This window comes from Isosphaeraceae bacterium EP7 (genome assembly GCA_038400315.1).
GTDB lineage: Bacteria > Planctomycetota > Planctomycetia > Isosphaerales > Isosphaeraceae > EP7.
Genome location: CP151667.1, coordinates 1,845,491 through 1,960,833 on the forward strand (window position 1 = coordinate 1,845,491; position 115,343 = coordinate 1,960,833).

86 protein-coding genes and 1 pseudogene (2 of these 87 running past the window's edge) are annotated in these 115,343 nt (G+C 66.3%); 49 read left to right on the forward strand and 38 right to left on the reverse strand.

The window, feature by feature from the left end; translation table 11 throughout:
• Positions 1-17, reverse strand: partial view of an HAD family hydrolase gene (locus tag EP7_RS07150; RefSeq protein ID WP_463528378.1) — the start only. It extends 664 nt beyond the left edge of the window; only the first 17 of its 681 coding nucleotides appear in the window; the start codon lies at positions 15-17; its stop codon lies beyond the left edge, outside the window.
• Between the two features lie 1,102 nt (positions 18-1,119).
• Here EP7_RS07150 and EP7_RS07155 point away from each other — a divergent pair.
• From EP7_RS07155 to EP7_RS07180, 6 genes are all read left to right on the forward strand, one after another.
• Positions 1,120-2,223 carry a DUF1559 family PulG-like putative transporter gene (locus EP7_RS07155; protein ID WP_463527139.1) on the forward strand — a complete coding sequence of 368 codons (1,104 nt, stop codon included), beginning with the start codon at positions 1,120-1,122 and terminating at the stop codon, positions 2,221-2,223.
• Positions 2,224-2,286: 63 nt separating this feature from the next.
• The gene (locus EP7_RS07160) at positions 2,287-3,756 is read left to right on the forward strand and encodes a sulfatase (RefSeq protein WP_463527140.1); all 1,470 of its coding nucleotides are present in this window, start codon (positions 2,287-2,289) and stop codon (positions 3,754-3,756) included.
• 684 nt (positions 3,757-4,440) lie between these two features.
• On the forward strand, positions 4,441-5,586 hold the full coding sequence (locus EP7_RS07165; protein ID WP_463527141.1) for an acyl-CoA dehydrogenase family protein: 1,146 nt from the start codon (positions 4,441-4,443) through the stop codon (positions 5,584-5,586).
• Positions 5,587-5,734: 148 nt separating this feature from the next.
• Positions 5,735-7,120 carry an MFS transporter gene (locus EP7_RS07170; protein ID WP_463527143.1) on the forward strand — a complete coding sequence of 462 codons (1,386 nt, stop codon included), beginning with the start codon at positions 5,735-5,737 and terminating at the stop codon, positions 7,118-7,120.
• Between the two features lie 77 nt (positions 7,121-7,197).
• Positions 7,198-8,727: a purine-cytosine permease family protein gene (locus EP7_RS07175; RefSeq protein ID WP_463527144.1), complete on the forward strand. Its 1,530-nt coding sequence runs from the start codon at positions 7,198-7,200 to the stop codon at positions 8,725-8,727.
• Positions 8,724-10,085, forward strand: a complete 1,362-nt coding sequence (locus EP7_RS07180) for an MFS transporter (protein ID WP_463527145.1) — start codon at positions 8,724-8,726, stop codon at positions 10,083-10,085. The genes EP7_RS07175 and EP7_RS07180 overlap by 4 nt, the downstream gene beginning before the upstream one ends.
• Here the strand turns inward: EP7_RS07180 and EP7_RS07185 are convergent.
• Both EP7_RS07185 and EP7_RS07190 read right to left on the reverse strand, forming a co-directional pair.
• A complete protein-coding gene (locus tag EP7_RS07185) occupies positions 9,989-11,359 on the reverse strand; it encodes a neutral/alkaline non-lysosomal ceramidase N-terminal domain-containing protein (protein ID WP_463527146.1) in 1,371 nt (456 codons plus the stop codon). The genes EP7_RS07180 and EP7_RS07185 overlap by 97 nt on opposite strands.
• 110 nt (positions 11,360-11,469) lie before the next feature.
• Positions 11,470-12,783, reverse strand: coding sequence for a type II secretion system F family protein (locus tag EP7_RS07190; protein ID WP_463527147.1), 1,314 nt, complete (start codon positions 12,781-12,783; stop codon positions 11,470-11,472).
• Between the two features lie 277 nt (positions 12,784-13,060).
• Here EP7_RS07190 and EP7_RS07195 point away from each other — a divergent pair, with 277 nt between their 5' ends.
• The 5 genes from EP7_RS07195 to EP7_RS07215 all read left to right on the forward strand — a co-directional run bounded on the left by EP7_RS07195 (position 13,061) and on the right by EP7_RS07215 (position 20,340).
• Positions 13,061-15,055, forward strand: a complete 1,995-nt coding sequence (locus EP7_RS07195; protein WP_463527148.1) for a hypothetical protein — start codon at positions 13,061-13,063, stop codon at positions 15,053-15,055.
• Positions 15,056-15,084: 29 nt separating this feature from the next.
• A complete protein-coding gene (locus EP7_RS07200) occupies positions 15,085-16,734 on the forward strand; it encodes a ComEC/Rec2 family competence protein (RefSeq protein WP_463527149.1) in 1,650 nt (549 codons plus the stop codon).
• 364 nt (positions 16,735-17,098) lie between these two features.
• Entirely contained in the window at positions 17,099-18,304 is a 1,206-nt protein-coding gene (locus tag EP7_RS07205; protein ID WP_463527150.1) for a patatin-like phospholipase family protein, read from the forward strand.
• Positions 18,305-18,746: 442 nt separating this feature from the next.
• Positions 18,747-20,048 (forward strand): dicarboxylate/amino acid:cation symporter, encoded by a 1,302-nt coding sequence (locus tag EP7_RS07210; RefSeq protein ID WP_463527151.1) that lies wholly within the window; start codon positions 18,747-18,749, stop codon positions 20,046-20,048.
• A 13-nt stretch (positions 20,049-20,061) separates the two neighbouring features.
• Positions 20,062-20,340 (forward strand): hypothetical protein, encoded by a 279-nt coding sequence (locus EP7_RS07215; RefSeq protein ID WP_463527152.1) that lies wholly within the window; start codon positions 20,062-20,064, stop codon positions 20,338-20,340.
• Here EP7_RS07215 and EP7_RS07220 read toward each other — a convergent pair.
• Both EP7_RS07220 and EP7_RS07225 read right to left on the reverse strand, forming a co-directional pair.
• The gene (locus EP7_RS07220) at positions 20,335-21,468 is read right to left on the reverse strand and encodes a glycosyltransferase family 4 protein (RefSeq protein ID WP_463527153.1); all 1,134 of its coding nucleotides are present in this window, start codon (positions 21,466-21,468) and stop codon (positions 20,335-20,337) included. The two genes, EP7_RS07215 and EP7_RS07220, sit on opposite strands and share 6 nt — an antisense overlap.
• 55 nt (positions 21,469-21,523) lie before the next feature.
• Complete coding sequence (locus EP7_RS07225) at positions 21,524-22,750, reverse strand: hypothetical protein (RefSeq protein WP_463527154.1); 1,227 nt, start codon at positions 22,748-22,750, stop codon at positions 21,524-21,526.
• Between the two features lie 373 nt (positions 22,751-23,123).
• Here EP7_RS07225 and EP7_RS07230 point away from each other — a divergent pair, with 373 nt between their 5' ends.
• Together EP7_RS07230 and EP7_RS07235 are read left to right on the forward strand one after the other, a co-directional pair.
• On the forward strand, positions 23,124-23,411 hold the full coding sequence (locus EP7_RS07230; RefSeq protein WP_463527155.1) for a hypothetical protein: 288 nt from the start codon (positions 23,124-23,126) through the stop codon (positions 23,409-23,411).
• A 79-nt stretch (positions 23,412-23,490) separates the two neighbouring features.
• Positions 23,491-24,324: a TatD family hydrolase gene (locus tag EP7_RS07235; RefSeq protein ID WP_463527156.1), complete on the forward strand. Its 834-nt coding sequence runs from the start codon at positions 23,491-23,493 to the stop codon at positions 24,322-24,324.
• A gap of 122 nt (positions 24,325-24,446) precedes the next feature.
• Here EP7_RS07235 and EP7_RS07240 read toward each other — a convergent pair whose 3' ends face one another.
• The 5 genes from EP7_RS07240 to EP7_RS07260 all read right to left on the reverse strand — a co-directional run bounded on the left by EP7_RS07240 (position 24,447) and on the right by EP7_RS07260 (position 29,659).
• A complete protein-coding gene (locus EP7_RS07240) occupies positions 24,447-24,620 on the reverse strand; it encodes a hypothetical protein (RefSeq protein WP_463527157.1) in 174 nt (57 codons plus the stop codon).
• 101 nt (positions 24,621-24,721) lie between these two features.
• The gene (locus tag EP7_RS07245; RefSeq protein ID WP_463527158.1) at positions 24,722-25,783 is read right to left on the reverse strand and encodes a DUF1559 family PulG-like putative transporter; all 1,062 of its coding nucleotides are present in this window, start codon (positions 25,781-25,783) and stop codon (positions 24,722-24,724) included.
• A gap of 849 nt (positions 25,784-26,632) precedes the next feature.
• On the reverse strand, positions 26,633-27,544 hold the full coding sequence (locus tag EP7_RS07250; RefSeq protein WP_463527159.1) for a UbiA family prenyltransferase: 912 nt from the start codon (positions 27,542-27,544) through the stop codon (positions 26,633-26,635).
• Between the two features lie 34 nt (positions 27,545-27,578).
• Positions 27,579-28,451, reverse strand: a complete 873-nt coding sequence (locus tag EP7_RS07255) for a sugar phosphate isomerase/epimerase family protein (protein ID WP_463527160.1) — start codon at positions 28,449-28,451, stop codon at positions 27,579-27,581.
• Between the two features lie 311 nt (positions 28,452-28,762).
• Positions 28,763-29,659 (reverse strand): hypothetical protein, encoded by an 897-nt coding sequence (locus EP7_RS07260; RefSeq protein ID WP_463527161.1) that lies wholly within the window; start codon positions 29,657-29,659, stop codon positions 28,763-28,765.
• Between the two features lie 223 nt (positions 29,660-29,882).
• On the opposite strand from EP7_RS07260, the gene mnmA reads away from it, so the two are divergent.
• The 10 genes and pseudogenes from mnmA (at position 29,883) to rpsI (ending at position 39,346) form a co-directional block, all read left to right on the forward strand.
• Positions 29,883-31,022: a tRNA 2-thiouridine(34) synthase MnmA gene (mnmA, locus tag EP7_RS07265; protein WP_463527162.1), complete on the forward strand. Its 1,140-nt coding sequence runs from the start codon at positions 29,883-29,885 to the stop codon at positions 31,020-31,022.
• Between the two features lie 114 nt (positions 31,023-31,136).
• Positions 31,137-32,255, forward strand: a complete 1,119-nt coding sequence (locus EP7_RS07270; protein ID WP_463527163.1) for a GtrA family protein — start codon at positions 31,137-31,139, stop codon at positions 32,253-32,255.
• A 448-nt stretch (positions 32,256-32,703) separates the two neighbouring features.
• The gene (locus EP7_RS07275) at positions 32,704-33,012 is read left to right on the forward strand and encodes a hypothetical protein (RefSeq protein WP_463528379.1); all 309 of its coding nucleotides are present in this window, start codon (positions 32,704-32,706) and stop codon (positions 33,010-33,012) included.
• Positions 33,013-33,170: 158 nt separating this feature from the next.
• On the forward strand, positions 33,171-34,634 hold the full coding sequence (gltX, locus tag EP7_RS07280) for a glutamate--tRNA ligase (protein WP_463527164.1): 1,464 nt from the start codon (positions 33,171-33,173) through the stop codon (positions 34,632-34,634).
• Positions 34,635-34,650: 16 nt separating this feature from the next.
• Positions 34,651-35,085: a hypothetical protein gene (locus EP7_RS07285; RefSeq protein ID WP_463527165.1), complete on the forward strand. Its 435-nt coding sequence runs from the start codon at positions 34,651-34,653 to the stop codon at positions 35,083-35,085.
• A gap of 151 nt (positions 35,086-35,236) precedes the next feature.
• Positions 35,237-36,139: a PfkB family carbohydrate kinase gene (locus tag EP7_RS07290; RefSeq protein ID WP_463527166.1), complete on the forward strand. Its 903-nt coding sequence runs from the start codon at positions 35,237-35,239 to the stop codon at positions 36,137-36,139.
• Positions 36,140-36,215: 76 nt separating this feature from the next.
• On the forward strand, positions 36,216-36,806 hold the full coding sequence (thpR, locus tag EP7_RS07295; RefSeq protein ID WP_463527167.1) for an RNA 2',3'-cyclic phosphodiesterase: 591 nt from the start codon (positions 36,216-36,218) through the stop codon (positions 36,804-36,806).
• A 126-nt stretch (positions 36,807-36,932) separates the two neighbouring features.
• Complete coding sequence (recA, locus tag EP7_RS07300; RefSeq protein WP_463527168.1) at positions 36,933-38,021, forward strand: recombinase RecA; 1,089 nt, start codon at positions 36,933-36,935, stop codon at positions 38,019-38,021.
• Between the two features lie 183 nt (positions 38,022-38,204).
• A pseudogene (rplM, locus tag EP7_RS07305) lies at positions 38,205-38,627 on the forward strand (50S ribosomal protein L13); the annotation flags it as partial.
• Between the two features lie 317 nt (positions 38,628-38,944).
• Positions 38,945-39,346 carry a 30S ribosomal protein S9 gene (gene rpsI, locus EP7_RS07310; RefSeq protein ID WP_463527170.1) on the forward strand — a complete coding sequence of 134 codons (402 nt, stop codon included), beginning with the start codon at positions 38,945-38,947 and terminating at the stop codon, positions 39,344-39,346.
• Positions 39,347-39,577: 231 nt separating this feature from the next.
• Here the strand turns inward: rpsI and EP7_RS07315 are convergent, their stop codons facing one another.
• A complete protein-coding gene (locus tag EP7_RS07315; protein ID WP_463527171.1) occupies positions 39,578-40,651 on the reverse strand; it encodes an ABC transporter permease in 1,074 nt (357 codons plus the stop codon).
• A complete protein-coding gene (locus EP7_RS07320) occupies positions 40,648-41,766 on the reverse strand; it encodes a substrate-binding domain-containing protein (protein ID WP_463527172.1) in 1,119 nt (372 codons plus the stop codon). The genes EP7_RS07315 and EP7_RS07320 overlap by 4 nt, the downstream gene beginning before the upstream one ends.
• A 423-nt stretch (positions 41,767-42,189) precedes the next feature.
• Here EP7_RS07320 and EP7_RS07325 point away from each other — a divergent pair, with 423 nt between their 5' ends.
• Together EP7_RS07325 and EP7_RS07330 are read left to right on the forward strand one after the other, a co-directional pair.
• Positions 42,190-42,936, forward strand: a complete 747-nt coding sequence (locus tag EP7_RS07325; protein WP_463527173.1) for a tetratricopeptide repeat protein — start codon at positions 42,190-42,192, stop codon at positions 42,934-42,936.
• A gap of 123 nt (positions 42,937-43,059) precedes the next feature.
• The gene (locus EP7_RS07330) at positions 43,060-43,956 is read left to right on the forward strand and encodes an HD domain-containing protein (protein ID WP_463527174.1); all 897 of its coding nucleotides are present in this window, start codon (positions 43,060-43,062) and stop codon (positions 43,954-43,956) included.
• Positions 43,957-43,982: 26 nt separating this feature from the next.
• Here the strand turns inward: EP7_RS07330 and EP7_RS07335 are convergent, their stop codons facing one another.
• The 3 genes from EP7_RS07335 to EP7_RS07345 form a co-directional block, all read right to left on the reverse strand.
• Positions 43,983-44,441 (reverse strand): response regulator, encoded by a 459-nt coding sequence (locus EP7_RS07335; RefSeq protein WP_463527175.1) that lies wholly within the window; start codon positions 44,439-44,441, stop codon positions 43,983-43,985.
• A gap of 305 nt (positions 44,442-44,746) precedes the next feature.
• A complete protein-coding gene (alaS, locus tag EP7_RS07340; protein WP_463527176.1) occupies positions 44,747-47,371 on the reverse strand; it encodes an alanine--tRNA ligase in 2,625 nt (874 codons plus the stop codon).
• Positions 47,372-47,491: 120 nt separating this feature from the next.
• Complete coding sequence (locus EP7_RS07345) at positions 47,492-48,991, reverse strand: S1C family serine protease (RefSeq protein WP_463527177.1); 1,500 nt, start codon at positions 48,989-48,991, stop codon at positions 47,492-47,494.
• A 588-nt stretch (positions 48,992-49,579) separates the two neighbouring features.
• Between EP7_RS07345 and EP7_RS07350 the strand changes: the two genes are divergently transcribed.
• The 3 genes from EP7_RS07350 (at position 49,580) to EP7_RS07360 (ending at position 54,328) form a co-directional block, all read left to right on the forward strand.
• Positions 49,580-51,211 (forward strand): sigma-70 family RNA polymerase sigma factor, encoded by a 1,632-nt coding sequence (locus EP7_RS07350; RefSeq protein WP_463527178.1) that lies wholly within the window; start codon positions 49,580-49,582, stop codon positions 51,209-51,211.
• A gap of 508 nt (positions 51,212-51,719) precedes the next feature.
• Positions 51,720-53,759, forward strand: a complete 2,040-nt coding sequence (locus EP7_RS07355; RefSeq protein ID WP_463527179.1) for a sigma-70 family RNA polymerase sigma factor — start codon at positions 51,720-51,722, stop codon at positions 53,757-53,759.
• Between the two features lie 110 nt (positions 53,760-53,869).
• Positions 53,870-54,328 carry a hypothetical protein gene (locus EP7_RS07360; RefSeq protein WP_463527180.1) on the forward strand — a complete coding sequence of 153 codons (459 nt, stop codon included), beginning with the start codon at positions 53,870-53,872 and terminating at the stop codon, positions 54,326-54,328.
• Positions 54,329-54,525: 197 nt separating this feature from the next.
• Here EP7_RS07360 and EP7_RS07365 read toward each other — a convergent pair whose 3' ends face one another.
• From EP7_RS07365 to EP7_RS07390, 6 genes are all read right to left on the reverse strand, one after another.
• Positions 54,526-57,951 (reverse strand): AsmA family protein, encoded by a 3,426-nt coding sequence (locus EP7_RS07365; protein WP_463527181.1) that lies wholly within the window; start codon positions 57,949-57,951, stop codon positions 54,526-54,528.
• Positions 57,952-58,016: 65 nt separating this feature from the next.
• Complete coding sequence (locus EP7_RS07370) at positions 58,017-59,264, reverse strand: hypothetical protein (protein ID WP_463527182.1); 1,248 nt, start codon at positions 59,262-59,264, stop codon at positions 58,017-58,019.
• 70 nt (positions 59,265-59,334) lie between these two features.
• Positions 59,335-61,122, reverse strand: a complete 1,788-nt coding sequence (locus EP7_RS07375; protein WP_463527183.1) for a CRTAC1 family protein — start codon at positions 61,120-61,122, stop codon at positions 59,335-59,337.
• A 29-nt stretch (positions 61,123-61,151) separates the two neighbouring features.
• Positions 61,152-62,228: a tetratricopeptide repeat protein gene (locus EP7_RS07380; RefSeq protein WP_463527184.1), complete on the reverse strand. Its 1,077-nt coding sequence runs from the start codon at positions 62,226-62,228 to the stop codon at positions 61,152-61,154.
• 92 nt (positions 62,229-62,320) lie between these two features.
• On the reverse strand, positions 62,321-63,514 hold the full coding sequence (locus EP7_RS07385; protein ID WP_463527185.1) for a DUF1559 family PulG-like putative transporter: 1,194 nt from the start codon (positions 63,512-63,514) through the stop codon (positions 62,321-62,323).
• A gap of 90 nt (positions 63,515-63,604) precedes the next feature.
• Complete coding sequence (locus EP7_RS07390; protein WP_463527186.1) at positions 63,605-63,823, reverse strand: hypothetical protein; 219 nt, start codon at positions 63,821-63,823, stop codon at positions 63,605-63,607.
• Between the two features lie 422 nt (positions 63,824-64,245).
• Between EP7_RS07390 and EP7_RS07395 the strand changes: the two genes are divergently transcribed.
• Positions 64,246-65,457, forward strand: coding sequence for an MFS transporter (locus tag EP7_RS07395; RefSeq protein WP_463527187.1), 1,212 nt, complete (start codon positions 64,246-64,248; stop codon positions 65,455-65,457).
• An 18-nt stretch (positions 65,458-65,475) separates the two neighbouring features.
• Here EP7_RS07395 and EP7_RS07400 read toward each other — a convergent pair whose 3' ends face one another.
• The 4 genes from EP7_RS07400 to EP7_RS07415 all read right to left on the reverse strand — a co-directional run bounded on the left by EP7_RS07400 (position 65,476) and on the right by EP7_RS07415 (position 69,623).
• Positions 65,476-65,805, reverse strand: coding sequence for a hypothetical protein (locus EP7_RS07400; RefSeq protein ID WP_463527188.1), 330 nt, complete (start codon positions 65,803-65,805; stop codon positions 65,476-65,478).
• 58 nt (positions 65,806-65,863) lie between these two features.
• On the reverse strand, positions 65,864-66,712 hold the full coding sequence (locus EP7_RS07405; RefSeq protein ID WP_463527189.1) for a YheT family hydrolase: 849 nt from the start codon (positions 66,710-66,712) through the stop codon (positions 65,864-65,866).
• 290 nt (positions 66,713-67,002) lie between these two features.
• Positions 67,003-68,010: an NHL repeat-containing protein gene (locus EP7_RS07410; protein WP_463527190.1), complete on the reverse strand. Its 1,008-nt coding sequence runs from the start codon at positions 68,008-68,010 to the stop codon at positions 67,003-67,005.
• A gap of 1,100 nt (positions 68,011-69,110) precedes the next feature.
• A complete protein-coding gene (locus tag EP7_RS07415) occupies positions 69,111-69,623 on the reverse strand; it encodes a MogA/MoaB family molybdenum cofactor biosynthesis protein (protein WP_463527191.1) in 513 nt (170 codons plus the stop codon).
• 164 nt (positions 69,624-69,787) lie between these two features.
• Here EP7_RS07415 and EP7_RS07420 point away from each other — a divergent pair, with 164 nt between their 5' ends.
• Together EP7_RS07420 and EP7_RS07425 are read left to right on the forward strand one after the other, a co-directional pair.
• Positions 69,788-71,191, forward strand: a complete 1,404-nt coding sequence (locus tag EP7_RS07420) for a HEAT repeat domain-containing protein (protein ID WP_463527192.1) — start codon at positions 69,788-69,790, stop codon at positions 71,189-71,191.
• Between the two features lie 91 nt (positions 71,192-71,282).
• Complete coding sequence (locus EP7_RS07425; RefSeq protein WP_463527193.1) at positions 71,283-72,215, forward strand: uracil-DNA glycosylase; 933 nt, start codon at positions 71,283-71,285, stop codon at positions 72,213-72,215.
• 70 nt (positions 72,216-72,285) lie between these two features.
• Here the strand turns inward: EP7_RS07425 and EP7_RS07430 are convergent, their stop codons facing one another.
• The 3 genes from EP7_RS07430 to EP7_RS07440 form a co-directional block, all read right to left on the reverse strand.
• Positions 72,286-73,854 carry a protein kinase domain-containing protein gene (locus tag EP7_RS07430; protein ID WP_463527194.1) on the reverse strand — a complete coding sequence of 523 codons (1,569 nt, stop codon included), beginning with the start codon at positions 73,852-73,854 and terminating at the stop codon, positions 72,286-72,288.
• A gap of 280 nt (positions 73,855-74,134) precedes the next feature.
• A complete protein-coding gene (locus EP7_RS07435) occupies positions 74,135-74,584 on the reverse strand; it encodes an RNA recognition motif domain-containing protein (RefSeq protein ID WP_463527195.1) in 450 nt (149 codons plus the stop codon).
• Between the two features lie 95 nt (positions 74,585-74,679).
• Entirely contained in the window at positions 74,680-75,936 is a 1,257-nt protein-coding gene (locus EP7_RS07440; RefSeq protein ID WP_463527197.1) for an ArnT family glycosyltransferase, read from the reverse strand.
• A gap of 149 nt (positions 75,937-76,085) precedes the next feature.
• Between EP7_RS07440 and EP7_RS07445 the strand changes: the two genes are divergently transcribed.
• Positions 76,086-77,108, forward strand: a complete 1,023-nt coding sequence (locus EP7_RS07445; RefSeq protein WP_463527199.1) for a hydroxyacid dehydrogenase — start codon at positions 76,086-76,088, stop codon at positions 77,106-77,108.
• Here the strand turns inward: EP7_RS07445 and rsmG are convergent.
• From rsmG to EP7_RS07465, 4 genes are read right to left on the reverse strand one after another with little or no spacing between them, the layout of a single operon-like run.
• The gene (gene rsmG, locus EP7_RS07450) at positions 77,102-78,541 is read right to left on the reverse strand and encodes a 16S rRNA (guanine(527)-N(7))-methyltransferase RsmG (protein ID WP_463527201.1); all 1,440 of its coding nucleotides are present in this window, start codon (positions 78,539-78,541) and stop codon (positions 77,102-77,104) included. The genes EP7_RS07445 and rsmG overlap by 7 nt on opposite strands.
• A gap of 47 nt (positions 78,542-78,588) precedes the next feature.
• Complete coding sequence (locus tag EP7_RS07455) at positions 78,589-79,404, reverse strand: ABC transporter permease (protein ID WP_463527203.1); 816 nt, start codon at positions 79,402-79,404, stop codon at positions 78,589-78,591.
• Between the two features lie 4 nt (positions 79,405-79,408).
• A complete protein-coding gene (locus EP7_RS07460) occupies positions 79,409-80,293 on the reverse strand; it encodes an ABC transporter permease (protein ID WP_463527205.1) in 885 nt (294 codons plus the stop codon).
• The gene (locus EP7_RS07465; protein WP_463527207.1) at positions 80,280-81,275 is read right to left on the reverse strand and encodes an ABC transporter ATP-binding protein; all 996 of its coding nucleotides are present in this window, start codon (positions 81,273-81,275) and stop codon (positions 80,280-80,282) included. Before EP7_RS07465 ends, EP7_RS07460 begins: the two co-directional genes overlap by 14 nt.
• A 214-nt stretch (positions 81,276-81,489) precedes the next feature.
• Between EP7_RS07465 and EP7_RS07470 the strand changes: the two genes are divergently transcribed.
• On the forward strand, positions 81,490-81,873 hold the full coding sequence (locus EP7_RS07470; RefSeq protein WP_463527209.1) for a BlaI/MecI/CopY family transcriptional regulator: 384 nt from the start codon (positions 81,490-81,492) through the stop codon (positions 81,871-81,873).
• Positions 81,870-83,732: a M56 family metallopeptidase gene (locus tag EP7_RS07475; protein WP_463527211.1), complete on the forward strand. Its 1,863-nt coding sequence runs from the start codon at positions 81,870-81,872 to the stop codon at positions 83,730-83,732. The genes EP7_RS07470 and EP7_RS07475 overlap by 4 nt, the downstream gene beginning before the upstream one ends.
• Positions 83,733-83,799: 67 nt before the next feature.
• On the opposite strand, the gene EP7_RS07480 is transcribed toward EP7_RS07475, so the two are convergent.
• The 3 genes from EP7_RS07480 to EP7_RS07490 form a co-directional block, all read right to left on the reverse strand.
• The gene (locus tag EP7_RS07480; protein WP_463527213.1) at positions 83,800-85,362 is read right to left on the reverse strand and encodes a B12-binding domain-containing radical SAM protein; all 1,563 of its coding nucleotides are present in this window, start codon (positions 85,360-85,362) and stop codon (positions 83,800-83,802) included.
• Between the two features lie 154 nt (positions 85,363-85,516).
• Positions 85,517-87,823, reverse strand: a complete 2,307-nt coding sequence (locus EP7_RS07485; protein ID WP_463527214.1) for a DUF4159 domain-containing protein — start codon at positions 87,821-87,823, stop codon at positions 85,517-85,519.
• Between the two features lie 217 nt (positions 87,824-88,040).
• Entirely contained in the window at positions 88,041-89,165 is a 1,125-nt protein-coding gene (locus EP7_RS07490) for a hypothetical protein (protein WP_463527216.1), read from the reverse strand.
• Between the two features lie 826 nt (positions 89,166-89,991).
• On the opposite strand from EP7_RS07490, the gene EP7_RS07495 reads away from it, so the two are divergent.
• The 4 genes from EP7_RS07495 to EP7_RS07510 all read left to right on the forward strand — a co-directional run bounded on the left by EP7_RS07495 (position 89,992) and on the right by EP7_RS07510 (position 96,528).
• The gene (locus EP7_RS07495) at positions 89,992-90,957 is read left to right on the forward strand and encodes an AAA family ATPase (protein ID WP_463528380.1); all 966 of its coding nucleotides are present in this window, start codon (positions 89,992-89,994) and stop codon (positions 90,955-90,957) included.
• 110 nt (positions 90,958-91,067) lie between these two features.
• A complete protein-coding gene (locus EP7_RS07500; protein WP_463527218.1) occupies positions 91,068-91,964 on the forward strand; it encodes a DUF58 domain-containing protein in 897 nt (298 codons plus the stop codon).
• A 63-nt stretch (positions 91,965-92,027) separates the two neighbouring features.
• Entirely contained in the window at positions 92,028-94,232 is a 2,205-nt protein-coding gene (locus EP7_RS07505; protein WP_463527220.1) for a BatA domain-containing protein, read from the forward strand.
• A 25-nt stretch (positions 94,233-94,257) separates the two neighbouring features.
• The gene (locus EP7_RS07510) at positions 94,258-96,528 is read left to right on the forward strand and encodes a VWA domain-containing protein (protein WP_463527222.1); all 2,271 of its coding nucleotides are present in this window, start codon (positions 94,258-94,260) and stop codon (positions 96,526-96,528) included.
• Here EP7_RS07510 and EP7_RS07515 read toward each other — a convergent pair.
• On the reverse strand, positions 96,485-99,019 hold the full coding sequence (locus tag EP7_RS07515; protein WP_463527223.1) for a hypothetical protein: 2,535 nt from the start codon (positions 99,017-99,019) through the stop codon (positions 96,485-96,487). The two genes, EP7_RS07510 and EP7_RS07515, sit on opposite strands and share 44 nt — an antisense overlap.
• Positions 99,020-99,022: 3 nt before the next feature.
• A complete protein-coding gene (locus EP7_RS07520) occupies positions 99,023-100,321 on the reverse strand; it encodes a glycosyltransferase family 4 protein (protein ID WP_463527225.1) in 1,299 nt (432 codons plus the stop codon).
• A gap of 253 nt (positions 100,322-100,574) precedes the next feature.
• Between EP7_RS07520 and EP7_RS07525 the strand changes: the two genes are divergently transcribed.
• The gene (locus EP7_RS07525) at positions 100,575-101,726 is read left to right on the forward strand and encodes an acyltransferase family protein (protein ID WP_463527226.1); all 1,152 of its coding nucleotides are present in this window, start codon (positions 100,575-100,577) and stop codon (positions 101,724-101,726) included.
• A gap of 47 nt (positions 101,727-101,773) precedes the next feature.
• Here the strand turns inward: EP7_RS07525 and EP7_RS07530 are convergent, their stop codons facing one another.
• Positions 101,774-102,877 carry a heparan-alpha-glucosaminide N-acetyltransferase domain-containing protein gene (locus tag EP7_RS07530; RefSeq protein ID WP_463527227.1) on the reverse strand — a complete coding sequence of 368 codons (1,104 nt, stop codon included), beginning with the start codon at positions 102,875-102,877 and terminating at the stop codon, positions 101,774-101,776.
• Positions 102,878-103,166: 289 nt separating this feature from the next.
• Between EP7_RS07530 and EP7_RS07535 the strand changes: the two genes are divergently transcribed.
• The 10 genes from EP7_RS07535 to EP7_RS07580 all read left to right on the forward strand — a co-directional run.
• Positions 103,167-104,726: a tetratricopeptide repeat protein gene (locus EP7_RS07535; RefSeq protein WP_463527228.1), complete on the forward strand. Its 1,560-nt coding sequence runs from the start codon at positions 103,167-103,169 to the stop codon at positions 104,724-104,726.
• A 187-nt stretch (positions 104,727-104,913) separates the two neighbouring features.
• Positions 104,914-106,239 (forward strand): 30S ribosomal protein S1, encoded by a 1,326-nt coding sequence (locus tag EP7_RS07540; RefSeq protein WP_463527229.1) that lies wholly within the window; start codon positions 104,914-104,916, stop codon positions 106,237-106,239.
• A gap of 784 nt (positions 106,240-107,023) precedes the next feature.
• Positions 107,024-108,034, forward strand: a complete 1,011-nt coding sequence (locus tag EP7_RS07545) for a DUF1559 family PulG-like putative transporter (RefSeq protein ID WP_463527230.1) — start codon at positions 107,024-107,026, stop codon at positions 108,032-108,034.
• A gap of 47 nt (positions 108,035-108,081) precedes the next feature.
• On the forward strand, positions 108,082-109,176 hold the full coding sequence (locus tag EP7_RS07550) for a phytase (protein WP_463527231.1): 1,095 nt from the start codon (positions 108,082-108,084) through the stop codon (positions 109,174-109,176).
• Positions 109,177-109,311: 135 nt separating this feature from the next.
• Positions 109,312-110,547, forward strand: coding sequence for an alpha/beta hydrolase (locus EP7_RS07555; protein WP_463527232.1), 1,236 nt, complete (start codon positions 109,312-109,314; stop codon positions 110,545-110,547).
• Positions 110,548-110,870: 323 nt separating this feature from the next.
• On the forward strand, positions 110,871-112,127 hold the full coding sequence (locus tag EP7_RS07560; protein ID WP_463527233.1) for a hypothetical protein: 1,257 nt from the start codon (positions 110,871-110,873) through the stop codon (positions 112,125-112,127).
• A 115-nt stretch (positions 112,128-112,242) separates the two neighbouring features.
• Entirely contained in the window at positions 112,243-113,013 is a 771-nt protein-coding gene (locus EP7_RS07565; RefSeq protein WP_463527234.1) for an SDR family NAD(P)-dependent oxidoreductase, read from the forward strand.
• Between the two features lie 60 nt (positions 113,014-113,073).
• Positions 113,074-114,492: a DUF6513 domain-containing protein gene (locus tag EP7_RS07570; RefSeq protein WP_463527235.1), complete on the forward strand. Its 1,419-nt coding sequence runs from the start codon at positions 113,074-113,076 to the stop codon at positions 114,490-114,492.
• On the forward strand, positions 114,489-115,088 hold the full coding sequence (locus EP7_RS07575; protein ID WP_463527236.1) for a DUF447 domain-containing protein: 600 nt from the start codon (positions 114,489-114,491) through the stop codon (positions 115,086-115,088). The genes EP7_RS07570 and EP7_RS07575 overlap by 4 nt, the downstream gene beginning before the upstream one ends.
• Positions 115,085-115,343, forward strand: partial view of a beta-ribofuranosylaminobenzene 5'-phosphate synthase family protein gene (locus EP7_RS07580; RefSeq protein ID WP_463527237.1) — the 5' portion only. The gene runs 704 nt beyond the window's last position; 259 of the gene's 963 nt are visible here — the first part of the coding sequence; it begins with the start codon at positions 115,085-115,087; its stop codon lies beyond the right edge, outside the window. Before EP7_RS07575 ends, EP7_RS07580 begins: the two co-directional genes overlap by 4 nt.

Genomic DNA, 115,343 nt, shown 5'->3' on the forward strand with positions numbered 1-115,343 from the left:
AAAATGACGGCCTTGATCACGGCGCAATCTCCCCCACCCAAGCCACCGCCACCGAGGCCACTCCCCAGCCCGCGCGACCCGGACGACCATTCTCCCAGCGAACCGGGCGCCGACACCACCCCGACTTGCTCGCTCCTCCTCCTTGCGTCGCGCTCGAACCAGTTGTCCAGGTAATAGTGCCGCCCCCGCGACCACTCCCAGGCACTCGCCGCCAGGTACGCCGGCAGGAACAGGACTCCCCATCGCTCCACCTGCCGTACATGCACCATCTCATGCGCCCGCAGCAGATCCAGGTCTTCCGAGCACCGGCCGATGACCACATGCCCCAGCGTCATCGCCCCGAACCCCGCCCGCCTCGCCAGCCAGGTCGAGAATCCGCCATGAAACTCGACGATCCCCTGATGCCGTCTGCCCCGCCCCCCCGTCGCCAGCGTCAGCGCTCCCGCCAGAACGCCCACTGCCGTCGTGGGAGCCGCCCAACCATAAGCCGCCACACGCCTCACACGAATCCTCGCCATGACTTCGCCCCCTATCGGCAAAATCATCGGGGCCCGCATGACCCGGGTCAACCATCGCCGGAACACCGGATCGACCGGGCGGATGGCCAGGCGATCCGCCGGTGAATCACAGGCCCTCATCGGCGGCATCTCGATCTCCTCCTCCCTTCATTTTCTCGCACGCGTCATCCGGGCAATTCCCCCGGGAAACGGAGACCTCGGATCGCCCGAGTTCGAAATCCTCGAACTCTGAGCACGCTCAGAACCAGATCCATTTGTAGGGCGGAGAGGTAACCTTCGACTTGTTCCTATTAATCCTATCGACTTTCAAATAAATCGCATCTCAGACGCTTCTGCGAGTCTTGATTAATTCGATCGACTTAAGTACAAATCGTCCATAGAGCCTCCTCGGTCCTCGCGGACCATCGGTGTGTCGCTCGAATTCACCGTCATCCGGACCTCCCTCGACGGCGAGCCTCCCTCCGTCGGTTTTCCCGTTGCTATGGGCTGAAACCGTCCCGCGCCCGCCCCCGCAAGGCGGCCATGGCGGCTCCACGCGCACGTGGATCTCGATCAGTGCCGGGACAGCGGCCACTTTCCCCCCAGGAGTTCGATGAAGACCATGCAACGACGATCACGCCCTGGTTTCACGCTCATCGAATTGCTCGTGGTGATCTCGATCATCGCCGTGTTGATCGCGCTCCTGTTGCCCGCCGTGCAGTCGGCCCGCGAGGCTGCCCGGCGCATCCAGTGCGTGAACAACTTGAAGCAGATGGGCCTGGCGCTGCACAACTATGAGAGCGCCCTCGGGTCCTTCCCGCCCGCGGGCCTGCCCGTCAGCTCTGGCGTCAATCCCGCGGCGACCCTGAACAACGCCAGCTACAGCGCACAGGCCCGCCTGCTCCAGTTCATCGAGCAGGGCAGCCTCTACAACGCGATGAACTTCAGCTACGGCTGCTTCAATTCCATCGACAGCTACGGCAACGCGGCCAACTCGACGGCCACGGACACGCGGCTCTCCTTCTTCCTCTGCCCGTCGGACACGCCGCCGTCGTTCAACGTGATCCGCATCCTGGGCCAGAGCTTCAAGGCCCCTGGGGTGAACTACTTCACGTCAACCGGCTCGACCCTGGAGCACGACGGCACGCAGACCGGCGGGCCTCCCAACGGGGTCTTCAGGTACGGGAGCGTGGTCCGGATCGCCGACATCACCGACGGCACGAGCAACACCATCGCCTTCGGCGAGTGGAAGGTCGGCTCGGGAAATCCGAACAAGCGCACGATCCCCTCGGACATCGTCTGGCTGACGAAGTATCCCGACGGCGTGACCCGCAACACGCAGTCCATGAATCTCCCCCAGGCGAACAACAACAACGCACTGCTCAACTGGCTCGAAGAATGCGCCTCGCGCTCTGAGGTCGGCTCGAACACCCGCAATAACGGTAGTGTCTATCTCGGCCAGGCCTGGGCGTTCAACCTGCCGGCCTACAGCATCGGCAACACGGTCGTGCCCCCCAACGGGAAGTATCCCACGTGCATGGTCATGAAGCCGGGCACTCAGAACTCGCCGGGTGCCTACGGCCTGGCCAGCAACCACCCGGGAGGCGCCAACGTCGTCCTCACCGACGGCTCGGTCCGGTTTCTCAAAGAGACCGTCGCCTTCCAGCCGTTCTGGGCCCTCGGCTCTCGCAACGGCGGCGAGATCATCTCCGCCGACTCCTTCTGATCGGATCGACCTCGTCATTCCGTCGAGGGCCTGATTCCCCCCGGGCCCTCGACGGATGCCTTGATGGAGAGCCCTTTGCGCACGACCATGCTCCTCGGCCTCTCGGCCCTCTCGCTGGCCTTCGGCCTCCCGGCAGCTCGCGCCGCCGAGGTCAAGAAGCCCCTGAATGTGCTCTTCATACTCTCCGACGACCTCAGGCCCGAGCTCGGCACCTATGGGCATCCCGTCGTCAAGACGCCGAACATCGACGCCCTGGCGGCCTCGGGCGTCCGATTCGACCGGGCCTATTGCCAGTACCCGCTCTGCAACCCGTCACGCACCAGCATGCTCAACGGCCGCTACCCGGTGACCACCGGCGTCGTCGGCAACCGATCCTGGGTCGGCAAGGACCACCCCGAATTCGTCAGCCTGCCCAAATATTTCAAGCAGCAAGGCTACACGACGCTGCGTAGCGGCAAGGTGTTCCACGGCGGAATCGACGACTACGAGGCCTGGACCGAAGGGGGCGACCCCAAGACCACGCCGGGCGTCGACCGCGGCGGCCCGCAGGCCGCGAATCCCCCCGCCGAGACCTCCAAGTCCCAGATTCGCGAGGCGGCGAAGGCCTCGGACCAGCGTCGCGATCGGCGGTCGGACTCGATCATCGTCATCCCCGGCGACGGCGACGATGTCGGCGACGGCCGGGTCGCGAACCGGGCGATCCAGATGCTCGGGGAGAACAAGGACGGGCCCTTCTTCCTGGCCTGCGGCTTCTCCAAGCCACACAGCCCGCCCGAGGCGCCCCAACGATTCTTCGACCTGTACAGCACGGATCAGGTCGTGTTGCCGCCCGACTTCGCGTCCAGGCCAACCCCGCCGCCCGGCATCCCCGCCGCCTCGGTTCGTGCCAATTCCGACCTGTTCATCGGTCGCGATGCGAGCGAGCAGGAGGCCCGCGAGGTGACCCGCGCCTACTGGGCCTCGCTGAGCTGGATGGACTACAACGTCGGCCGGGTCATCGCCGAACTCGACCGCCTGGGCCTGCGCGAGAACACGGTCATCGTCTTCTGGGGCGACCACGGCTACCACCTCGGCGAGAAAGGCCGATGGTCCAAGGCCGGCTCCCTGTTCGAGACCGGGGCCCGCATCCCCTTCATCGTCGTCGCCCCCGGGGCCGCCGGAAATGGCCGGCCCGCGCCGAGAGTCGTCCAGGCGCTCGACATCTACCCGACCCTCGTCGACCTGGCCGGCCTTCCCCCCGTCGAGGGCCTCCAGGGCCGGAGCCTGACCCCGCTCCTCGCCAATCCGAACACCGCCTGGGACCACCCCGCCTACACCGTCTGGGCCGAAACCGGGGTCATCAACGGCGCCACCGTCCGCAACGAGCGCTACCGCTACGCCGAGTGGACCGGCCCCAAGGGAGGCCCGATCCTCTTCGACCTCGCCAACGACCCCCACGAGCTGAAGAACCTGGCCGACGACCCCGCCCACGCCGAGGTGCGCAAGGAGCTGAGCCAACTCCTCCACGAGCATCTGAAACTCGGCAAGAAGTAACTCCTTCGCGGGCTGTCGTCGCCGAACAAATCATGAGCCCCGACACCCGCGAACGTCTCGCGAGTGCCGGGGCTTTCGCGTCCGACCTGGCTGTGAACATGTCGTCGCGAGATCGAAGCAGCCCGCCCATTTCGGATGAATTTGGAAAAATGACCAAAAAGTAGGGAGAGAGCTCCTCGAAATTAGGACTATCTCAATGGATCCTTTCGTCGACGCGCATCGATCGGCCAGATTTCCAAGCAAGGCCATCGACCGCGTTCGAGTTTCTCCCTCCGGGAACGACGAGAGTGCTGGCAGACTCGGCCCGGGTTTCGAGGAGAACCGCCGAATTCGGGGCGTCAGCCGAACACACCAAGATTCGACGAGATGTTCACGAAGCTGTACGGCCCGGATAACCCTAAACCACTACTTAAAAACGATTTACGAATGTCTAACGGGCGATTTCTCGAATCTGGTTCCGATCCGCATTGCCGGACAATTGCCGTCAAGCGACGCCCTGCGATGGGTGAAAGTGGCTTCGTTCGGCGCGACCTTTTGCATCACGAAACGAACCCGGGACGCCTTTTGGGGGCATCGCGGTCCGATTTACGAAACGCGGCATACGGGCTAGAGTGGGCCCGGCGTCGAGGGAGCGACGGAGCGACCCGGACTCGCCTTGGCACGGAGGGCGTGGAGGCCCGCACCTTGGATTTCAACCTGAGCGACAGCCAGACGACCTGGCAAAATGCGGCGATCGCGTTCGCCCGCGAGCACCTCAATGATGACCTGGCCGGCCGCGACGAACGCCGGGAATTCTGGCGCGAGGGGTGGCGGCTCTGCGGCGAGTTTGGCCTGCAAGGGCTGCCGATCCCCGAAGAATACGGCGGTAAGGGGCTGGGGCTGCCCGAGACGATCGCGGCGATGGAAGGGATGGGCTATGCCTGCCCCGATTCGGGCCTGATCTTCGGCATCAACGCGACGTTGTGGACGGTCTCGATCCCCATCCTCAAGTATGGGACCGAAGATCAGAAACGCCGATGGCTGCCCAGCTTGTGTCAAGGAAAGCTGGTCGGTGCCAACGGGGCCAGCGAGCCCGAGGCGGGGTCGGACATCTTCTCGATGCAGGCCTCGGCCGCCAAGGTCGACGGCGGCTGGGTGTTGAACGGCCGCAAGACCTGGATCACCGCCGGGCCGGTCGCCGACGTCTTCGTCTGCTATGCCACCACCGACCCGTCGAAGGGAATCCTGGGGGTCACCGCGTTCATCGTGCCGGCCGACACCCCCGGATTCCGGGTGGTCCGCGAGATCTTCAAGATGGGCGTCCGCACGGTGCCGATGGGCGAGGTGGCGATGGAAGACTGCCGCCTGCCCGATGACGCCCTGCTCGGGCGGGTCGGCCGCGGCGCCGAGGTCTTCAACGTGTCGATGGAGTGGGAGCGGGGGTCGATCCTGGCCGCCTCGCTGGGGACGATGAAGCGGCAGTTGGAACAGTGTGTGGCCCACGCCCGCAAGCGGAAGCAGTTCGGCAAGGCGATCGGCAAGTTCCAGGCGGTCTCGCACCGGATCGTCGATATGGCCGTGCGGCTGGAGACGTCCCGCCACCTGGTCTACAAGATCGGCTGGCTGAAGGAGCAGGGGAAGGACGCCACGACCGAGGCGGCGATGGCCAAGCTCTATGTCTCGGAGAGCTACGTCCAAAACAGCCTGGAGGCGGTCCAGACCTTCGGCGCGGCCGGATACGTGGCAGAGACGGGGTTGGAGCGGATCTTGAGGGACAGCGTGGGCAGCCTGATCTACTCGGGCACCAACGACATCCAGCGCAACATCGTGGCTCAGAGGCTCGGTCTATGAAGAACTGCGGGGGCGACGACGACCGGCCTCTGGCATGGCGGTCCCGGCTCGTGTATCTAGGATCGGCCAACCCGATCCTACCCAGCCCACACCGTCGTGCCGGCCAATCCGATCGGTCGAGACCCACCCTCCCGGGGAGAGCCTGCGCATGAATCCGCGGAAGTTGTTTGTCGCCAGTTGCACGGCCCTGATCGCCTCGGCCTTCTCGTTCATCATCCGTCAGGACTTGCTGGCGACCTGGGGCCAGACGCTGGACATCTCGACCACCCGACTCGGCCAGATCGGCGGCTCGGCCTTCTTCGGCATGGCCATCGCGATGCTGATCGGGGCGCCGATTTGCGACCGGCTGGGCATGAAGCTGATGCTCGGCCTGGCATTCCTCTGCCACCTGGTCGGGACCTTGGGCACGATCGCCATCCCGTTCCTTGGCTTGAAGGGCGACCAGGCGTATACCACGCTCCTGACCTTCACCTTCCTCGTCGGTGCGGCCAACGGCCTGATCGAGATCGGCATCAACCCGCTTGCCGCCACGCTCTACCCCACCCGCAAGACGCACATGCTGAACATCCTGCACGCCTGGTGGCCGGGCGGGATGATCCTGGGCGGCTTGCTGTCGCTGGGCATCGCCTATGTGGTCAAATCAGACGCCACCTACAATCTGGCCGGGATCACGTTCCTGGGCTGGCAGTTCAAGATGGCCCTGATCCTGCTGCCGCTGCTGGTGTACGGCATCTTGTTCGTCACCCAGGAGTTCCCGGTCACCGAGCGGGTGGCGTCTGGCGTCTCGTCCGCCGAGATGTTCAAGGAAGCTGCCCGGCCGCTGTTCCTGCTCTGGGCTTTCTGCATGCTGCTGACCTCGGCTACCGAGCTGGCCCCACAGAGCATGCAGGGCCTCGTCCTGGGCAAGACGGCCGGGATGAGCGGCACCATGATCCTGATCTATACCAGCTCCATCATGTTCGTGATGAGGCACTTCGCCGGCAATCTTGCCCACGCGCTCTCCCCCATCGGCATGCTGACCATCTCGGCCGCGCTGGCGGGCATCGGCCTGTTCTCGCTGTCTTGGGCCTATGACGCGACCACGGCCGTCGCCGCCGCCACGGTCTTCGGCGTGGGGATCGCCTACTTCTGGCCGACCATGCTTGGTGTCACCGCCGAGCGGTTCCCCAAGGGGGGCGCGTTCCTGCTGGGCCTGATGGGCTGCATCGGCAACCTGGCCGTCGGCGGGGCCCAGTCCACCATGGGCACGATCAACGACGGCGTCACCTTCAGCTCGATGGACCCCAGCCTCAAGGCCAAGGTGGTCGACGAGTTCCAGGTGATCCAGGACTCCAAGGTCCTGGCCCTGCCGGCCGAGGAACAAGTGGCCGTGCAGGCCGCCCAGGCGGAGGGGGCCAAGTGGTCCTTCCGTTACGTTTCCTTCCTGCCGGCCATCCTGGTCGTGATCTTCGGCGGCATCGCCCTGTATGATCGTTCTCGCGGTGGCTATAAAGCCGAGGAGCTCCCCGCCGCGACCCTGGCCACAGACTACTGACGGCGGGGCCCGACACTCCAATGACCCACGCCCGGCCGGACCGGATGAGAACCGGCCGGGCGCCGAGACACCCAACCGTGCACCCGAAGACGCCCCCCACTCAGGCCCCGACCGCCGACGCCCCCGCCGCCCCGGCCCTCGACCCGTTCGACAAGAACGCACCGCCGCCCAGGCGCGACTGGCGATATGGGCTGGCGCCCTCTTATATCGGCACCTTCTTCTGGGTCGTCTTCTACGAGCAGATGGCCGTGCACACGCTGATGGTAGGCGGCCTGGCCTGGACGGTCGCCGGCGTGGCGGCGGGCGCAGCGCTCGCCCGCTGGCTGCTCTATCTGGCCCCCGCGCTCTGGGGCGTCCGCTCCGGCCGGCCGCTCGCCGAGCTGTCGAAGGCCACCTTCGGCGTGGCCGGCTCGGCCTGGCTGCCGGGCCTTGTCGTTGCCCTGGCCGCCATGGGCTGGTTCGCCGCGGCGATCTGGTCCACCACTTCGACTATCCTCAATGGCCTGGAACTGCTGGGCATGGTGGCCCCGGGCTCGACGGCCCTGGGCGCGTCGGGCCCCTTGCCGCTGCACGGCGGGGCCTTCCTGCTGATCTCGCTGCTCTGGTGCCTGATGATCGGCCTGATCGGCGCGTTTGTGACCCGCCTGGTCTCGGCCATCGCCAACATCTACCCCATGTTCCCCGCCGCCGCGCTGGCGGCCGGCCTGCTGCTGACGGTCCGAGGCCTCGCCTCCTTCGCGCCGACCGGCATCGACCCCGTCTCGCACGTCGCGGTCCGGCTGCCCGAGCTGTCGACCCTGCTGCACGCCGCCGGCCTGGTCTTCGCCTTCGCCACCCTCCCCGGCCTGATCGGCGCCGACTGGGGCGCGGGCAGCCTGGGCGAGACCGATGTGAAGCTTGGCGGATGGGTCGGCCTGGTCCTTGCCCCGGCCATCACCGCGACCCTGGCCATGCTCATCATCGCCGGCTCCATCGGCCTGAGACCGGCCCCCGTCGTCTCAGAGACGGGCCCGGATCCCTATGGTCTGAGAACGACCAAGGCGGCCGATCCGGTGGGCCCGACGGTCGACGACCTGACCCTGACCGAGGTGGTCCACAACCGGATCGGCGGGCGGACCGGAGGCCTGATCCTGCTGCTGCTGGGCGTGGGCTCGTCGGGCATGGCCGCCTTCGCCGCGTTCCTGTTCAGCAAGCGGATGGCCGCCCTGGACCTCGGCCCGAGCCGGATGCACTGGACGATCCTGGGCGTCCTGGCGGCCTGGCCCCTGGTGGCAACGGGCCTGGCCTCGCATCTGGGGTCGTTATTTAACATCCTCGGCTCGCTGCTCGCCCCGGTCGCCGCCGCGATCACGGCCGACTTCTTGCTGACCCGAGGCCAGTGGCCCGGCCCCCGCCGGGGGCTGAACCCGGCCGGATGGGCCGCCTGGTTCGCCGGGCTGGGAGCCGGGCTAGCCCTGGCGCTCGCGTCGCTCAATGGGCCGATCTCGCTGATCCCCCCGCCGATGGCCGCTTACGCGGTGGGCTTCGTCGTCTATCTCGCCGTCGGGCTCGCCGGCGGGCTGTCGCCTGCGATCGATCCTCAGCCAGCCGCGCAAGCCGGGTCATGAGTCAGGCCGACAACCAGGCCGCCCGATCGCGGGGCTCGCGGACCTTGCAGGCCCTGGAAATCCCCGAGTTCCGCCGGTTCTATCTCGGCCTGGGCATCAGCCTGATCGGCAGCTGGCTCCAGGCCGCGGCCGTCCGCTGGATCGTCTTCGAGCGGACCGGGTCGGAAGAGGCGCTCGGCCTGGTCGAGGCCGCCAGCATCCTGCCCGGCCTGGTCGTGGGCCTCTTCGCCGGGTCGCTGGCCGACCGGGTGGCCCCCAAGCCCTTGATCCTGTTCGCCCAGACGGGCCAGATGCTCTTCGCCTTCGGGCTTGCCGCGGCGGTGGCCTTCGACGACGCCCAGCCCTGGAAGCTGGCTCTGCTGGTAGCCTGCAACCGCGTCTTCGTCGCCTTCGAGATGCCCGGCCGGCTCGTCCTGCTGCACGGCCTGGTCGGCCGCGACCTGATGCCCAACGCCATCGCGTTGCACTCGGGCCTGTTCAACGCCTCGCGGATCCTAGGCCCGGCGCTGGCCGGCCCTTGCCTGATCTGGCTGGGCGGTGCCGCCTGCTTCGGCCTGAATGGACTGAGCTACCTCGCCGCGATCGTCGCCTTGCTGACGATTCGCCCAGTCGCGGCTGAGCGACCGGCCGGAGGACACCATTCCGGGATCCTGGGAGGCCTCTCCTACCTCCGCAGCGATCACCGGGTCGCGGCCTTGTTCCTGATGGTCGGCTTCTTCGGCGTCTTCGGCATGGGGTACGACGCGATGGTCCCCGCTTATGCCCGCAAGGTGGTGCAGACCGACGTGGTCGGCTACAGCCTGCTGATGGCGAGCAGCGGGGCGGGGGCGACGCTCGGGGCGTTCTGGGTCGCCTCGATGGGCGGAGTCCGACGCAAGGAGCGCCTGATCCTGGGCGGATTGGCCCTGTTCGCGGTCGGGCTCGCCGGCCTGGCCATCTTCCCCCCCTGGATCGAGGCGAGATGGCCCGAGGTCCGGCTGGCGATGCCCGTCGCGTCGGCCTGCTTGCTGGTGGTCGGCCTCGGGGCGGTGATCTTCTATGCGTCGGCCCAGTCGCTCATCCAGTCGACCGTGCCCGACGCCTTGCGCGGCCGGATGATGGGCATTTGGATGGTCGTCTACTCGGGCTCGGTGCCGCTCGGGGCACTCCTGACCGGCTCGGCGGCGCAGGCCTGGGGCGTGGGCCGGATCATCCTCGTCTCGTCGGTCCTTTGCCTGCTCGTCGCCGCCGTCGCCTGGAAGACCCGCTTGATCGCCGCCCGTCAGGGCTTCGAGGCCGACCCTTCCGCCAGGATCGACTTGATGCCGTCGATGATCGAGTCCTCAACGGGCTCGGCCCAGGGCGAGGGAAGGCCGTAGTAGATCATCGAGGTCGCCCCTTCATACCCACCTTCCTTCAAGACCCTCGCCGATGGGATATAGGCCATCACGTCGTTGCAGTAGGCCGAGACCCAGGTGCTTGACGAACCCAGGTTGCGCTTCAAGCGGTTCGAGTAGTCGACCACCACCTCGCCGCCGAGGAAGATCCAGGTCAAGCCTCCGAGCTTCCAGCTCTGAATGGGATAAGGATAAGTCGGCGCGAGCTTACCATCCTTCACCAGTTGACCGATCAACAACCTGGCCCGGCTGGCGGTGTAGAAGTCGGCGGCCTTCGCGTCCCGGTCCAGCTCCTCCCGGGTCGGCAGTTTGGCGAACGCGATCGGAACTTCGCGATAGGCCGTGGTGGGGCTCCCTTCCACCGGATGCATCGGGCCGACCATGACGTCGGCCACTGCGGCGGCGAGCTGGGCGCCGTAGGACTCGGCGAGCTCGACGGTTCGGCGGGGCAGGGGGTTCTGGTCGGCGCCGCAGCCGGCGACGAACAGGGCCGTGATGCCCGGGTTAGCCCGCTCGATGGCAACCTGGGCGAAGCCCGCGTAATCGCCGCAAAACTGCTGCCCGGAGAGGACCGTGCAGTGGCAGGCATAGCCGCAGACGACCGCCAGGACCTTGCCTCCGGCCTTCACGCGAAGCACGGGCACGTCGTGGTCGACCGGCCCCTTCAAGGCCAGGGCCTGCCGCAACGCGGGGACGTTGGCTTCGGTGTTCTCGCGGCGGTTGACGCCGAAGTCGGCCGTGCCCGTCTGCCATCCCAGGTCGGCCGGCGCCAGATGCTCGAAGGCCTCGTCGGCGATGCGTCGAATCGTTGCGGCCAGCTCGACGGCGTACTCCGCCACTCGGGCGGCCTGGTCGGCGTCGAGCTTGTACATCGAGATCAGGTTGGTGCCGACCACGGGCCCGCTGTGAGTGTGCGAGCAGGCCAGGACGATCCGGTCGCGTGCCATCCCATGCTTCGAGCCGATAGCCTCGGCGATCGGCACGGAGAGATCGCGGCCAATCCCGCAAAGGTCCAGGCTGATGAGCAACGCCTTCGACCCGTCGGGCGCCTGCATCGCCAGGGCCTTGGCCCAGAGATCGTGGATCGCCCCTTCCGACGGCTTGGTCCGCGACCCGTAACCAGCCATCCAGGTCGACTTCGTCGGCGTGATCGAGGCGCGGGCCACGCCGGCCTTCCACGCCTCTCCGCTCGCGGAACCATCGACCCCGGCCAACGCGACCGCGAACACCATCAAGCCCAGTTTCATCCGGCGCATCAACGAGCCTCCGCGCCGCCGGCCGGGGCATTCCCCACGCCCCGATCCGGCACAGACGCGGCGACGAGCATACGGCCTCCGGGCACCCGGCTCAACCGACCGGCGAAGGCTCAGCCCCCGCCAAGGCTCGTCAGCAACGAGATGTAGGGGAGGAAGACCGCGAGGATGATGAACAGGACCATCGCGCCCATCAACACCACGATGATGGGTTGCATCAGCTGGCCCAGGTTCTTCACCGTGTACTCGACCTGCTCCTCGTACTCATCGGCGAGTTTGCCGAGCGTCTCGGGGAGCTTGCCCGTCTCCTCGCCCGACTCGACGATCGAGATCACGTCGGGCGGGAACCTGCGCGAGGCCTCGAGCGCCTCGCTGAGCAGGCCCCCTTGCATGACGATCGCCTTGGTCCCGCGGATCGCCTTGCGATAGGGCGCCGTCGTCAGGACATCGGCCGACAGATCGATCGATGCGCCGATGTCGAGGCCACCCTCTTGAAGGGCCGACATCGTCCGGGCGAACCGCGCGGTGTCGATCTTTCGGAGCAGGGCACCCAGCACCGGGACGTACATGGCCAGCTCGTCGAACATGGCCTTGCCGGCACTGGTCTTGTAGAACCTGTACGAGCCGAAGATGCCGCCGAAGAAAAGCAGGGGGACCAGCCACCAGCCGTACGACCTGACGAAGGCGGAGAAGGCCATCAGCACCCGGCTGGGCAGCGGCAGCGAGCTGGCACCCTTGCCGCGGGCGAGGTCGGCCAGCAACTCGGCGAACATCGGCAGGATGTAATAGGTCATCAGCATGACGACGATCGACGCAACCATCAGCACGGCGGCCGGATAGATGAGCGCGGACCTGGCCTGGCGGATCATCCGCTTGCGGGCTTCGTAATGGTCGGCCAGCAGCCGCAGGGTCTCGGGGATCCCGCCTCGGGCCTCGGCCACGCGCATCAGGCCCAGGTACATCGGGTCGAACGCCTGTGGCTCGCGGGCCATCGTGTCGCCGAGCGAGTCTCCCCGGCGGACGCCCGCCTCCATGCGGTCCAGCACCGGGCCGAGCGCCGTGCGGGCGAACTGCTTGCGCAGGTTGGCCAGCGACTTCATCAGGTCGACGCCGGCCTCCATGTAGGTGCCGAACTGCCTCGAGAAGAGGGCGAGCTGCCCCGAACCGATCGAGCCGAAGAGAAGCCGCTCGAACATCGACGGACCACTGCGGTCGGCCCGCTCGTCGTCCGCCTGGGTTGCCCGCCTGGGGTTGGCCGTCGGACCCGCCCCCGTCGAACGCGAGGCCTTCTTCTTGGGGGCGTTCGGCCGGAAGGTCGAAGCCTCATCGAGAAGCTCGGCGTCGTCGTCGGAGGCCTTCCGCGGCCGGGCGGGTCCGTGGCGCGGGGGCAGCGGAATCTCTTCGTCGTCGGGAATTTCGCGGCTCATGCGGTCACCTACCCGGCACGGTTCGACGGCCCACGCCCCAGGGAGTCGGCCAAGCGTTCGATTATCGTCGGCGGTCGTACCGGTCCGCAACGAGCCCAGGAGGAATCTCAACTTGGACGCGAGCATCTGGCTGATGCCATTCGCACAAGTTGAGAAAAACGATCCAAAGACTTGCGGCCGACGGCGCAGCGTTGGACAATTTTCAAACCTAGCATCCGTTGGTGGTGACACTCACTATCGCCATCGTGATCGGCGGCCTGACTCGGACCCTCAAAACATGCCCCGCACTAAGAAGTTGCCGGAGTTGGGACCGTCGGGCGAGAACGGTCACGCAGCGGTTCCCCAGGTGCCGATTGCGCCGCACGGTAGGGGCGTGCTCCGACACCTGCCGTCCGAACCGGCCAAGCCGATCTACCGCCAGTTGCGCGGGTACGCGTTCGACCCCAGCCTGGCCACCCAGCTGGAGACCGCGCTCGTCAGCGAGATCACTTATCGGGTGCCGTGGGAGCAGCTGGCACCCGGTCCGATCGGCGAGTACGTCGAGGTGGTGGACTACGACCCACCCAGCGCGTGCTGGTACGCCCCGGTCGCCCTGGACCACCCAAGCGTCCTCGCCCTTAACGGCCTGGCCCCGTCCGAGGGCAACCCGCAATTCCACCAGCAGATGGTGTACGCGGTGGCCATGACCACCATCAACCGTTTCGAGCTAGCTCTCGGGCGGAAGGCGTTCTGGGCGGACCGGTACGTGCGGGGCGCAGGCGTCGAGCCCGAGGACCAGTACGTGCCGCGCCTGCGCATCTACCCGCACGCTCTGCGCATGTCCAATGCATACTACAGCCGGAACAAGGCTTCTCTACTCTTCGGCTACTTCCCCGCGACGGATGACCTGACCTCGGGCCAGTTTCCCGGCGGCATGGTGTTTACATGCCTATCCCACGACGTTGTGGCGCACGAGACCACCCACGCGCTGCTGGACGGGTTCCATGAGCACTTCATGGAGCCCACCAACCCGGACGTGCTCGCCTTCCACGAGGCGTTCGCCGACATCGTCGCCCTGTTCCAGCACTTCACGTTTCCGGAGGTGCTGGCGCACCAAATCGCGAAGACCCGCGGCGACCTGAGTAGCGAGAACCTGCTGGCGCAGTTGGCCGGCCAGTTCGGGCACGCCCGCGGCACGCACGGCGCGCTCCGCGACGCAATCGGCAAGTACGACCCGGTTCGCAAGGAGTGGGTGCGGCACGTGCCCGACCCGGGCGAGTTGGAACGGACGTTGCAGGTGCACGCACGCGGCGCCATTCTCGTGGCCGCCGTGTTCGACGCATTCCTGTCGATCTACCGCTCGCGCACTGCCGACCTGTTACGGCTCGCCAGCGGCGGTACTGGGGTCCTGCCGCGAGGGGAGTTACATCCGGACCTAGTCAACCGGCTGGCCGGTGAAGCGGCCAAGTCCGCCGGGCATGTGCTCAACATGTGCATCCGCGCCCTGGACTACTGCCCGCCGGTGGATCTAACGTTCGGGGAGTACCTGCGGGCTCTGATCACTGCGGACATCGACCTAATGCCCGAGGACCAGCACGCATATCGGGTGGCGTTCATCGAGGCATTCCGCCGCCGCGGCATCTACCCGGAAGGCCTGCGCATCCTGTCGGAGGACAGCCTCAGGTGGGCTCGGCCGGGCGAGGATCTGTCGATGGAGCCGGGCATGATGGACGAGCTGTTCAAGGCCTTCATCGAGGGCATCAAGTTGCGGACGTGCGTGGACGAACTCCGCTACCTGCGCGACCGCTGGGACATCTGGTCCACCACTCGCGCGATTCGAATTGGGATGTTCGAGGCCATCCACCAGCACCTGACCAAGGCGGAGCTACTCCAGCGCCTGACCGGTCTTGTCCTGACCCAGTCCCAGGTACCCTCCTGGTTCCGAATCCGGACGCTAGACGGGATTCCTCGGTTCTACGTGAGTGCCCTCCGCGAGGCGCGCCGGCAGAAGGAGGATGGACGGGCGCTGAACCAGGTCTTTATCACGATCCGACAGAACGTGACCGTGCCGGTCGGCGACCGGAAGCACACCATCCGCTGTGGGAGCACACTGGTCATCGACCTGGACGAAGCACGAGTCACGTATGTCATTCGCAAAGGACCCCACGAGGAGAAGCGGTTACGTCGGATCGTCGCGTTCAGCGAGACCCTGGCCGAAACCGCCTCGTTGGCCGCGACCTACTTTGGCAAGAGCCATGAGCCCTTCGCGGCCCTCCACAACTCAGGCGCCTGACCCCTCCCGCCGACCGAGGTTCGAAACGCATGGCCAAAAAACCTACGGCTGCAACGACGGCGGCCGGCAAGAAAGCCACTGTCAAGAAAGCCGCCGCGAAAAAACCCGCCAAGACGGCACCGACCAGGCCGGTACCGGCGGCCTCCAGGAATCTCGCTGCTCAGCCCAACGGCACGGTGTTCGGATCGGCGGCCGTCGTGGCACCCGGGAGCCCGGAGGAGTACCGAGCTCGCGTCCGCATGTACCGCCACGGCCTAGGCGACTGCTTCCTCGTCACCTTTCCGCGAACGGGGCACGTGCCGTTCCAGATGCTCATCGACTGCGGCGCGCTTGCCCGCGACGCGGAACACATGCAGCGGCTCGTTCAGCACGTCTGCGACACCGTCCGGGCCGACGCTCGGGACGCCCCCGGTGTCAAGGCACGCCTGGACGTCGTCGTCGCCACGCACGAGCACAAGGACCACGTGTCCGGGTTCAACCAGGCGCGGGAGCTCTTCGACAATGAGTTCAAGTTTGGGGCGGTCTGGCTCGGCTGGACTGAGAACCTCACGCAACCGCAGATCAAGGAGCTCAAGGAGGCGAGGAAGCAAGCTGCGACCAAGCTGCGGGCCGCACTCGGCAGCCCTCTGGCCGCGGCCGCCGGGGACGCCTTCAACGGGCTAGAGGCCCTCCTCGGTTTCGTCGAGGACGACCAGGCAACGGGTGCCAGGAGCGTGGCCGAAGCGATTGAATACCTGAAGCATCGCGGCGAGGACGCGGGCGACCTACGGTACCTCGAGCCCGGTACTGGCCCGATCGAGATGGACGGCGTGACAGACGTTCGCGCTTACGTCCTCGGGCCGCCGCGAGACCCCATTCTGCTCAAGGGGAGCGAGGTCACCGAGCAGTTGAAGCGGGACGGAGTCATCTACCACCTCGCGGCCACCGGCAAGGCTGGCCTCGACGCGCTGGGGGCGGCACTCACGGCGGCCGATCCGGTCGGGGATCGGTACCACCCGTTCTCGGCGGAACACCGGATCGCGCGGACCGTCCCCGAACCTGCGAACGATGGGAAGCAGAAGCCGAACCCGTATTTCGCCGCACTCCGGCCGTTCGTGAAAAAGACCTACGAGCGCAAGGGCGAGGAGTGGCGCCGCATCGACCACGACTGGCTCGGCGCCTTCGGACAGCTTGCGCTGGACCTCGACAGCGACACGAACAACACTAGCCTGGTCCTCGCCTTCGAATTCGTGAAGACCCGCGAGGTATTGCTGTTCGTGGGCGACGCCCAGGTGGGCAACTGGAGGTCGTGGGCCAACGTGGAATTCGCCGTCCCGGGCATCCCCAAACCGCTGCCCGCGCACGACCTGATCCGTCGCACGGTCTTCTACAAGGTCGGCCACCACTGCAGCCACAACGCCACCATCAAGGCCGGCGGTCTCGAACTCATGACCCGCGACGACGAATTGGTGGCGTTCATCCCGCTGGACAGGGAAACGGCCGCCCAGATGGGGAAGAAGGATCCGGTCACCCTAAAGCCCAAGGGGTGGGACATGCCCGCCGCTCCCCTGTTCAAGGCGCTACGGGAAAAGGCGAAGAATCGAGTGGTGATCTCCGATCCGAGCGAACCGCTTACGCCGGAAGCCATGGAGGCGAGCATCATCTCCACCGACACCTATGTGGATTATTTCCTCAGGTAAAAATATGACGGAAGTCGTTGGGTTGCCCCATCTCACCGCGTTCGGGTCAGGACTACCGCTTGCCGTATGAGATGGAGCAACTCGACGAACCGGAACTCAATCGCACGGACCTGGATCCAAGTAAGCCAATTCGACTTCAACAATTTGGAGATCGAGCCCTGACGGCTGCCGACCACCGTGCCAGGTCCCCACGCCACTCTCGTTGGAACCCGGATGAAGCCCTCAGGCCCAGGCCTGGTGAAGAATCGATCGAGGACGTCGTAGTGGGCCTTGCGAGCGAGAGCGAGGACCTTCTAGCTCCGAACGCATCCGGCGTTTGACCATTCCATTTATTGAACCAACTTAGCACGCGCGAGGTACTTCGATGCCTGACGACTTAAGCCCTGTGACCGAACCTGTACCGGACTTGCGAGAATCAGACGACAACGGGGAAGTCGATCACGGGCCGGAGGCGGGAGTCGGACTTTGCCTGTCCGGGGGAGGTTACCGAGCCATGCTGTTCCACGTTGGGGCATTGTCACGCCTCAACGAACTTGGCCTGCTCCCCGTGCTGAAACGAATCTCCAGTGTCTCCGGCGGGTCAATCACCGCGGCGGTGATGGGACTGGCGTGGAACGACCTGGAATTCGACGGCAACGGTGTTGCCCGGCGCTTCGAGTCGCTGGTGGTCAAGCCGATCCGGGGGCTGGCGAACCGCACGATCGACGTCGGGTCTGTGTTCGGGGGGATGCTCAACCCGTTCAGCAGCATCGCCGACAACATCGAGGCGGCCTACCGCGAGCATCTCTTCGGCGACGCGACCTTGCAGAATCTACCCGACTCGCCGGCTCCGCGTTTCATCTTGAACGCGACCAATGTTCAGTCCGGTGCGCTTTGGCGGTTCTCCAAGCCCTATATGGGCGATTACCACGTCGGGATCACGAAGAACCCGCCCACCTCGCTGGCCCTTTCGGTCACCGCCTCCTCCGCCTTCCCGCCGTTCTTGTCGCCAGTCACCCTGGACCTTTCCGGCCTGACTTTTGAGCCCGATGGTAAGGCCGATCTGCAGCGAGAACCGTTCACGACGACCGTAGTCCTGAGTGACGGCGGAGGCTACGACAACCTTGGGCTGGAGTCTGTGTTCAAGCGTTACGACACCGTGCTGGTCAGCGACGCGGGGGCGAAGATCGCGGCCGAAGAGGCACCGAGCGCCGACTGGGCCCGCCATTCCTACCGGATGTTGAATATCATCGACAACCAAGTGCGTAACTTGCGCAAACGCGCCCTGATCGTTGCCTTCCGTGACACGTCCGGCAACAAACTCACTGCGAGGAAGGGAGCCTACTGGGGCATACGCACCGACATCGCGGATTACGGGCTCGACAGCGCCCTAAACGCCGACTGCCCGCGCCAGCACACGTTCGAACTGGCCGAGGTGCCCACCCGGCTGGCCAAGATGCCGAAGGCGTTGCAGGAACGGCTCATCAACTGGGGTTATGCGGTGTGTGACGCTGCGATCCGCCGACATTGGCCGCCGCAAGACGCGCCAGCCGCTCCGAAATTCCCCTATTCGCGCGGGGTCAAGCCGTGAGGTGCCAGACCTCAACTTTGTCGCTCGGCCTGACGCCTGAATCGCCGGATGAAATCTCGGGGCATGGGCATGGCCTGGAGCGACGCCGCCTCGCAGCCCGTCAATGGGGCCCGAGAAGCATCGGATTCGACCCGGAAGTTTCCCGCAGTACGACACACTTAGATTCGATCGTCCGAAGGTAGTCGACCAATCCTTATCGATGAGTATCTCGCCGCGGAGTCTGTCTGTAACCGGCACGGTATGGCACCGACCATCCGAATCCTGCTCGTCAGCCTAGCCCTCGATGCCGTTGCATCCGCCAACGGGGCGACGGCCTGAAGGTGGTGAGGCGACGAACCGGCACGGTCCCCAACGCCGGGCCAGTCTGCTATGGTGGCGAGACGCCGGCGCGACGCATGCGCCGGCGTCTCGCTCGATGCCCCTTGGCAGGACAACCCCGCCCATGGCCTCCACGACCTTTCCCCCCGACGATCTCGAGACCCCCACCGTTGCCGACGACCCCGAGAGCCGGCCCGGGGGCATCCCGCTCTACGTCTGGGTGATCGCCGCGGCGGTCCTGGCCGTTCCGGTGGGACATCTCTGGGGCCCGGGAGCCTCGGCGCTCGACATCATCCCGGCGCTCGTCATCCGGGCCCTCAAGGCGCTGGCCACCCCCCTCGTCGTGCTGGCCATTCTCAGCGCCATCGTCACCAACGAAGTCCGCGGCCGCCAGGGGCTGCGGATGATCCTCTACTACCTGATGAACACGATCGTCGCCATCACCATCGGCCTGGTCCTGGCCAACGTGGTGCAACCGGGGGTTGGGGCCGAGCTGAAGAAGGTCGTCGCGGGCGAGTCGAAGGCGGCGGCTGGCAAGGGGATCGGCCAGATCGTCGACGAGCTGATTCCCGACAGCATCGGCGACTCGTTCGTCCGCAATAACCTGGCCCAGCTCGTCATCGTCACGCTCGCCCTGGGCATCGGGCTGGCCAAGATCCGCGACGAGCAGAATGCGGCCGGCCAGACCTCTTATCACGCATTGGTCGACGTGATCACCGTCGGCTTCGAGTTGCTGATGCGGGTTCTGCTCTGGATCGTGGCGCTCGTCCCGCTGGCGGTCTTCGGGGTGGTCGCCTCGAACATCGGCCGCGAGGGGCTGGGGGTGTTCAAGTCGCTGGGCTGGTTCATCGCGGTCGTGCTCATCGGCCTGGCCTGCCAGATCGTCTGGTACCTGACCCAGCTCGCCGTCTTCGCCCGGATGTCGCCGGCCCGGTTCCTCCGAGGCGCCCGCGACGTGATGGCCACCTCGTTCAGCACCGCAAGCACCGGCGCCACCATGCCGTTCACCCTGAAGGCCCTGATGGGTCCCCTGGGGGTTTCACGAGGGTCGAGCCAGCTCGCGGCCTGCGTCGGCACCAACTTCAACAATGACGGCACGGCGCTCTACCAGGCGGCGGTCGTCCTGTTCATGGCCCAGTCGATGGGCCGTTCGCTGTCGCTGTCCGAACAGCTCATCGTGGTCGTCACCACGGTGCTCGCCTCGATCGGCGCGGGCTGCATCCCTTCGGGCGGGTTCGTCACCCTTCCCTTGATCTTCGCCGCGGTCGGCCTGCCCGCCGAGAATCTGCCGATCATCCTGACGGTCGACTGGTTCCTCGACCGCTGCCGGACCAGCTCCAACGTGCTGGGCGACATGACCGTCGCCGTCCTGCTCGACCAGACCGCCGACGACCCTGGCCAGACCGAGCCGGCCATCGCGGCATAACCGGGGCACTGCCATGACCGTCCGAGGAATCGTCCAGGCCGCGACCCTGGAAGAGAACCCCGCAGACCCAGACCAGGTCGAGCTGGTCCTGAGGGCCCAGGGCGTCGGGCCAACCCACCCCCGACGCCTGGTCGTCCCCTATGCCCTGCTGCTGGAAGACGAGTCGCTCGAGCCCGAAGGCGTGACCGGCCGCGCCTTCGAGGCCGAGGTTGAGGAAGACGCACCCAAACGCTGGGTCGTCCGCACCATCAAGTTCGCCGCCCGCAGCGTCCTCAGGCCCGAATCGTCATGAGTCGTAGGCGTCGTTGATCGGCAGGCCGTCCATCAATCGCTGATAGAGGACCAGGTAGCGGTCGACGACGCGCGGGAGTGAGTACGTCTCTTCGATGCGCCTGCGGGCCGCACGGCCCATATTTACGGAACCTTCGCGATCCCGGAGCAATCCGATGAGCGCCTGAGCCCAGGCCGGGGCGGTCGGCGGCGACACGAGGATTCCCACGCCGCCTCCGAGCAAGTCGGTGTTGCCGCCGATGTCCGAGGCGAGACAGGGGAGGCCCGTCGCCATCGCTTCGAGCAGCGAATTGCTCATTCCTTCGGCCAGACTCGGCAAGACGAAGACGTCGGCGGCTCGCAGATGCTCGGCCGGATCGGCAACGGCGCCTGTGAAGACGATGTGCCCCGCGACCCCAAGCTCCGCCGCCCGCGCCTCCAGGCGTGAGCGTTCAGGGCCGTTGCCGACCAGAACGAGCGTTGCTCCGGTCGCGGCGGTCACCGTGGGCCAGGCGTCGAGGAGCAGATCGAGATTCTTCTGCGGGTGCAGGCGACCCGTGAAGACCACCCGAGGGCGGGGCGGCAGCCCCGACTCGACGAGGCTGGGGCCGGGCCGGAAGTGCTCGGCGTCGACGCCGCTGGCGGTGCGGACCATCTTGCGGTCGGGTACGCCGAGGGCCCGCCACTGATCCTCGATGTCGGCCGAGATGGCGGCGAAGGCGGTGTTGCGGAGGATCAGCCGCCGCAGTCCGTCAAACCCCTTGGTGCGGGCCAATTCCTCGGCCTCGCCGTAATAGCCAGAGCTGGCCGGCTGGATCAGGGTCGGGGCGCCACCCAGCCAGGTTCGGCCGAAGCCGGTGGAGATGGCCTCCCAGAGCCCCTGATGGGTGTGGATCAGGTCGTACTCGGGCCTGAGCCGCCGCAAGGCGCGGGCGACCCCGGCGACGAATGTGACGCCGAAGAGGGGGCCGAAGCGGACGGGGCGGACCCACCGATGGACCTCGACCCCGCCGATCGATTCGTCCGAGGGGCAGCCGGCGATCGCCTGCGTCACCACGTGGACGCGATGGCCCCTGCGAACGAGTTCCACCCCCTGGGCCAGCGCCTGCCGCTCGGCACCGCTGGCGTGGGGGTGGAATTTGCTCAGCACATAACAAACGCGGACCGGTGAGTTGGTCGGACGCGGAGATGGGCCCGGGCTCACCTCAGCGTCGGATCGTGACGAGGGGAACGGGAACACCCGAGCCGTCGATGACCTCGCCGGCGCTGGACGTCAGGGGACCGGTGTCGACCGCGAGGACGTTGCCGCTGGGCATGGTCACCTTCAGCTCCCAATCGCCGGTCGGCAGGCTGACGGCGAATTCGCCATAAGCATTGGTCGTCACGACGCGGTCCGCAAAGCGATTCATCTGGTCCTGGAGAACGATCTTGACCCCCTCCTCGGCGCGGTTGCTCCCGCGGGAGATGACCTTGCCGTTGAGGATCGCCCGCGAAGTTGCGGTGCTGTTCGAGAAGCTCGGCCTCATCGAATCGCGCCTGGTGGTCCCGGCTCCGAGGGAAGAGACCGGCGGCAGCGGGGCAAAACCGCCGGCGGGGGGAGTGGGATCGGTGGTCTTCGGGTCAGCGGGAATCGGCAACTCGCCGGCGGGGAAGTCCGGCGGGGTCTTCTCCTCGGCCTTCTGCGTGGCCGCCGGCGCCTGAGCGGGTGGCGTCGTGGTGGCGGGCGCGGCCTGGACGGGGGGCGGAGTCTTCGGGGCTGGGGCCTTGTACGTCGACTCGGTCGTCGGCGTGCTCTCCAGGGCCGCCGAAGGCGCCTGCTCGTCGCGCGGCGGGACGACGTTGGAGGGGGTCGACTCGATGGCCGGACGCCTGGAAGGAGCGACGCCCACCGGGATGGCCGGTTGGGTCACCACGGTCTCGACGGAGTCGCAGGGAGCAACCGCCGAGGTCAGCAGCATGGTGGACGTCGGCACGACGAAGGTCGTGGGCCGAGCAACCACATAACTTGTCGGCAGGAGCGAGTCATAGACAACCCGGCTGGTCGTGATCAGCGGGGCGGGCTCATAGATCCGGGCCGAGGTCGTGACGTAAGGGACGTCCCAGTAGGACGTTGGCAGGTAAACCCGCGACGCGCGAGGGCGATAACGATAAGCGGTCGGGCGGAGGTAGGTGGTCGGATAGTAGACCGATGTGGGGAGATAGGCGGTCGTCGGCGTGAAAAACGAGGTCGGGGTGTAGACCGAAGTCGAGAGAATCGAGGGAGTCGTATACGACGTCGTGACGTAGGAGGTTGGCAGGGAGTAGACCGTCTCCAGCGGCGTCGAGAGGACCGAGCTCGAGTAGCAACCCTGGGCCAGCGCCTCGGCCGCCGAGCCCGCCAGGCCGGTAGCCATCAGCGCAGGCAGCATGAGAGATCGAACGCGTCGCATCATCGGTGTCTTCTCCAAGCCAGGCCCGATCGGCCGGTCACACATCGCCGGCGGGCCGACCGAAATTCAGCCTCGACCACGCTATCCAGACAACCCATTTTATCAGAACAACCGGCCACTACCACTGATTGTACGACAAGTCTGGTCCTGCGGTCGAATGGGACCTGGCCAGATCTCGCTCCCAATTCGCCGATTATGCCGATTGCAACGATTGCGGGCCTCAAAATCTGCCAACCCATCGAACTTCAGCTCACGTCGAGCGATTTGCGTGCCGAGACGATTTATGCGACGATGATGCGACTGGACCTGCTTGAGAGTCCGCCGCAGGGTCCGGATTCCCGCAAGGCCGGACGAAGATCGACCCCGAGCTTCGATCATGAATACCCGAATGACCGCCCGCGACGCGTCCGAAGTCCTCGATCGAGACTTCCTCGAGACGCGCGGTCGCCTGCTCGAAGTGGCCGCCGCGCTCGATCGGATCGATCGCGCGCCCGACCCGTCGCACGGCCACCCCGACAGGCGGCTGGCCCAGCTAAGGCGAGGCATCGAGGCCCTGCTCGAGCCTGGCGCGGGGCGGGCCGAGACGATCCAGATGCTCTTCTCGCTGGAGTACTCGCCCGAGTGGCGGACGACTCTGGGTGTGCGAGACGGGTCGTCTTCCTGAGACAAGCGTAGGTCGGAATCTCCGGGCCGGCCGGGGTTTCCATCGCCGGAATTTCCTGGGCCGGGTGCGAGCGACCGCGATGACCGCCTACATCGATCCCCATCTGCACATGGTCTCGCGGACCACAGACGACTACAAGCGGATGGCCCTGGCCGGCTGCGAGTTGGTGAGCGAGCCCGCGTTCTGGGCGGGCTTCGACCGCTCAGGTCCCGAGGGGTTCCGGGACTACTTCCGGCAGCTCACCGGGTTTGAAGGGGGCCGGGCCAAGGCCTACGGGATCGAGCACCGGACCTGGCTCTGCATCAACGCCAAGGAGGCCGAGAACGTCGAGCTCTCCCGCGCGGTGATCGCCATGATCCCCGAGTTCCTCGACTCGCCCACCGTGCTGGGTATCGGCGAGATCGGTCTCAACAAGAACACCCGCAATGAGGCGACGGTCTTCCTGGAGCACCTCGACCTGGCCGCTCGACTGAACGAGCTTGTCCTCGTGCACACCCCCCACCTGGCGGACAAGTACCAGGGGACGCGGATGATCCTGGACATGCTCAAAGGCGACCGGCGGATCAATCCGTCGAGGGTCTGCATCGACCACGTCGAGGAGCACACCATCCGGCCGGCGCTCGACGCCGGCCACTGGGTCGGCATGACCCTCTACCCGATCACCAAATGCACGCCTGCCCGGGCAGCCGACCTCGTCGAGATGTACGGCACCGACCGCATCCTGGTCAACTCGGCCGGCGACTGGGGCCACAGCGACCCGCTGGCCGTGCCCGAGTTCATCTTCGAGATGCGCCGGCGGGGCCACGACGAGGCGACCATCCGCAAGCTCGTCTACGAGAATCCGCTGAGCTTCTTCGGCCAGTGCTCGCGGTTCTCATTCCAGCCCAGGGGCGGGAATGCTTCGAATCGGTGAACCGCGATCGGTCGCGCGGTTCGCGGTCGGTTGGAAGTGAGACTCGACTCGGTGTCTGGCCCGCGGCCGACCTGCGGGATCGGAAATCGGACCACGGGCTCATCGGTCCATCTTGATTTCGATCAATCCGCAAGGCCTTCCGGGCCGATCGCGGCCGGGGGCTTCTTCTTGGTGAGCTTCTTCTTAACGACGTCGGTCGGCGGCTCGATTTGCTTGTGCTCGGGGGGAGCCTCGGCGCAACCGAAGGTCAGAATGAGCGCGACGGGGAGGGCGAGCAGACCATTACGAAGGCGCATGAATTCTCCATCGACAAATGCTGAACTCAACGAAGCGCCCGGCCACCCAGCCGGGCGCTTCAATGGACTCTTTGGTTTCGAAGGCCGAGTTTGAGAGGAAATCAGAACGCGTCCGCGCTGACGATCTCGCCCCCGGCCCGCGTGCCGATCCCCTGGTAAGCCAGGTCGTTGATCGTGCTCTTGATGAACTTCACCGAACCGTCGGCGAAGGCGAAGTTGCCGCCTCCGGGGTGGTTGCTGCGGAAGGCCCACTGGCCGAGGGTGAGGGCCTGGGGGCAATTGATCAGCCAGTCGGTAGGGATGCCCGCACCGCTGCCGCAAACACCCCAGATCGAGCTGATAATATTGCCGGTCGTGTCAGGCGGCGAGTTGAGCCGGGGCAAGGTGAAAGCACCCGTCTGAGGGCGCAGGTCTCCGGGCCAGGTGCTGCCGCGGGTCGTGGTGCCGAAGACGGCGGTGAAGTAGTAGAAGTTGAACTGCGTCGTCTGCTCGTTCTTGAACCGCGACATCTCGCCGAACAGCGTCGTATTGCTCGTCCCATCGGTCACGCCGGAGACGGAAACGGCACTCTCGGCCCCGAACATCCCGTTGCCGAGCGCGGCATTGCACTTGTTGGCCTGCTCGCCGGCGGGATCCGGGAAGGTCGTCTTGGCCCAGTTCGTGTAGATATTTTCCTGAGTTCCGCGGCTCATCCCGTAGGACGTCTGGGCGGCCGGGAACTGGGCCTCCGTCCCCGGAGGGGCGAGCAAGTCGGAGGGGCAAATGTAGCCGGCAACTCGCGTCCCGAAGGCCGTGGTATTGCGGACGGAGTTGGCCACGCCGCTGAAGTTCGCGGAGTTGTACTGGGCGGTCGCCTCGACGAACGGAAGAATCAAGTTGAACGCGGAGTGACCCGACCAGCTATCGCAGGTATTCACACCCGTGGTAGAATCCATATATCGATTGCCCAGCGGAAATGTGCCGTTAGCCGACTCGTAATTGGCGCAGGCCAGGCCCAACTGCTTGAGATTATTGACGCACTGCGCGCGACGGGCGGCCTCGCGTGCCGACTGTACAGCGGGGAGCAGCAGGGCGATCAAGACGGCGATGATCGAGATCACCACCAAGAGCTCGATCAGGGTGAATCCCTTGCGGGCGAGGCGGAGAGATGGGATCGAGGTCATCGGATTCTCCCGGGGATGAGGGCGTCGGACGTTGCGGATCTCGAGTCGGTCGAAGCGAAGAAGAAGGGCGTGGGGATCGGACTATCTGATCGAATCGGATTTGGAGCCTGATTGACCGGGAGTGACCGAACCTGTGGGTTGACCTGAAGTTGCGTTGCGAAGGAATACGCCGATGGATTGGCGATCCGGTCGAAGCAGAGTTGAGCAGTCCTCGAACGTCGGCACCCGGCAGGAAACCCGAGGAATCCATCTCGACGGATGCTCGAATTCCTGAGGGTATGGCCACACATCTCCGACTCGACGCTTGGAGTCAAGCGGTCGAGTACGGTGGTTTTCGGATGAATCGAACAGAAACGGATTGGCGCGGCGAAGGTGACTGACGAAACGCTAAGAGGAAGGACACGGCCGACGAACCGCAGGACATCATGCGATGATGCACGGATCCATGGATTAGTCGATCGCGACAGCGTGTGGCCTGGATGTGAACGCAGTGCCGAACTTATGGTCTCGGAGACCGGATAAGTTGAGCGTTGCGTTTCAGCCGCACCCCATCGTAGGAACGTGATCCGAAGATTTCCAGTGTCTAGGATCAAGAATTCTTGACCGGCCGGTTTCCGAAGTCACTAGGCCTTCGAAATGAATGCGAGATCGATCAAACAGACTTAAAAAGCAAATTTCGTTCCAACCGGCCGGAGTGATAATCATCCGGTTGTCGGTCTTATTCAAAAACGCTTTCTAAATTCAAGAAAGTCCGGTGAATTGACCACATCAGGCTTCGACCGCGATCGACCCTGACGAGGCGGATTCGCAATTCTTCATTGCAACGATGTTCACGGAGCAGGCAGCGCTCTATGTTGAATAAATCCATCGCCCCAGGAGAAACGCGGGAGGCCACCAGGCGGCGACGAGCAGGGCCTCGGGGACGCCACGGACGGCAGCAACGACCCCCACATGCAGCCAGACCAGCGCCAGGACACCCGTCTTCACAGCCTTGCGCCGCGACAAACCGGTCTGTTCGCGCAAGGCCCCGGCCCCGGCCCAGACGATAGACCAGGCGACTAGCACGAGGATCAGCAAGCCCTCGACAGGGATGAGCGGCCGGTTGAGCGAGGGATTTGAGAAAAGAGAAGGCCGGAAGGCCGCGACGAGCAGCCCCGCGATCGCCGCGACCTGCAATCCAAGGCCCAGAGAGGTCCCCTGCGCAGGGCCTTCGACGACCTCGGAGCGGCTGATATAAGTGACCCCGGCGATATAGGCGACCAGGGCGACGACCACGAGCAGGCCGCCATTCCCCCCGAAGGCCAGGCCCGACGCGCCGACGAGGCCGAGTAGCACGTCGAGACCGCGGCACGAACCCATCGCCCAGGGGCCGAGCGGGGTCCGCTTCAGGCCCACGTTGTAGGCGAGGATGCAGCCGACCAGGGCGAGGGCAACGGCCGCGGGGCCAGGCCCGGCGAGCGAGGCCGAGGCGAGCCCCACGAAGGCGAGCCCCGCGGCGAGCAGTCCGGCGAAACGTCGCGAGATCCGGCCCGAGGGGAGAGGCCGGCCTGGCCTCTCGATCAGGTCGATTTCATAGTCGAAATAGTCATTCCAGGCGATGCCCGCCGCGTAGATCGTCATCGAGGCCAGGGCCAGTGGGGCCCAGCCGACGACGTTGCGCGGGGAGCCGCCGGCGAGAAGCCAGCCGGCCACGCTGTCGGCGGCCGCGGTGAAGACGTTCGGTAGCCGGACAAGTTGCAGATAGGGCTTGAGTCGACGCATCGGCCGAGGTGGTCCTGCTTTGGCGGGGCGTTGTTCAGCGTGTCGAGGCCGTCGCGTTGGAGGTCTCGGGGAAGACGAGCGGGCGGAGAACCTCGATGGCGCGCCGCGCGGCCTGGTCGGGGTCGGCAATGTTGGGGTAGAGCTCGACGGTCAGCCAGCCGTCGTAGCCGATTGCTCGGATGGCCGACAGCGTTGCCTCAAAGTCGACGGCCCCTTCGCCGGGGATCAGGTGGTGGTGCACCCGGCTGGCGGCGATGTCTTCCAGGTGGAAGTGGCGAATGTGAGGGGCGAGCTTGCGGATGGCCGCGGGAATGTCTTCCGCCATGCAGAAGGCGTGGCCGACGTCGAAGTTCAGGCCGATCGAGGGGGCGTTCAGCCGGTCGGCGACCTCCAGATACTCGTCGCTGGTCTCGATCAACAGGCCAGGCTCGGGCTCGATGAGGAGCAGCACGCCGAGGTCGTGCGCATGCTGGGCCAGCGGCTTCAAGACCTCGACGAAGAGGTCGATGGCCTGGGCCCGCGACTGACCCTCGGCGATCGGGCCACCGGGCTCGGTGGTGACGTGTGGCGCCCCCAGCTCGGCGCACAGCGAGAGCGCCCGATGCGTGTGGTCGATGCGGACCTGGCGATAGTGGGGGTCGGGCTCGATGAACGAAGGGTGCCAGTACTTCTGCCGGTGGTCGGCAATCGCGTTCATCATAAACGCGTTGACGTTGGAGAATTTCAGGTTATGCCGGCCCATCGACTCGAGGATCTCGCGCTTGGTACCGGGCAGGAGGCAGGCGGGCCAGGCATGCGGGACGTCCGCCATCAGCTCGAGGCCGTCGTAGCCAAGCTCGGCGATCCTGTGGGCGGCCTCGTCGAAGGAGAAGTTCAAATAGGCGTTTGTGCTGAATGCGAGCTGCATGGGCTGGATCCCAGTCGCCTAGACCCTTCGGGGCCGGCGTTTGTCATAGAGGGGGGCGGGGACTCTCGGGGCCAAGGCCGGCCATCGGCATGGCCCTGGCGGGTCGATTGCCGACCGGAGCCACGTGGCGGGATCGATTCGGCAGGAGCGGGAAGGCCCTGGGATTCGGCGGGCGGGGGCGTAATCGGGCGGGCGGAGCAGGCTCCCCTCGCCTGGTCGGTCGAGGTCCCGACCATTATCCCCCCGTCATGGGCCGGGTCAACCCACCCCCAAACCTCGCTTGGAGCGGGGGTGGTCAGGCCGTTGGATGATCAGCCGGGAGCGTCGGCCTTCTTGGCGTCGTCGGCGGCATCGGAAAGATAGTCGTTCAGGGTGTTGAGGAACCTGGCCAGGTCCTTGACCAGCTTGGGCCTGGACTGGACGCGGTCGAGCCGCAGGGCAGGGTGTCCATACTCGCGGAGCTTCTGCTTGGCGAGCGTCACGGAGGCGACCGAAGCGTGACCGCCTGTCTTCTGCTCGGAGACCACCTTCGCGACAGCCTTGTCGACGTCGGCCCGATCCTTGTTCTTGATGGCGAAATCGGGCCAGAGGACCGATCCGTCCGTCGCCAGGAACCTCGGCGTTGGGGGGGACGCCGGAGCCGGCGCGGCGGCCGCCTGCGCGGCATCCTCGGCGGCCAGGGTCGAAATGGAGCCCGACCTGGTCTGATATTTCGGCTGGAGTCCGCGCGCCTTCTGGGCGTTGGCCAGGGCGAGATTCTCGGCCTGCTGACGATAGAAGTTCGCCTGCTGGTATGCGGCCGCCGCCTGGGCGTTCTGAAGGTTGAGATTGCTGGCGTTCAGTGCCGAGAACTGCTGCTTGACCATCGCCTGGTCATAAGCGGTCATTCCCATCCCGCCGAAGCCCAGCCCGCCGTAATAGCCCATGCCCAGGCCGCCGAAACCCATCCCGCCGAAGCCCAGACCACCGAAGCCCATTCCGGGGTATCCCATCCCGCCGAAGCCCATGCCTCCGAGGCCCACGCCCGAGCCGCCCCACGAACCGTAGTTGAAGCCCGAAGAATAGGCCGGATTGTAGATGCCAGGAAATTGACCGCCCATTTGCGCCTTGGCCGGTGCCACCTGGATGGCGACGGCCCCGGCCATGAGCGTGAAGACCAGGGCGCAACGCCCGACCCGCGATGCCCGACTCGTCCGTAGCCAACTCATCGCAGCACCCCCGTTAGTTGGGCCGGTCCCGCGACGCGCGGCCGCGACCCTCTCAGATTCATTTTACTGCGCATCGAGCCACTTAGCCCGACCAGTCCACGAAACCTCGGGATGGTCACACCGAGCATCCGGCTTGCCCCGGGAGGACGCCAGCGACTACGATCGAAACTCATCGGGAATGATTCCCGGTCGCCAGTGACCCAGCGCGGAGGTAGGTGCAGCGATGCCGAGTCGGGTCGTCGTGGCGATGAGTGGCGGGGTGGATAGCTCGGTGGCGGCGGCCCTGCTGAAGCAGGCGGGGCACGAGGTCATCGGCCTCTTCATGCGCACCGGGGATCACGGCGATGCCCCCGAACGCAAGGCCAAGACCTGTTGCAGCCTGACCGACGCGCTCGATGCCCGCTCGGTGGCCGACCGCCTGGACATCCCCTTTTATACGCTCGACTTCGAGGGTGAATTCAAGCGGATCATCGACCAGTTCGCCGACGAGTATGCCGAGGGTCGCACGCCCAACCCCTGCGTGCTCTGCAACATCTGGCTGAAGTTCGGCAAGCTCTGGTCGTACGGAAAGCAGGTCGGGGCCGACTACGTGGCGACCGGCCATTATGCTCGGATTGTCCGCGACGCCGCCGGCCTCCCTCGGGTGGCTCGTGCCCTCGACCCGAGCAAGGATCAATCCTACGTCCTCTTCGGCCTTCGTCCGGAACTGCTGAACAACGTGCTGCTTCCCGTGGGCGGCTTCGACAAGGCCGAGATCCGCGAGATGGCCCGCACCATGGGCCTGCCTGTTCACGACAAGCCCGACAGCCAGGACATCTGCTTCGTTCCCGACGACGACTACCTCTCGCTGATCCGGGCTCGCCGCCCTGACCTGGGCGTCGCCGGCCCGATGATCGACGAGGACGGGACCGATCTGGGGCAACACTCGGGGATCGAGGCTTTCACCATCGGCCAGAGGCGCGGGCTGGGTCTGTCCGTCGGCTCGCCCCGCTACGTCGTCCAGATTGAGCCACTGACTCATAAGGTTGTCGTCGGCCGCCGCGAGTCGCTCGACCGCCCCGGGCTGGACGCCTCCAAGTTCAACTGGCACGTCCCCGCCCCGACCGGCACGCTGCCCTGCATGGCCCAGATCCGCGCCAAACACAAGGCCGTGCGGGCCCTGGCAGTCGGTCTCCCAGACGGCCATGTTGCCGTCCGGTTCGAGACCCCCCAGCGTGCCGTCACTCCGGGCCAGGTCGTCACCCTTTACGATGACGAAGGGCTCGTCCTGGGGGGCGGCTGGATCGACCGCGACCTCGACGAGACGAGCCTCGATCGTCTCTTCGATGGTTCGACGGTGGACCACCCCCTCGCCGTCCCTTGAGAGACGTGCCTGCGTCCGTCTCATCGTCGGTACCGCGCACCGAGGTCGTGCGCCCTCCCCGGCAAGCCCGCACGCTCAACGACCGAGCCGCCGCGTCCTGGAGATGAGCCGCCCATGGCCCGCGTCAGCCTGATTGTCCCGACGACCGCCCTTTCCCCGGATTTCAGCGATCGCGTCGCACGCTCGCGGCATGGACTGGCCGAAGCGGGGCATGACGTCGAATTCCTGGTGGTCTCCGATTCGACCGGCTCCGAGTCCGACGCCATCGGCTCGATCCGGATCGACGAAACTGGGCTGGCGAGGGCCGGGGTCGAGGGGCTCAGGCGGGCATCCGGCGACCTCCTGGTCCTGATGGACCCGGGCTTCGACTTCAGGCCGGACGATGTCGTCGACTTCGTCGCCCATCTGGCCGAGACCGAGGCCGACCTCGTCGTCGCCAGCCGGTTCAAGGGCGGCAAAGGACGGCCGGTTGGGCGACTCTACGGGACGATGATGCACTTGCTCACCGGGACGAGCGACCCGATGTCCGGGCTGGTCGGCATCAAGCGCGAGCGGCTCGACGAGATCGTGGACGAGTTGAGGCCTTCGGGCGATCACCTCCTCTGGGAGATGCTCACCAATGTCGACCGCGGCGGACGCTCCGAGTTCGCGATCGTCGCGCCCCGGACGGTGCGCGGTCGGCTAGGCCTTCAGGAGTTCCGCCACCTCAAGAAGCTCGCCGACCAGCGATACGGCAACTTCTCGCGACTCCTCCAATTCTGCGCCGTCGGCGCCTCGGGGATGATCGTCGACCTCAGCTCCTATGCGCTGTTCCAGAAGTTGCTCGGCGGTGGCAATCTCGCCCGAAGCTCGGTCCCGATCGTCGGGGGTACATTCGACCTCGCTCTCGCCGCGGCCCTGTCGATCACCCTGGCGCTCACCTGGAACTTCCTGCTCAATCGCCGCCTGACATTCAGCTATGCACGCGGCGGATCGATCGTACGTCAATATCTGACCTACGCGCTGAGCAACTCGCTGGGCATCGCGCTAAGCTGGAGCCTCCGACTCTTCCTTCCTTCGCGAGTCGCTTTTTTTGCGCAGCATAAGTTAGCAGCCGCAGTTGTCGGCATCGTGGCGGCCACCGGCATCAGCTTCACCATGGCCCGATGGCTCGTCTTCCAGAAAGCGACCCCTAGCGAGGCGGAGTCCAATCCTGGGACGCCTAATTTTGTTGAATTCGAATCAACCTTGTGACGCCTCAGAAATTATCGAAAATGCATAGACTGCATGGACTTACGTCACAATCAAGCCTATTAATTCTTAGCATTTTCCTGACAATCGATCATTCTTGTGCTTTCTTTGCAACATCGCGCCATCCGATCGGCGACGCACATGAAAATTCCTAAAAAATCGTTCCCCGGCCGAGATTGCGCCTTATGTTAGGCCCAGGGGAGTCAAGCCTTTATGGATCATGCTTGTGGATCGAAGGAACCCCAGTTGGCCGACGACTCGGGTTTTGGATGACTTCGGGCGCGAGTGTGGACCCTAGCTCGGGTGTCGAATACCCGGGTTGAGCCTGGCTCCGTAAATAGGACTCAATGACGAGAGCCGATGGGAACGCCGCAGGGATGCGACGGCGTGTCCCCGGTATGTCCGGATGATCGCAGTCCGGATGCCATGATGAGGAGCGCATCTGGTGGATATGCAACCTGCCGCCTTGCTGCCCGAAACCGTCGCCGATGCCAACCGGAACGATGCGCAGTGGACCAACAAGCGGGCGACCGCCCAGGCCGTGCGGGCGGCCCAGGCCCGCCATGCAAGCGGCCGGCGGCGGTTCGTCGACCCGACGACCTGCGACCGCGATTATTCGAACTCCGAGATGGAGTTCATGCAGGCCATGCAGGACTATAAAGCCAGCAGCGGCCGCCTCTTCCCCACCTGGAGCGAGGTCCTCGAAGTCCTCAGGGACCTGGGATACGAGAAGACCGTCCTCATGGCAGACTCTGCTTGAGCCCTGCCTCCAGGTCGTCCGCCATCGGCCCGCTCGGCCCGCACGATTGACAACCCCGACGTCGTGGCCCTATCGTGTGACCTGCACCGCGACCCCCGGACATGTGTGAGGGGGACGCGGATCTCGGCAGGATCGAGACGACGGACGACGATTTGACCATGACTGTGCGCACAAGGTTCGCCCCCAGCCCCACCGGTTTCCTCCACATCGGCGGGGTGCGGACGGCCCTGTTTAACTGGCTGCTGGCCCGCCACCACGGTGGCCAGTTTATTCTGCGCATCGACGACACCGACCAGCAGCGTCACGTCGAGGACGCCGTCCGCCTGATCCTCGAAGGCTTCCGATGGATGGGCATGGACTGGGATGAGGGCCCCGAGGTCGGCGGACCCCACGGGCCCTATTTCCAGTCGCAGCGCAAACATCTCTACACGGCGGCCGCCAACGCGCTCGTCGCCTCCGGCCACGCCTACCGCGACTACTCGACGGAACCCGAGCGCGCCGCCGAGAAGGCGCGCGTCGAGGCCCGGAAGGAAGCCTATCGATTCCGGGGTGCCGACCCTGACCCGGCGCTGGTCGCCCAGTATGAGGCCGAAGGGCGGCCCTACGCCCTCCGCTTCCGGGTCCCGCTGGACCAGAAAGTCGTCGTCCACGACCTGATCAAGGGGGACGTTGAGCAGAAGACCGACGAGATGGGCGATTTCGTCATCATCCGTCCCGACGGCTCTCCCCTGTACAACTTCGCCAGCGTAGTCGACGACGCCAACCTCGAAATCACGCACGTCGTCCGGGCCGAGGAGCATCTGGCCAACACCTTCTCCCAGCTCCTCGTCTTCGAGGCCCTGGGATACCCGCTCCCTGCCTTCGCGCACGTCCCCTATGTGGCCGCGCCGGGATCGCGGAAGAAGCTCTCCAAGCGTGACGGCGCGGTGGGCCTGGACGAGTATATCGGCAAGGGATATCTCCCCGCGGCCCTGATGAACTACCTGGCACGGCTGGGCTGGAGCCTGGACGGGACTCAGGAGATCTTCAGCCGCGCCGAGCTGATCGAGAAGTTCACCCTCGACCGCGTGAACAGCTCCCCCGCCAGCCACGACTCCGACAAGCTCTTCTGGCTCCAGGGCGAGTACATGAAGGAGCTTACCGTCGACCAAAAAGTCGACGGCTCCCTGCCGTTCCTCATCGCCGAAGGCCTCGTCACCGATCCGCCAACCGAGGCCCAGCTTGCCCGCGTTCAGGCCGTTGTCCTGGCGCTCGGCGACCGCCTGAAGGTCTTTTCAGACATCGTCAAGCTGGGCAGCTACTTCTTCAAGGATGAGCTGACCTACGACCCGGACGCGGTGAAGAAGCGCCTGAAGAAGGAGGGGGTCGTGCCCATCCTCGGCCAGCTGAATGAGCTGTTGGCGACCGTCGAGCTCTTCGACCTTCCCACGCTGGAAGCCGCCGTGCACACCTTCGCCGAGACCAACGGCCTGCATATGGGCCTGGTCGTCAATGCCCTCAGGGTGGCGACGACCGGTCAAGGGGTCGGCCCCGGCCTTTACGACTGCCTGGCCATTCTGGGCCGGGACGCGAGTCGCGACCGGATCCGCAAGACGATCGAGATGCTGACCAACGCAGGCTGACGCCCGAGGTCACGCGATGAAGACCAAGCGATGGGCCCTGATCCTGGCGGTGCTCTTGCTGCTGGCCCTGATCGAGTTCGCGATCAGCCGCTGGAGCATCACCGAGGGCTCCATCCACTTCGTCAATCAGGGCCCCACGCCCATCGAGGGGCTCGCCGTCCTCTTCGAGGGTCGCACGTATACCATCGATCGGATCGCTCCCGGGGCTCGATCAGGTCTCTACGTCGGATCGCCGGGCAAGGGGCCACTGAGGGTGACCTATCGCTCGGGTGGGGCTTCGTTGGGCGGTTTCAGCCTGCCCGAGTACGACCCGGCAACCCTCGCCGCCGACGGCCAGCGGTTGGTGCTCGTCGTGGACGGCAACCAGATCATGCGCTACCAGGAAGACACGGCCGCCGGTTCGGGGGGCCCCTGGAACCGATTCAAGGCCGCGCTCGCCCCATATTGGTAGGCCGCAACGACTCCGGACGGAAGTCGGCCCGATTGGCAGCGGCGTGGGCAGTCGCTAAGCTGGTCACCTTGCTTCGGCCGGGCCCCGCGAGGGGGCCGGTCACCGACGCACTGTCGCGTCGGCCGCCTGCCCAACCCGGAGAGTGGTTCTCATGGCGCTGCTGGTCGTCGGCTCGATCGCCCTGGATTCGGTTCAGACCCCGCACGGAATCGTGGAGCATGCCCTGGGCGGCTCGGCCACCTATTTCTCGTACGCGGCCAGCTACTTCACCCCAGTCCGCCTCGTCGGCGTGGTCGGCGAGGACTTCCCCCCTCAGCACCGCACCTTGCTCGAAGAACGGGGCATCGACACCAGCGGCCTCGTCGTCGAGAAGGGGGGCGAGACCTTCCGCTGGCGAGGCAAATATGAGGGGGACATGAACGTCGCCGAGACGCTCGAAGTCCATCTCAACGTCCTGGGCACCTTCAACCCGGACCTGCCAGCCTCCTTCATCGACTCCCCGTTCGTCTTCCTGGCCAACGGCAGCCCGGCCATGCAGCTCAACGTCCTGAGGCAATCGAAGAGCCGCAAGCTCGTCGTCGCCGACACGATGAACTTCTGGATCGAGACTCAGCGCGACGACCTTTACGCCCTGCTCAAGGAAGTCGACGGCCTGGTCCTCAACGACGGCGAGGCCCGGATGCTGACCGAAGAGGTCAACCTCGTCCGCGCCGGCCGGAAGGTCCTCGACCTCGGCCCGCGATTCGTCATCATCAAGAAGGGCGAGCACGGGGCGATGTTCCTGAGCAAGGACGAGTCCTACGTCATGCCCGCCTTCCCCCTGGCCGACGTCGTGGACCCCACCGGCGCAGGCGACAGCTTCGCCGGCGGTTTCATGGGTTATCTCGCCTCCACCGGTCGCACCGACGCCGAGGCACTGAAGACCGCCATGGCCTACGGCAGCGTCGTCGCCAGCCTCAACGTCGAAGACTTCAGCCTTCGCCGCTTCCAACGCACCGAGCGTGTCGACATCGACAACCGCCTGGCCGATTATCGCCAGATGATGGCCTTCTGACCCCGCCCCGTCCCCAACCCAACTTGCGGAGACCGGCGGGCCGCAACCAACGTCGTTGCGGCCCGCCCGACCGTCCATGGCCGAGACCACACGAACCTTCATTGCAGTCCCGCTCACCGTCGACCGCCTGACCAAGAAGCTCCAGCGCCTCCAGTCGCTCGTCGCGCCCGAGCTACCGGGCGTGCGCTGGACCGCCCCCGATCAATTCCACCTGACCCTCGCCTTCCTCGGCGACGTGGCCCATTCCGACCTCCGCGAGGTCTGCAAGGCCGTCACCGAGACGACCGTCGCCCATTCAAAGTTTTCCCTGATCCTGGGCACGCTCGGCTGCTTCCCCAGCCCCGAGAACCCGCGGACCATCTGGATCGGCCTGTCCGGCCCTGCCATCGATCAGCTCAACGACCTCCAGCAGGACATCGCCAGATCCGTCCGTTCGCTGGGCTACCCCCCCGATTCCAAGTTTTCCCCCCATATTACCTTGGGGCGCGCTCGCAGCGGCCGAAAGACTGACTCGGTCCAGGCCGAGATCGGTCCCTTGCTTGCTCACTATCGAACCTGGGCCGCCGGCCTGATGCCCATCGCCGAAGTCGTCACCTACAGCTCCTCCATGGCCCCCGAAGGCCCAGTCTACGCGGTCCTTGCCAAGGGAACCCTGGCAACGACCTGAACACGGACGTCGGTGGCGGCAAGCCACCGAAAATGGGGGGATCGCCGCTTGACGCAAGTCCTGAATCGGTGCTAAACTCCTGATCTCGTGTACAGTATCGCCTGAACAGGTCGGGGAGGGCGGGTCGTGGCCAAGAGACAGTCGACCGAGGTGAAGACGACCGCGGCGATCACTGCCGAGGCGAAGGCGCTTAATAACACGATCAGCCAGATCGAGAAGACGTTCGGCGCCGGCGCGATCATGAAGCTGGGCTCGAACAGCACCCTCGAGGTCGATGGCATCAGCACCGGTGCCCTCTCGCTCGACCTGTCGCTGGGCGGAAAGGGCCTGCCGCGCGGCCGGATCATCGAGATCTTCGGCCCCGAGTCCAGCGGCAAGACGACCATCGCGCTGCACGCCGTGGGTAACGCCCAGAAGCTGGGAGGGATCGCCGCGTTCATCGACGCCGAGCATGCCCTCGACCCCGCCTGGTGCAAGAAGCTGGGCGTCGACATCGAGTCGCTACTGGTCAGCCAGCCCGGCAGCGCCGAGGAGGCGCTCCAGATCGCCGAGGAGCTGATCACCTGCAACGCCCTCGACATCATCGTCATCGACAGCGTCGCGGCGCTCGTCCCCAGGGCTGAGCTCGAAGGGGAAATCGGCGATAACTTCGTCGGCCTGCAAGCCAGGCTGATGAGCCAGGCCCTGCGCAAGCTGACGGGTAAAGTCTCCAAGTCGAAGTGCGTCCTGATCTTCATCAATCAGATCCGCGAGAAGATCGGCGTGATGTTCGGCAGCCCCGAGACGACCCCGGGCGGTCGCGCCCTCAAGTTCTATAGCAGCTGCCGGATCGACGTCCGGCGTATCGGACCGGTGAAGGACGGCGAGGAGATCACCGGCAGCCGCGTGAAGGTCAAGATCGTCAAGAACAAGGTCGCCCCGCCGTTCCGCGTCTGCGAATTTGATATGATGTACAATGGCGGGATCTCCCGCGAAGGGGACCTGCTCGACCTGGCCCTCGCTGACAAGCTCATCGAGAAGTCGGGCTCGTGGTTCAACTACGGCGATCGACGCCTGGGGCAGGGGCGTGAGAACGTCAAGAACGTTCTCCGCGACGACCCCGCACTGGCCGACGAGCTGGCGAACAAGATCCTCGCCATCCGCGGTGCCGGTGCCAAGGCCAACGGGGTGATCCCCGTGGCAGATGACGACGACGAAGGCGACCTCGACGAGTGAAGCCGGCTTCGGCTCACGAGCTCAATCCCGCCGATAGGTCGAAGGGGCGACCCATCGACCGGTCGGGGTTGAACTGACCTTGACGCATCGTGTTCAATCCGTAAGATGTCCGTTTCGCTATGTCAGAAGTCGGACATGGACGACACCGGACGCGGTTCTAGACAGTTCAGGTAGTTCATCGTTATGAATTGCTATCAGGCGAAGGCGAACGAGCTGACCCCGCAGTGGTACGTGATCGACGCGACCGACCAGGTCGTGGGCCGGCTCGCCGCGCAGATCGCGCCGATCCTGATGGGCAAGCACCGGCCGACGTACACCGCCCACATCGACACCGGCGACTATATCGTCGTCACCAACGTCGAGAAGGTTGTCTTCACCGGCAACAAGTGGCGGCAGAAGTCGTACCAGCGCTACTCCGGCCACCCCGGCGGTCAGAAGGAAGAGGAAGCCTGGAAGCTGCTCCAGCGCCGCCCCGAGCGGGTCCTGGAACTTGCCATCCAGCGCATGATGCCCAAGAGCAAGATGGGTCGACACATGATGTCGAAGCTCAAGCTCTATGTTGGCACCGGTCACCCGCATCAGGCGCAAGCCCCGCAGCCGCTCGACGCCAAGTCGGGCCGCCCCTCCTCCTCGGGCGGGATCTTTACCCCCAAGGTTGAGAAGGCCCCACGCCCGCACCGCGTCAAGGCCTCTGCTGACGCCACGGCCATCGTCCCCACCGTGACTCCCGTCGCCGAGACGCCCGAGACCACGGCCGCCGAATGAGCGGATGGACGCCTCGCCCGGCCTGAACAGCCGGGCTCCGAGGTGCCTGCCGACAACCGGACGACCTTCGAGTCGGACGATCGCGACACTCCGAAACACTGGCATCATCAGTTTGGTCGAGCCGTCGATGGCTCGTGACCAGGGGATCAACGAGCATCATGCCGACGGCCACCAATCCGTACATCTGGGGCACCGGGCGCCGCAAGACCGCCGTCGCCCGCGTCCGCATCAAGGAAGGGACCGGCGTCTACCAGGTCAATGGCCTGGAAGTCGACGCCTACTTCCCCGTCATCACCCAGCAGGTCAACGCCCGCGCCCCCCTGGCCGTCACCGAGATGGGCGGACGCATCGACGTCTTCGTCAATGTCCGTGGTAGCGGCAAGCACAGCCAGGCGGGCGCCGTCCTCCTCGGCCTCTCCCGCGCCCTGAAGGACTTCCGGCCCGACGTCGAGCCCGTCCTGCGCGAACACGAGTTCCTCACTCGTGACGCCCGCAAGGTCGAGCGTAAAAAGTACGGCCACAAGAAGGCACGCAAGAGCTTCCAGTTCTCCAAGCGTTGATCGCCGAGAGAACAGGCCACGATTCAAAAACGACCTGCCGAGCCCTTGGGCTCGGCAGGTCGTTTCGTTTGAATCCCGGTCGAGGCGTTTCAGACCCGGCGATCGCTGCGGAGCATTCCGGAGTCGTCATGTCGAGGAAGGCTCCGCCTCGCTCACAAGGGGCGAAGACGAGCCGTACAGGACGTCTTCACCGGGGGCGAGGTTTCCTCGAAGGGCACGCGTCTCGTCGCTTCAGCCGGACTTGCCCGGGCTTCGACGAACGAGCCGGAGCGGGATGCCGAGCCAGTTGATCCGTCCTTGGTTGACGGCGACGGCCGTGATGACGACCAGACCCAGGACGAGGCCCTCGATCTGGGTCGAGTCGATGCCCCAGTCACGCGGGGTGGCCAGGCCGGTCCCCTTGATGACGACCTGGATCAGGATCAGGCCGAGGACGGTGCCCCGGATTGAGCCGACTCCGCCGGCCAGGCTGCAACCGCCGACGACGGCCGCGGTGATTGCGTACAGTTCGTACGAGACGCCCATCGTACTGGAACCCTGGCCGCTCTTGCCCGTGAACAGAATGCCGGCGAGCGACGCGAGCATGCTGGAGACGATGTAGGCCACCGCCTTGAGGCGCTTCGTGGGCAGGCCGCTCAGGCGGGCCGCCGCCTCGTTGCCCCCGAGCGCGTACAGATGCCGCCCCAGAACGGTCCAGTTCATCATGATCGACGCCACCAGGGCCAGGCAGACGAAGATCGGGACCGTGTACCAGGGATCGCTGCCGAGCAGACGATACGAGTCGAACGAGACGTTGATCGACTTGTTCTTGCTGATCAGGGTGGCCAGGCTCCGCAGGCCAGACATCGTCGCCAGGGTGGCGATGAATGGCGGCAGGCCCAGCTGGTTGATCAGCCAGGCGTGCAGCAGGCCGACGCAGAGGCCCATCAGCAACGTCAGTGCAATGGCCGATGCGACGACCGCCGCGGAGGGAGGGGTCGGCCCGGCGCTCGCCCCGGGCAGCCACTCGGTGACCAGCTTGGCCGAGACCACCGACGCCAGGGCGACCACGGCCCCGACGGACAGGTCGATGCCGCCGGCGATGATGACGATGGCCGCGCCCAGGGCCAGGCCACCGAACAGGGCGATCTGATGGATCACCGTGCGCAGGCTGTAGGCCGAGAAGAACGAGTGGTTCGGCTCGATCAGGAAGATGATCGCCAGCATCGCCAGGATGCCGACGACCAGGCCCCCCTCTTTGGGCAGCGAGAATCCTCGGGCCGGGGCCGGGGACTGCGACGGCGGACTGGCTGGGGCGACGCTCATGACGACTTCAGGCCCTTCCCGGACATCCACGTTTTCATCTCTTCAATCGTGATCACATTCTCGCCCTTCACCGGCGAGTCTTTCGACGGCACGATCACTCGGACCCCGGTGTCTCGGGACTTGCCGTCGGGCAGCACGGCTTTGACCGCCGCGTCGTCCTTGTCCGCCAGGGCCTTCAGGAGCTTGACCCCCTGATAGCCGATCTCGTAAGGATTCTGGCAGATCGTGGCGTCGATCCGGCCCCCTTCGAGGTGGCCGACGGCCAGCTCATCGAGGTCGAAGGTCACGACGTTCAGCTTCTTGCGCATCTCGGGCGAGGCGCTCGCCTCCTCGGCGATCCTGGGAGCGTTGTACGACCAGAGGCCGAGCAAAACGCCAACGTCGTCATACTTGCTCAGGGCCGTCTGCACGTTCGAGGCGGCTCGGGCCTTGTCCGAGCCGTCGTCGAAGATCTCGGTCTGAATGAACTTGTCGCCGGCCCCTTCGAAGAATCCCTCGCGGCGTTCGATCGCGTTGGCCGCCGACGAGGTGCCGACGAAGACGCAGACCTTCCCTCCCTGCGGCCGGATCGTGGCCGCCGCGTGGCCCGCGGCACGCCCCGCCTCGCGGTTGTTCGTTCCGATATAGGCCGCCCGCGCATCGGCGGCGGCAGGGGCAATGTCCGAGTCGATGGCGATGACCAGCTTCCCTTGCTTCTGCAATTCACGCATGGCGTCGGCGATTCCCGGGGCGCTGGCCTCATAGACCGAGACGGCCACGCCCTTGACGTCGGGTAGGCTGATCGCGTCTTCCAGGAGCCTGATCTGGCCGGGAACTTCCTTCTCGTTGCGCCTCATCTCAACCTGGCAGCCGAAGGCCTCGCCGCCGTCGGTCATCCCCTTCTCAACAGCCGTCCACCAATCCGCGTTGCTATTCGTGATGAACAGGAACCTCGGCTTCGCAGTGGCCGCCGTCGTCGAGACAGCCCCGCCCGGGGCAGTCCCGCCCGCGGGAGGCGCAGCCGGTTCGCCGCCTCCGCAACCGGCCAGGCCCAGGGCCAGCAGGGACCCGAACCAGGCCGCGGGCCATGCGTGCCCGGGCCGCCGACGATCAGAGAGCGTGCTGGTTCCCGCCACGTCGTATTCTCCACGTTTCGGCCGGGGCACGCGCGAGGCCCGAGGCCGTCGCGAGACGACCCGACCAGCCTGCCCCAAACCTCGACAACCCGCGGGCGAAGGCCGAGGAATCCGGCCATGCCCAACCTTGCGCTCGACCCTGCCGATCATCCTAACCTCGCGGTTGGACGACGGGAACAACCCAACGACCCGCGTTTCAGTGCACCATCAATGCCTCCCAATTCCCGACCACCGAGATCTCATTCTCCACTCAGGACGGAGGGTCCATGGACGTGTTCCAGGATTCTCAACGAACCACGCCCGGCGACTTGACAGCCCGAGCAACCATTGGCTATCGTCCAATGATGAGATTGAATCTCAGTTTCAACTGAGATTGCTGGCCTTCGAATTGACCGACATCCCCACGGAACGAGGAATTCCACCATGCGAGCGAATCCACAAGTCGTGGAGCGTTGCTTCGAGCTGCTGAGGGAGGGCCGGCTTGAGGAGGCCGACCGGCTCGCGGGGGAAGCGGTCGAGGCCGAGCCGGACAACGGCGAGCTCTGGGAGATGAGAGGCCTTCTCAGGCAGCGATCCGGCGACCATGCCGGGGCCTGCGAAGCCCTGGAAATGGCCAGCATGCTGGTGCCGATGGGGCACGCACCTCAATGTGCCCTGGCCGATTGCTATGCGAAGACGGGGAAAACCGACCTTGCTCATGACATGTATCAGCACCTCGCGGGCGATCCGCGCTGCCCCACGTTCCTGCTGCCGGCGGTGGCATCTGGCCTGGGGACGCTGGGTGACCTGACCGGTGCCTTGGGGGTCTGCCAGACCTGGTCGGACCGCGAGCCGAGTTGCCACGAGGCACTTTTCGGCACCGCTTATTACATGCGGCGGCTGGGAGCGAGCCCCGCGGACGTGATCCCGGTGATGGAGCGGTCGCACGAACTGGCCCCCGACCGCGCTGTCTATCGGATCGTGCTGGCCTCGCTGTACGGGCGGCTTGAGCGCTGGGACGATGCCTATGATCTGCTGAGGGACATCCCCACGGGAGAGGTGAGCTGCACTTGCTGCATCCGCCGCGTGATGGCCATCTTCTGGCGATCGGGAGATCTCTGCCGGTACGAGGATTTCCGGGCCCACCTCGATTCTGCCAGGGCGACGAACGCAACACGCCATGCGCCCTGAGTCCAAAGAGGGGTTCAGGGGATTGTCGGGCGGGTGAACTTGGCCTGGAAACCCCGGCCCGACTGGCGGACAATCGTACATCGTCGATCTCGAGGATGGCCGTTTGTCCGTGCGGGGCGTTCAATGCGTTGGTGCGACCGGGTTTACGGCGAGGTATCGGTCGACGAACCGGGAATTCTCCGGATCATTGAGTGTCCAACATTCGAACGTCTGAAAGGGATCCGCCAGGCGGGTCCTTCGGCGTTCGCCTACCCGTTCAAGACGGTGACCCGGCACGAGCACAGCCTGGGCGTCTACGTCTTGCTGCGTCGTTTAGGGGCCGACCTGATCGAGCAGGTGGCCGGCCTTCTGCACGATATCTCGCACACGGCGTTCTCGCACGCGGTCGACTTCGTCTTCGCCTCGGAGGAGCAGGACCATCACGAGCGGCTGAAGCCGGAGTTCCTCCACCGGCCCGACCTGGAACGGGCAATCCGGGGCCTCGGCTTCGAACCCGAGATGTTCCACGACGACTCGATCTACCCGCTGCTGGAACGCCCCTTGCCCATGCTTTGTGCCGATCGGCTCGACTATTTCCTGCGGGACGGGGTCGCCTGCGGGGTGGTCGATCGGTCGGCCGCTCAGCGGATTCTGAAGGCGACGACGGTCGTGGATAGGACAATCGCGTTCGATGACCCGGCGGTGGCCAGGGAGGCTGCGCTGCTGTTCTCGGTGATGAACCGGGACCTGTGGGCGAGCCCCACCGAATCTTACATCTACAACGAGTTCGCGGACGCGCTGCGAGAGGGATTTCGCCTGGGTGCCCTGTCGAGGGACGATTTGCTGGGCGACGATAATTACGTGCTCGGCCTGCTCCACGCGGCGCGAAGCTCGAAGATCGATCGGACCCTCGACCGGATCTCGAAGTTCCAGCCCGAGGTCCTCGACACGTTCGTGCCCAGGGTCTTGCCCAAGACTCGGTGGCTCGACCCGCCCGTAGCCGTCAAGGGGCGGCTCGTACCGCTGTCGCAGCTGATTTAGTTCCTCTTCGGCAAGCTTGGGCGGGATCAGTGGCGACCGACGCCGTGGATTGCGTCGTGCAAGACCTGGCGGAGATGGTCGAAGGTCAGCGGTTTAGGCAAGAAATAGTCGAAGCCGGCGGCAAGGATCTGGTCGCGGTCCTGGTCGAGATCTCCGCCCGACATGGCGATCAGTCGAATATGGGCCAGCGAGGAATCGGCCCGAATGGCACGGGCCAGGTCATTGCCATCCATACCTGGAAGGCCGATATCGCAGAGGAGAACGTCGGGCCGACACCGTAGCACCTCTTCGAGACCGTCCGGTCCGCTGAGGGCAATCCTCGGCTCATGCCCCAGGATCCGGACGAGTCGTCCAAGATTCTGGGCAAGCTCGAGATTGTCCTCGACGACGAGCACCTTACACCCCTCGGTTCCGGGGGCCTCTCGCTCGTTGACAGCCACGTCAAGCTGGCCCGGCTTCCGGCCCGATCGATCCGTCTCCCGCATGGAAGCGGCCTTTCCGACCAGTGATCAGGTTGAATCGCGAACCATCAAATAGGGCAACCCCGTTCGCGACGTACGAGGCCTGGTAAGTCCTCGTGGACCCTAACGTCCATCGAGGTCGCCATTCGAGGATGCAATCTCGGGGCCAAACGTATGCACGATTATGGCTCGACATCGAAGTTCGATTGATCACACGCCGGCCGCCCACATCATTCTATTGAACCTTAACCGAATTCCTTCGCGGTATTCGCGACAAAATTAAACAAACCAATCTTAAGCGCCAGGTCAATGCCTGGCGTTGATTGCGGTCAGGCTTCCAGGAGGCCGCGCAAAGTCGTGACGCCCTTTTCGAGGGCCTCCGCGATCTTCGACGGGTCCTTGCCGCCGGCCTGAGCCAGGTCGGGTCGGCCCCCTCCGCCACCACCAACGACCGGAGCGACGGCCTTGAGCCAGTTGCCCGCGTGGAGGCCTCGTGCGATGAGGTCGGCGGTAAGGCCGGCGGCGAGATTCACCTTGCCGTCGACCGATGAAGCGAGCAGCAAGGCCAGCCCGGTGGGCTGCTTGCGACGCAGGACGTCGATGAGCTGGCGTAGCTCATCGGGGGTCGCGCCTTCAATCAGGCGAGCAACCACGATGGCGTCGCCGACGGAAGTCCCCCCGGCAATCAAGTCCTCGGACGAGGTCTTGGGCGTGTCGTCGGCCTTGCGTCGGGCGGCCTGCCTCTTAAGGGTCTTGAGCTCTTCGAGGAGGGCGAGGACACGCTCGGCAGCCGCGGACGGGGGGACCTTAAGAGCGCCCGCGACCTGGGCCAGTGCTTCCTGTTCGAGCTTCATCTGATCGAGCGCGGCGCGACCGGTGAGGGCGGTGACGCGGCGGGTCCCGGCGGAGACGGACTCCTCGGCGACGATCTTGAAGAGGCCGACCTTGCCCGAATTGTCCAGGTGAGTTCCGCCGCAGAGTTCGCGCGAAAAGTCGCCCATGCGGACGACCCGGACGATCTCGGGGTATTTCTCGCCGAAGAGGGCCATCGCGCCCAGGGATCTGGCCTCAGCGATGGGCATCGTCGTCCAGTCGATGGGGGCCGACTCGAGAATTCGCTCGTTGACAGTCTCCTCGATCAGCCGGAGGCGTTCGCGGCCGACGGAATCGGGGTTGGAGAAGTCGAAACGGAGCCGGTCGGGCTCGACCTTGCTGCCGGCTTGCTGGGCATGCTTGCCCAGGTGGACGTGCAAGGCATGATGCAGCAGGTGAGTGGCCGAATGCGCACGGCGGATCGCGTCGCGCCTGATGGGGTCGACGGCCGCCGTGACCGTCTCGCCGACGTTAACGGTCCCATGGACGACCCGGCCGATGTGCAGGGTGAAGTCGTTCTCCTTCTTGGTGTCGGTCACCTCGAAGTGGAACCCTTCGCCGAGGATCTTGCCGATGTCGCCGACCTGGCCGCCGCTCTCGCCATAGAAGGGTGTACGATCCAGGACCAGGACGACGGGTGGGGCGCCGGCCGGAGAGACCTCGGCGGTGCTGGCCAGCTGACCCTGGGCGAGGATGCCGATGACCTTCGCCTGGGCCTCGTTGGCCTCATACCCGAGGAACTCGTTGCCCCCGCGATAGCTCTCTTTGAGCGTGTCGAGCGGCCCGGTCTCGAAGACGTTGGCGGCGTCGGTGGTCCCGCGTGAGACGGCCGAGTGCTGCCCACGGGCGGCGTCGAATCCGACGCGCTCGACCCTCAGATTCTGGTCGGCGGCCAGGCTCTCGGTGACCTCGACAGGGATCCCGTAGGTCGAGTGCAGGTCGAACGCGGCCTTGCCGTCGATGGTGTCCGATCCCGAGGCCCGGGTCTTGCGGAACGTGTCCTCGAGCAGCTTCAGGCCGTTCTCGAGGTTCTTGAGGAACTGTTCCTCTTCCTCCCTGACGACGGTCTGGATGCGCGGGACGCTGTCGACCAACTCGGGGTAGGGGTGGGCCATGGCCTCGGCGACCGACGGGATCAGGCGGTAGAGGAACGGCTCGCGGCGGCCCATCTGGTAGGCGTCGAGCACGGCCCTGCGCAGGAGCCGGCGGACGACGTAGCCCTGCTTCTCGGGCCCGGGGCGGACGTTCTCGTGGATGGTGAAGCTGAGGGTGCGGGTGTGGTCGGCAATCCTGCGAATGCGGGCCCCGTCCGCTTCGTCGCGGACCTTGGCGTAGTCAATGTGCAACTCGCCGGCGGCATGGGCGACGATCGGGCGGAGGATGTCGATGTCGAAGTTGGTCGGCACCCCTTGCAGCGCGGCGGCCATCCGCTCCAGGCCCATCCCGGTGTCGATGTTCTTCTTGGGCAGGGGCTCGAGCTGGCCCGGGCCGACGCGGTTGAACTGGGTGAAGACGAGGTTCCAGATCTCAACTTCCTCGGCGCCGTCCCGATGATAGAAGATCTCGGAGCAGGGGCCGCAGACGCCGTTCGGGCCGTGGGTCGGGGCGCTCGCCGGCCAGAAGTTGTCGTCCTCGCCGAGTCGCCTGATGCGCGAGGCGGGGACGCCGATCTCATCCTTCCAGATGTTGAACGCCTCGTCGTCGTCGAGGTAGACAGTGATGCTCAGCCGTTCGCCGGGCACCTTCACGACCCTGGTCAGGAACTCCCAGGCCCAGTGGATGGCCTCGCGCTTGAAGTAGTCGCCGAAGCTGAAGTTGCCCAGCATCTCGAAGAAGGTCATGTGCCGCGGGGTCTTGCCGACGTTGTCGATGTCGCCGGTGCGCAGGCACTTCTGGCAAGTGGTGGCCCGGGTCAGAGTGGGATCGCCCAGGCCCATGAACTCGCGCTTGAACTGGTTCATACCTGCCGGCGTGAAGAGCACGGTCGGGTCATTGGGGACCAGCACGTCGCTGGGCTTGCGGACGCAGCCCTTGGAGACGAAGAAGTCGAGGTACGCGTCGCGGAGTTCGTCGGTGGTCATGGGGATTCGGTCGGCTTATCCGGGACGTGGGTCGGTAGGTCGGCCCTCGGGCCGGACGGCTCGGCTCGATCTTAGCCGACGCCCGGTGGCCTCGGCAATCCGATGGCGGGCTCAAGGGGCTCAGGGGACGGAGACGGGGCCGAGGTCGGTGCCGAGCTTGACCGGCCCCTTCTTGTCGGCGACCGATCGGCCGAATTCGTCGGGCGACCTGACGGGGGTGCCGTCCACGGACGCGATGAGCTGCCCCTTCTTGAGGCCGGCCTGCTCGGCGGGTGTCCCGGCGACGACCTCGGTGATCACGACGAAGCCGCGGAGCATGGCCGCGTCGGGGTCGACGACCATCGGCTGGACGTTCCCCATCGTCGTGCTCATGTGGTCGATGCGCAGGCCACGCCAGGGTGCCGGTCGGTTGGTGGCGATGATCTCGCCGTCGACGGGGAACTTGGCCAGGACCAGGGTCTTCTCCAGGTCCTGTACGCCCCGGGTGAACGGGTCGACGCGGCGGACCTTGATGGAGACCTCGCGGCCGACGGGAAGGGCGTTGACCGCCAGGATCAGGCTGTCGGTGTCGTGGACGGGCCGTTCGCCGACCGAGATGATCGTGTCTCCGCGGACGATCCCGGCGCGGTCGGCCGGAGACCCCGGTCGGGTCTGCTCGACGCGGGCCAGCCCGTCGACCGGTCGTCCGAATTCAGGGCTGCGGCCGGTGTCCAGGGTCAGGCCGAGGAAGCCGTACTCGACCTCCTTGCCTTGCTTCAGGGCCTCGATGGCACGCCGGGCCAGGGCGTCGATCGGGATGGCGTAGCCGGCCCGGCCGTCATAGCCCTCGACGTTCGCGCCGGCGGTGGTCAACCCGACCAGCTCCCCTTTGCGATTGATGACCGCGCCGCCGCTCATGCCCAGGTTGAGCTTGGCGTCGAGCTGGAGCAGCGAGGCGAGATGCCTGAGCTGGCGGGGGTTCTGGCGCTGGTTGAAGTCATAGGCGGGGGGCTCCAGCTTCCTGGCCAGGTTCGACAGGATGCCCAAGGAGGCCGACGCCGACCCGTCGCGCGCGGCGTTATAAGGGTTGCCAAGGGCGATCAGGAACGACCCTTTCCGAAGGGTCGCGGCGTCGCCCAGGGCGATGGGCGTCAGCTTGGGCGGGGGCGAGCCGGGGATCTCGCGGGGCGCGATCACGGCCAGGTCGCTTCGAGGATCGGCGGCGATGATCTCGGCGGCGAACTGGGGCTGGCTGCGGGTCCGGACGGTCAGGCGTGCGGCGCCTTGAACCACGTGGTAGGCCGTCAGGATCTCACCCTTGGTGCCGATGACCACGCCAGAACCATAGTCGAAGGAGAGTTCCTCCTCGGCGTCGACGGGGGCGAACTGGCCGAGCTGGGGGTTGAAACCGTTGATGACGCCAGGCGCCACCCCGGGCTGCGGCCGACCGCGGACGGCCACGGTTTCCTGGCCCTTCTCGGCCTTCTCCCTCGCGATGGCCACGACCGAGGGCTCGGCCCGCGCGATGGCGTCGGCCACCGCGTTCTCGAGCGCCTCGACCGGGTCGACGGACTTGGGCTCGTCGGCCTTCGCCGCGGCGGCGAGGAACAGGGCTAAGGCGAGCGCGGCGTACTGACGCATCGTCGAGAACCCCCGGCGCCAGGCGCCTTCGTTCGAGCCCAATCCGAGCAACCAAAGGGCGGGGGATCGGCCGACCCTCGGCACTCGATCGCCCGCCAGACCATCTTTCACGTTCCCAGCCTCTCCGACAAGGCCGGCCGTTCATGCCCCGTCTCCGCAACCGCCAGGACGAGGCGCCGGGTTCGTTTCGTTTTCCCAGAATCGGCCACGCAGTCAGGTCATTCTTGAGCCGGAAGGAGAACTCAACACCTCAAAATGGTCGATCATAAGTCATTATAAATCATTAAGTTGCGACATAAAATCTTGGACAGAAAATGACGGCTTCCAAAGTCACTTCCGATTCTTTGACAATCGTCATAGGCCTGACCCAAGCCTGTGGCCTATCGCGGACGTCGGCCCTCGCCTCCAGGCCAAGGCTACTCGGTCGGCCGATTTGGTCGCAAACGTGAGGACCAAGCACGGGGTTCCACCAGGAGGGGGGCAAATGGTTGCGAAAAAAAAGCGGGAACCGCAGGCCGTCCATCGGACACTCTCTCTGAACAGCACCGCCTCTCTGAACAGCGCCGTGATGGCGAGGAGAACCGGCCCTTGACGACCCGGTATGACGGCATGATCGTGCGGCAGCTCGCCTCGCTCTTTGAGGTAGGGAGTTTCCGAGAACTCTCCGACGGCCAGCTCCTGGAGCAATCTCTGGGAGACGAGCGCGAGGCCGCCGAATTGGCGTTTGGTGCCCTGGTGAAGCGGCATGGGCCGATGGTCCTGCGCGTCTGTTGCAGAGTTCTGGCCGACCCGCATGACGCCCAGGATGCCTTCCAGGCCACGTTCCTCGTGCTGGCTCGCCGAGGTCGTTCCATCAGGCGGCGTGAGTCGTTGGCAAGCTGGCTCCACGAGGTCGCGTTGCGAGTCGCCTGTTGCACCCGCAGGGCGAACGCCGTTCGTCAGGCCCACGAGCGGCTCAGGGCCGGGCAGCTGGTCGAGGCGGTGGTTGCCCCGACCGACGACTCGGCGGAACACGCGACGATGCTGCACGAGGAACTCGCCAGGCTGCCCGAACGGTATCGGGCGGCGGTCGTCCTCTGCGCGTTGGAAGGGCAGACCTGCGAGGAAGCGGCGAGGCGGCTGGGCTGTCCGGTCGGGACGATCAAAAGTCGGCTGGCGCGGGCCCGCGAGCGACTTCGCCTCCGGCTGGAACGCCGAGGGCTGGGGACGGTAGGGTTCGCGGCCTTGCTCACCGCCGAGTCGGCCAGAGCGGCCGTCCCGGCGAGGTTGACTGCTCAGCTCGTGGCCAAAGCCGGCCGGGCGGGGTCCTCAGGTGTCATTCAAACAGCGGTTGCAGAACTCACACAGGAGGTGTTGACGCTCATGCTGCGAGACCAATTGCGTTACGTTGCGATCGGCATGCTGTCCCTGATCGTCGGGGTTTCCGGCGCCGTCGCACTGGCCCGATCCCCCCAGTCTCCGGCCGTGGCCGCGGCGTCAGCCCCCGGGCAGGCCGAGGCACCCGTCGCAGACTATGTCGTCGAGCCCCCCGACCTGCTCGTGGTCGAGGTGCTCGATGCCCTGCCTGGACGGCCGATCAAGGGAGACCACCTGGTTCGACCGGATGGGACGTTGTCCCTGGGTTATTACGGAGATGTCTTCGTGGCAGGCCTGACGCTGCGACAGGTCAAGGTCGCGGTCATCGCCAAGCTTCGCGAAAACCTCGGCGATGACCAGCTCGGACTGATCGAGCCAGACGGGCGTCACCCCAGTCAGAACAGGGTCGTGTCGCCCGAAAAATCGACGCGAGTTCTCGTGGACGTATCGGCCTACAACAGCAAGTTCTATTACGTCCAGGGGGACGTCGGGTCCCCTGGCAGGCTGCCCGTCACGGGAAATGAGCGGGTACTCGACGCGATCAACTTCGCGGGCGGGCTGAACCCGTCCGAGGCTAAACGGAATATCCGGCTGGTCCGCCCGGCCTCTCCGGGCATCTGCTGCGAGCAGGTCTTCAATGTCGACCTCGACGCCATCGTCAAGGCCGGCGATCAGTCCACCAATCACCGGCTCGGTCCCGGAGACCGCCTGGTGGTCTACCGCGATCCGGTGTCCGAGACGACAGTAAAGGGTCCGAGCCTCGAGGCACGCTTCGAGTCGATCGAACGCCGGCTGGATGCGATCGAGCGTCGCCTAGAACGGGCTGTCGACCTCCTGGAGGCCGCACAACCTCCCCGGCCCTAGGGCGATCGATCGTCAGGGAAGCCATGTCAGATGGGCGCGGTGAGCTCAACGGAACGGACTTCCGAGATATTGGCGGAGCAGCGTCGGGGAGAGGAATTGGCTAGACCTCTCGATGGCCCCCTCTCTCGGCTTAACGCGGGGATAAACCATCGGGAACTCGGCAAGCAACCCACTCCACTTCCGTCATCCAACCACTCCGTTTGTGAGCAACCGCCCCGACTTGCCCGGTCTTACTTCCTTGACCGACACTAAAAGGCCGGCAAGGCGCGTGCAACGTCCCATGATTGCGAGATACGGCCGGGGGTCGATCGGAGGCCCGGGGTCAGTTGTGGGTCGTCCATTCAAGTCCGAATCGCACCTTGGTCCCGGCTCGTGCCGAGCCACGCGTTGAAAATCTTGATCGGGTCCGGAGAAACCTGTATCGGCGGGGCGAACCGGTGCAGTAATCCCTTCATGTCGGCCCGACGGTTGGCGCTTCGCCCGCCTCGGGCCTCGGGAGGGACGCGGCATGGGTCACGGGTCGAGCGAGCAACTACTCAGGCAGGTGGGCCGGCTGTTCGCGGAGGGGACCAGCGCGGGGATCAGCTCGACCGAACTCCTGGAACGCTATGCGTCGAGGCGTGACGAGGCGGCGTTCGAAGGGCTGGTGGCGCGGCACGGTCCGATGGTTCTGGGCGTCTGCCGGCGAATGCTGCGCGACCCTCGGGATGTCGACGACGCCTTCCAGGCGACATTCCTCATCCTGGCGAGGAAAGCGTCGAGCCTGCGCGACCCGGGAGGGCTCGCCCCCTGGCTGCACGGGGTGAGCACCAAGGTGGCCGCCCGAGCCCGCTCGCTGGCGATTCGCCGGGGAATCATCGAGCCCAGCGCCGGTGAGTTGATGACCGACCTCCCGTCGTCGGATCGCTCGTCGCCGGGCGCCGAGTGGGCCGAGCTGCGGCGGGTGCTGGACGAGGAGATCGCTCGCCTGCCGGAGAACGATCGGACACCGCTGATCCTCTGCGGCCTGGAGGGGCTCAGCCGAGACGAGGCGGCCCGCCGCCTGGGTTGGCCTCCGGGAACGGTCGCCGGCCGCCTGGCCCGTGCCCGCGAGAAGCTCCGAGGCCGCCTCACTCGCCGCGGCATGACCCTGCCAGCATCCGCGGGACTTGCCCTGGTCCCGGAGTCCTTGATCGCCGCCGTGCCGCCCGCCTTGCAGGCCCGCGCCGTCCTGAACCTCGGCGCCGACCTGGGCACCGTCACCCTCTCCTCCACAGCGAGAACCCTGGCCAAACGAGCACTCTCCGCCATGGCACTCACCGAGTCGATCAAGCTAAGCGCCACATTCCTCGTCGCGGCCGGAGTCCTGGCGGCCGGCGTGGGAGCCGTCGCTCAGGGCGTCGGCCCTGCCGGGAGGAATCCCGAAGTCGAGCCAGCTCGACCCATCGCACGCCAGGTTCAAGAACCCGGCCCGGCGATTCCGACCGCGGCGCAAGACGCCACTCAAACGAAAGTCGCGGCCGAAGGGGCTGGAGGAGCGAACCCGGAAGCGGTGAGCAAGTCGGAGGGTGTCGCGAGTTTGCTCGCTCTCGCGGAGGCGAGGGTCGAGGACCTGTCGACGATGAAGGCGAAGATTACCTCGCTCATCGTCAAAGACCTGACCGATCTGGAGGTTGATGAGGCCCATCTGGAATACTTCCGTAAGAGGATGGTCGAACACAGGAAAGCGGGCGAGGAGGCCGAAAGCAAGGCTCAGAAAGAGCAGTATCGTCGAGAGCAAATCGTCAAAAACTCGACCTATGGGCCGACGATTGACGGAATCGTGATCGGCCGCCGGGTCTCGGCCGATGAGGCCAAAACGCCCGAAGGCCGGACAGAAATCGAACGCCAGATGACGATCCTGAACGCCCGCGAGGACGAGGCCAGACACGAAGCAACCGAGAGCGAACGAAATGAAGCGAAAGCGCGGCTGACCTATCAGAACTTTGCCGAGGAAGTGTCCGGCAAACGCCGGGATTTACGGGATAGGGAACGAGAACTCGATCGCCTGGAGCATGAGCACGCCAGGGCCGTCCGGGAGGCACTTCGATTCAAGGTGTCAGCCGAACCCAGGAGAATCGGCGTGGGGGACACGCTCGAAATCGCGGTCCTCCAAGCCCTACCAGGAAGACCGATCAATGGAGAGAGGATCGTCCGGGAGGATGGGACGATCTCGCTCGGATATTACGGGGAGGTCCAGGTCGCCGGCTTGACGAGGATTGAGGCCAAGGTCAAGGTCGTCACACATCTGACGAAATCGCTCAGCGATGAACTCCTAGGCTTGGTCGAGGAGGATGGAGGGAGCGGCAAGTTCATCAGGATCCCGCCCGGAAACTCCTCCACCGTTTTCCTGGATGATTCGAAGGCGTTCACTGATGAGATGGCCAGGGATCGGGACGATGAAACGCTTCGAGGCGAGATCGAACGGTTGCGGCGGATCGTGAATGAGTCGGGGAATCTGCCGGCGACGAGGAGGACGAACGCGCGAGTGTTGCCCCAGCCCGCCGAGAACGAGACGGCGAAACCTTGATGGCTTCACGATGACTGAATTCGGGCTTCGCCGGCTCTGATACGATCGGTGCGAGCCGGGGTCGGCGAATACGACGGACCTCGCGGCTCGGATCGATCTGGAGCATGGCCATGAGAGGCCCCGGGATCGGGCTGCGGAATTTGCTTTGGCTCGGCTTGATCGTCGCGGTCGACCTGTCGCTCTACAGGGGGGCATTTCGACAGCTGTCCGTGCCGGCGATCGGGGCTGTCGTCGTCCTGCTCAATGTCGCGCTGACTCGGCTCCTGGTCTGGGGGGGATCGTTCCGCGCGTTCGACTACGGATTTCTCGCGGCCGGGCTCGCAGCGACATTGGCGACGATCCCCTACAACAGCGATCCGCAGATCCTTCACGGACTGATCAGGCTGTACCGCGATGTGACCGGAGACGTGCAGTTTCTGAAGGTCTATCGCGTCACAACACTTCATCGGATGGATCGCGCATCCCTCAGCGTCCTGCTCGTCGCCTTCGCGGTGGCTGGCGGAGTCGTCGCCGACCGGGGAGTGAAGCGAACGAAGGCGACGGGCGTGGCGAACGAATCGACCCATTGACGATCGTGCCGCCCACGGACGCAAAGGCGTGGGCGAGGGGGTTCGGGAGGGACGCGCCAGTCCGGGAGGATGGCTCGTCCTCCGCTGACATCGTGCGGAGTCCGGCGATCCCGGGCACCCGCGAGGTAGGGCCGACCAACGACGTGCTCGGCAAGTGGGCCGACCCTGGGAGTCTGGGCGGCGCCGGGCCGGTTGCGTCAGGGCCTCGAGACAGGGGGCTCGGGCGGGATGCCCCGGAGGCCGGCCTTGCGTTCTTGTCTCAGGCGACGACGAATCTGACCGGGGGTTTCCCTGGTCGGGGCGGGGTCGGGGAGGGGGGGTTGGGCCTGGCCGAGCTCGTCGGAGATCGCCGGTGATGGGGCGGGCGCGATGGCGGTCCGGGGCTGGATGAGGCGGAAGAGGAGGTCGGAAACCCCCTGAGTGGCCCCTCGGCGTAGGAGGGTCTTGCCCAGCTCCTTGAGATGCGCGGCGAGCGCATCGCGGTCGAGCTTGGGATCGTCGAGGGTGCCGCCGACCGGGATCGTCAGGCGGGTGCCGCCGGCGAGGTTGGACAGGAGCGGGCTGCCGGCGACCAGCGACGGGGTGATGGGCAGGCTGGCGGTCAGGGCCATCGTGCGGTCGAAGCCGACCCAGCCGTCGAGCTCGATCCGAGAGAGCTTACCCAGCGGGATGGACAGGCCGTGCTGGTTGACCCGGCCGTCGGCGATGGTCAGGGAGACGGGCTGATCGAGTTGCAAGGTGGGGGCGATCTCGCGACCGACGAGGCCGAGGAGCTGGTCGGCGAGGGGCCCGGGGCCGAACTCGACGTCATCGAAGAGGACCGAGCCTTCCAGAGTCGGCTTGCCCGCGGCGGCGGAGAGCGGGATGTAGGCCTCGCGCACGGCGACATCGAACGCTCCTCGGATCTGGGTCGCGTCCTGGAGCACCGGGGCGACGTAGGCGAGGAGCCTGCGAGACGCCTTTTCGTTGATGCGAGCCGCCTCGATGAACGAGCCTGGAGTCAGGCGGATGGCGGGTCCATGCTCGCGAGAGAGGTCCAGCTCGGCCTCGATGCGGAGGCGACCTTCGTTGAGGGTGGTCTCGATCGGGTCGAAGTCGAGGCGGCCGTTGCGTGCCCTGAGGATGATGGGGGCCGGTCCCACGGCGATGCCGAGCAGGTCGAGCTCGGTCAATTCCACGCCGAACTCGGCGTCGATCCCGGCGAGTAGTTCGTCGAGGTCGCCCGCGCCTCCCAGGGGACCTCGCACGCGGAAGCCTCGGGGGCGGCCGGCGAGCTTGGCCTCCGGATCGAGGCCGCCGAGCATGGTGCGCAGTCGGGCCCAGTCGGGCTGGAGCTTCCCCTTGAGGTCGACGACCCGGCGATCCAGGAGGTCGAGGATCTGGCCGGAACCTTCGACTGTGACGGGGCCGCCGGTGAGGGTCAGCTCGGCGAGGTCGAGGCGGCGGGTGGCCGGGGTAAGGTGGGCATCGACGGTCGCCTTGACGGCGGGCTCGACGTGACGCGAGTCGCCGGCCGGCCAGGATGCGTCGCGGACTTCGAGGCTGCCGGTGAGCTCGACCCCGTCCTCGTCGGCCAAGGCGCTGAGCCGTGCGTCGCCGCGACCTGCGATGCCGCCGGGCTTTCGGCCCGAGGCGGCGGCGAGTTGCTTGTCGATGAGGTCGAGGTCGCCGGAGAGGGTCGCCTCGGCTCGCCAGTTGGCCCGGCCGACGCTCCAGCCCCGGATCCCCTCTGCGCCGAGCGTGACGGGGGAGGGGGTGCGTGCCGAGGGGGGAAGAAGCTCGAAATCACCCCGGTTGAGGTCGGCCCGGCCCCGTGCGGAGACGATCAAGGGGGGGGCCCCCTGAGTCTGAAGGCTGACCTGCACGTCGTCGACGTCGAGCGATGCGTCGTCGTGCATGGCCCCCTGGAACTGGGCGGTCAGGCGTGCGCCTTCGCCGAGCGAGGGGGCATCGCCGGTGATGTAGGCCTCGACGTGGGTGGCCCCGTGGTCGGGCTCGGCGTCGAACCGGGAGGTCAGGCCGGCCGATTCGACCTGGAGCGACGCGATGTCGTAACCGCGAGGCAGGCCGTCGGTGCCCGCGACCCCCTCGATCTCGGCGTGGAGCGTCAGATCTCGGGGCGTGGTCCCGGCCTGGAAACCGACGATCCCCAGGTCAACTTTGGCGAGGTAGGCCAGGTCCTCGGCCATCCTGAACGTCCCGGCGAGGTTGCCCCGGCCCGCGAGACGCACACCACCCAGGTCGGAGACGTCGGCGAGCTGCTCTTGCAGGATGGCAAGATCAAGCTTGCCGTCGATTTTCACCCCCTTGGAGAGGGTGCCGCGACCCGAGGCGTTCAGGATCGGGCTCTTGACGGTGAACTCGTCGACGGCCAGCCCCTCGGCGCCTCGTGCGATCATCAGGGCGAGCGTGGCCGGCTCGCGCTGGCGGATCGAGGTGTCGCCGATCCGGGTCACGAGGTCGCCGACGCGGGCCTCGAACTTCCAGGGGGAGGGGTCGTCGGGTCGAGTCTGGGCGTGCAGGTCGAACTCGGCCAGGCCGCGCTCGACGACGAGATCGGGCCTGAGCCTCAGGGTCCTGGGGAACTGGCGGGCGAGCTGTGCGAGGTCGAGCTGACCCCGTGCGTCGGTGGACCGGCCCTCGCGGGGCGGGAGGGGGCCGCTCGCGGAGAGGTGCACGATGGCGGAGTCGACGTCGAGTCGGCGGGCGGTCCAGCCCTCGGGCTCGCGGGCGACATCCCAGACGGCCGCCAGCCGGTCGAGGCGAGGGAAGTCGCCGTGGAGTCGTGGGCCGGCGAGTTCCAGGTCGCGCAGGCTGGCGTCGCCCGAAGTGGCCAGGCGGCCTGCCTTGCGGTCGACGCGTGCCTGGCCGTCGAACCTGGCTCGGGCCGTCTGGGTTTCGGAGGTAAGGTCGATCGGCCAGCCTCGGCCGGTCGCATTGACGTGCAGATCAGGGGGCTCGCCGGGGTGGGGATGCCAGCGGTCCAGCTCGCCTCGGACGGCCAGGGTGCCCGACCCGAGGGGGTCGCCAGCCACGCCGGGCCCCTCGACCAGTTCCACCGAGAAGGCGAGCGGGGCCGGCGCCGCGGCGATGTGAAGTGAGACGTCGGCACGCGCGGCCTCGACCGGATTGCCCAGTTCGGGGGCGCGAAGGCGGAGCGTTCCCCCCTCCACGACGATCGTCAGGTCGAGGGCCGGGTTGGGCCGCAATGCGCCGCGGATCGCCTCGAAGATGTCGAGGGTGGCGTCGGCCTTGCGCTCGACATCGAGCTTGGCGGCCTTGAGCTTGAGGGTTCCGTAGCGAGGCCGATCGAAGAGGATCTGCGCGAGGTTGCGGTCCCAGGTCGCGTGCGCGGCCTGCACGACGGGCTGCCCCTGGGGGCCGAGCAACGCCAGATTCTTGATCACCGCGGGGCCGAACCAGGAGGGCTCGAAGGATTCGAACCGCAAGCCTCCAGGGGCGAGCGCGGCGTTGGCCTGGCTGAGCAGGAGTCGCTTGACTGGGCCCGCGGCAATGATCCAGGGAAGGGCGACCGCGAGGGCGGCGATTAACCCGAAGGCAAGGAACGCCATCTTCTTCCAGAAGGGCCGGCCCCCTCGCCGTTTCGGTGAATTGCCGCTCATCGATGCAGGCCTCCTGGTGCGCGTCTGGATGGCCGGTCGAGGGCATTCGCCCCGCGTCGGCCCGCTTATCTTACCTCACGAGACGCGGGACGCCCACCCGACGGACCGGCGTCTCGCCCCTGCTCAAGAGACCGCCAGGCGGCGGCCTCGGCGGGGCGTCCCCTGCGCTCGCGCTGGTCGGCCAGGCGGGCAATCAACTCGGGGTAGGGCTTGATGCCCAGCCCCGCGGCCTCGCCGGCCTCGACAAAAAGCGGATAGGCCTCGGGCTGCGCGGCCTCGTGTCGGGCCTGGCAGGCTTCAAGCGCCTCGGCTTCGCCGGCGTTCTCGGGGCCGAGGCGGTTGAGGGAACGTGCCAGCCGATATTCCAGGCGAGGGTCGTGGGGCAGATGCTTCAGGCCGATCCGGAAGGCCTCGACGGCCGATTTCCAGTCGCCCCGCTCCTGGGCAACCAGGCCAAAGTAACGCGCGAAGCGGGGGTCTTCGGCCAAGGTATTCGGCAGAGTCGGTAGCACATCGGTCAGGACGTCTGCGCGGTTCCCGAGGTCCAGGGCGCCAAGATAGAACTCCCAGGCCTCGGGGTCGCCGGGGTGGGCATCGACGTCGGCGGCGAGCAGATCGAGGCCGCGGTCGACGTCATGGCCGTCGCGCACCAGGGCCAGGCCCATCCCCCGGCGCACGTCGGGGTCGTCGGGCTGGGCCTTCAGCATCGGCTCGAAGATCAGGATGAGGGACTCGGGGGCGGGCGGCTGGGCTTCCTGCCTGAGTAGCTCGTGGAGCAGCTGGGCCCGGTCGCCGGGGTTGGGCTCGACGGAGACCTGTGCCATCGCGACGGCGCGGGCGTGGTCAGGGCGACCTTCCAGATAATCCAGGTCGAGCAAGCCCCAGGCGGCCTCGGGAACGGTGGGATCGGCCTTCAAGGCGGCAACCCAATCGGCCCTCGCCCGGCCCAGACGCATCAGGCGACGCTCGGCCTTGCCTTTCCAGAGCAGGACCAGGGCCGTCAGAGCCGGCGTGTCGGGCTTGATGGCATCGAGGTGCTCGAGCGCCCGACGGATCGGTGCGAGGTCGGAGTGGTCGGTCTGGCGGTCGAACCGGTTAATCAGAACCTGAGCCAGGAGCATCCGTGGCCTGGTTTCTGAGGGGGCCCGCTCGACCCCCTGTTTCAGCAACGCCACAGACTCCTCGAAGTAACCGTCCTCGGCCAGCCGGACCGCCTCGTCGAGGTCGGGCGGGGCGGGCGAGAGGGCGAAGACCAGCACTGCGCCGAGGGCGAGGACGACCAGTGCGGCAAACAGGGCCGAGGTCCGCGTCATGACTCACTCCGTCCGGCCGAGGCTTTCGTAACCTTAGGTCGAAATCTCCCCGGGCTCGTTCCGCGTGCATTCATGGGGTCGATCCCGAGGGCTCGATGACCTGATGGGCTCGGTCGATCGCCGGGCCATCCAGGGTGGTCAGTGTCCCCGAGGGCCAGCGGATCACGACCTTGTCGACCCGCTCAGACTTGCCGAGGCCGACGAGGAGACGCGGGTCATTGGACGAGAGGTAGCTGCCCCCCCCTTTGACCTGGCGGCGTAAGACGCGAGTGCCGACGTGGACCTCGGCCGAGGCGCCAATCGAGGTGCGATTCGAGCGGGTTCCGGTCAGGTCCAGGCGAATCCAGTGGCCGAGCACTTCGGTCTCGTTCAGAAGGACCGCAGGGCGCGCATCCATCCGGCTGATGACGGCGTCGAGGTCGCCGTCGTTGTCCAGGTCGCCGAAGGCGGCGCCCCGGGCGACGTGGGACTCGCGAAAATAAGGACCCGGGTCGGCGGCGAGCCGGAACCGGCCGTCGCCCCGGTTGCGCCAGACCTTTGCGGGCTCGGCCCAGGGGACATCCCGGCCCATCGCGGCGAGGTTGTCATCAACATGCCCGTTGGCGACGAACAGGTCGGGCCAACCGTCATTGTCCAGGTCGCCCAGCGAGCAGCCCCAGCCGACATAGGGTGCTGTCCCCGCCACGACCCCGACCGAGGCGCTGACGTCCTGGAATCCACGGCCGCCCAGGTTGCGGTAGAGGGTGCCATAATCGCCCTCGAAGTGGCTGACGAACAGGTCGGGCAGGCCATTGCCGTCGGTGTCCTCGGCGTCGATGCCCATGCCGGCCTGGGCCTGGCCCGACTCGCTGAGGGCGGCCCCAGAGCTCTCGGTGGCGTCGGTGAAGGTCCCGTCGCCGTTGTTGAAGAAGAGGAAGTGGGGGCAGAGATCATTGGCCACGTACAGGTCGATCCGGCCGTCGTCGTCGAGGTCGGCCGCGAGCACGCCGAGCCCGCGGCCGTCGGCTCGCAAGATCCCGGCACGCTCGGTGGCGTCGACAAACGTGGCGTTCCCCTCGTTGTGATAGAGGAAGTGGCGCTGGGGGGTGATCGTCCGGGGAGAGCAATAAGTGACAACCCCCTTGGCCGCGTCGCCGCAGGGCTGGGCGTCCTTCAGCGGCCAGCTCCCGTAGCAGGTCACGTAAAGGTCGAGCTTGCCGTCGTTGTCATAGTCCAGCATCGCGGCGCCCGACGACCAGAGCCCGCACTCGGCGCCCGAGTTCTCTCGGCGACGGAATGTGCCATCGCCATTGTTGAGGTACAGGACGTTGCCGTCGAGATTCGTCAGATAGAGGTCGACATGGCCATTGTTGTCGACGTCACCGGCGACGACCCCTTGATTGAATCCGTCGAAGCCCACCCCCGCACGCGCCGTGACGTCCTCGAACGTGCCGTCCCCCTTGTTCCGATAGAGCGCGTTGCCCTTTGAAGGTGACTCGGTACCGATGGGAAGGTGGCGCGTGGTGGAGAAATAAAGGTCGAGCCGCCCGTCACCATCGTAATCGAGCATAGCCAGGCCGCTGCCGTTGGCGGTCGGGTAGAGCTTCTCGGGGGTATTGCCGCTGGTATGGGTGAACCTGATTCCGGTGGCCTCGGTGGCGTCGCGAAACCGGATGTGGTCGTCCGGGTCGACGGCCAGGCGGTGGGCCGACCGGACGGTCCTGGGCGAGGCCGCGGGCGGTTCCATCCGGCCCGCCGATGAGGCCGGCGGCACTGGCGTGGAGTCCGTCGCCGAGGGCGACGACGACGCGGGCCTGCACCCCTGGGCGAGCAGGGTCAAGACGACGATCGCGAGCGGGCTCAGCCAGAGTCGAGGCATCGGTCGGGCCTTCGATGGGGGCGTTCGCGTCAGGGAGAGAGGCGAACCGTCGCGGGATCGGCCTCGGCCGGCTGACGGGCCAGAGAATTCGCGGCCGGGGAGATCAGATCGGGGACGGGGACGGATGCGAGCCCCAGCCGGCGCCTGGCCTGCTGAAGAGTATAGGCCGGCTCGCGATCGGACGGCCTCAGGGCGGAGGCCCGCTCGAGCATGGGGAGGGCCTCGTCGGCCCGGTTCCTCCTGAGCAGGGAGCGGCCGAGTCGGAGTAACGCGCCGGCATGATCCGGGGCCAGGGCGATGGCCTCGCGCCAGCAACGCTCCGCGCCCTCCATGTCGGCCTCCGCGTGGAGGGCCTGGCCGAGCACGTCGAGCAGGCTCGGATCGGGGCCGCCCTCCAATGCCCGTTCCATGTACTTGCGCGCATCGGCCGGTCGGCCCGAGGTCAGGAGGTCGGTGCCCAGGTAGTACCAGAACGTGGTCGGGGGCTTCAGCGGCATCTCGCGCAGGTCGGGGTCGAGCACGAGCACTCGTTCGAGGGCCAGTGCGGCGGGCTCGTATTCCTCGACCCGATGGTGGACCAGGCCACGCAAGGTCTCGCCCGCCACGCGCGCCGAGTGATCGGGCAGGGCGGCCAGACGATCGGCGAGCGGGAAGACCTCGCGCAAGCGGATCAGGCCGAGGTAGGTCGCGGCCAGCCGGCGCAACGCCACGTCGTCATCGGGATTGGCTGCGAGCAGTTCCTTGTAGGTGGCCTCGGCCATGTCGTGCCGCCCCGCGGCCATCAGCGCCAGCGCGTGGACGTGGAGGTCCGCGGCGGGAACCGCGCCGGCCATCTTGTCGAGCGTGTCGGCCTCGACCGGCTTTCCCATGCGGTCCAGGCAACGGCCCGCGAGCAGCGCGGCCTCGCGATCCCCGGGCGTCGCCTCCAGCTGCACGAACGCGAAGCGGAGGGCGGACGGGAATTCGCCGCGGCCGTAGGCGATCTCGGCCTGATGCAGGGCCGCATGGCTCAGGGATCGGGCCCACCGACGGACCGACCAGGCGCACGAGACGGTCAGACACAGGGCGAGCAAGGCAACCGCGATGCGTCTCGATCGGGTGCGCACGGGGCCACTCTCCGGGGACGAGCAAGCCCGGCGGGCGCTTGGCCCGCCGGGCTTGGGGTTGACGGCATTCGTCACACCGATCGATCCGCCCATCAATAGGCGTCGGAGCTGATGACCTCGCCGCCGCCGCGGGTTCCGAGGGCCTGCCACGTCAGTTGGTTGACGGTGGACTTGATGAACTTCACCGACCCGTCCAGGAAGGTGGTGTTGGCTCCGCCGGGATGACGCGAGCTGGAGGCCACGGCGTTGATGGCCGCCGAGGTCGGCTGGCCGGCATCCTGGTAATAGCAGCTCAGCTTGTTGGGGGTGATGGTGTGGAAGTAGGTCGAAGACTGGCCGGACATCCACCAGTCACCCTTCCAGGTCCAGTTCACGGTCGCACGAGACGCCATGGTCTGGCAGAGGGCGCTGATCTGCGTGTCGGCAAGCGGGCCGGGGAGAATGGTGGTACCCAGGGTGCCGTTGACCTGGGCGGTGTAAATCTGGCCGAGGCCGAGCTTCGAGTCGGTGGGGGTCAGGCCGTCGCTCCGCACCCATTCGGAGAACATGGCGGTGTTGCTGGTGCCGTCCGTGATGGTGGCGATGCGTACGACGTTCTCGGCGCGAAGCGAGGTGTTGTAAGGGGCACCGATGGGGTTGCCGCTCATCCCCGAGACGCTCGCCGCGTTGTACGTCGGGAAGTACGTCGGCCCGTTGGTCGCTCCGCCGCCGCCGCCGGCCGCGAAGGGATTGGTCCCCGCGTTCGTGGCGTAGTTGTAGCGGCCGACCAACTGCTTGGGGCCACCGGGGTAGAAGACGAACCCGGTGAGGTTCGACAGCTCGGTGTCAGACGGGCAGAGGAACGCGGTAATCTGATTGCCCGAGGCGGTCATGTTCATCAGCGACCAGAGGTCACCGTCTGCATTCCCACCATTATAGGAGGCTCCGAGGTTGCCGCCCGGCCCCCCCCAGCGCTCGCCGATCTGGAAATTGATCGAGTTGTAGATCTGGGTCTGCTCCAGGTAGGGGAGCAGGCGGCAGAGGGTCGAGAAGGACGGCGCGCAATTGGTGGCGCCGCCTTGCGAGCAAGGAGAATACGGGATCATGGCGGGGGGCGTGGATTCGTTCGTGCTGAGGTAATTGTGGATCGCCAGCCCAAGCTGCTTCATATTATTGACGCACTGGATGCGTCGTGCAGCCTCGCGGGCCGATTGGACGGCCGGGAGCAGCAGGGCGATGAGCACTGCGATGATCGAGATGACCACCAGGAGCTCAATGAGCGTGAAACCGCGGCGTCGGAATTTCATCCGCGCGACCTCCGTTAAAACTGTGATGCCCGAGACATACGAATGAGACCTGGACGGATGGGTGGGACGGCTAAGTCCCCAGATGCCCGCTCACTTCTTGACGAGCGGCGTTCTCTTGGCCTTGACCTTGCCCTTGGCGTGCTTTTCTTGCTGTTGCTTGAAATAATCGGCCTGCGACTGAATCGGATTCGCCGTACCTTCTTCTTTGCCGACGACATCATTCGTCGTTGATGCCGAGCAGCCGGAAACTGCAAGGCAAGCGACCGCGATGAGGCCGGCCTTGAAGCGACCACCACGACTTCTACACATCCTTTGTCCTCCCGCATCAATGCAGGACACCCGACGGACGAGCCCGCACGACCAGGCACGGCCTTTTCCCGACTTGCGACGCGTCCCGATCCCGAATGCGCAGGGAGAGGCCGCGGCCGACAGGCCGAGTTTCTGGGGAATCAAGATAATCTGTCGTATCGGATGCCTTGAAGTGACGACCTCGCAGCGCGATTGTGAACCGGCCATGTTGTCTTGTCAACGAAAAATCCCGGAATATCTGCGACGCCAAATCGATCTTCTCGGACAGAAGTCACACCGATCAACCTCCGCTAGAATTCGGAGATCCATGCGGGTCGCCCGCTCAATTGGGCTAAGTCGTTCCAGCGATCGAGGATCGTCATTTTTTGAAGACTCCGTCCGGCAATCATCCTCGAGATGAATGGATTCTTCCGGGAGCACGGATGAGATCGCGAAAAACGTGGCGGATGTCCGGGCTGATGATGCTGATGTACGCGGTACAAGGGGCCTGGTGGCCCCTGCTCGCGTCGCACCTGTCGGACTGCGGGATTGGCGGGGCCGGCCGGGGCCTGATCTTTGCCACGATGGCCATCGCCTCCGTCGCGATGCCCCTGGGGGCGGGTCGACTGGTCGACCGCCTGATGCCAACCCAGCACTACCTGGCCTGGGCCTTCGCGCTGGGCTCGATCCTCCTCGGGGTGGTCGGATCGAGGCTGGCGACCGGCGCGCCGGCCCTGTTCGGCCTGTTCCTGGCCTACTTCCTGCTCTATGCCCCCTGCCACGGCCTGGCCAATTCGCTGGTCATGCGCAACCTGGACAGGCCGAGCGAGCAGTTCCCGGGCATCCGGCTGTGGGGAACTGTGGGATGGATGGCCGTAGGCTGGCTGGTCAGCGGCCTGATGGCCGCGACCGGGGGAACGGGGTGGGGGGGAGGCACCACGGTCGCGTTCTGGGTGGGCGCCGGGTTATCGGCCCTGGCCTGCGTTTACACCCTGACGCTCCTGCCGCACACCCCACCGCTCGACCTTGGGGGCGACGCGCCGAACTTGATCGGCCAGGCCCGCGAACTGCTGAGGCAGCCCGATGTGGCCCCCTACCTGGCCGTGGCGTTCGGGGTAAACCTGACCACGCCTTTCGTGTTCCAGGTGATGACGACCCACCTGGAGGCGATGGGCTTGCAACGCGCCTGGGTTTCCTCGGCGATGAGCCTGGGGCAAATCCCCGAGATCGGTGCCCTGGTCCTGCTGCCCTGGGCCCTGCGGCGCTTCGGCGAGAAGGCGACGCTGGCGCTGGGGATCGCGGCCTGGTCGGTGCGTTACGCGTCGATGGCGGCGGGCCCGCCGCTCTGGCTGGCGGTCGCGGGCATCCCGCTGCACGGGGTCGGCAACGCCTGCTTCACCATCGGCGGCCACGTCTTTATCGATTCGAAGGCACCACCCAGCCGGAGGGCCGGGGCACAGGCCCTGAATATGGTGGTCACCAACGGACTAGCCAATCTGCTGGGCAGTCTGGTCGCCGGCCGAATCGTCCAGGCCCTTCCTCCGGGCGACCGCCGCGTCTTCCTCGTCCCCGCCCTGGTCGACACCGGGCTGCTTATCTTCGTCCTGATGAGACTGCGAACGTGGAGAAATCGAGGGCCGTACCGGTCTGCCTGAGGGGCCGCAGCACGAGGATCAATGGGTGTCTTCGGACGTCTTCTCCTCGGCGGTGGCCTGCTGCTGGACCTTCTTGGAACGGGACCGGCGTTTGCGGGGGGCGGGGGGCCTGGCGGCCAGGGCCTCGTCCATGATCTCGGCCGACTGCTCGAGCTGCGACAGGAGTAAGGCCAGGAAGTGGAGCCGGGTGCCCTGGGTCTCGAGCAGCTCGTTGAACGCGTAGCTGCCGTCGATCAGGTCGTCGGCCTGCTCGAGAATCTCGTCGGCAAGTTCGTCGACGAGCACGTCTCGACCGCGTTGGAGGACCTCGACGGCCGCCCGAAATTTGTTCGTCGCGAGATCATTCATGGCCGATCCATCCTCAACTTCGGTGCCTATTCCGGCCCGGTCCGCAACTCGGAACAACTCAGACAAGTCGACCCTGCCAGCGGTTCGCAAGCCAGGCGATCAGACGTCGGTCCAGCCAATGGCGATCACGCCCCTCGCCCCGACGATCGAGGAAGCCGAGGTGGCCTCCATGAGGGGTCAATTCGAGGGACAGACCCGCCGGGAATCGCGCCTTTTCGAAACAGGTGACGGGGATGAAGGGGTCGTCGCGGGCCTGAACGACCAGGCCCGCCACTTCGATACGCGGCAGGTAGGCCGCCGCGCTGCTCTCGTTATAGTAATGGAGGGCGCCGGAAAATCCATCGCGGGGCGCCGTGTAGCGGTCGTCAAACTCGTACAGCGACCCCACAGAGGCCAGATCGCTGGCGGGCCCGCCGGGAAATTCGGCCTCAATTCTGACGACCTCGGCCCGCAATGATCTGAGGAAATTCCAGTCGTAAACCCGGTTCCTACCGCTTCGAATGCGCTCGCAACATGCTTCCAGGTCGATCGGGACGCCCGCGGCGAGCACGCAATCGAGGCCGATCAGGGGCTCGGCGGAGGCCTCACCCGCCAGCTTCAGCACCAGGTTGCCTCCCAGTGAAAAGCCGATCAGGGCAAGGGGCGAACCCGGGGACCGCTCAGTCAGCCACTCTGCAGCGCGACGGACATCCCCCGATCGGCCTGCATGATAGAAGTTGCGGGCGATCCCGAACCCAGGGCCCGCCCCGCGCAAGTTGAGCCTGACGCAGCGGACACCGCGAGCCGCGAGCTTCGCTGCGAGTCGACTGATGTAGGGGGCGTGCGCGCAACCGCCCAGGCCGTGCACGAGCAACGCGGCGGGCCGGCCGGGCTCCCAGCCGTCCGGACGCGTGTCGAAAATCGCCACCCGGTCGCCGTCGACAAGCGTGAGCTCGTGATAAGTCGACGCAATGGACGTTCGACGGGTCGGCCAGTAGCGCCCCAGGATCGTCTGCGTGTGGGGTCCACGCAGCCACCGGGGAGGGCGGAAAGGTCCCGCTGCATCCCCTTCTGAACGAGGCGGTTCATGCCGAACTTGCGTCGCCGGTGCCTGCATCATGATGCGTTCCGAGAGGCAAGCGGCAGGACAACTCACGCCGACTATCTGATCATACATACAGTAGAGAAGATTGTCCAGGGGATTCGGCCGATTCCCATTCAGCGGGCGATCTTGTCCGATGGGACGCAGAGGATCCGGTGGTTTTCCGTATCGCCGATGAAAAGGGTCCCATCCCATCCCGCCGCGACGCCGTGAGGTCGGCCCAGCGTGCCGGTCTTGTCGCGACGGAGCCCGCCCGCGACGGTCGAGATTGTCCTGGTCGCCGCGTCATAGCGTCGGATCGCGTCGTTCTCGGTGTCGACGATCAGGACGTTGCCCGAGCCGTCGACCTTCAATTCCTTCGGCCCGTTGAAGGTTGCGGCGAGAGCGGGGCCGCCGTCTCCCGAATAGCCCTTCGCCCCGGTTCCGGCGATGGTCCGGATCAGGCCATCGGCGGGGTCCACCGCACGAAGCGTATTCCCTTGTCGTTCCAGGACATAGACGACTCCATCGTGTCCGATCGCCACGGCACGGGCGCCGGCGATCGAAGCGAGGGAGGCGGGCCCGCCGTCTCCCGCATGGATTGCCTTGCCGGTCCCCGCGAAGCCCGAGATCAGGCCGGTGTCGAGCGCAACGACTCGGATCCGGTTGTCGCCGACGTCTGCAATGAACAGGCGACCCTTCCCGTCGAGGGCCACCCCATTTGGCTCGACGAGCCCTGCCTCCGCCGCGGGGCCGCCGTCACCCGAGCCGGCGGCTGATCCGTCGCCTGCGATGGTCTTAATGATGCCGGTCTTACCGTCCACCTTGCGAACACGGCGGTTGAGGCGATCCGCGAAATAGAGGTCGCCTTCGGGGCTCAAAGCCAGCCCATAAGGCTCGTCGAGCTGTGCGATCATGGCCGGCCCCCCGTCGCCGGCGAATCCTTTCTTCCCTCCGCCGACGACCGTCGTGATGACACCGTCGACGGCACTGACCTTGCGGATCCTGTGATTGAAGGTGTCGGCGAAGAGGAGATTTCCGGCCGCGTCAATCACGAGGTCGAAGGGTAAATTCAGCCGAGCGTCCGCAGCTGGGCCGCCGTCCCCCGCGAATCCCTGCTCCCCCGTGCCGATCGTCGATGGCAAGCTAGCCGGACTCGGAGAGAGGGTCGGAGAGAGGAGCATTGCCAGCAAACTGAAGATCGCGGCAAACATCAGGGTTATCTCCCCGGAAAGCGAAGAGGCATTGGCGGGGCATCGGGCCCGGACGGAGCGATGGTACCACCCCCGGAACGGAGGGGAAACTGAGCCGGACGCCCGACCATTCGGTTGCGGACGAGATGACGACGGGGCGTCCGGCTCAGACAACCGCGCCGGTGACGGACGGTCAAGACTCCTAGTCTTGGCCATCAATTGCCGGAGCGGCGACACAACAGGGCGTCGTGTGGGCGGTTGATCGGGGAATTCAGGCCTCGAGTCGGACCTCGACGAGCGACTTCTTGGCGGGCGAATCGAGCGTGATTGCCGCCCCTGAGCGTGCTCCTCGCATTCGAACTCGAGCCTCGGCGAGGGCTGGCGGGTCCAGAGCGGGGCAATCCCCAGTACCCGTAGTCATGATGATGTGAACGTCTTATGGGTTATCGGAGAGGAGCGGACGAAGAAGGCGGGACGCCGGAAGAGCGGAACCGACGCGGGGAGACGCCGACATGAAGGCCGATGCACGACCCACTACGGGCCGATGACTGACGCGTGACACCGGCCCTCGAAATTCGCCCTGCCTTCAGATCCGAGGAGTAAGGTCGCCCCTCCGAGAGCGGCCAAGGACGGGCACTTGTTCGATTCCGAAGGCCTCCGATCAAGGGGTGAGTACTCGCGAATAATGACAATCGCATCAGCAAGCGATGACTTGAATCCGGTCGGCCGCTGGCACGGGTTAGTTAGCCTACTTTGTCATACATGCATCACTCAATCCCCGCAAGTCTGCTCGGCGTCATGCCGCTTGTGGTGTGGATCTGGCACCTCATTCGGTGCACCGAGGCAACCCGAAAAGAGTCGCCCCGGCGATCGTTATCGAACTCTAGCTCGCGATCGACAGGAATGCTGAAATTGCAGTCGATCGGGAGGGAGACGGCTCGTGACAGCCGTAAATTGTGCAAGATCAGGCGGCCTGGGTGGCCGAATCCTCGTTCGACGGTTTGTCCTATCGGGACGCAGATGCAGGGCGAGGAGCGTCCCGAATCCTCGGATTACTTGCGAGCCTCACGGACGAGGTGAGGGAGTTCGGGGATGATGATTTTCGACATCGCGAGTTCCACAGCCGCCCGAGAGCCGGGCATCACGAGCACGACGGTCGCGTCCATCAGGCCGCCCACGGCCCTGCTGAGGATGGTGGCGGCCCCGATCTCGGCGTAGCTCAGCATGCGGAAGAGTTCTCCGTAACCGGGGAGCGGCTTGGTCAGAAGCGCCGAGACCGTCTCGAAGGTCAGGTCGCGCGAGCTGATCCCCGTCCCGCCCGTGATGAGCACGGCGTCAACGTCGGGTCGCTGGCCATAATGGCTCAGGAGGTTGCTTATCTTGTCGGGCTGATCCGGGACGATTTCGCGGCCGACAACGTGGTGACCGACCGCTTTCAGGAGATCGACGATGAGGCTGCCCGAGGTGTCGGTGTCGATGGTCCTGGTATCGGATACGGTGATGACGGCGACGGTTAATTGCCTGGGTGCCTCGGCCTGATGCTGCCGGACAGATTCACTGGTCATTGCTCTTCCTCCCAGTCGATGAAGTCACGCCAGTTCCCCCAAGATTCCATCGGTGCATTCCGGAAAAAAGAAGCTTCGTCGCCGCGCGCGAACTGCGATAGCATCGAATAAGGCGGGGCGCTGCGTCGTCCCCAATCGGGCGGATCGCCTAGGGAGAGACGACCATGACAGCGCGACGCGAGGGATTCGGGCGGAGGGCCATCGCCGGGTTGCTGGGCCTGATCCCGGCTCTCGGGTTGATCGACGTTGCCGGAGGCGATGTCATCTCGCTGAAGAGCGGAGGCTCGGTCCGAGGGAAGGTCTTGCCCGACCCCGAGAACACCAAGACGGTGACGATTCTGATGGAGCGGGGCAAGACCCCGCTCTCGTTCCGGAAGGAGCAGGTGGTCTCGGTCTCGCCCGAGCCGAGCATCCTCGACGAATACCTGCCCAGGCGACTTGCGGTCGCCGAATCGTCGAGGGCCGAAGACCAGTACGACCTGGCGGCCTGGTGCCAGGGCCACAAACTGCCCGATTTAGCCCAGGTGCACTACCAGGCCACGATCAAGCTCGACCCCGGCCACGACGAGGCGCACCGGCAGTTGGGCCATGCGCAGGTCGGTGATCGCTGGCTCACCCGAGACGAGCTCCGGCAGGTTCAGGGGATGGTCAAGCACAAGGGAAAATGGATCACCGCCGAGGAGAAGGACCGGCAGGAGGCCGACGCCGGGGCGCGATCACAGGAAGCGTCGTGGTCGCGGCGGCTGAAGATCTTGCATGCGGCGATCGTCGACGGCGGTGAGCCGAGGCGGACCGAGGCCGAGCAGCAGCTCCGCGAGATCCGCGACGAGAACGCGGTCCGCCCCCTTCTCAGGGCTTTCGGAGCCGAGTCGACAGCGATCCGCTCGCTCCTGGTCCGCGTGCTGGGTGAGATCCCGGGCAGCCGTGCGGGGACCGCGCTGGTCGAAGGCTTCCTGCACGAGGACGATGCGGAGGTCCGCCAGTCGGCGATGACCGAGATCGCGCGTCGGAAGGACGCCGGCTCGATCCCCAGACTTAGCAATGCCCTCCGCTCTCGCGACGTCCGGGTCGTGAATCGGGCGGCCTGGGCCCTCGGCAATCTGAAGGCAACCTCCGCGCTTCAGCGTTTGATCGGGGCCCTGACGACGGTCGAGGAGCAAGTCGTCTGGATGCCCACGGGCCAGGCGCCGCCACCGTCGAGCGTCGGTGTGATCGGTGCGGTCGCGCCGGCCCCTGCGTCGGTGGGCGGGTTCCAGGGGGGCCTCTCCGGGGGCGGGTCATACGCGTTGCTGACTCCCCCCGTGGTCGCCCCGGGCGCCGTCGCCTTCGGCGCGGCGGCGATGCCACTCGGCCCGACGGCCGACTTCGGATACAACGGGGCGATGTCGGCCGGTAAAGGGCCGATGCCCGTCTCCGTGCCTTACGTGAACCGCAATGTCGAGGTGCGCGAGGCCCTGATCAAGCTGACGGGGCAGGACTTCGGCTTCGACGCCCAGGCCTGGCGCCGCTGGATTGCCACGTCCTTCCGCCCCGAGGTCGCGCCCGCACGCAGCGTCCCCCAGCCCTGATCGCCGGCCGATCGCCCTTGTCGACCGTGGTGCCCGGCCTTAGGATCGGGCGATTGAGCCTGAGTCGGAGGGGACTGAACGGGAGATCGCGTTGCCTGATCCGTGGGCCGATGAGCGTGTGCGACTGATCCGGGCGACTCGCCAGCGGCTGGAGTCGCTCCGCCGCGCGGGGCTCGACTGGCTTCCCATCCCCGCGCTGCCCGCGGCCATCGATCGACCCGCGCGGGTAGTCCGCGTCGAAGTCGTCACCGCGTCCCCCCCCAAACCCACCATCCCGTCGGTCACTCCCATGGCGGCTGCCATCCCCAAACCGGCGCCGATCGTTCCCCCCAGGGGTCCGAGCACGGCGGCCCCGAGCCTTTTGCCGGCGGGGAGTGCTCCACTGCTGCTGCCCGGTTCGTTGTTCGAGGAGTCGAGCATTGGTGGCGTCGACCTGCCGCCGGCCGGACGGATCGAGGCCCTGCGAGCGCTGGCGGCCGAGGTCGCCGTCTGCCAGCGTTGCCCGATCCTGGCCTCGACACGAACCCAAACTGTCTTCGGCGTCGGCGACCCGTCGGCGCGGCTGATGTTCGTCGGCGAGGCGCCCGGGGCGGACGAGGATCGCACCGGGGAGCCCTTCGTGGGTCGTTCCGGGGCCCTGCTCACCGACATGATCACGAAGGGGATGGGCCTGGGACGAGATCAGGTCTACATCGCCAACATCTTGAAGTCGAGGCCGCCGGAGAACCGGAACCCGACCCCCGAGGAGGTGTCCAACTGCCTTCCCTTCCTGGAGCGGCAGATGGAGATCGTCAGGCCCGAGTTCCTCTGCCTTCTGGGAAAGACGGCCGCCTCGACCTTGCTCCAGACAGCCTTGCCCATGACCCGATTGCGCGGCAAGTGGCACCGATACCGGGGAATCCCGACGATCGTCACCTTTCACCCGTCATACTTGCTTCGTTCGCCCGAGCACAAGCGCGACGCCTGGGAAGACCTGAAGATGCTGATGCAAGCGATGGGCATCCAGGCCCCCGCCCGCAAGTGATCGGCGCAGCGCCGGCGCTCGCCTTGTCGATTCCGGCGGGACGAAGAGAGCCCCAGCTCGCTGCGTCGGCCTAGACGACCGGGGCGAGCTGGACGACGGAGTCGACGATCTCGCGCATCTTGAGCGGCTTGACCAGGACGATCAGGCCGGCTTCCTCGGGGATCTTGGCCGCGAGGGCCTTCTGCTTGGGACCGAGCAGGACGACGGCGACGAAGTCTCGCCCTTCCTCGCGGGCCTTCCCGTGCATGGCAAAGAATGAATCGAGGGCGCTGGAGCCGAATCCGTCGGCGTCGAAGACGAGCGCGTCGGGTCTGGCTTCTTGGTGGCGCTCGACGGCACGCTCGGGGTCGTTGACGAGCAGAACCTTGTAGCCCATCTTGGCGAACGTCTTGCGGAAGGCGTCGCGGATTTCTTCCTGGAACTCGACGCAGAGGAGGGTCTTCGGCCGGATGGCCTTGACCTCGAAGCTCTCTGGCCTTGATTCCTGGGGCAGCGCGTCGTCCTCGTCGTCGTCATCGCCATAGAGGGGTGACTCGAACGACTCCTCATCGGGCGGCAACTCCTCCTCGACCTTGACCCTGGCACGGGGTGTTTGGCCGGGGGCCGTCGAGGGGGCGGCATCCGGTTTCGAGGCGATGTAGGCCTCAAGGTCGGCGACGACCCCGTCCATGCTCTGGTAACGCTGCTTGAGGTCGACCTTCATCATCTTCTCGATGATCCGGCTGAGCTCGCCCGAGGGGGCGTGACGCTGCTCGCTCAGGGGCTTGATCGAGTTGATGCCCCGCTTGAGCATCTTGGCCAGCGGGTCCTTGGTCTCGATCTCGGGCAGCGGGAGCTGGCCGGTAATCATCTGGTAGAAGACGCAGCCCAGGAAGAAGATGTCGGAGCGCGGGTCGCCCTTAGGGCTGGCGCAGGTGCGTTCCAGGGCCGAGTAGTCGACCGTTCGCTGGCCGTGGGCGGTGGCCATCTTCTTGTCGTCTTCGATGGTCGCCAGGCCGAAGTCGACGAGCTTGGAGATGCCGTTGGACGCGATGAGGATGTTGGTCCCCTTGATATCGCGATGGGTGATGCCGATGCTCTGCGAGTGCTGGAGGCCGCGGGAGAGCCCGAGGATGAGGGGGAGGGCCTGGGCCTCGCCGATGTTGCCGCGGATACGGAGGAAGTCCCTGAGATTGGACCCCTCGACGTATTCCATGGTCATGTAATACGCCTTGTCGCTCTCCCCATATTCGTAGATGCGCACGATATTGTCGTGCACCAGCCGGATGCCGGCCTCGGCCTCCTTGATGAACCGGCCGACCGCCGCGGGGTCGGCGGCGAACCGCTGGCGGAGCACCTTGATGGCGACGGGCTGGCCGCCGTGGACCTTGACGCCGCGATAGACCCGAGCGAAGCTCCCCTCCGCGATGTGGAAGAGGACCTTGCAGCCGCCGTAGAAGAAGCCCGAGAACTCCCCCTTCTTGAGGCGGTCGAGCTGCCAGCTGGTGATGTTCCCGCGGCGCAGGAGCACGCTGCTGACGGCCTTCAGCGAGCCATCCTCGGCGTCGATCCGGGCTTCGTAGGCCTGGTCGCGGTCGATGAGCCCGATGCGCTCGGCGTTCTCGAGCAGGGCCTGTCCGTCGATTTCCATTTCGGGCATGGGCCCATTCCCCGCGCGGCCGTTGAGGAGAGGAGGGTCGCGTCGTCAGAGCGTCGGTGGTGGACGCACGCCTTCGCGGACGGCCAATGAGACATTCAGTCTAACAGGCCGGGGTGCCCACGCAACATTGGAGCGGGTCGCGGGGCGTCGAACAGACCCCGGGGTGGGATGGGGCAATGCCTTTCGAACGAGGGCAAGGCCGGCCCGTTCAAGGTCGGCCCTGCGTGACGATCGCGGTTAGGGTTGCTACCTTGCGAGAGACGAGCGGGCATCCAACGGATCAATAACGGCCGCCACCGCCGCCGCCATAACCGCCACCATAGCCACCGCCGCCGCTGCCACCACCGTTGCCGCCACGGCCGCCGCCGTAACCACCACGGCCGCCTCCGCCGCCGCCGTAGCCGCCGCCATAGCCGCCACCGCCACTACCACCGCCGCCGTAGCCACCGCCACCGCCGTAACCACCACCGCCGCCGCCCGGACGGGGCTCGCGCGGACGGGCTTCGTTGACGGTCAGATTACGGCCGCGGAAGTCCTGGCCATTGAGGCCGTTGGCCGCCTCGTCGGCGCCGCTGGCCATCTCGACGAACCCGAAGCCCTTGGAGCGGTTCGTGTCCCGGTCGATGATGATCTGCGCCGAAAGGACCTCGCCGAATTCGCTGAACAGCTCAACCAGATTATCTTCCGTCGTGTCGTACGTCAGGTTACCGACATAGAGCTTCTTGGCCACTGTCCGTTCCCCTGCAAAAGCGTTCTGGCGAGGCTAGCGTCCTAACGGCTAATGGTTCCCGCGCCAAGAGCGGCAATTCTTGAGATTAGCGTCTGTCAGGAGTTCTTGCACCCGGAAATTCGCCGAAATTCGGAATTCTTTTCCGCCCTCCTGGGGAGCCTCGCGCCGGCCGCCACGAGCGCCAGGGCGGGGACGATCGGCGCCCTCATCCGCAGGTCGGTCCAATAAGCCGCATGCACGCACGCCAACGCAACGGCGACCAGCGGGGCCGCCGCCGATGGCCACGATCGCAGCCCGGGGCGCCGCAGCCCCGTGGCCGCCGCGAGCCAGAACGGCAGGGTCCACAGCCCCGTCGCGATGCGCAAGTGCCATGGATAGACGGCCCCGGATGGTGCCAGCCCCCAGAACCGCCCCTCGCGAGCCACCGCAGACCTGGCGAACGCCCGGGGATCCGCCCGGATCGTCGCCAGGGCCGAGGCACGCAGCCAGCGATCGGCCTGGGGTTCCGTCATATGATACGTTGCCGCGGTAATCTGCCCGAACCAGTCCGCCTGGCCCGGCCCCGACCAGACGGAGCCGGGGGGCCCGTCCACCACTTCGGCGTAATACGCAGGGTTGTTCGCCAGGGCCAGGGTGTAGCCGCCATGCGTCGTCGTGAAGACGGGCTCGCCCACCGCCGCCAGATTCCGGGCCGCCCACGGGGCGATGGTCAGCATCGTGGCCAGAGCCATCGCCGTCGAGCGTGCCAATCGCGCCCGGAGGTCGCCGGGCCCGAGGGCCGCGGATGCACAAGTCACTAGCGCCGCGCCCGGCAGGAGGCTCGGCCGGCAGAGCGCCGAGAGGCCGAACGCGACGCCGCCGAGGAATCCGCCGCGAAGGCCCGGGCGCGTTGTCGCCGCCAGGCTGCAGGCCACCAGGAGAGCCGCGAGGGTCTCCGTCATCACCGACCGGCATTGGACGGCGAGCACCGGATCGAAGGCCACCAGCGACGCGGCGACCAGCGCGCGAGACGGCGACAACCCCATCCCGAGGGCGGCCCGGTTCGTCAGCAAAACCGTCCCCGCGCCGAGAGCCAGGTGCAATGCGGCCACGCCCCAGGACAGCCGATCTCCGAGCCCGGCAACCAGCGGCGCCAGCACCAGGGGATAGAGCGGCGGGCGATAGGCCGTCGCACGACCGTTCAGGCTGAGGCCACGCCCTTCGGCCAGGCTGCGGGCCAGCGGGAGGTAGTTATCGGGGTCCTCCATCGGCCGGCCCGATTGCATCGCGAGGAGGCCCAACCGCAGCAGCAGGGCCGCCGCGACGATGAGGGTGAGAAGGCCGGGTTTCCAGCGTGAGTCGACGCGATCCATCAAGGAACTCTCTGGGCGTGCTCGATCGGGCGATCCGGAGTCCATTCTAGCCCTTGGAATCGTCCGGGCGCTTCGATTGTGATAGAAGGGCAACCAGGACGCTCCCCTCGAAGGAGCAGGTTTCCAGCCTCTCGCCGCGAGCTCGACCCATGGCCCAGCGACCGATCATCCTCTCCCTGACCTCGATGCACGAGGCCGGCCTGAGCCTCCTGCGCGAGCGTTCCGATCTGCGGATGGCGTCGGGCATCGACGCTGAGACGCTCAGACGCGAGGTGAAGGGGGTCGACGGCCTCATCATCCGCACGGGCGGCGTGGTCGACGCGGCCCTGATGGATTGCGGCGACCGCCTGCGCGTGGTGGGGCGGCATGGCGTGGGATATGACGCGATCGATGTGCCCGAGGCGACGAAGCGCGGGATCGTGGTGGTCTATACGCCGGGCGCAAACACCGAGAGCGTGGTGCAGCACGTCCTGGCGATGATGATCGGCTTGTCGAAGCACTTCCCCAAGATGGCAGCGGCCTTGAACGCGGGGGACTACCACGCGCGGACGAAGATGGTGGGGCGCGAGCTGACCGGACGGACGCTGGGCATCGTCGGCTTCGGCCGGATCGGCCGCCGGGTGGGCGAGACGGCGTTCAAGGCGTTCGGCATGAAGGTGCTCTACAACGATATCGTGGCGGCCCCGCCCGAGGTCGAAGCCCTGGCCGGCGCCAGGCGTGCGAGCTTCGAGGAAGTCATCGGCTCGTCCGAATACGTCACGATGCACGTCCCGCTCGACGCGTCGACCCGGCGGATGATTGACGAACGCGCCATTTCCCTGATGCGTCCCGACTGCATCCTGATCAATTGCAGCCGCGGGCCGGTCGTGGATGAGCAGGCCGTCGCCAGTGCGCTCGACGCCAAAACGCTCTGGGGCTACGGCGGCGACGTCTTCGAGGTCGAGCCGCCGCCCAAGGGCCACCCGCTGATCGGCCGGCTCGACGTGATGCTCACGCCCCACAGCGCGGCGCAGACCGTCGAGGGGCTGAGTAACATGGCCCGCGAGATTGCCACCGACGTGCTCGGAGTGCTCGAGGGCAAAGCCGCCTTGAACCCGGTCAATGATCCGGCCGAGGTCGAGGCCATCCGCCAGAACCTGGGGAAGGGGCCGTTGGCCTGGAGCCCCTACTGAGGTTTGCGGGCACACGCGTAGAGGGCGATGGCCGTCGCCGCGGCGGCGTTGAGGGACTCGACCTCGGGCGCGATCGGAATCCGGCGGGTGAGACCCGCGCGAAGGTGCTCCGGCAGGCCGGGCCCTTCGACGCCGACGACCAGGCCGAAGCGACCGGGGAAGGGTTCGGAATCGAGGGTCGGGCCCTCGGTGGCCAGAGCGATCAGGGGGGCGCCGCTCACCTTCAGGTCGCCGATCGAAGGGCCACGCAGCAAGGGGACCTGGAACAGGGCGGTGCCGGCGGCCCGGGCCGACTTGGGGTGGAACGGGTGGGCGGCCTCGCGGAGCAGGACGACCCTGGAGACGCCGAACGCTGCGGCCGAGCGGATGACGGCACCAACGTTCTCGGGGTCCTGGAACGGGACGAACAGCGTGCAGCCGTCGGGCCACGGATCGAGGTCGGACCAGTCTGCCATCTCGGGGGTTCGGACCAGCAGGATCGGCGCATGAGTGCCGGCCACGTCCAGCTCGCGGAAGAGCGGCTCGGCCAGGCGGAGCCAGAGCGGGCCGGTCCCCAGTTCGGCCGGAGGGGGCGGGCCATCGGCGGTCGTCAGCCAGCCCTCGACGGAGCCGGCGCTATGGGCCAGGACCTCGGCGATAATGCGTTGGCCCGAGATCAGCGCCTTGGCCTGCTTGCGGATGCCTTTGCCGCTGAGCAGGTCGCGGGCCTCCTGGAACGCCGGATTCGCGGCGCTGGTCGCCTCGCGGATCGGCCCGAGGTAGATCCTCGAAGGCTTCGAATTCTCGACGGCCCCTTCCAGACGTTCATAAACGACCAGGCGGCGGTCGTGAGGGGTGCCGGGAATCGAGTAGGCGTGGTCGGCGACGAGGCGGAAAGAGCCTTCGTGCGACGTCTTCGCCTCCTTGATCTCGGCGTCGCAGTCGGGCCCCTTCATGAAGATCATCCGGCCGCCCACCCCCAGGCAGTTGGCCACCCGGTCGAGGGTCTCGGGGATGGTGGCCACGGCGCGCGTGATGACCCCGGCGGCGGCGTGCGGGAACTTCGAGCCGACCTTGCCGGCGTAGACGTCGACCCCCTTCAGGCCCAACTTGCGGCAGACGTCGACCAGGAACTCGGCGCGGGCGCCTCTCGGCTCTGCCAGGATCATCGGCGTGTCGGGGCGGGCGATCTTCAGGGGGACACCGGGCAGGCCTGGGCCCGAGCCCATGTCGACGAGCGGCCCCGGCAGGTCGATGAACTTCAGGACGAGGAGGCTGTCGACATAGTGCTTCAGCACCATGTTCTCGAAGTTGTGGATCCGGGTCATGTTCAGGTCGGGGTTGGCCGACCTGAGCATCCCGTGATAGGCCCAGAGCTGGTCATATTGCGCCCGCTCCAGCCGGATCCCGCAACGTTCGATGATGGCCTGGAGGGACGATCGGCTGGGAGACATGATGGCGGCCTGCGATCCAACGGGTAGGGAGGTATCTCGATCGTCGATCAACTGCTGGCGCTGCGATAGGACCGCATCGCCTTGTGGAAGAAGGCGCGGCTGGCCCAGAGGCAGCAGACCGTGGCCAACACTGTGAAGCCGACCATCCTCCAGTCGAGGTACCGGACCATCGCGTCGGCCGGGACATTCACGACGAGCAGGATGGGCATGAAGAACGTGAAGAAGACGCCGATGGGCGAGGCCCAGGTCCCGGCGAAAATCTCTTTGGGGTAGCGGGCCAAGCTGCTGAAGAGCCACCACATCTCCATCAGGCTCTGGTTGCGCACCAGCCAGACCGACAGCGACGTGAGGGCGAGCATGAACGAGTAGGCGATGAAGACACCGCAGGCGAACGTGACCGCGAAGGCGCCGAGACGTAGCGGGTCGAATTCCCAGCCGAGCTTCCAGAGCGAGACGGCCATCAGGATGCCGCCCATCGGTACGTTGGGGGCGGTCGCCCAGTCGAGCCGCCGACAGGTGACGAGGAATTGTTCGTCGATCGGCTTGAGCAGCAGGAAGTCGAGGTCGCCGGTGCGGACCAGCTCGGCGAACTCGTTGCAGTTCTCCAGGAAGAGCGTCTCGATCAGGCCATTGAGCGCGAAGAAGCAACCCACGAAGAAGAGGTACTGCCACTCGGTCCAGCCCGCCACCGTACTCGTCTTGCCGAAGACCGTGGCGTAGAAAGCGAGCATGATCCCCAGCCAGAGGATCTCGACGAGGAATTTGACGAGGAAGTTGCCCCGGAAGGCCATCTCACGGGCCAGGGTGAACTTGCTCAGGCTGCCGTAAAGTCGGGTGTAGCGCATCATGCCGGCGATGGACACGGGGTCAGCCTCCGAAGGCGCTGTAGCGTTTCAGGCCGCGGCGGAAGGCCGAGCGTGCCATCGCGAAGAAGACGGCGGCCCAGAAGAGCTGGCCGAGCAGGCCGAAGACCAGGGCCCAGCCCTTGACCTTGCCCAGGAAGACGACCGAAGAGAAATAGGCCATGTACTGGAACGGCAGCGCCTTGAGCAGGGTCGACCAAGGGGCCGGCAGCAGGTCCAGGGGCATCATGTGGCCCGAGATGAAGAAGTTCAGCGTCATCGTGATATACAGCAGCGACGTGATCTCGAGGAACCAGAACCCCGCCAGGCCCATCGCGGCCTCGAAGTAGAACCCGATCACGAAGGCCAAAAGCAGCGAGACGACGTAAGCCGCGAAGGTCAGAGGGTCGGGCAGGCCGTCGAAATAGCCCCGGCAGATGTAGAAGAGCAGGGCATAAGGGCCGGCCGACGTCACGATGTAGGCCACCTTGTGCGCGGCACGGTACGAGAGCAGGTAGGCCAGCATGTCGACGGGCTGGATCAGGTAACGCTTGAGCGTCCCCTCGCGGATCTCGCGGGCAATGCCCGATGCCAGCCCCGGCATGCTGGAGAACATGCGTGTGATGTTCGTCAGCAGCAGGTAGGCGATGGTCTCGCGGAAGCTGAAGCCGTTGATCGACTTGGCCCCGGCCCCCTCGTAGATCGCCCTCCAGAGGAGGATCGTCGTGAGCATGGGGAGGAACCGGAGCAGCGTGCCCAGAATGAAGTCGGCCCGGTAGGTCATCCGCTCGACGAGCGAGGCGCGGAAGATCTTGAAATACTTGATGAGCGCGGGCCGCGGCTTGTGAACCGGCGCGACGTAGCTGGGGGCGATCGGCGGCGCGAGGGCCGAGGTGTCAGGCGGCGTCATGGCTGGCGCGGCCCTCCTCGAAGACCCTGGCGATGATCTGTTCCAGCGGCGGGTCCTGCACGCTCACGTCCACGACTTCCTGCTGGTCGAGGATCGCCGCCAGCACCGCGGCCACCTTCGACCGGTCCACCTTCAGGTCGACCGAGGGGCCGAGAACGCGAGTGATCTCGCCGAAGCGGGCGAGTTCCTCGGTTGGGACGGTGTCGGTGAACTGGAGCTTGACCACCTTGTCCCGGCCGAATTTCTCGGTGATGCCCGAGAGCGGCCCGTCGTGCACCAGCTTGCCATTGGTGATGACCAGCACCCGCTCGCAAAGCGCCTCGATGTCGCGCATGTAGTGGCTGGTCAGCAGCATCGTCACGCCGCGCTTCGCGTGATAATCACGCAGGCATTTCTGGATGGCCACCTGGGCGATGACGTCCAGGCCGATTGTCGGCTCGTCCAGCAGCAGCAGTTGCGGCTGATGCAAGAGCGCCGCGATCAGCTCCATCTTCATCCGCTCGCCTAGCGAGAGCTCCCGCACCGCCTGCCGCGTGAGCTTCTCGACCCCAAGCAGCTCGGTCAGCTCGGCGAGCGTGGCGTTGAATTCGCTGGCGGGAAGCGAGTAAATCTCTCGGTGGAGCTGGAAGCTGTCCTGCGCGGGCAGGTCCCACCAGAGCTGGTTCTTCTGGCCCATGACCAGGGCGAACCGCCGCCGGAAGGCGTCTTCACGCTTCCAGGGGGTGAACCCCAGGACGTCCGCGGAGCCGGCCGAGGGATAGATCAAGCCCGAGAGCATCTTGAGCGTCGTCGTCTTACCCGCGCCGTTGGGCCCGAGGAACGCGACCATCTCGCCCGGCTCGATCGAAAAGCTGACATCCTTGACCGCCGCAACTTCCTTGTACTCGCGGTGGTAGAGCCCGCGAAGCGAGCCCATCAGCCCTTCCTGCTTCTGAAAAACACGATACGTCTTCGTCAGCCCGCTGGCCTGGATCAATGGCATCTGCTGGCTCTCGACCCTCATTGGATTGGGAAGAGACGCCATCATGCCCGAAGCCCGCCGCCCGACGCAATGCCGAGCGACGCCAACCGCCCTCACCTTCACCCGTGTCAAGGAGGCGGATTCGACATGAGTTGGAAATATCATCCTGCCCAGATTGACGGCGTTCATTTGAACGCTAAGATGACTTACAGTTGAACGCCAACAAGGAGACCGGATGTCTGAACGTCCCGTACCAGCGAAGTCGGAACTCGAGGTCGCCCGAATCGTCTGGGAGCTCGGAGGGGCGACCGTGCGTCAGGTCCTGGACGCCCTGCCCACGGAGCGCGGCCTCGACTTCAAGACCGTGCAGACCTACCTACGGCGGCTGGAAGCCAAGGGGTATCTCCGGACCGAGCGTGAGGGTCGGAGCAATGTTTATCGACCGATGATTCGCCCGGGGCAGGTGATCGGCGAAGTCTTCGACGACTTCCTCAATCGGCTGTTCGACGGCCGGGTTCTGCCGCTCTTCGAGCATCTGGTGAACGACCGCGGCTTGTCCGTCGACGAGCTGAAACAGCTCCACGAATTGCTGGACCGACTGGAGGGCGAATCTCCATGAGTACGGATTTCGACGACCTCTCGAAGCTCGCCTGGGCCCAGTTGTGGCAGTTGACGATTGTCGGCCTGATCGTCGGTGCGGCGGCGAGGTACTTGGGTCGAAATCGACCTCAACTGGCCTACGCGCTCTGGATGCTCATCATCTTCAAGGCGATCGTGCCTCCGGTCTGGGGCAGTCCGGTTGGAATCTTCAGCCGGCTGATGGTGAACGAGCCCGGCTCGCGGCCTGTCACCTTGCCGACCCCGATGCGAAGTTCGCCCGCGCTTCCGGGGTCGTCCACCGGCGCACGAACCGCCGATCTCACGCCCGTGATTGAGAACCTGCCGGGCGTGAATCTCGGAAAGGTCGAGGCACGAACTGGACTCGTTCGCTCACTCTTCTCCATCTGGATCGTTGGCGTGTTGCTCGGCCTCGCCTTCGTGCTCACGAAGCAGGTCGCCTGTTTCCTGATCATCCGGCGGTCGAGAGGTCCCGCGGATGCTCAACTCAGCTCGGAGCTAGGAACACTCTCGGACCTGCTGGGGATGAGGCAAAACGTCCGACTGGTCGTGACGTCGAGGCCGATCGGGCCGGCCGTTTTCGGCCTCTTTCGGCCGACGATCCTGCTGCCGGAAGCCCTGCTCGCCAGCCAGAGTCCGGAGCAGGTCCGCATGATCCTGGCCCATGAGCTGATCCACGTCCGGCGGGGCGATCTCGCGGCCGGGAAGCTGCAACTGGCCGCTCAGTTGATCTGGTGGTTCCACCCCTTGGTCTGGTGGGCGAACCGGCAAGCCACCCTTGAGCGGGAACGTTGTTGCGACCGTGAAGTCCTCGCGGGCCTCGAATGCAAGCCCGTGACGTATGCGAAAGCCCTGCTTTGCGTCCTGGAGCAGAAAAGACGTCTGCGGTCGCTCGTCGCGTTACCGGGCGTGCGTGCGATGGAAGTCACTTCCATGCGATTGGAGTCGATCATGAAAGACGCGGCAACCCATCCGAAGCGTGCGGCCCTCGTGGCCCGGCTCGCGTTCGTCGCGGGTGCAATCCTCCTTGTCCCGGGGGCAGGCCTGGTGCTACGAGCCGGGCCGTCGGAGGAACAAACACCGAACGGAGACTCGCCCAAGGCGGCTCAGCCCATCCGGGGAGCCTCGACGGCAAAGGACGAAGCATTGAAGCCCCAGGCCTCAACGGCGGCTCAGGTCCCAAAGCCCCAGGCCTCAGCGGCGGCTCAGGTCCCGAAGCCCGAGGAAGTTCCGGGAACCGAACGGGCGGATTCAGTTCTGGAACGTCTCGGCGATTATGTCGCTCGGGGTGTCTTGACCAACCCGCTCGTCCCCTTTATCCGCCAGGCATTAAGGCTGACCGGTGATCAACTGGCGAAGGTGAAGCAACTCGAAGTCATGAGGTCCGCGAACCTACAACGAGCCCCAGCCGATATCGTCCTGCAACTCAAGACGGCCGGAACGAAAGAGGCGTTCTTTAAGAAGCATCAATTCGAGGTGAACCGCGCGGCCGGCAAAGGGCTGGTCGAAATCCTGACACCCCCACAGTGCAGGAGACTCGAGCAGATTATCCTGGACGGCGATGGTGTCAGGGCCTTCCGCTATCCGGACGTCCGGGCGGACCTACACCTGACAGCCGATCAAGAAGTAAAAATCGACGCAATCATCGACGGGCTCTTCGCCAAACTACGAGAAATCGAGAAAAGCCCGGGTGGCCAGCCGAATGATTACGAAAGTTCCATGGCCCTTGAGGGGAAGGTCCAACCGCTTTGGAAAGGGGCATTTGCCGAAGTTCTCGCGCTCCTTGATCCCGCACAGCTCGCACGATGGAAGACGATCGTTGGAGAGCCGTTTCGCGTCGACGAGCCGGAGCCGAAGTAATGAACCAAGGGCGTAAACGAAGCGAGCCGGCGGGTTGATTCCGCCGGCTCGCCTGGAGATTATTCGCTCAGAACGAGTTATAAACCGGCGTCCTGCCGCTGGCCATCTGCTTGGCCATGGTGTGGGCGTGGTAGTGCTGGGCCATGTGGATGAGGTAGAAGATGACGATGCCGGGGTCGCGACGGGTCTTCAGCAAGGTGTAGAGACGCTTGCGGTATTCCTTGCGCAGATAGGCCTCGGGCACCATGGTCATCAGGCGGTAGAAGAGGCCCAGAGATTGGCCCGTGAACAGGGCCTGGGTCTTGAACCACTCCCAGGGGTGCTTCTTCCAGAACCGTTCTCGGCCCATTCCCACCACGAGCTTGCGCTTGATGTACAGGGCTTCCAGGCGCTCGAAGTACTGGTCGCAGTCATAGAGCTGATTCATCACCCGGACGTAGCCCTCGCGCAGCTCCTCGCGGCTGAAGTTGACCGGGATGATGTTGGTGCCGAACTCGGGCTGGTCGGACGGGTCGAGGCGGCCTTCGGCGGCGAGCCGCGCGTGCAGCGGGGTCTTGGGGATGGCGTAGAGCATGCCCGTCATGCTGAAGGCGATGTTTGCCTCCTGGATGAACTGGTGCTGGGCATCGAAGATCGACCGGTCGTCGTTGTCGAAGCCGATGATCATGCCGCACCAGACCTCGATGCCGGCGTCCTGGATCCGGTGCACCTTCTCCATCATCGTGCCGCCGCTGCGCACATTCTGGAACTTCTTGGTCTCGCGCAGGCTGTCTTCGTTGGGGCTCTCGATGCCGATGAAGACGCTGATGATGTTGGCCTCGACCATCAGCTCCATCAGCTCGGCGTCGTCGGCCAGGTCGATCGAGGCCTCGGTGAAGAAGGTCAGGGCGTAGTTGTTCTGGATCTGCCAGTCGATCATCGCCCGCAGGACCTTCTTGATCTCCTTGCGGTTGCCGATCAGGTTGTCATCCACGATGAAGACGATGCGCATCTTCTGGGCGTGCAGCGCGTCCATCTCGGCGATCACCTGCTCGACTGTCTTCAGGCGAGGCCGGCGGCCGAAGGTGACGATGATGTCGCAGAACTCGCACTGGAACGGGCAACCGCGCGAGAACTGCAGGCTACCGAAAGCGTAGTGCCGCATCTTCAGGAGGTCGAACCGGGGGACCGGCACCTTGGTCATGTCGGACTTTTCAAGCTGCTCGTACCGGACCTGATGCAGGCCCTGCGACCATTCCCTGAGGAACTGGGGCCAGGTGTCCTCGGCCTCGCCGATGAAGATGACGTCGGGCACGTCTTCGAAATAGTCTTCGTCGACGGTGACCAGCGGGCCGCCCACGATGCAGAAGACCCCTCGGCGCTTCAGCTCGGCGAGGATTTCCTTCATCCTGAACCGCTGGACGCTCATGCCGGTGACACCGACGATGTCGGCCCTGGCGCAACGCTCCCAGTCGATGGCCTCGACGTTCTCGTCGATCAGGGTGACGGTGTGCCCCTCGGGGGTCAGTGCGGCCAGCAATGGGAGGCAGGCCACGGGGAGGTTGGCGCGCTTGCCCATCATGGGCAGGGCGTGCTCCATCCCCCAGTAGGAGACCTCGAACCGGGGGTTGATCAGGACGATATCAGCCATGAGTGAGCGTCTCCCGTCGGCCCTTCACGGGCAGCAAGGCGCCCCCGGGTGCCCCGCGCCTTGGACCCCCGAGCGGGCGTTCCCCATCTTATCGACATCGCCAATCCGGCCAAAAGGGGGCTGTTCGGCCAAGCCCCCAATTCTGCCCTCTGGATCAGGGGAGGGTCGAGTAGATCACGATATTGGCGGCGATCTTCAGGGCGCTTTCGTAGTTGTATCCCTTGCAGTCCATGCTGGAATGACGCTCGAGGGCGCAACCGATGTCGTACTTGGAGTAGATCACGGCCCATCGACCATTGACCTTCACCCCTTCCAGCTCGGGCGTGTCCTTGCCACCGCCGGCGGCTTTGCTGTACTGGCTGTCGGAGAGGTCGAAGCCGACCTTCTTGGTATAGATGTCGTCTCCCTTGGGGATGGGCTCGAGCGCGTTGTCTGGGAAGAGTTGCTTGACCAGCTTGCGGAACGAGGCATCGAAGGAGGTGCTGCCGCAGGCCGCGTCGGCGAAGAAGGTGCCGCCGCCCGGCTCGACGTGCCGCCTGAGGGCTTCGAGGTGCTCGTCGGAGAAGCTCATCCCCGCCCGGCCGTGGATGTAGATCAACGGGTAGTTGATCAGGTTGGGGTCGCCCGGAAGAAGCTCGTAGTGGTTGATGACCACGTCGAAATTGAGCGGCGGGTTGCGCAGGGCGCTGGTCAGGTTGGGGATGGCCAGCGGCGCGACGTTCCAGTCGCCCGCGTGCCGCAGCTTGGCGATCCGGAGGGCGCCCCGCTTGGGGTTCTCGGCCTTGAAGTCGCGGACCTCGCGGACGGTCAGCTTGTCGGCGGGCAGCTCGCGGCCGGTGGCGTAGTCGATCACGTTCTGGCCGACGCGCTTGGCCTTGATGACCAGCGGGTGCGAGGGCTGCGCCTCCATCTGGTTCCAGAAGCAGGAGAGGTCGCCCGGCGAATAGATGACGACGGTCCGGCAGCCGTGCTCGATGCCCCAGAGCGGATGGACGTCGGGGGTGAGCTGGTGCTTCGATCGCCAGACGGCGTGGTCCTCGGCCAGGGGCTTCAGGTCGTACTCGGGCTCGGGGAAGAGCTCCTTCATAAGCTCGCGGAAGCCGGAGTCGAAGCCGCTGAACTCGTCGCCGCAGCAGGCCTCGGCGAAGATGAAGCCCCCTTGCTCGACGTATTCGCGGAGGTTCTTCTTCCCCTTGGCGCTGAAGACGGGGGGCTCGTGGCCGTTGAAGTAGACGATCGGGGCCTGGAGCATGTCCTCGACGGTCGCCGTGTTGGGGTCGACCACCTGCCAGGTGAGCAGGTGCTTCCAGTCGGTCGAGACCAGGCCGACCATGTTCCTGATGTCGTCGACGTCGTTGTTCCAGTCATTCCCGGGACCGTGCCTCAGCTTGTTGATCAGCACGGGCGACCGCCCCTTGGCCAGGAACAGGAGCGCGAAGCTGGTGGCGAAGATGGGCTGGCTCTCGATCGAGACCCCCTTCCAGTACCCTTGCAGGGGGTCCTGGTCGGAGACGAGTTCCTCGGCCCCTTCGCGGTACCAGTCGTGGCCGCCGAAGAATCGCTGGCCCGAGAGCCGGCCGGCTCGCTCGAGCCCGTAGAGATAGTAATATTTCCACATGACGCCGGCGCCGTGGTTGGTGCCGACCGAGAAGTTGGCCGCCATCCAGTCGATCCCGCGCTGGAGGTTCTGGTTGGTCCCCCCCTTGCCGCAATTCTGGATCGTCTCGCCGACGAGCGTCTCCTGCCCCTGGAACTTCCTCAGCCCGGTGATGATCAGGCTGGAGAGCCCCGCGCAGGTCATGCTGGCCGTCGCGGGCGTGCCGGCATTGGGGTGGTAGGTCCAGCTCCCGTCATTGAACTGATACTGCTCCCAGTACCTGCGCGAGAGGGCCCAGACTTCGGGCTTGACCGGCACGCCGGCCTGGGACGCCGCGTTGAGAGCCAGCAGGGCGTACTGGGTATTGGAATTGTCGCCCTGGCGAGACTTGTTGGCGTTGTACGTCCAGGTCCCCGGCCAGCCGAAGCCGTTGTCACCGGCCCTGATCTGCGAGCGTTCGAGCCAGGCGACGTTGGATGCGATCTTGAGCCGAAACCGCTCAGGCTGGCTCTCGGCAAAGACCATCGTCTGGAGACTGATGGCGTAGGTGCTATTGAGGTCCTCGGCCGAGTAGCGACCGAGGAAGTCGAGCGCCAGCGCCATCTTGGGAGATTCGGGGCTCTCGCCGGCCGTCAACAAGGCGAGCACGACCAGGCTCGTCGTGCCGGTCGAATGCTCACGATCGAGGTTGGGCCACGAGCCGTCGGGCTGCTGCACCGACTTCAAATAGTCGACCCCGCGCCTGATGGCCCGCTCAACCTGCTCGCGGGTGACCGCACCGCGCGCATCGCGAGCCCCGATCCAGGTCGGTAGGAGTGTGGCGATCGCCGCGAAGAGGATCGCGTTGCGGACGCGTCGGGACATGTGGGCACCCCCTGACACCTGGGACTCGATGAGCGCCGATGCGCCTCTTACGAGTGTATCATCCTCGGCCAGAGGGCATCACTCGACTCGGATGCCCTTCGACCGCCCCAGATGATGCGACGTGGATAATGCAACGACGCCCCCGACGACATCCCCGGATTGCGGAGGAAGTCGTCGGGGGCATCGAGAAACGCAGTCACGATCAAAGTCTAGTGAGTCAGCGGGATTCAGGCCGGACGCCGGGATGGTTCAACTCCGCGAGCAGCGAGGCGGCCTCGGGCTTCAGGACGCCCGCCAGGTTGACGCACTGGTGCGATGCGTTGTTCGTCTCCGGCCTGACGAGGAAGGTCAGCCTCAGGCCGTCCGAAGAGACGGCCGGTGGGGCCGGGGCGCAGTCCGTCGCGAGGACGACCGACCGTGCGGTCCTTGCCACGGGAGCCCCTTCTTCACCCAGGAATTCCACCGGGGCAACACGCAGCTGCCATCGCCGGCCATTCTGCCCGGGCGAGACGTAGGCCAACGCGGGGTTTGAGGGCGACCCGACCACCGTCGGGCACCGCTCCAGCTGGTTTTTCTCGTTCGCACCGGTCACGAGGCCCGCCGCGACGATCTCGGTCTCCGCGTCGTTGAGTTTCAGCCACCAGATTTGTCCCACCGACATCTTCGGCAGGCCGTCAGTCATGATCTGGGTATTGAGCGAGACCAGCAACTTCCCCTTCCATTGAGGGTGGGTCGGCCTGGTCGGCTCCGCCAGATAGACGTCGCCCTCGCCCGGAACCTTGCAGCGCCAGGTCAGGGCGACCGGCTTCTCATCCGAGGTGGAGTAAGGGCTGTCTGCCTTCTCGAACGCATACCGATAGAGCCTGCCGTCGCCGGCCGCGAAGATCACTCGCGCTTCCAGGCCGGGCGACCAGCAGGGAGGGGCGACCGGGGCCATCCTCGTCTCGATCCGATCCAGCAGCCGGCCCGACGGTAGTTCGACCCGTGCCAGGCCGATACCCTGGGGGACGAGCTGGGTCGAGTCCCCTTCGCGGTGGAACCAGCGGCCGACGGCCTGCTGGTGCGACTCGGCGTCGGTCCAGGGAGAGACCGAGAGGTGCTCGATCCGGTCATCACGCCCGGTCTCGAGGCGTCGGATCGAGCCGTTCTCGGCGTCAACCAGCCGTGCGGAGCGGTCGCCGCCCGGGAACAGGACGCCATTGACGCCGGCCTGCGTTGTGCCGGTTCGCAGGCGGACCGACGAGTGGGCCGGGGGCGGGGCGAGCTTGCCCACGCCGATCGCCGTCCCGCAGATGATGAGCGCCAGCAGGCCGATCGAGCGGATCAAGGTCACGAGTGCCATGGATCTCTCGGGGGTTTGCCCGTGCAAAGTAAGTGCGCGAAGGGGCCGCCCCCGGCATCGGGGTTGGCCCGTCTCGGGCCTTGTCCAAGTCAGCGGCCCCGGGCAGAGGCCGTCATTTTGGGGACGATTCGCTGGGAGGGAATCGCCCGCGTTTGGACTCCTCGGCTAACCTCAACAACGTCGCCCGAGGTCGGCCGAAGACAGATCGGTGGGAAAGAGGTGGGCTAGGGAAGCCGGATCGAGTCGAGTGGTCTCACCGACGAACTTTAGGACGCCGAATCGACGAAGACAAGTCCTGCTCCCCACCGGAACTAAGTGCAATCAGTGTGCCAACGCGAAAAACCAAGCCAAACTGCCACGAGATTCGTCATTTCGCAAACAATTTCAGCAGTCGCAAGTACAAGCCCCGCTGAAAGAACTCTCTTTTCGAGCGCTTTCATCCCTGAAACTCGATGAAGACTTCCTTAATCGCTTCTTCACGAAGGAATCTCCGAAGATCGTCGCCCAATTTCGGGCAGCCCGCCGAAGAAGCGGGCATGGATGCAGCCCGTTCTCAACCGGTCCTGCGGGGAACCGATCGAAGCCGGGGGCATTGTCTCTAGGCCGTTGAATCGCCGTCGACCCTCGGCCTACAATGCTTCGATCCTCCGGGGGCAATCCCGGGCCGGCGGCGTCGAGGACGACGACGGGTGGAATCGGTCGGGCCGGAGCCCGTTCGTGCCAGGGCGTTGGGGCTTCATGCCGTCCGGGGTCGGAGTGCCGAATGTCCAGTGCCGGCGACCGCATCACGCAATATCTCGACGAGTTCCGCCATTCGCGGGACGTCATGGTCACCGAGCTGAGCAAGGTCGTCATCGGCCAGCGTGACGTCGTTGAGCAGATCTTCGCCGCCGTCTTCACGCGCGGCCACGTCCTGCTCGTCGGCGTCCCTGGCCTGGCAAAGACCTTGATGGTCAGCTCGATGGCCCGGATCCTCGACGTCGGGTTCAAGCGCATCCAGTTCACCCCCGACCTGATGCCCTCGGACATCACCGGCACCAACGTGCTGGAAGAGCCCGAGGCGGGCCGACGCGCCTTCCGGTTCGTCCCCGGGCCGATCTTCTCCAACATCATCCTGGCCGACGAAATCAACCGGACCCCGCCCAAGACGCAGGCGGCCTTGCTCCAGGCCATGCAGGAGCGTGAGGTCACCGTCGGCCAGGAGACCCTGAACCTGCCCGAGCCCTTCTTCGTCATCGCCACCCAGAACCCGATCGAGCAGGAGGGAACCTACCCTCTGCCCGAGGCCCAGCTCGACCGGTTCATGTTCGACATCCGCGTCGGCTACCCCAGCCTGGAAGAGGAAGAGAAGATCCTCTCGGCCACCACCAAGGGGGAGTCGGTCGAGCTGAAGAAGGTGCTCTCGGGCAAGGCGATCATCAACCTGCAGAAGCTGGTCATGTCGGTGCCCATCTCCGACTACGCCGTGAAGTACGTCGCCAGGCTCGTGCGGGCCACCCGCCCCGGAGACCCCCAGACGCCGCAGTTCATCAAGGACATGGTCGACTACGGCGCGGGGCCTCGCGCCGGCCAGAACCTGATCCTCGGCGGCAAGGCGATGGCCGCGATGGACGGCCGCTTCAGCGTCTCCTTGGACGACATCCGCAAGGTGGCGATCCCGGTCTTGCGACATCGGATCAGCACCAACTTCCAGGCCCAGGCCGAGGGCCAGACCACCGAGACCATCATCAAGCGCCTGATCGCCGAGATCCGCGAGCCCGACGTGCCCAAGTACGAGAAGCGGACCCAGTGATTCCGCCGGGCGAGGGCCCGGCCGGTGAACCGGCCGCGCATCTCGCCCGTACAGCATGCTAGACGGCCCCCGACGAGCACGAGCCGCCGCGAGCCCGGGGCCTATCGCTCATGAGCACCGCCGAGAAGTACCTGAAGCCCGAGGTGATCCGCCAGGTCGCCCGGCTCGACCTGCGCGCCAAGTTCATCGTCGAGGGGTTCCTCACCGGCCTGCACGCCAGCCCGTTCCACGGCTTCTCCGTCGAGTTCTCCGAGCACCGCAAGTACACCGCCGGCGACAACATCTCGGACATCGACTGGAGCGTCTACGCCAAGACCGATCGCTTCTACATCAAGAAGTTCCAGGCCGAGACCAACCTCACCGGTTATCTCCTCATGGACCTGTCCGGGTCGATGGGATACACCCACCGGCAAGAGCTGACGAAGTTCGAGTACGCCATCAGCCTGGCCGCGGCGCTCGGCTACCTGATGATCCACCAGCAGGACCCCGTCGGCCTGATCGCCTTCGACCAGCAGGTGCGGCAGTGCCTGCCGCCGAGGAGCAAGCGGTCGCAGCTCGGCAATATCCTGTCGATGCTGGCCAAGCTGACGCCCAGCGGCGAGACCGCGATCGCCAAGAGCCTGCATCAGGCCGCCAGCATGATCCGCCACCGCGGCCTGATCATGATCTTCTCCGACCTCCTGGCCGACACCGGCCCCATCGTCAAGGCACTGCACCGGCTGCGGCACGCGGGTCACGACGTCATCGTCTTCCACATCCTCGACGAGGCCGAGGCCCTCTTCCCGTTCGAAGGGATGGTCGAGCTGGAAGACAACGAGACGCACGAGACGTTGCTGGTCGACGCCGATGGGATCAAGGCCGACTACCTTGAAGAGGTCGAGGCCTTCCGCGCCTCGATGCGCAAGGATTGCCTGGGCGCCCGCATCGATTATGTGCCGCTGCACACCGGCATGCCGTTCGACAAGGCCCTGATGAGCTACCTCCAGAATCGCCGCCAGCGCGGCTGAGATCCGCGACCGACCGACCGACCGGGATGCCATTGCGCCAAGTTTGAAGGGGGCCGGGGCCGCATGGAATCGTTCTTCATCAACGCGGGCCTGGCCGCCGGAGCGGCGCTCGCGGCCGTCCCCCTGATCCTCCACCTGTTCATGAAGCAGACCCCCAAGCGGGTCATCTTCCCGGCCTTGCGGCTCATCAAGGAGCGGCAGAAACGCTCGAAGAAGAAGCTCAAGGTCAAGAACTGGCTGCTGCTGCTGGCCAGGATGGCGCTCATCGCCCTGATGGCCCTGGCGCTGGCCAGGCCCAGGCTGTACACCAGCGTCTCGCTGGGCGACGGCGAGGTCCCCACCGCAATCGGCCTGGTCTTCGACACCAGCCTGTCGATGGGCTACGAGGAGCGGACCAAGAACCGACTCACCGAAGCCAAGGAGCGCGCCCTGGAGGTGGTCAAGAAGGCGACCGACACCAGCCAGGTCTTCGTCGTCGACTCGGCCGAGCCCGGCGAGCCCCCGCCATTGACGCCAGGCGCTGCCCGCAAGCGCATCGAGGCCCTGACCCTCCGAGCCGCCAATCGCCCCTTGAACGCCGCGATCGGTCAGGCGTACACAGCCGTGGCGGCCAGCGATCGGGTCCGCAAGGAAGTCTACGTCCTGACCGACCTGGCCGCATCCTCCTGGGATGTCAGCGTCCCGGTGGAAGGGCTCGACAAGGTCTCGAAGGCCAATGGGGGAGTCGCCACCTATGTGCTGCGGCTCACGCCCAAGGACATCAAGGACGTGGCCGTCTTGAAAGCCGAGCCTTCGGCTTCGATCGCCATCCAGGGGGAGCCGATCGAAGTGCTGGCCCAGGTCAGGGCCTCGGGCGGCAAGACGACGCGTCTCGTCGAACTCTCCGTCGACGGCCAGAAGAAGGATCAGAAGCTCGTCGAGTTGCCGGCCGACTCCGTCACCGAGCAGCGATTCACCATCCCCAAACTCGAGCCGGGGCTGCATCGGGGGGAGATCAGGGCCCAGGGCGAGCCCGATGCACTGGCCTTCGACGACGTCCGCTACTTCTCGTTCGAGGTCCAGCCGGCGCTCCGCGTCCTGGTCGTCTCCGACACCGAGAACGACGCCTCGTTCGTCGCCAAGGCGCTTGACCCCGACCCCACGGGCCCGACCGGCTCGGGCGTCACCCGACCCTACCGGGTCGACGTCATCCGCTCGTCGCAGTTTGCCGGCACCGCCCAGGCCACGTTGAAAGGTTATGCGTGCGTCTACTGGCTCAACGTCCGGCGGCCCACCGAGGCCGACTGGCAGCGCCTCAACCAGTATGTCCGCGAGGGGGGTGGCGGCCTGGTCGTGGCCCTGGGCAACCTGGTTCAGCCCGCCACCTACAATGGGACCATGGCCGGCCAGCTCTTGCCGGGCACGATCGACGACAAGCCGTTCCTGAAGACCGAGACGACCTTCGGCGCCCCGCGCGACCCCACCCATCCGCTCTTCAACAAATATACGGGCGAGCTCGCCGCCGAACTCGCCGGTATCCCAGTCTACAAACGCTGGTCGGTCTCGCCCGCCCCCGGATCTCGGACCCTGCTGACTTACGCCGACGGCGTCCCGGCCCTGCTTGAGCGCGTCTTCAATGGCCCGAAGGCCGGCCGGGTCCTGCTCTGGACCACTCCGCTGGCCCGTCGCCCGCTGCGTGAGGACCCGGCCTCATGGAACGAGTTCCCCCAGGTCGGCTGGTCGTTCGTCTGGCTGATGATCCAGACCGTTCCTTACCTCGCGGGAACGTCCGACGAGCGCCTGAACTACGAGGCCGGTGAGGACGTGATCCTCCCGCTCGACCCGACGAAGCGCGTGACCAATTTCACCGTGACGGAGCCCGACGGCAAGACCGACCGGCAGACGCCCACCCCCGGCTCGACCGGCTTGGTGCTCGTCGCGCCTCAGCAGATCGGCCAGTGGTCGGTCGCCGGCCCGTCGGCCGACGGCGGGATCGTCGAGGCCGGCTTCAGCATCAACCCGCCGCTGTCCGAGGCGACCACGACCCCGCTCCAGACGGCCCAGCTCGACTCGATGTTCGGCGGCAAGGACAAATACAAGCTGGCCGACGACGCCGAGAAGTTGCGCACGGTGGTCGAAGGGGTACGGCACGGCCAGGAACTATTCCCCTGGATCATGGCCTTGATCTTGTTGCTGGTGACGGCGGAAAATCTGTTGGCCAACACGTTCTACCGCGAGGGGGCCGGGCCCAAGGCCGCGGCCGCCACACCCGGCCGAGCGGCGGCCTAGGCACAGCCCGGCGAGACACCCGCAGATGACCCTCAGCATCAACCCGATCGGCCCCTGGCCCTGGGTGGCCGCGGCGGCCGCGGTCGTCGTCGCGCTCACGATCTGGGCCTACCACCTTCGCCTCAGGGGGACAGCCGGCCGATGGCGGTGGTTCGCCCTGGGCCTGCGGCTGGCCGCCGTGGCCATGTGCGTTATCGCGGCGCTGCGCCCCAGCTTCATCACCAGCGAGAAGAAGCGTCAGCCCGCCTCGCTCATCTTCATGCTCGACCGTTCCTCCAGCCTGGGCATCACCGACGGCGTCGGCGGTCGAAGACGCTGGGACGACGCCACCAAGGTCCTGGCCGAGGCGACCAAGGCCGCCGAGAGCTTGAAGCCCGACCTCGACGTGAAGGTCTACGCCTTCGACTCCGCACTCCGCGATTACAAGCCCGACGACAAGAGCCCGCCGACCGGCGCCGAGACCGCCCTGGGCAATGCCATCGACGAGGCGATCAAACGCCAGGCGGGAACCCGGATCGCCGCGATGGCCGTCCTGTCCGACGGAGCGAACAACTCGGGGCGGCCTCCCCTCAGCGTCGCCGAGCGCCTGAAGGCCCAGCAGGTGCCGATCGTCGCCGTCGGCTTCGGCACCGAGGCCGCCGGCAAGGACTCCCGCGACATCGCCGCGCGCGACATCGCCATCGGCCCCAACGTCTTTGTCAAAAACCAGATCGAAGGGAGCGGGGTGCTCGCCGTCCGCGGGTTCCCCAACCAGACGCTCGACGTCGAGATGCAGGTCGAGGGAGAACCCAGCCCCGTCAGGATCCAGGTCAAAGTCCCCCCCGGCGCCGAGTCGGTCCCCGTCACGGGCCTGAAATACACCCCGACCACGCCCGGCGAGAAACGGGTGACCCTGCGCGTCAGGCCGCTCGATGGCGAGCTCGTCCCGACTAATAACGAGGTGACAACGTACCTCAACGTGATGAAGGGGGGGATCAACGTCCTCTACATCACGGGGCCGAACTTCACCTGGGACTGGAAGTATCTCAACCTCGCCCTCGCCAGGTCGCAGGAGATTCAGATCGACCCCGTCCTCATCCGCAAGCCTGCCCGCGGCGAGGTCGGCGAGATGGAGAACTCCGAGTTTGCCCCCGGCAAGTACGACGTCTACATTCTGGGCGACATGCCGGCCGACTTCCTCACCCGCACTCAGAAGGCCCTGCTGAGAAGCGCCGTGGAGAAGGGGGCCGGACTGATGATGCTCGGCGGTCGGGCCGCCTTCGGCGCCGGTGGCTGGGCGGGCTCCGACCTGGCCCAGATCATCCCGGTGGCACTGCACCCCGGCGACGGCGAGATCGAGGGGGCGGTCAAGTTCGTGCCCAACACCATGGGGCTCGAGAACTTCGTGCTGAAGCTGGCCCCCGACCGCGCCGAGAGTGCCCGGATTTGGGGGACGCTCCCCCCCATGCCGGGCGCCAACCGGTTCGGCGAACCCAAGCGAAACGCCCTCGTCTTCGCGCTCAGCCCGGAGAAAGACGTCCTGATGGCAGGCCTCGAACCGGGCGGCCTCGGCCGAGTGCTCGCCTTCGCCGGCGAGACCTGGATCTGGGCGCGTGCCTCCGACGAGAGCCGTCAGGCACATCGCAAGTTCTGGCGTCAGGCAATCCTCTGGCTCTCCCACAAGGAAGACACTGGCGAGAACCAGATCAAGCTCACCCTCGACCGACGTCGTGTCGCCACCGGCCAGAAGCTCGACATGACGGCCACGGCCAAGGACGCCAAGAGCGAGCCGATCCGCGATGTCACCTTCGAACGCACGATCACCCGCGAGCCGGGCCAGCCTTCCTCCTCCACACCCAAGCCCGAGGCCAAGCCCGCGACCGAAAAAGCCGCCGCCGAGCCCCCCAATCCGGGGAAAATCGACATCATGCCCCTGTACAACCAGCTCGGCGAGGCGAGGGAGTCGTACTACGCCACCCCGGAGGCGGGCGAGTACCGGGTCGTCGTCAAGGCGATGAAAGCGGGCAAGGAGATCGGCCGTGACACGGCCCGGTTCATGATCTACCAGGACGACCGAGAGATGGAGAACCCCGCCGCCGACCTCTCCCTACTCCGTCAGGTGGCCGAGACCACCGGAGGCTCGTTCCTCCCCCCCGAGCGCCTGGCCCGCTACGTCCGAGAGATGAAGAAGGACGAGTTCACCCAGACCTCGAGCATGACCGAGCGCAGAATCTGGGACAACTGGCCCTTCATGCTCACCTTCCTCACCATTCTCACGGCCGAGTGGTACCTGAGGAAGCGCAACGGCTGGGTCTGATCGACGGATCGATCCCATCCACTCCGATGGGGCCCGAGACGGCCTGAGTGCCGGTCTCCCATCTCAAAGGGGCCGCGCATTTCCCCTGTTTCGGTCCAGACGCCGCCGGTCCGCGACAAGCCCACGCGAGGAGCACCACCAGGCTGCCGGCACTGAGAACGGCACCAAGAGCCAATCCGGGAGGCACATAAGACAGTCTGATCTCGTGCGAGCCGGGACGGGGCAGGGGGATGACCCGCTGGGCATGATTCCCGCGCAGGACGGGGGCGGGTTGGCCATCGACGGTTGCCGTCCAGCCTGGCATCCAGGTGTCGGCCACGACGAGCAGGCCAGGGGCCTCGGTCGTCACGCGCAGGACCGGCCGATCCGGGTCGGTTGAGGTCCACTCCGCCGGTCGGAAGGCCTGCCGTGCTCCATTCGATCCTCGCAACGGGTCTTCGGTCATCAGCACGGCACGGCGCGCGTCGAACCTCCTGAACGCGGAGAGTGCCTCGACGGGATTCCCGGAATAAGGCTCCACGCCCGGCACTACATAGGCGCGGGGCAGGGCGGTCGGGTTCCGATGGAGGACGAACGCGCGGCCGTCGGAGACACCCTCGGCCACGACGGGCCAGCTTGCGTCGCGGGACTCGGCCGGGGCGACCAGGAAGGCGACCGACATCCGGTCGAGCACCCCTTGTCGGACCTGACGACGATACTCGGCGAGCGCCTCGCCCATCGGCAGGGCGAGCAGGGGGGGCGGCTCGTCGCGGAAGATCGGGTAGAGGCACGAGTACAGGTCGGCCGCATGCTGGATCTGGAACGAGTCGTGCGAGTCGGTCTTGTCGAGCCCACGCGCGAACGCACGCAGGTCCGAATAAATCGTGTCGGCCGCCCTGATCCTGAACGGCCCTTCAACCTCCTTCGAGGCCTCGGCAATCGCCCGGCCGATCGGGTCGGGGCCCAGGAACCGCGACGCGGGCGAGACCCGGCCCCAGGTCAGGCCGTTCGCCGAGAGTTCCGTCAAGGCAAGCACCGCGAGAAGACCGGCTGCCAACCGTCGGCGACCGGGGAAGAACCTGGCCATGGCCAGAGTCAGGCCCGAACCGACCATTGCGATCCAGAAGACGGGATCGCGGGCCAGTCGTTCCAGGCCCCCCAGCCAGCGTGAGGCATCGCCGGAGAAGCGGCCCCCGACGAGCACGGAAACCAAGGCGCCCGCCAGCACGAGGACGCCGCAGACGATCTGCGTCCGACCTCCGAGACGGGCCAGCCGCCCGCGATGCCAGCGTCCGTCGAGAACCGCCTCGATGCCGAAGCCCGCGAGAACTGAGGCCGCAAGGCTCGCCAGGAAGAGCGAACGCGAGGGGACACGGAACCGGTCCATCCCGGGCACGACCTCGTACAGGGCCGCGAACAAGCCCAGGGCCCTCCCGCCGGCGAAGATGACCGTCACCAGCAGCAGGCAGGCCCACCCGCGGAGAGGCCGACGGAACCGCTCAGGGGCCGCGGATGAGAGCAATCCGAGCAAGAGCGGGACCAGGCCGATCGACAGCAGAGTCTCCCAGGCATTCGTCTCGCCGATGTAATCGGCCGGCCCGCCCAGCGCCCGCGGTCCCAGCAGTTGCAGGACGTTGAGCGCCTCGACGTGATAATGCCCAGCGTGCCTCATCGAGAGCCGCCCAGACCTCAACGTCCAGCGGCCGGCGGCGATCTCGGGCGTGAGCGACACGGCGATCAGGCCCAGGCTCAGGGCCAGCGGGACGGCCCAGCACACCGCCAGCCGTGCGGAGTCCCGCTTCGATCCGCGTGCCGACCAGACGTCGAAGAGGGCCCAGGACAGGAGTGCAAGCGTCAGGTAGTACCACTCCTGCGGGTGCCCGGCCAGGTACGACATCGCCAGTCCGATTGGCAACAGAAGCCCACGTCGCGAGTCACCATCGCGGAGGCCCAACGCACCCAGGAACGTCCAGGGGGCCCACATCGCCGCCCAGACGTGCGGCAAGTGCCCCTCATACGCCTGGGCCACAACGAAAGGGGAAGACTGGACGCAGCCGGCGGCAACGACGCAGGCCAGAACGCCGCAGCCGAGCCGTCGCATCAGGAAGAAGGTGCCCAGACCGCCCCAGGCCAGGTGCGCCACGGTCAGCCAACCGAGGGCTGCCGGCGAGCCGCTTCGCCAGGCGAGCCAGGCCGCCGGGTAGAAGAGGCCGGCCTGAGGGTTCCCCACCGAGGGACGGCCGCCGAATCCGCTCTCGTCCCAGGCCGAGGGGTGGCCGAGTTCGGCCACCTGCCGGGCCACCATCACCTGCCGGGGCAGGAACAGCCGGGTCAGGTCATTACCGATGAGCTGGGAGTCGTGCTTGCGGGCCAGGTCGATACCGGGCCGGTTAGCATCCGCGATCAGTCCGCCCGGCTGGATGACCAGTCGTCCCCAGCAGGTCAGGCAGGCCAGGGCGAGAACGACCGGGGCGATGTAGTCCGAGGGCCTGCGGGCGAGGATCGGACGCATCGGTCAGCCCCGCGTTTGAATGGCCCGAGCGGCGGGCGTCTTGCCTTGGTTGACGACGTTCGTGTGGGGCGCCGGGATCGCCCGGCCGGGCCGCAGCCCGTGGATCAGGGCGAAATAGCGGTCGAGGTGCGCGGTTTCCGACCATTCGGTCGTACGCATCCGATAGCCCCGATCGGCCAGGTGCTCGCGCAGCTCGTCGTCGTGCACGATCCGCCGCAGGGCCAGCAGCATCTCGGCGTCGGACCAGTAGCCCAGTCCTCCGCCGCTGGCAACCCCCGTCTCGGCCAGTGCACCTCCGCCGAGGTGGACGACCACCGGAGTCCGGACAGCAAACGCCTCCAGGACCACATAGCCGAACGTCTCGGGGAACAGCGAGGGGACGACGACGGCCCGAGCCCCCTGGAACAGCTTGGCCAGTCCCTGGCCCCCGAGAAGCCCCTCAAAGTGGACGTTGGGCAGGCCGTCGGCCAGCTTGCGCAAGGTTTCCTCGTAGGGGCCGGTGCCGGCGATGCGCAGGTCGACCTCGGGCAGCAGCCTCATGATCGGGATCAGGCGCTGGAACCCCTTCATCTTCACCAGGCGGCCGGCGGCGGCCAGGTAGGGCCGGCCCGTCGGGGAAGGGGTGGGCTCGTCGTCCTCGATCCCGGCCGACCAGTCGTCGGGCAGGAAGTAAGGCAGGTGCATCATTGGGGCCTCGATCCCCCGGCTCCGGTGCTCCTCCAGCGCGTGCTTGCTGGGGAAGATCAGGGCATCCAGCTCCCTGAGAGCCCTGGGGATGGCCCCGGTGTAGCGCCAGGCCTGAGGCGGCCGGCCGCCTGCGAGCGTGCAGCGGATGCATTCAGCCTTGTCGCACCGCTTCGAGTCGTACTTCCAGAGCAGGTGCATCGGGCAAGTGAGCCAGTGCTCGTGAGCCGTCATCAGTCGGATGGCATTCGAGCCCATCGACAGCACACCGGGCCCGCCCACCAGCGAGATATTGTGAAAGTGGACGACGTCGGTGTCGGGCGCATGGAGCGCGGCCTTCAGCTCTTCGGACTTGAAGATGGGCTGGCCTGTGACCTGCGTCGCCAGCGGCGAGAACACGCCGAAGCGGCTCTCCAGCGGGTGGACATGCAAGCCGGGGGGGGGCTCATACGGCCTGAGCGGGTGGTTCCCGCGCACGGCATTGAACGAGTCGACGCAGTGGTAGACGTGCACCTCATGGCCGCGGCGGCAGAGCGCGCGGGACAGGCGGTCGACGTAGGCTGCGTCCCCGCCGAAGCTGTGGGCGCCGAAGAACGTGGTGACCATGCAGAATTTCAACGGCGACCTCCCTGTCGCGGCCCGCACTGACGCGAGCGGGGGGTGTACCATCTTCGGCCGGGTGCTTCCAGTTCAAGTTCCCGGAGGGCAGGCCGCCGCGCCGCTCGCAATTGGGCCCACCGGCCGTTACCATGCTGGCGTCGCCAGGGCGACACAAACCCCCGCGGCGTATCGTCGTCCGATCGCCCGCGCCGGCCCGACCGGCCCCATCCGCCCGCTCGTCCGAGCCAGTCCACGACGTCGAGGAGCCCCCATGTCGGAGACGATGACGGACCCTTACCCGCTGACGGATGCCCCCGTCGCGCCGGCCCCCGGGCGACTCCGCTCGCTCGACGCCTTCCGCGGCTTGACGCTCGCCGGCATGATCCTGGTCAACAACTCGGGCTCGGGCACGAAATACGCCCCGCTTGGCCACGCCGACTGGCACGGCTGGACCCCCACCGACCTGGTCTTCCCCTTCTTCGTCTTCATCATGGGCGTCTCGATCGCCTTCGCCCTGGCCAGGCGGCTCGACTCAGGCGCGGGGCTGGGGAAGGTCCTGCTCAAGATCGTCTGGCGGGCCGTCGCCATCTTCGGCCTGGGCTTGCTGCTCAACTGGTTCCCGTTCAAGGAGCCGTTCGCCGAGCTGCGCATCCCGGGCGTCCTCCAGCGCATCGCCGTCTGCTACCTGTTCGCCGCCCTCATCTTCCTGGCCACCGGGCCCAGGGCGCAGCTCGCCCTGATTTTCGCCCTGCTCGTCGGCTACTGGGCCGCCCTGACCCGGATCCCCGTCCCCGGCTATGAGCTGGGCGACCTGAGCCTCGAAGGGAACGTCGCCGCCTACTACGACAAGCTCCTGCTCACCCCGGCGCACCTGTACAAGGCGACGTACGACCCCGAGGGGATCCTCAGCACGCTCCCGGCCCTGGCCACCGCGCTCATCGGCACTCTGACGGGCCGCTGGCTGCGTGGGCCCAAATCGATGGGCGAGAAATGCGCCGGGATGTTCGTCGTGGCCACTCCGCTGGTCATCGCCGGGCTCGCCTGGAACGAGGTCTTCCCGATCAACAAGGCGCTCTGGACCGGCCCGTTCGTCCTGCTGACCGCCGGCTTGGCGTTGCACCTGCTGGGCATCTTCTACTGGGTCATCGACATCCAGGGGTGGCGCAAGTGGGCCACGCCACTCGTCGTCTTCGGCGTCAACCCGATCGCCGCCTACGTCCTCTCCGGGATCGGCGGGCAGCTCCTGCGGATGTCCCCCTCCCCCAGCGGCGAGGGTAACCTGCGCCAATGGATCTACAGCCGGGGGTTCGAGAGCTGGCTGACGCCCATCAACGCGTCATTGGGCTGGGCCGTCGCCTACGTCCTCTTCTGGCTGCTGGTGATGACCTTCTTCTACCGCAAGAACATCATCATCCGACTCTGACGGCGCGGCCGTGGAGGGCCGTCACGAGACCGCCCTCCACGCGTTCCTCAGATCGAGCCCTTTCCAATCTGCCTGACGAATGCCGCCGTCAGCGCATACAGCACGACGAGGCCACAGACCAGGTACCAGGCGGGGGAGTCCTTGGGTACGAACGGCTGGATGGCTCGGCCGACCGTCCCGTGGATCAGGTATGCGGCCAGGGCATGCTTGCCAAGCACGTCGAACAACCAGAACCGCAGGCGCCCGACGTCGCAGGCCAGCACGAACCCCGAGTAGATGAGCAGCGAGAATCCGGAACTGAAGAGCATGTAGCTCACGCTGCCGGTGCGCTGGCTCATCGTCCAGATCGTCCGAGCGGTCGTCGGCGGCCAGAACGGCGGAGAGGCCGCCACGCCATCCGTCCCCAGGCACGACAGGCCGTAGCCGATCGCCATCGGCGGCAGCGACCAGACCGCCAGCCGCGCCACCGGCCAGCGCCGGCCTTCGATCTTCATCAGGTCATACGACAGCGAGCCGATCAGCAGTGGGATCGACCAGCTCAGGAACCCCAGCGGGCCGCCGTCGATCACCGGCCGGTTCCAGGCGTAGTGGTCGTAGAACCAGGCCGAGAGCCCGAGGTGCAGCAGCGTCGTGAACGCCAGGAACCCCAGCCTGGGCAGGGGGCCCGCCGCCATCGCCGGCAGGCACCAGAGCGACGCGATGCCGATGTGCACGAGCGTCTGGAACGGCTCGCGCTGGAACGCCCCCGCCACGACCCCGAATACCCCGAGCTCCCGCAGCTGCTCCCAGCTCTTGTAGTTGCCGTCCAGGTTGTAGAAGACCAGGCCGCTCAGGATCAGCCAGAGATTCCGCACGATCGCGTGCCTCCATGCGCCCTCCCCGCCGTCGCGGGTCAGCCGTCGCAGCAGGGTCATGCGGAACGCGAACCCCACCGCGAAGAAGAACTGAGGCATGATCGTGTCGGCATAACTGCAATACGTGTTGTGATGCTTCAGGACGGCCGGGACCGCCTGATATCCCCCCGCGAAGTTGACCAGCAGCATGCCGGCCACCGTGTACCCCCGGAACTGGTCGAGCGACTCGATCCGCCCGCGGCCCGCGCCGCCCGCCTCGTCTCGCTCGCGCCTGGATCGCATCTCGCCCCCGATCATCAGTGGTTGTCGGCCGACCGGGCGGAGAGCAGACGATGCCCGGGCCCGCTCGCGGATCGAGCCTGATCAACGCCCCGACCTCATCAGGCCGGCCCCGCCCGGTCAAGCCCCCGACCGATCTCGCTCGCGCCCGGAGCACGCGACACGAGCCCGGACTGGTCGGGCTTCGGACGCCACGTCGGGGCGATTGAACCTCCGAGGCGCCGGGCCTTACAATCGAGGTCACGCTGTTCGTTCGGGCCTCGATCAAGTCGGCTCCACATCCCTCCAATCCATGCGGAGACGACCGATGTCCAAGCCGTTGCGCATCGCGAGGGGGATGCTGACGCTCGCCGTCCTCGGCGGCCTGGCCGCCCTGGCCTGGAAGACGCTTCAGGTCAAGGAGCCCGCCCAGCCCGAGAACCCTTCGCTCATCAGGACGCACGCCGCCTTCGAGCAAGGGAATCCGGAAGAAGCCCTGCGCTGGGTCGAGGACGCCCTCAAGTTGCAGCCCGATAACGACCAGGCGAAAGCCTTGCGCCACGACCTCCGCGTCAGGACCCGGGCCGACGAAATCAGCCCCACGAACGCGAACGCGGGAACATCGCTCTCGGCCGCTCCGCGGTTCGGGGCCGATGAGGATGTCCTCCCGTCCGATCCCAAAGCCCGGGCGAGAGCCCACCTCGTCGCGGGGCGTCCCGAGCTTGCGAAGGCCGACCTGGACGGCGACGCCTCGAAGGCCGACCCCGAAGCGAGCTGGCTCCTCAGCCGGGCCGCGCTCCAGCTCGGCGATCTGCCTGGGGCGTTCGCGGCCTGGGAACATGCGAAAGGGTTCGCCAAAGACGACCCGATGACCCGCGAGCCCGCCCCCTTCGCAGGCGAGGCCAGCTGCGCCTCCTGCCACGCCGACATCCATCGACGCCAGAGGTCGAGCCGGCACGCCAAGACGCTGCGAAGCGGCGACGACCTGGCGACGGTCGGCTGGCCCAAGGGTCCGCAGCCCGATGCCGGCGTGGCCGGGTTCACGCACACGTTCGAACGCGACGGCGACCGGATCACGCTGGAGACCACGCTGCCGGGAAACGCCGCGGCCTCTCGGCGATACGACATCGAATACGCCATCGGCTCGGGTCACCGCAGCGTCAGCTTCATCGCCCGACTCCCGGACGGCTCGTTCTCCGTCCCTCGCATCTCGCTCTTTCACGGCGACTCGATCGTGGGTCTGACCCCCTCGGCCGCGACAAGCCCGACGTTCCTCCCCGACTATTTCGGGCGAGCCCTCCCGGCCGAGCAATTGAGGGGCTGCCTGGGCTGCCATACGACCGCCTTGCGGGCCTCGGCCGACCGGACCACGCTGGTCACGACCGATCGGGGCATCGGCTGCGAGCGGTGCCACGGGCCGGGGCAGAATCACATCAAGGCCATCGCCCTCGAATTTCCCGACCTGGCCATCGCACGCCCCAAGTCTGCGTCGGCAGAGCAAGTCGTCGCCCTCTGCGGTGAATGCCACAGCCCCTCGCCGGGACATCCCATCTCCCCCGACGACCCCATCTACGTCCGGATGCAGGCGATCACCCTCCCCCTGAGCCGTTGCTACACCGAGAGCCCTGGGAAGCTCAGCTGCGTCGCCTGCCACGACCCTCATTCCAACGTCGAGACATCGGCCCAGTCCTACGAAGCTCGCTGCCTGGCCTGCCATGCGAGTTCACAACCGGAGCGTCCCGGGACGCGTGCAGCGAAGACCGAATGCCCGATCTCGCCCGCCAAGGATTGCCTGGGCTGCCACATGCCCAAACAGGAAATCGCCTCGGAGAAGGCCTCGTTCAGCGACCACCACATCCGGGTGCACGCCTCGAAGAAACGCCCCTGAAGAGGGGTGACCTCGCCGGCCTTCCCGAAACCCGACCGGCCGGGCCCGTCCCGGTCCGCCTTGGCTTCGAAGCCCGGTGCCGCTAAGCTGAACGGTCTGAAATCGAAGGAGTACGGGGGCTTCGGGCGGGGGGGACGACCCCTGGACGGCCGCAGCCCCCTTTGCGACGAACAACGGACCCGCGACCATGGCTGAACCGACCCGCGACCAGCGCACACTCCAGGACGCAGCGATCGACTCGGCCCTGGAGAAATCCCTGGGCAAGCCCTCAGCCGAAGGCCCGCTCAAGAAGCAGTGGGACGACGACCTGGAGGCCGAGCTCGAGGCCGCCATGGCCGGCTTCGACGCCGAATCGCTCGCCGTCGGCGGCGGCCAGCGCCGCGACCGATCCGAGCGCAACGGCCCCGACGGCAAGGGCCAGCGAGGCCAGGAGGAGCAGAAGGGCCTGCGCCAGGGGCTGGTCATCAGCATCCGCGGCAAGAGCGTCTTCGTCGACCTGGGCGCCAAGAGCGAGGGCGTCGTCCCCATCGACCAGTTCGGCGAGAACCCGCCCGAAGTCGGCTCGATGATCGAGGTCGTCCCCGACCGCTTCGACCCCGCAGAAGGGATCCTCCTCCTCTCCCTCAAGGGGGCCTCAGTCTCCGCGAGCTGGGAGAATCTGAAGAAGGGCCTCATCGTCGTGGCCAAGGTCACGAAGGTGAACAAAGGGGGGCTCGAGGTCGAGGTCGACGGCATCCGCGGCTTCCTCCCCATGGGCCAGATCGAGATCGGTCGCGTCGAAGACGCCACGATCTACCTCAACCAGAAATTCAAGGTCCTCGTCACCGAGGCCAACCAGCGCGAGAAGAACCTCGTCGTCTCTCGCCGCGAGATCCTCGAGGCCGAACGCGCCGAGAAGCGCGAGCAGACCTGGAAGACCCTCGAAGAAGGCCAGATTCACAAGGGCGTCGTCCGCTCGGTCAAGGACTTCGGCGCCTTCGTCGACATCGGCGGCGTCGACGGCCTGCTGCACATCTCCGACATGAGCTGGGTCCGCCTCAGCGACTTCCAGGACCTGATCAAGGTCGGCCAGGAAGTCGAGGTCAAGGTCCTCAAGGTCGACCGAGTGACCAACAAGGTCAGCTTCGGCCTGAAGCAGCTCACGGCCAGCCCCTGGGAGACCGTCGACGAACGCTTCAGCCAGGGCGAGACCGTCCCCGGTAAGGTCACCCGCCTGATGGAGTTCGGCGCCTTCGTCGAGCTGGAGCCCGGCATCGAAGGCCTGATCCACGTCACCGAGCTCTCGCCGACCCGCGTCCGCAAGATCTCCGACATCGTCAAGCCCGGCCAGGACGTCGAGGTCCGGATCCTCAAGATCGAGCCCGACGCCAAGAAAATCTCCCTCTCCCTCCGCCCCCTGCCCAACGCCCCGGTGGCGGCAGAGCCCGAAGAAGAGGAAGAAGAGCTGCCGGCCATCCCGGCCAAGGAACGCAAGGTCCCGCTCAAGGGTGGCCTCACCGGCCCCCCCGCCTGATTCCAACGAGACTGAGTGCGACTGTCCGGCCGGACACCGCACTCAGTCTCGAAACTCGCCCTGCGTGAACGTGATCAGTGTCTTGGTCTTCGCGTTGTAGACAATCATGGCCCGCCCCTGACAGACCCAGTGCAGCGTCTTCCCGTCTCTACCGGGCACCGAGAACCCATCCCTGATCGCCCTGATCAGGTCGTTGGGTGTGAAGATTCCCCGCGTCGGCCCATCCTTTCGAAGCTCGCGAAAGAAGTGGGTCCCGGACCCTTCCGACCAACCGACGAAACGCAGGGCTCTCATAAATTTCGGACCGGTCATCAGGTCCCACCGCATGTTTCCGATCTGGCCCCTGAATTGAACGTCGAGGATACCCAAGATCCTTCCCCCTTCTGATCGGCTCGGTCGAACTGGCGATGTTGGCGCCGAGGGATCCCTGTACCAGATCCCATGCGATCGATCCACCGGCCGGGCCGGCGCACGCTCGCGAGTCGCCCTTTCGTCCATGGTCCGGGCCTCACGAGCAACGTGTCGGGCAGTCGGCCAGGGGGCTCGCTCGAGTGCCGCGAGGATCGAGGCTGTCTGACTCACCTCGCCCTCCGACCCGCGGTGCGGACGGCTCCGTGGTTCGAATGAAATCCGCAGCTTCCGGGTTTCTTCGCACGAACCTCGCGGGATCTCGTTCTTGCCTGTTTACGATTCAGGCCTCGAATTCGATCATCCCTCTCGACGCCCTCGGGGAGCCGTCCGGCAACCTGTGTAGGGGGCTCGAGCGATCCCGACAAGGACCACCATGAGCAACCCCCGTCGCCGCGGCTTCACCCTCATCGAGTTGCTGGTTGTCATCTCAATCATCGCCGTCCTGATCGCTCTGCTGCTCCCCGCAGTGCAGAGCGCCCGCGAGGCCGCCAGGCGCATCCAGTGCGTCAACAACATGAAGCAGTTGGGCCTCGCGGTGATGAACTACGAGAGCGCCAACGGAGCCCTGCCTCCCCAGCAGACGATGAAGATCATCGGCAACGCCCAGCCAACCGAGTACACCTCGTGGGGTGTCAGCGCCAGGCTCGCCCCGTTCATGGAGATGGGGCCGCTCTATAACGCCATGAACTTCAGCCTCAAGTACAGCGACGCGACAAACACGACCGTCAGCTACATCCAGGTCAAATATCTGCTCTGCCCCAGCGAGACCAACACCGTCCCCCCCGACGCCACCAAGCCCTTCGGCGTCTCGAATTACGGCTGGTCGGTTGGCGACTGGTACGTCTTCGGCGGCGGCGGATCGGCCCCCAATCGCAGCGCTTTCGGCGTCAACGTCAGCCGCAGTCTGGCCGCCTTCTCCGACGGCCTGAGCAACACCCTGCTCTCCGCCGAGGTGAAGGCCAACCAGCCCCTCTACAAGTCGTGCTCGACCCCCACGGGAATCAGCCCCAACATCTACCCGGACACCGCGAGCACCCCCGCGTTCATCGCCCAGAACTACACCGGCGGCTGCAAGTCCGATCTCGGCCACGTCAAGTGGTCCATCGGATCGGCCTGCTACGATGGGTTCACCACGGCCCTCCCGCCAAACTTCCGGATGCTCGTCGGCACGCCCCAGATGGACATCGATTACGACACCGCCGACGAGAACAACGGAGGCCCGACCTACGCGGCCATCACCTCGCGAAGCTACCATCCGGGGGGTGTCAACACGCTCTTCGGCGACGGCAGCGTCCGATTCATCAAGTCGACCGTCAACGGCGGCACGTGGCGGGCACTCGGTACCCTCGCCGGCGGCGAGGTCATCTCGGCCGACTCCTACTGAGCCGAACGGGTCGGCCGGTTCGAACTGCCCACCAACGGAACCCATCCATGCCCGCGTCCTTACGATCCATCGTACTCTGCTCCTCGATCCTGATGGCATCCCAGGGCGAAGGCCGCGGGCAGGATTTTCCGACGCTAACCCCATCCGCCAGGGTTCAGACCGATCCCGTCCCCACCGAAGGGGACGCGGCCGATGACCCCGCAATCTGGATCCACCCAGTCGACCCCGCAAGAAGTCTCGTCCTGGGCACCGACAAGAAGGGGGGCCTCCACTCCTACTCCCTCGACGGCCACGCCCGCCAGCTCGTCTCGCCCGGGTCGAGGCCGAACAACGTCGACATCCTCTATGGATTTCCCATCGACGGGGTCAAGGTCGACCTCGCCGTCGCCAGCGTCGGCAAGGGGGGGAACACGGCGGGAGTCAAGCTCTGGCGCATCGATCAGTCGGACGGAACGATGGCCGAGTTCGCCGAAGGGCCGACCTTCAGGACCTTCGACTGCGGAGACCCCTACGGCCTCTGCACCTACCTCAGCCCTCGCGACGGTTCGGCCTATCTCTTCGTCAGTGATCGCGACGGCGCCATCGAACAGTACCGGCTCGACCCGCCCGCCAGCCCTACCCAGCCTCCCAGGGCGACCCGCGTCCGGGCCTTTCGCGTCGGCTCGCAGGTCGAAGGGATCGTCACCGACCGAGTGCTGGGCAAGCTGTTCGTGGCCGAGGAGAACGTCGGCATCTGGGAATACGGGGCCGAACCCGGCGACGGCGCCGCGAGGAAGGCCGTGGCAACAGTCGGCGAGCACGGCCTGACCGCAGACGTCGAGGGCCTCGCCCTCTACTACGCCCCCGGCGGAAAAGGTTACCTCCTCGCGTCGAGCCAGGGGAGCAGCACGGTCAACGCCTATGAGCGATCCGGCGCACATGCCTACGTCGCTACCATCGACCCGATCGCCGGAGCGACCGACGACGTCGCCCATACCGACGGCCTGGACGTGACCAACGAACGGACCTCGGCCCTCTTCCCCAGAGGCGTCCTCGTCCTCCAGGACGGCGAGAATGATGGCCGTCAGAACTTCAAGCTCTTCGCCTGGGAAGACGTCGCAGGCCATAAGCTGATTGTCGACACCACGATCTCGGCCCGCTGACATGCCCACCGACTCCCTCACGACAGGTCCGCACTTCAACGATCCGCCCGTCTGTGGTAGAGAGTGCCCGAACGATGGCAACCGGGCCCTCTGCCCGAAGGGTCGCCGCGGCCCCCGACGCGGACGATGCTCTGCATGGACGCGACCGAGATGAACAGGCGGACCCTCGCCCGTGGAGCCTTCGCCGGAGCCCTTGCCGCCTCGGCGAGCCCGGCCTTGGCCCAGGATTTCGGCAAATTCCTGGAGCGGACCGCCCGAGAGTCCCTCCGCAAAGGGCTCGAGCCCCAGGCAATTGAGCGAGCCTTCGCCGGCAGCCGGTCGGGCGAACCCGTCCCCTTCCGGACGGCCGACGGCTGGACCCTGGTCGCGCATCGCTACAAGCCGACGGGGCAGCCCAGGGCCGCCGCCCCCATCGTCCTCTGCCACGGACTGACGTACAACGCCCTCTTCTGGGACCTCGACCCCGCATGTAGTCCTGCACGCCATTTGGCCGCCGCCGGCTACGACGTCTGGTCGGTGAACCTGCGCGGCTGCGGGCTCAGCCAGAAGTGGGTCTGGAAGCTGGAGAACGCCCCCACTCAACTGCTGGGCGCCGCCATGCGGACGGTGACCAAGGGCAAGATGGCCCCGACCGGATACGCGACGGTCGACCCCAAGTTCGCCAGCTGGACCCTCGACGACCACATCATCCGCGACGTCCCCGCCATCGTCGGCCACGTCCGCCGCGTCACAGGTGCCCCCGACGTCACCTGGTTCGGCCACTCGATGGGGGGCATCGTCGCCATCGCCGCGCTCAGCCGCTACCAGAATCCCGGGATCGGCCGCCTGGTGGCCGTCGGCAGCCAGGTCACCATGCCCGACGGCCAGATCGCCGGCCAGTACTTGAACTCGATCCTGACCGGCCGCGAACTCCAGCTCGCCGGCCAGCTCGACGCCGCGACCGCCCTCCAGGCCGGCGAGGCGGCCGCCCAGAACATGTTCTTCAACATCCGCAACATCGACACCAAGGTCTACGAGGCCCTCACCGGCTGGGCCACCGACGTCCCGTCGATCGGGGTCATGCGCCAGTACATGACGCTCTCAAGCCGGGGCGAGCTGCTCGACGCCCGTGGCCAGACCAGCTACGCCCGCAACCTGGCCAACCTCACCGTCCCGGCCCTCTTCGCCTGCGGAGCCGCCGACCGCTTCGCCCCGCCTCGGGTCCAGCAGCAGCTCCACGCCGGTGCCGGCTCCGCCGACAAGACCCTCCTCATCATCGGCCGGGCCCAGGGCTATCAAGTCGACGCAGGCCACGACGACGCTCTCGTCGGCCTCAACTCCCGCCAGCAGGTCTACCCCACCATCGAGCGCTGGATCGCCGATCGATCGTGATTCCAGAGTCGTCGAGAGGCGGCGATTCGACGGAGTCATGAAAAGTCAGGCGGTGGACTTCGCGGCGAATCGTCGAGGACTGTCGGCCGGTCATGACGCATTCGATTGGTGGCTTCGAAGATCCATCCTTGGACGGGTCGGGTATGCTCGACGGTGCGTGATCAGCGAGACATGGCTTGCGCCGATGGCTGGTGTCGCTTGCGCACGCTCTGAAATGACGTTCACACGCCGTATGGAGCGTTGAGGGCGGGAGACCTCCTCCGACACCAGCCTGGACATCCCTCCGGCCCGGTCGGTCATCCCGAATCCCGGAAATATCAGCCATGCGACGCACTCTGACGGCCATCGCGGTGCTGTTCGGCCTTCCGCTCTCGGTGGCCGCATGCCTCTGGGATCGGGACACACCGGCCGACGAGGCGAGGGGGATGCCCGAGGTCGTCGCCGTGCTCACCGGCCGATTCGAGAGGAATCCGCCGCTGTTCTATGAGATGCGCCTGGCCCGCGTCTCGGCCCATCTTCGAGACCTTCCCCAGGACCTCGCCGGGTACGACGACGCCGGTGTCGCCTGCGATCGCCTTGGGCGTGGAGAAGAGGCTGTCGAGTGGATGGAGAAGAAGCGTGCCCAACTCGAGACGCTCGATGCGTCGCTGCCTGCGGTGAAGGAGCATTGGTACCGCTTGCATGCGAACCTCGGCACATTCCTCGTCCACGGCTGGGCACGGCAGGGGGCCGATCGTTCGAAGATCTCCGAGGTGAAGGCCGCCCGCGACGAGATTGTCAGGGCGCTGGAGATCAACCCGAACGCGCACTTCGGCCGAGAGAAATCTCAGTTGCTCGCGCTGACTTGGATTGTGGATCCGCCGAAACTGGGGGATTCGCAGGTCCTCCCCAACCTCCTCGGATGGCAAGCCCACGACTTCAACGGAACGAATACCGCCCCCCAAATGGCAGACGACGCGGTACGAGGCCTTGCCGGCCTGATTGTGCTGGGCAATGCCTGGGAGAGCGTCGACATCTTCAACGCCCTGAATCAGGCACTCCAGCGCGACTCGCAGGGCTTCGCGAGGAATGAGGAGGGGGGCCGGAACACGCTGGCCTACCTCGCATGGCTCCGATGCTGCGAGCTGGTCGACGCGGGCAGGGGCTCGATGCTACCCGATGCCCCCAAGGGACAGGCCCTGAAGGCGATCCTGCCCAGACCCGATTTCCTCAAGTCCGTCGGGATTCTCGAGGACTCCTACCTGCAATTACGCACCGAGGCCGACGCCTGGCAAGCGGCCCGTGCCGAGTTCATGACGAGCCGCCTGAACGCAGGCCACCACCCCGACACCGAGCCCGGCTTCTGGGAAGGATATGTGGAAAGACCCGCTCCGTTGCTTCCCACCCAGTCTGTTCCCGACGCCTACAACGCCTTGTCCGAGTGGCGACGATGGTGGTCCACGGTAGCCCTCATCGGAGTACCGCTCGTCTCGATCGCCTTGATCTTCGGCTTGCCGGCGGTCCGCAGGGCGAAGACACGCCGGTTGAAGGCGGCTGGTATGAATCGCATTGGCGCAGAATCCGGGGACGAGCCTCGTTGAGTTCCGGTGTTCAAACCTCGTGACTCGCCTTGCCCTGCCGGTCCCTCCGCCGGACAATTCGGGGGTAGGCCCCGACGAGTTCAGGTCGGGGCCCGACCTCGCCGGACCACACCGCATGGCCCTGAATCCGATCCGCGAGCTGGCCGGCCTTCGCGTCGCCGTTCTGGGAGCCACCTCGGGAATTGGCCGTTCGGTGGCACTTGCTCTGGCCGAGGCCGGCGCCGACGTGATCGTGCACGGCCGGTCTTCGAAGGATGCCGCCTATCAGGTGGCTCAAGAGGTTCAGTCCTTGGGCGGTCGATCGAAGGTGATCATGGCCGACCTGGCCGATCGCGGGGCCGGTGACCGGCTCGTGGAGCAGGCCTGGGGCACCTGGAATGGGCTGGACGCCTGGCTGCACATTGCCGGTGCCGACACACTGACAGGCGAGGCCGCGTCGATGTCGTTCGACGCCAAGCTCGACCTGCTCTGGGCCGTCGACGTCGTCGCGACGATTCGACTTTGCCGCGACGTCGGCCGCCGGATGCAGCATCAAGGGTCGGGCTCCATCGTCACGATGGGCTGGGACCAGGCCGAGACCGGCATGGAAGGGGACTCCGGCGAGCTCTTCGCCGCCACGAAAGGGGCGATCCTCGCGTTCACTCGCAGCCTGGCCCTTAGCCTGGCCCCAACCGTCAGGGTGAACGCGCTGGCCCCGGGCTGGATCAAGACCTCGTGGGGGGAAGGGGCCTCCGACACCTGGCAGCGACGCGTCCTTCGAGAGACCCCGCTCGCCCGCTGGGGCCGGCCCGAGGACGTCGCGCGGGTCGCTCGCTTTCTGGTCGGCCCCGAATCTAACTTCATGACAGGCCAGGCCTTGCGAATCAACGGCGGTGCCATTCGCTGACATGACGAAACGAACCCGAGCCCCGCAGTCGGCCCCCCTCCGCCTTGAGGCGACATCAACGTGGCCGAGCCCTCAGACACCGATCCGCCGCGCATCCTGTTCGTCACCGGCCGCCTCGCCGAGTTCGCCCTCCGCCAGGTCGTCGAGGACCTGGGACCCCGCGTCGGGTTCCGGCCCGAGGTCGCCGTCCTGCCCATCTCCGTCGCTGCCCTGATGCCCCCCCGCTGGGTGGCCCGCCACCTCGTCGTGCCCGAAGGGACGGCCCGAGTCATCCTGCCGGGCCACTGCCGGGGTGACCTTACCCCCGTCCTGGCCCTGGCACATGGTGCCAACGTTGAGGTTGGCCCCGAAGACCTCCGCGAGTTGCCCGCCTACTTCGGTCAAGTTGACCCGAATCTCGCCAGGTACGGCGCCTTCGACATCGAGATCCTCGCCGAGATCAACCACGCCCCGCGCCTCTCGCTCGACCAGATCCTCCGCCAGGCCCGAGCCTTCGCCGACGAAGGGGCCGACCGGATCGACCTCGGCTGCGACCCGGGCGGACCCTGGGGCGGGGTTACTGACACCGTGAAGGCCCTGGTCGACGCCGGCCACCGCGTCTCGGTCGACAGCTTCGACCCCACCGAGGTCGACCAAGCCACCCGCGCCGGCGCCGACCTCGTCCTCAGCGTTAACGCCAGCAACCGCGAACACGCCCAGGGCTGGGGCGTCGAGGTCGTGGTCCTTCCCGATCGCCCGGGGACCCTGGACGGGCTCGATGAGACGGTCGACTTCCTCCTCGGACGCGGCGTCCCGTTCCGCATCGACCCGATCCTCGAGCCGATCGGCTTCGGCTTCGCGTCCTCTCTGGGCCGCTATCTGGAGACCCGCCGCCGCTATCCGACGTTCCCGCTGATGATGGGCGTCGGCAACCTCACCGAGCTCACCGACGTCGATTCCGCTGGCATCAACACTCTGCTCATCGGCTTCTGCCAGGAGCTTGCGATCGGCAGCGTGCTGACCACCGCCGTCATCAACTGGGCGCGATCCTCGGTCAAGGAGATCGACCTGGCGCGCCGACTCGCCTACCACGCCGTCCGGTTCAAGACCCTCCCCAAGCGGATCGAGCCCCGGCTCGTGATGCTCAGGGACCCTCGGGTCCCGGCGTTCGGCCCAGAACGACTGGCCGATCTGGCCCGCGGAATCAAAGACCCCAACTGGCGGATCTTCGCCGAGGATGGCAAAATCCATGCGATGAGCAACGCAGGGCACCACTCCTCCGACGACCCGTTCGTCCTCTTCGAGCTGATGGGCATCGACGACCCTTCGCACGCCTTCTATCTGGGCTACGAGCTGATGAAGGCCAAGACCGCCCTGACCCTGAGCAAGGCCTACCGCCAGGACCAGGCGCTCCACTGGGGGTTCCTCACCGAGCCCGAGGTGAGCCACCGGGGCCGAGGCAAGGCCGGGCCCCCCACCACCGGCGAGTCGCCCCCGTGATCCTCGAAGGCATCGTCACGACCCTCGACCTCGACGGCACCCTGAACATCGCGCCCATGGGGCCGCAGGTCGACGCCTCGGGCGACATGGCCCGCTTCACCCTCCGTCCATTCCGGTCGTCAACCACCTATCGCAACCTCAAGGCGAGCGGGCAGGGGGTCCTGCACGTCGTCGACGACGTCCTCCTGCTGGCACGGGCCGCGATCGGTCGGGCGCTCGACGCGCCGACCCGGCCGGCCGCTCTCGTCAACGGCCGGATCCTCCTCGATGCCTGCCGCTATTACGAGTTCCGAGTGACCTCGCTCGATGACGCCGAGGAACGCACCACGATCGGGGCGGAAACCGTCGAATCGGGCCGCCTCCGGGACCCCTTCGGCCTGAACCGAGCCAAGCATGCCGTCGTCGAGGCCGCGATTCTCGCCACCCGCATCAGGATCCTGCCCCTCGACACGATCCTCGCCGATCTCGATCGGCTTGCTCCCCTGGTGGACAAGACCGGGGGCCCTGCCGAGTTGGCCGCGTTCCGCCTCCTCCGCGATCACATCCTGTCGGCCGCCCAAGCATCACCGGGGCAGGGGGGGGCTCCTCGATCATGACCGGCTTCAGAATCCGAACTCCGAGCCGCCTGCATCTGGGCCTACTCGGCTGGGGCCCCGACCATCCTCGTCAGTTTGGCGGCGTCGGCCTGATGCTCAACGCCCCTCGACTCACCATCGAGTCCCACCCCGCCCCCGAATGGTCAGCAACCGGCCCGCTCGCGGATCGCACGCTCGCGTTCGCCGGGAACGTCGTTCGGGTCCTCGAATCCGAGGGGCACTCTCCGGAACCGCTCCGCTTTATCAATCTTGAAG

Coding starts and splice junctions, on each gene's coding strand:
- EP7_RS07155 (WP_463527139.1), top strand. CDS start 1,120: ATGCAACGACGATCACGCCCTGGTTTCACGCTCATCGAATTGCTCGTG.
- EP7_RS07160 (WP_463527140.1), top strand. CDS start 2,287: ATGGAGAGCCCTTTGCGCACGACCATGCTCCTCGGCCTCTCGGCCCTC.
- EP7_RS07170 (WP_463527143.1), top strand. CDS start 5,735: ATGAATCCGCGGAAGTTGTTTGTCGCCAGTTGCACGGCCCTGATCGCC.
- EP7_RS07180 (WP_463527145.1), top strand. CDS start 8,724: ATGAGTCAGGCCGACAACCAGGCCGCCCGATCGCGGGGCTCGCGGACC.
- EP7_RS07185 (WP_463527146.1), bottom strand. CDS start 11,359: ATGCGCCGGATGAAACTGGGCTTGATGGTGTTCGCGGTCGCGTTGGCC.
- EP7_RS07190 (WP_463527147.1), bottom strand. CDS start 12,783: ATGAGCCGCGAAATTCCCGACGACGAAGAGATTCCGCTGCCCCCGCGC.
- EP7_RS07195 (WP_463527148.1), top strand. CDS start 13,061: ATGCCCCGCACTAAGAAGTTGCCGGAGTTGGGACCGTCGGGCGAGAAC.
- EP7_RS07200 (WP_463527149.1), top strand. CDS start 15,085: ATGGCCAAAAAACCTACGGCTGCAACGACGGCGGCCGGCAAGAAAGCC.
- EP7_RS07205 (WP_463527150.1), top strand. CDS start 17,099: ATGCCTGACGACTTAAGCCCTGTGACCGAACCTGTACCGGACTTGCGA.
- EP7_RS07210 (WP_463527151.1), top strand. CDS start 18,747: ATGGCCTCCACGACCTTTCCCCCCGACGATCTCGAGACCCCCACCGTT.
- EP7_RS07215 (WP_463527152.1), top strand. CDS start 20,062: ATGACCGTCCGAGGAATCGTCCAGGCCGCGACCCTGGAAGAGAACCCC.
- EP7_RS07225 (WP_463527154.1), bottom strand. CDS start 22,750: ATGATGCGACGCGTTCGATCTCTCATGCTGCCTGCGCTGATGGCTACC.
- EP7_RS07230 (WP_463527155.1), top strand. CDS start 23,124: ATGAATACCCGAATGACCGCCCGCGACGCGTCCGAAGTCCTCGATCGA.
- EP7_RS07235 (WP_463527156.1), top strand. CDS start 23,491: ATGACCGCCTACATCGATCCCCATCTGCACATGGTCTCGCGGACCACA.
- EP7_RS07240 (WP_463527157.1), bottom strand. CDS start 24,620: ATGCGCCTTCGTAATGGTCTGCTCGCCCTCCCCGTCGCGCTCATTCTG.
- EP7_RS07245 (WP_463527158.1), bottom strand. CDS start 25,783: ATGACCTCGATCCCATCTCTCCGCCTCGCCCGCAAGGGATTCACCCTG.
- EP7_RS07250 (WP_463527159.1), bottom strand. CDS start 27,544: ATGCGTCGACTCAAGCCCTATCTGCAACTTGTCCGGCTACCGAACGTC.
- EP7_RS07255 (WP_463527160.1), bottom strand. CDS start 28,451: ATGCAGCTCGCATTCAGCACAAACGCCTATTTGAACTTCTCCTTCGAC.
- EP7_RS07260 (WP_463527161.1), bottom strand. CDS start 29,659: ATGAGTTGGCTACGGACGAGTCGGGCATCGCGGGTCGGGCGTTGCGCC.
- mnmA (WP_463527162.1), top strand. CDS start 29,883: ATGCCGAGTCGGGTCGTCGTGGCGATGAGTGGCGGGGTGGATAGCTCG.
- EP7_RS07270 (WP_463527163.1), top strand. CDS start 31,137: ATGGCCCGCGTCAGCCTGATTGTCCCGACGACCGCCCTTTCCCCGGAT.
- EP7_RS07275 (WP_463528379.1), top strand. CDS start 32,704: ATGCAACCTGCCGCCTTGCTGCCCGAAACCGTCGCCGATGCCAACCGG.
- gltX (WP_463527164.1), top strand. CDS start 33,171: ATGACTGTGCGCACAAGGTTCGCCCCCAGCCCCACCGGTTTCCTCCAC.
- EP7_RS07285 (WP_463527165.1), top strand. CDS start 34,651: ATGAAGACCAAGCGATGGGCCCTGATCCTGGCGGTGCTCTTGCTGCTG.
- EP7_RS07290 (WP_463527166.1), top strand. CDS start 35,237: ATGGCGCTGCTGGTCGTCGGCTCGATCGCCCTGGATTCGGTTCAGACC.
- thpR (WP_463527167.1), top strand. CDS start 36,216: ATGGCCGAGACCACACGAACCTTCATTGCAGTCCCGCTCACCGTCGAC.
- rpsI (WP_463527170.1), top strand. CDS start 38,945: ATGCCGACGGCCACCAATCCGTACATCTGGGGCACCGGGCGCCGCAAG.
- EP7_RS07315 (WP_463527171.1), bottom strand. CDS start 40,651: ATGAGCGTCGCCCCAGCCAGTCCGCCGTCGCAGTCCCCGGCCCCGGCC.
- EP7_RS07325 (WP_463527173.1), top strand. CDS start 42,190: ATGCGAGCGAATCCACAAGTCGTGGAGCGTTGCTTCGAGCTGCTGAGG.
- EP7_RS07330 (WP_463527174.1), top strand. CDS start 43,060: ATGCGTTGGTGCGACCGGGTTTACGGCGAGGTATCGGTCGACGAACCG.
- EP7_RS07335 (WP_463527175.1), bottom strand. CDS start 44,441: ATGCGGGAGACGGATCGATCGGGCCGGAAGCCGGGCCAGCTTGACGTG.
- alaS (WP_463527176.1), bottom strand. CDS start 47,371: ATGACCACCGACGAACTCCGCGACGCGTACCTCGACTTCTTCGTCTCC.
- EP7_RS07345 (WP_463527177.1), bottom strand. CDS start 48,991: ATGCGTCAGTACGCCGCGCTCGCCTTAGCCCTGTTCCTCGCCGCCGCG.
- EP7_RS07355 (WP_463527179.1), top strand. CDS start 51,720: ATGGGTCACGGGTCGAGCGAGCAACTACTCAGGCAGGTGGGCCGGCTG.
- EP7_RS07360 (WP_463527180.1), top strand. CDS start 53,870: ATGAGAGGCCCCGGGATCGGGCTGCGGAATTTGCTTTGGCTCGGCTTG.
- EP7_RS07365 (WP_463527181.1), bottom strand. CDS start 57,951: ATGAGCGGCAATTCACCGAAACGGCGAGGGGGCCGGCCCTTCTGGAAG.
- EP7_RS07370 (WP_463527182.1), bottom strand. CDS start 59,264: ATGACGCGGACCTCGGCCCTGTTTGCCGCACTGGTCGTCCTCGCCCTC.
- EP7_RS07375 (WP_463527183.1), bottom strand. CDS start 61,122: ATGCCTCGACTCTGGCTGAGCCCGCTCGCGATCGTCGTCTTGACCCTG.
- EP7_RS07385 (WP_463527185.1), bottom strand. CDS start 63,514: ATGAAATTCCGACGCCGCGGTTTCACGCTCATTGAGCTCCTGGTGGTC.
- EP7_RS07390 (WP_463527186.1), bottom strand. CDS start 63,823: ATGTGTAGAAGTCGTGGTGGTCGCTTCAAGGCCGGCCTCATCGCGGTC.
- EP7_RS07395 (WP_463527187.1), top strand. CDS start 64,246: ATGAGATCGCGAAAAACGTGGCGGATGTCCGGGCTGATGATGCTGATG.
- EP7_RS07400 (WP_463527188.1), bottom strand. CDS start 65,805: ATGAATGATCTCGCGACGAACAAATTTCGGGCGGCCGTCGAGGTCCTC.
- EP7_RS07415 (WP_463527191.1), bottom strand. CDS start 69,623: ATGACCAGTGAATCTGTCCGGCAGCATCAGGCCGAGGCACCCAGGCAA.
- EP7_RS07420 (WP_463527192.1), top strand. CDS start 69,788: ATGACAGCGCGACGCGAGGGATTCGGGCGGAGGGCCATCGCCGGGTTG.
- EP7_RS07430 (WP_463527194.1), bottom strand. CDS start 73,854: ATGCCCGAAATGGAAATCGACGGACAGGCCCTGCTCGAGAACGCCGAG.
- EP7_RS07440 (WP_463527197.1), bottom strand. CDS start 75,936: ATGGATCGCGTCGACTCACGCTGGAAACCCGGCCTTCTCACCCTCATC.
- EP7_RS07445 (WP_463527199.1), top strand. CDS start 76,086: ATGGCCCAGCGACCGATCATCCTCTCCCTGACCTCGATGCACGAGGCC.
- rsmG (WP_463527201.1), bottom strand. CDS start 78,541: ATGTCTCCCAGCCGATCGTCCCTCCAGGCCATCATCGAACGTTGCGGG.
- EP7_RS07460 (WP_463527205.1), bottom strand. CDS start 80,293: ATGACGCCGCCTGACACCTCGGCCCTCGCGCCGCCGATCGCCCCCAGC.
- EP7_RS07465 (WP_463527207.1), bottom strand. CDS start 81,275: ATGCCATTGATCCAGGCCAGCGGGCTGACGAAGACGTATCGTGTTTTT.
- EP7_RS07470 (WP_463527209.1), top strand. CDS start 81,490: ATGTCTGAACGTCCCGTACCAGCGAAGTCGGAACTCGAGGTCGCCCGA.
- EP7_RS07475 (WP_463527211.1), top strand. CDS start 81,870: ATGAGTACGGATTTCGACGACCTCTCGAAGCTCGCCTGGGCCCAGTTG.
- EP7_RS07480 (WP_463527213.1), bottom strand. CDS start 85,362: ATGGCTGATATCGTCCTGATCAACCCCCGGTTCGAGGTCTCCTACTGG.
- EP7_RS07485 (WP_463527214.1), bottom strand. CDS start 87,823: ATGTCCCGACGCGTCCGCAACGCGATCCTCTTCGCGGCGATCGCCACA.
- EP7_RS07490 (WP_463527216.1), bottom strand. CDS start 89,165: ATGGCACTCGTGACCTTGATCCGCTCGATCGGCCTGCTGGCGCTCATC.
- EP7_RS07495 (WP_463528380.1), top strand. CDS start 89,992: ATGGTCACCGAGCTGAGCAAGGTCGTCATCGGCCAGCGTGACGTCGTT.
- EP7_RS07500 (WP_463527218.1), top strand. CDS start 91,068: ATGAGCACCGCCGAGAAGTACCTGAAGCCCGAGGTGATCCGCCAGGTC.
- EP7_RS07505 (WP_463527220.1), top strand. CDS start 92,028: ATGGAATCGTTCTTCATCAACGCGGGCCTGGCCGCCGGAGCGGCGCTC.
- EP7_RS07510 (WP_463527222.1), top strand. CDS start 94,258: ATGACCCTCAGCATCAACCCGATCGGCCCCTGGCCCTGGGTGGCCGCG.
- EP7_RS07515 (WP_463527223.1), bottom strand. CDS start 99,019: ATGCGTCCGATCCTCGCCCGCAGGCCCTCGGACTACATCGCCCCGGTC.
- EP7_RS07525 (WP_463527226.1), top strand. CDS start 100,575: ATGTCGGAGACGATGACGGACCCTTACCCGCTGACGGATGCCCCCGTC.
- EP7_RS07530 (WP_463527227.1), bottom strand. CDS start 102,877: ATGATCGGGGGCGAGATGCGATCCAGGCGCGAGCGAGACGAGGCGGGC.
- EP7_RS07535 (WP_463527228.1), top strand. CDS start 103,167: ATGTCCAAGCCGTTGCGCATCGCGAGGGGGATGCTGACGCTCGCCGTC.
- EP7_RS07540 (WP_463527229.1), top strand. CDS start 104,914: ATGGCTGAACCGACCCGCGACCAGCGCACACTCCAGGACGCAGCGATC.
- EP7_RS07545 (WP_463527230.1), top strand. CDS start 107,024: ATGAGCAACCCCCGTCGCCGCGGCTTCACCCTCATCGAGTTGCTGGTT.
- EP7_RS07550 (WP_463527231.1), top strand. CDS start 108,082: ATGCCCGCGTCCTTACGATCCATCGTACTCTGCTCCTCGATCCTGATG.
- EP7_RS07555 (WP_463527232.1), top strand. CDS start 109,312: ATGGACGCGACCGAGATGAACAGGCGGACCCTCGCCCGTGGAGCCTTC.
- EP7_RS07560 (WP_463527233.1), top strand. CDS start 110,871: ATGCGACGCACTCTGACGGCCATCGCGGTGCTGTTCGGCCTTCCGCTC.
- EP7_RS07565 (WP_463527234.1), top strand. CDS start 112,243: ATGGCCCTGAATCCGATCCGCGAGCTGGCCGGCCTTCGCGTCGCCGTT.